Origin of the sequence: Natronincola peptidivorans, assembly GCF_900111615.1 — a bacterium.
In the GTDB taxonomy this organism is placed as follows: domain Bacteria; phylum Bacillota; class Clostridia; order Peptostreptococcales; family Natronincolaceae; genus Natronincola_A; species Natronincola_A peptidivorans.
This window is the reverse complement of record NZ_FOHU01000001.1, coordinates 230,687-346,029: the sequence shown is the minus strand read 5'-3', so window position 1 is coordinate 346,029 and position 115,343 is coordinate 230,687. Positions and strand designations below refer to the sequence as shown.

The 115,343-nt window shown below is 31.5% G+C and carries 119 protein-coding genes (1 of these 119 cut by a window edge); 64 read left to right on the top strand and 55 right to left on the bottom strand.

Annotation, left to right across the window (positions count from 1 at the left end; translation table 11 throughout):
• The first annotated feature begins 145 nt into the window (after positions 1 to 145).
• From BMX10_RS01795 to spo0A, 38 genes are all read left to right on the top strand, one after another.
• Positions 146 to 1,504 carry a DUF7305 domain-containing protein gene (locus tag BMX10_RS01795; protein ID WP_090438377.1) on the top strand — a complete coding sequence of 453 codons (1,359 nt, stop codon included), beginning with the start codon at positions 146 to 148 and terminating at the stop codon, positions 1,502 to 1,504.
• Positions 1,505 to 1,554: 50 nt separating this feature from the next.
• Positions 1,555 to 1,899, top strand: a complete 345-nt coding sequence (locus BMX10_RS01790; RefSeq protein WP_090438374.1) for a prepilin-type N-terminal cleavage/methylation domain-containing protein — start codon at positions 1,555 to 1,557, stop codon at positions 1,897 to 1,899.
• A 59-nt stretch (positions 1,900 to 1,958) separates the two neighbouring features.
• The gene (locus BMX10_RS01785) at positions 1,959 to 2,525 is read left to right on the top strand and encodes a PilW family protein (protein ID WP_090438371.1); all 567 of its coding nucleotides are present in this window, start codon (positions 1,959 to 1,961) and stop codon (positions 2,523 to 2,525) included.
• Positions 2,526 to 2,884: 359 nt separating this feature from the next.
• Positions 2,885 to 3,646, top strand: a complete 762-nt coding sequence (locus BMX10_RS01780) for a prepilin peptidase (protein WP_090438368.1) — start codon at positions 2,885 to 2,887, stop codon at positions 3,644 to 3,646.
• A gap of 22 nt (positions 3,647 to 3,668) precedes the next feature.
• The gene (gene pilM / locus BMX10_RS01775) at positions 3,669 to 4,820 is read left to right on the top strand and encodes a type IV pilus assembly protein PilM (RefSeq protein WP_090438365.1); all 1,152 of its coding nucleotides are present in this window, start codon (positions 3,669 to 3,671) and stop codon (positions 4,818 to 4,820) included.
• A gap of 10 nt (positions 4,821 to 4,830) precedes the next feature.
• Positions 4,831 to 5,379, top strand: a complete 549-nt coding sequence (locus tag BMX10_RS01770) for a PilN domain-containing protein (protein ID WP_090438362.1) — start codon at positions 4,831 to 4,833, stop codon at positions 5,377 to 5,379.
• Position 5,380: 1 nt separating this feature from the next.
• Complete coding sequence (locus BMX10_RS01765; RefSeq protein WP_090438359.1) at positions 5,381 to 6,559, top strand: S-layer homology domain-containing protein; 1,179 nt, start codon at positions 5,381 to 5,383, stop codon at positions 6,557 to 6,559.
• Positions 6,560 to 6,753: 194 nt separating this feature from the next.
• Positions 6,754 to 7,191 (top strand): prepilin-type N-terminal cleavage/methylation domain-containing protein, encoded by a 438-nt coding sequence (locus BMX10_RS01760; protein WP_170834631.1) that lies wholly within the window; start codon positions 6,754 to 6,756, stop codon positions 7,189 to 7,191.
• Positions 7,192 to 7,221: 30 nt separating this feature from the next.
• On the top strand, positions 7,222 to 7,680 hold the full coding sequence (locus tag BMX10_RS01755; RefSeq protein WP_090438351.1) for a PulJ/GspJ family protein: 459 nt from the start codon (positions 7,222 to 7,224) through the stop codon (positions 7,678 to 7,680).
• 15 nt (positions 7,681 to 7,695) lie between these two features.
• Positions 7,696 to 8,199 (top strand): PilW family protein, encoded by a 504-nt coding sequence (locus BMX10_RS01750; RefSeq protein WP_170834630.1) that lies wholly within the window; start codon positions 7,696 to 7,698, stop codon positions 8,197 to 8,199.
• Positions 8,200 to 8,206: 7 nt separating this feature from the next.
• Complete coding sequence (locus BMX10_RS01745) at positions 8,207 to 8,821, top strand: hypothetical protein (RefSeq protein ID WP_090438345.1); 615 nt, start codon at positions 8,207 to 8,209, stop codon at positions 8,819 to 8,821.
• A gap of 63 nt (positions 8,822 to 8,884) precedes the next feature.
• The gene (locus BMX10_RS01740) at positions 8,885 to 9,148 is read left to right on the top strand and encodes a late competence development ComFB family protein (protein WP_090438342.1); all 264 of its coding nucleotides are present in this window, start codon (positions 8,885 to 8,887) and stop codon (positions 9,146 to 9,148) included.
• A 105-nt stretch (positions 9,149 to 9,253) separates the two neighbouring features.
• Positions 9,254 to 9,688, top strand: a complete 435-nt coding sequence (aroQ, locus tag BMX10_RS01735) for a type II 3-dehydroquinate dehydratase (protein WP_090438339.1) — start codon at positions 9,254 to 9,256, stop codon at positions 9,686 to 9,688.
• A 23-nt stretch (positions 9,689 to 9,711) separates the two neighbouring features.
• The gene (locus BMX10_RS01730; RefSeq protein WP_090438336.1) at positions 9,712 to 10,779 is read left to right on the top strand and encodes a M24 family metallopeptidase; all 1,068 of its coding nucleotides are present in this window, start codon (positions 9,712 to 9,714) and stop codon (positions 10,777 to 10,779) included.
• A gap of 25 nt (positions 10,780 to 10,804) precedes the next feature.
• Positions 10,805 to 11,362 (top strand): elongation factor P, encoded by a 558-nt coding sequence (efp, locus tag BMX10_RS01725; protein ID WP_090438333.1) that lies wholly within the window; start codon positions 10,805 to 10,807, stop codon positions 11,360 to 11,362.
• Between the two features lie 59 nt (positions 11,363 to 11,421).
• Positions 11,422 to 11,850 carry a CD1247 N-terminal domain-containing protein gene (locus BMX10_RS01720; protein WP_090438331.1) on the top strand — a complete coding sequence of 143 codons (429 nt, stop codon included), beginning with the start codon at positions 11,422 to 11,424 and terminating at the stop codon, positions 11,848 to 11,850.
• A gap of 127 nt (positions 11,851 to 11,977) precedes the next feature.
• Positions 11,978 to 13,000, top strand: coding sequence for a stage III sporulation protein AA (gene spoIIIAA / locus BMX10_RS01715; RefSeq protein ID WP_244272599.1), 1,023 nt, complete (start codon positions 11,978 to 11,980; stop codon positions 12,998 to 13,000).
• Between the two features lies 1 nt (position 13,001).
• Complete coding sequence (spoIIIAB, locus tag BMX10_RS01710) at positions 13,002 to 13,523, top strand: stage III sporulation protein SpoIIIAB (RefSeq protein ID WP_090438326.1); 522 nt, start codon at positions 13,002 to 13,004, stop codon at positions 13,521 to 13,523.
• A 22-nt stretch (positions 13,524 to 13,545) separates the two neighbouring features.
• A complete protein-coding gene (gene spoIIIAC, locus BMX10_RS01705; RefSeq protein WP_330387772.1) occupies positions 13,546 to 13,749 on the top strand; it encodes a stage III sporulation protein AC in 204 nt (67 codons plus the stop codon).
• 14 nt (positions 13,750 to 13,763) lie between these two features.
• Positions 13,764 to 14,150: a stage III sporulation protein AD gene (gene spoIIIAD / locus BMX10_RS01700; protein ID WP_090438323.1), complete on the top strand. Its 387-nt coding sequence runs from the start codon at positions 13,764 to 13,766 to the stop codon at positions 14,148 to 14,150.
• Between the two features lie 12 nt (positions 14,151 to 14,162).
• Positions 14,163 to 15,335 carry a stage III sporulation protein AE gene (gene spoIIIAE, locus BMX10_RS01695; protein WP_244272598.1) on the top strand — a complete coding sequence of 391 codons (1,173 nt, stop codon included), beginning with the start codon at positions 14,163 to 14,165 and terminating at the stop codon, positions 15,333 to 15,335.
• An 8-nt stretch (positions 15,336 to 15,343) separates the two neighbouring features.
• A complete protein-coding gene (gene spoIIIAF, locus BMX10_RS01690; protein WP_090438320.1) occupies positions 15,344 to 15,964 on the top strand; it encodes a stage III sporulation protein AF in 621 nt (206 codons plus the stop codon).
• A 12-nt stretch (positions 15,965 to 15,976) separates the two neighbouring features.
• Entirely contained in the window at positions 15,977 to 16,564 is a 588-nt protein-coding gene (gene spoIIIAG / locus BMX10_RS01685; protein WP_090438317.1) for a stage III sporulation protein AG, read from the top strand.
• A gap of 19 nt (positions 16,565 to 16,583) precedes the next feature.
• Positions 16,584 to 17,309: a SpoIIIAH-like family protein gene (locus tag BMX10_RS01680; RefSeq protein ID WP_090438314.1), complete on the top strand. Its 726-nt coding sequence runs from the start codon at positions 16,584 to 16,586 to the stop codon at positions 17,307 to 17,309.
• Between the two features lie 90 nt (positions 17,310 to 17,399).
• Positions 17,400 to 17,780 (top strand): Asp23/Gls24 family envelope stress response protein, encoded by a 381-nt coding sequence (locus tag BMX10_RS01675; protein WP_090438311.1) that lies wholly within the window; start codon positions 17,400 to 17,402, stop codon positions 17,778 to 17,780.
• A gap of 210 nt (positions 17,781 to 17,990) precedes the next feature.
• Positions 17,991 to 18,407 (top strand): transcription antitermination factor NusB, encoded by a 417-nt coding sequence (nusB, locus tag BMX10_RS01670; RefSeq protein ID WP_090438308.1) that lies wholly within the window; start codon positions 17,991 to 17,993, stop codon positions 18,405 to 18,407.
• Positions 18,400 to 19,371: a Kae1-like domain-containing protein gene (locus BMX10_RS01665; RefSeq protein WP_090438305.1), complete on the top strand. Its 972-nt coding sequence runs from the start codon at positions 18,400 to 18,402 to the stop codon at positions 19,369 to 19,371. Before nusB ends, BMX10_RS01665 begins: the two co-directional genes overlap by 8 nt.
• A 12-nt stretch (positions 19,372 to 19,383) precedes the next feature.
• On the top strand, positions 19,384 to 20,628 hold the full coding sequence (xseA, locus tag BMX10_RS01660; protein WP_090438302.1) for an exodeoxyribonuclease VII large subunit: 1,245 nt from the start codon (positions 19,384 to 19,386) through the stop codon (positions 20,626 to 20,628).
• Positions 20,606 to 20,824, top strand: a complete 219-nt coding sequence (locus BMX10_RS01655; RefSeq protein WP_244272615.1) for an exodeoxyribonuclease VII small subunit — start codon at positions 20,606 to 20,608, stop codon at positions 20,822 to 20,824. Before xseA ends, BMX10_RS01655 begins: the two co-directional genes overlap by 23 nt.
• Positions 20,825 to 20,826: 2 nt before the next feature.
• Positions 20,827 to 21,711: a polyprenyl synthetase family protein gene (locus BMX10_RS01650; protein WP_090438297.1), complete on the top strand. Its 885-nt coding sequence runs from the start codon at positions 20,827 to 20,829 to the stop codon at positions 21,709 to 21,711.
• A gap of 16 nt (positions 21,712 to 21,727) precedes the next feature.
• A complete protein-coding gene (locus BMX10_RS01645; protein WP_090438294.1) occupies positions 21,728 to 22,177 on the top strand; it encodes a divergent PAP2 family protein in 450 nt (149 codons plus the stop codon).
• Between the two features lie 759 nt (positions 22,178 to 22,936).
• Positions 22,937 to 23,566, top strand: coding sequence for a hypothetical protein (locus tag BMX10_RS01635; RefSeq protein WP_244272597.1), 630 nt, complete (start codon positions 22,937 to 22,939; stop codon positions 23,564 to 23,566).
• Positions 23,567 to 23,571: 5 nt separating this feature from the next.
• The gene (gene dxs, locus BMX10_RS01630; protein WP_170834629.1) at positions 23,572 to 25,476 is read left to right on the top strand and encodes a 1-deoxy-D-xylulose-5-phosphate synthase; all 1,905 of its coding nucleotides are present in this window, start codon (positions 23,572 to 23,574) and stop codon (positions 25,474 to 25,476) included.
• Between the two features lie 15 nt (positions 25,477 to 25,491).
• Positions 25,492 to 26,298: a TlyA family RNA methyltransferase gene (locus BMX10_RS01625; RefSeq protein ID WP_090438288.1), complete on the top strand. Its 807-nt coding sequence runs from the start codon at positions 25,492 to 25,494 to the stop codon at positions 26,296 to 26,298.
• Between the two features lie 128 nt (positions 26,299 to 26,426).
• A complete protein-coding gene (locus BMX10_RS01620; RefSeq protein ID WP_090438285.1) occupies positions 26,427 to 26,876 on the top strand; it encodes an arginine repressor in 450 nt (149 codons plus the stop codon).
• Between the two features lie 14 nt (positions 26,877 to 26,890).
• Positions 26,891 to 28,600, top strand: coding sequence for a DNA repair protein RecN (gene recN / locus BMX10_RS01615; RefSeq protein WP_090438282.1), 1,710 nt, complete (start codon positions 26,891 to 26,893; stop codon positions 28,598 to 28,600).
• 180 nt (positions 28,601 to 28,780) lie between these two features.
• A complete protein-coding gene (gene spoIVB / locus BMX10_RS01610) occupies positions 28,781 to 30,100 on the top strand; it encodes a SpoIVB peptidase (protein ID WP_244272596.1) in 1,320 nt (439 codons plus the stop codon).
• 150 nt (positions 30,101 to 30,250) lie between these two features.
• Positions 30,251 to 31,048 (top strand): sporulation transcription factor Spo0A, encoded by a 798-nt coding sequence (gene spo0A / locus BMX10_RS01605; protein WP_090438277.1) that lies wholly within the window; start codon positions 30,251 to 30,253, stop codon positions 31,046 to 31,048.
• 111 nt (positions 31,049 to 31,159) lie between these two features.
• Here spo0A and BMX10_RS01600 read toward each other — a convergent pair whose 3' ends face one another.
• On the bottom strand, positions 31,160 to 31,834 hold the full coding sequence (locus BMX10_RS01600) for a regulatory protein RecX (RefSeq protein ID WP_090438274.1): 675 nt from the start codon (positions 31,832 to 31,834) through the stop codon (positions 31,160 to 31,162).
• Positions 31,835 to 32,017: 183 nt separating this feature from the next.
• Here BMX10_RS01600 and steA point away from each other — a divergent pair, with 183 nt between their 5' ends.
• From steA to BMX10_RS01490, 22 genes are all read left to right on the top strand, one after another.
• On the top strand, positions 32,018 to 33,139 hold the full coding sequence (gene steA, locus BMX10_RS01595) for a putative cytokinetic ring protein SteA (RefSeq protein WP_090438271.1): 1,122 nt from the start codon (positions 32,018 to 32,020) through the stop codon (positions 33,137 to 33,139).
• A gap of 11 nt (positions 33,140 to 33,150) precedes the next feature.
• On the top strand, positions 33,151 to 34,032 hold the full coding sequence (locus tag BMX10_RS01590) for a copper transporter (RefSeq protein ID WP_090438268.1): 882 nt from the start codon (positions 33,151 to 33,153) through the stop codon (positions 34,030 to 34,032).
• 14 nt (positions 34,033 to 34,046) lie between these two features.
• Complete coding sequence (locus BMX10_RS01585; protein ID WP_090438265.1) at positions 34,047 to 34,730, top strand: glycosyltransferase family 2 protein; 684 nt, start codon at positions 34,047 to 34,049, stop codon at positions 34,728 to 34,730.
• A 22-nt stretch (positions 34,731 to 34,752) separates the two neighbouring features.
• Positions 34,753 to 35,562 carry an MraY family glycosyltransferase gene (locus BMX10_RS01580; RefSeq protein WP_090438262.1) on the top strand — a complete coding sequence of 270 codons (810 nt, stop codon included), beginning with the start codon at positions 34,753 to 34,755 and terminating at the stop codon, positions 35,560 to 35,562.
• A 21-nt stretch (positions 35,563 to 35,583) separates the two neighbouring features.
• Positions 35,584 to 36,669, top strand: a complete 1,086-nt coding sequence (locus BMX10_RS01575) for a DUF3866 family protein (RefSeq protein WP_090438259.1) — start codon at positions 35,584 to 35,586, stop codon at positions 36,667 to 36,669.
• A 25-nt stretch (positions 36,670 to 36,694) separates the two neighbouring features.
• Entirely contained in the window at positions 36,695 to 37,234 is a 540-nt protein-coding gene (locus BMX10_RS01570; RefSeq protein ID WP_090438255.1) for an NUDIX hydrolase, read from the top strand.
• A gap of 74 nt (positions 37,235 to 37,308) precedes the next feature.
• The gene (gene spoIIM / locus BMX10_RS01565) at positions 37,309 to 37,941 is read left to right on the top strand and encodes a stage II sporulation protein M (RefSeq protein ID WP_244272595.1); all 633 of its coding nucleotides are present in this window, start codon (positions 37,309 to 37,311) and stop codon (positions 37,939 to 37,941) included.
• A 111-nt stretch (positions 37,942 to 38,052) separates the two neighbouring features.
• Positions 38,053 to 38,937, top strand: coding sequence for a site-specific tyrosine recombinase XerD (gene xerD, locus BMX10_RS01560; RefSeq protein ID WP_090438249.1), 885 nt, complete (start codon positions 38,053 to 38,055; stop codon positions 38,935 to 38,937).
• A gap of 214 nt (positions 38,938 to 39,151) precedes the next feature.
• Positions 39,152 to 40,321, top strand: a complete 1,170-nt coding sequence (locus BMX10_RS01555; protein WP_090438246.1) for a phosphopentomutase — start codon at positions 39,152 to 39,154, stop codon at positions 40,319 to 40,321.
• A 76-nt stretch (positions 40,322 to 40,397) separates the two neighbouring features.
• Positions 40,398 to 40,682, top strand: a complete 285-nt coding sequence (locus BMX10_RS18170) for a nucleoside phosphorylase-I family protein (protein ID WP_208976093.1) — start codon at positions 40,398 to 40,400, stop codon at positions 40,680 to 40,682.
• On the top strand, positions 40,682 to 42,010 hold the full coding sequence (locus BMX10_RS01545; RefSeq protein ID WP_090438243.1) for a pyrimidine-nucleoside phosphorylase: 1,329 nt from the start codon (positions 40,682 to 40,684) through the stop codon (positions 42,008 to 42,010). The genes BMX10_RS18170 and BMX10_RS01545 overlap by 1 nt, the downstream gene beginning before the upstream one ends.
• Positions 42,011 to 42,329: 319 nt before the next feature.
• Positions 42,330 to 43,493, top strand: coding sequence for a D-alanyl-D-alanine carboxypeptidase family protein (locus BMX10_RS01540; RefSeq protein WP_090438240.1), 1,164 nt, complete (start codon positions 42,330 to 42,332; stop codon positions 43,491 to 43,493).
• Positions 43,494 to 43,633: 140 nt separating this feature from the next.
• Positions 43,634 to 46,261, top strand: a complete 2,628-nt coding sequence (locus BMX10_RS01535) for a CBS domain-containing protein (protein WP_090438238.1) — start codon at positions 43,634 to 43,636, stop codon at positions 46,259 to 46,261.
• Positions 46,254 to 46,874 carry a site-2 protease family protein gene (locus BMX10_RS01530; RefSeq protein WP_090438235.1) on the top strand — a complete coding sequence of 207 codons (621 nt, stop codon included), beginning with the start codon at positions 46,254 to 46,256 and terminating at the stop codon, positions 46,872 to 46,874. Before BMX10_RS01535 ends, BMX10_RS01530 begins: the two co-directional genes overlap by 8 nt.
• A gap of 10 nt (positions 46,875 to 46,884) precedes the next feature.
• Positions 46,885 to 47,622 carry a segregation and condensation protein A gene (locus BMX10_RS01525; protein WP_090438232.1) on the top strand — a complete coding sequence of 246 codons (738 nt, stop codon included), beginning with the start codon at positions 46,885 to 46,887 and terminating at the stop codon, positions 47,620 to 47,622.
• Positions 47,623 to 47,659: 37 nt separating this feature from the next.
• Complete coding sequence (gene scpB, locus BMX10_RS01520) at positions 47,660 to 48,217, top strand: SMC-Scp complex subunit ScpB (protein ID WP_090438930.1); 558 nt, start codon at positions 47,660 to 47,662, stop codon at positions 48,215 to 48,217.
• 120 nt (positions 48,218 to 48,337) lie between these two features.
• The gene (locus BMX10_RS01515; RefSeq protein ID WP_090438229.1) at positions 48,338 to 49,009 is read left to right on the top strand and encodes a DUF2953 domain-containing protein; all 672 of its coding nucleotides are present in this window, start codon (positions 48,338 to 48,340) and stop codon (positions 49,007 to 49,009) included.
• Positions 48,990 to 49,436 carry a GerW family sporulation protein gene (ytfJ, locus tag BMX10_RS01510; RefSeq protein WP_090438226.1) on the top strand — a complete coding sequence of 149 codons (447 nt, stop codon included), beginning with the start codon at positions 48,990 to 48,992 and terminating at the stop codon, positions 49,434 to 49,436. Before BMX10_RS01515 ends, ytfJ begins: the two co-directional genes overlap by 20 nt.
• 112 nt (positions 49,437 to 49,548) lie before the next feature.
• On the top strand, positions 49,549 to 49,971 hold the full coding sequence (locus BMX10_RS01505; protein ID WP_090438223.1) for a MazG nucleotide pyrophosphohydrolase domain-containing protein: 423 nt from the start codon (positions 49,549 to 49,551) through the stop codon (positions 49,969 to 49,971).
• 122 nt (positions 49,972 to 50,093) lie between these two features.
• A complete protein-coding gene (locus BMX10_RS01500) occupies positions 50,094 to 51,191 on the top strand; it encodes a D-alanyl-D-alanine carboxypeptidase family protein (protein ID WP_244272594.1) in 1,098 nt (365 codons plus the stop codon).
• Between the two features lie 218 nt (positions 51,192 to 51,409).
• A complete protein-coding gene (locus BMX10_RS01495) occupies positions 51,410 to 52,342 on the top strand; it encodes a sulfide/dihydroorotate dehydrogenase-like FAD/NAD-binding protein (RefSeq protein WP_090438216.1) in 933 nt (310 codons plus the stop codon).
• A gap of 19 nt (positions 52,343 to 52,361) precedes the next feature.
• On the top strand, positions 52,362 to 53,648 hold the full coding sequence (locus BMX10_RS01490) for an FAD-dependent oxidoreductase (RefSeq protein ID WP_090438213.1): 1,287 nt from the start codon (positions 52,362 to 52,364) through the stop codon (positions 53,646 to 53,648).
• A gap of 33 nt (positions 53,649 to 53,681) precedes the next feature.
• Here BMX10_RS01490 and uvsE read toward each other — a convergent pair whose 3' ends face one another.
• The 3 genes from uvsE to BMX10_RS01475 form a co-directional block, all read right to left on the bottom strand.
• Entirely contained in the window at positions 53,682 to 54,647 is a 966-nt protein-coding gene (uvsE, locus tag BMX10_RS01485; protein ID WP_090438210.1) for a UV DNA damage repair endonuclease UvsE, read from the bottom strand.
• Positions 54,648 to 55,440: 793 nt separating this feature from the next.
• Positions 55,441 to 56,922 carry a UDP-N-acetylmuramoyl-L-alanyl-D-glutamate--2,6-diaminopimelate ligase gene (locus BMX10_RS01480; RefSeq protein ID WP_090438207.1) on the bottom strand — a complete coding sequence of 494 codons (1,482 nt, stop codon included), beginning with the start codon at positions 56,920 to 56,922 and terminating at the stop codon, positions 55,441 to 55,443.
• Between the two features lie 66 nt (positions 56,923 to 56,988).
• Positions 56,989 to 58,173 (bottom strand): carboxylate--amine ligase, encoded by a 1,185-nt coding sequence (locus BMX10_RS01475; protein ID WP_090438204.1) that lies wholly within the window; start codon positions 58,171 to 58,173, stop codon positions 56,989 to 56,991.
• 387 nt (positions 58,174 to 58,560) lie between these two features.
• On the opposite strand from BMX10_RS01475, the gene BMX10_RS01470 reads away from it, so the two are divergent.
• Together BMX10_RS01470 and lexA are read left to right on the top strand one after the other, a co-directional pair.
• Positions 58,561 to 59,685, top strand: a complete 1,125-nt coding sequence (locus tag BMX10_RS01470; protein ID WP_090438201.1) for a tyrosine-type recombinase/integrase — start codon at positions 58,561 to 58,563, stop codon at positions 59,683 to 59,685.
• Between the two features lie 111 nt (positions 59,686 to 59,796).
• Positions 59,797 to 60,423, top strand: a complete 627-nt coding sequence (lexA, locus tag BMX10_RS01465; protein ID WP_090438198.1) for a transcriptional repressor LexA — start codon at positions 59,797 to 59,799, stop codon at positions 60,421 to 60,423.
• A gap of 169 nt (positions 60,424 to 60,592) precedes the next feature.
• Here lexA and BMX10_RS01460 read toward each other — a convergent pair whose 3' ends face one another.
• The 11 genes from BMX10_RS01460 to uppS form a co-directional block, all read right to left on the bottom strand.
• Positions 60,593 to 61,879: a methionine gamma-lyase family protein gene (locus tag BMX10_RS01460; RefSeq protein ID WP_090438195.1), complete on the bottom strand. Its 1,287-nt coding sequence runs from the start codon at positions 61,877 to 61,879 to the stop codon at positions 60,593 to 60,595.
• 113 nt (positions 61,880 to 61,992) lie between these two features.
• The gene (locus BMX10_RS01455; RefSeq protein WP_090438193.1) at positions 61,993 to 62,223 is read right to left on the bottom strand and encodes a hypothetical protein; all 231 of its coding nucleotides are present in this window, start codon (positions 62,221 to 62,223) and stop codon (positions 61,993 to 61,995) included.
• 10 nt (positions 62,224 to 62,233) lie between these two features.
• Complete coding sequence (locus BMX10_RS01450; RefSeq protein WP_090438190.1) at positions 62,234 to 62,797, bottom strand: hypothetical protein; 564 nt, start codon at positions 62,795 to 62,797, stop codon at positions 62,234 to 62,236.
• Complete coding sequence (locus BMX10_RS01445; protein ID WP_090438187.1) at positions 62,775 to 63,383, bottom strand: GTPase domain-containing protein; 609 nt, start codon at positions 63,381 to 63,383, stop codon at positions 62,775 to 62,777. The genes BMX10_RS01450 and BMX10_RS01445 overlap by 23 nt, the downstream gene beginning before the upstream one ends.
• The gene (locus BMX10_RS01440) at positions 63,383 to 64,357 is read right to left on the bottom strand and encodes an AAA family ATPase (RefSeq protein ID WP_244272593.1); all 975 of its coding nucleotides are present in this window, start codon (positions 64,355 to 64,357) and stop codon (positions 63,383 to 63,385) included. The genes BMX10_RS01445 and BMX10_RS01440 overlap by 1 nt, the downstream gene beginning before the upstream one ends.
• 163 nt (positions 64,358 to 64,520) lie before the next feature.
• Positions 64,521 to 64,763, bottom strand: a complete 243-nt coding sequence (gene hfq / locus BMX10_RS01435; protein WP_090438183.1) for an RNA chaperone Hfq — start codon at positions 64,761 to 64,763, stop codon at positions 64,521 to 64,523.
• Positions 64,764 to 64,868: 105 nt separating this feature from the next.
• Entirely contained in the window at positions 64,869 to 65,810 is a 942-nt protein-coding gene (miaA, locus tag BMX10_RS01430) for a tRNA (adenosine(37)-N6)-dimethylallyltransferase MiaA (protein WP_090438927.1), read from the bottom strand.
• Between the two features lie 15 nt (positions 65,811 to 65,825).
• Complete coding sequence (gene mutL / locus BMX10_RS01425) at positions 65,826 to 67,670, bottom strand: DNA mismatch repair endonuclease MutL (protein ID WP_090438180.1); 1,845 nt, start codon at positions 67,668 to 67,670, stop codon at positions 65,826 to 65,828.
• Positions 67,671 to 67,680: 10 nt separating this feature from the next.
• Positions 67,681 to 70,299, bottom strand: coding sequence for a DNA mismatch repair protein MutS (gene mutS, locus BMX10_RS01420; RefSeq protein ID WP_090438177.1), 2,619 nt, complete (start codon positions 70,297 to 70,299; stop codon positions 67,681 to 67,683).
• Positions 70,300 to 70,470: 171 nt separating this feature from the next.
• Positions 70,471 to 71,901 (bottom strand): tRNA (N6-isopentenyl adenosine(37)-C2)-methylthiotransferase MiaB, encoded by a 1,431-nt coding sequence (miaB, locus tag BMX10_RS01415; RefSeq protein WP_090438172.1) that lies wholly within the window; start codon positions 71,899 to 71,901, stop codon positions 70,471 to 70,473.
• A 121-nt stretch (positions 71,902 to 72,022) separates the two neighbouring features.
• Entirely contained in the window at positions 72,023 to 72,667 is a 645-nt protein-coding gene (uppS, locus tag BMX10_RS01410) for a polyprenyl diphosphate synthase (RefSeq protein WP_090438169.1), read from the bottom strand.
• 247 nt (positions 72,668 to 72,914) lie between these two features.
• On the opposite strand from uppS, the gene BMX10_RS01405 reads away from it, so the two are divergent.
• Positions 72,915 to 74,111, top strand: coding sequence for a pyridoxal phosphate-dependent aminotransferase (locus tag BMX10_RS01405; protein ID WP_090438166.1), 1,197 nt, complete (start codon positions 72,915 to 72,917; stop codon positions 74,109 to 74,111).
• Between the two features lie 85 nt (positions 74,112 to 74,196).
• Here BMX10_RS01405 and BMX10_RS01400 read toward each other — a convergent pair whose 3' ends face one another.
• The 15 genes from BMX10_RS01400 to surE all read right to left on the bottom strand — a co-directional run bounded on the left by BMX10_RS01400 (position 74,197) and on the right by surE (position 87,335).
• On the bottom strand, positions 74,197 to 74,796 hold the full coding sequence (locus tag BMX10_RS01400; RefSeq protein ID WP_244272592.1) for a MerR family transcriptional regulator: 600 nt from the start codon (positions 74,794 to 74,796) through the stop codon (positions 74,197 to 74,199).
• Positions 74,797 to 74,930: 134 nt separating this feature from the next.
• A complete protein-coding gene (locus BMX10_RS01395) occupies positions 74,931 to 75,938 on the bottom strand; it encodes a M42 family metallopeptidase (RefSeq protein WP_090438163.1) in 1,008 nt (335 codons plus the stop codon).
• Positions 75,939 to 75,941: 3 nt separating this feature from the next.
• Positions 75,942 to 76,964, bottom strand: coding sequence for a M42 family metallopeptidase (locus BMX10_RS01390; RefSeq protein ID WP_090438160.1), 1,023 nt, complete (start codon positions 76,962 to 76,964; stop codon positions 75,942 to 75,944).
• On the bottom strand, positions 76,955 to 78,007 hold the full coding sequence (locus BMX10_RS01385; protein ID WP_090438157.1) for a M42 family metallopeptidase: 1,053 nt from the start codon (positions 78,005 to 78,007) through the stop codon (positions 76,955 to 76,957). The genes BMX10_RS01390 and BMX10_RS01385 overlap by 10 nt, the downstream gene beginning before the upstream one ends.
• 21 nt (positions 78,008 to 78,028) lie before the next feature.
• On the bottom strand, positions 78,029 to 78,802 hold the full coding sequence (locus BMX10_RS01380; protein WP_090438155.1) for a CheR family methyltransferase: 774 nt from the start codon (positions 78,800 to 78,802) through the stop codon (positions 78,029 to 78,031).
• A 100-nt stretch (positions 78,803 to 78,902) separates the two neighbouring features.
• Positions 78,903 to 80,069 carry a 30S ribosomal protein S1 gene (gene rpsA, locus BMX10_RS01375; protein ID WP_090438152.1) on the bottom strand — a complete coding sequence of 389 codons (1,167 nt, stop codon included), beginning with the start codon at positions 80,067 to 80,069 and terminating at the stop codon, positions 78,903 to 78,905.
• Positions 80,070 to 80,090: 21 nt separating this feature from the next.
• On the bottom strand, positions 80,091 to 80,933 hold the full coding sequence (locus BMX10_RS01370; protein WP_090438149.1) for a 4-hydroxy-3-methylbut-2-enyl diphosphate reductase: 843 nt from the start codon (positions 80,931 to 80,933) through the stop codon (positions 80,091 to 80,093).
• Between the two features lie 123 nt (positions 80,934 to 81,056).
• Complete coding sequence (gene cmk / locus BMX10_RS01365; RefSeq protein ID WP_090438146.1) at positions 81,057 to 81,713, bottom strand: (d)CMP kinase; 657 nt, start codon at positions 81,711 to 81,713, stop codon at positions 81,057 to 81,059.
• Positions 81,714 to 81,983: 270 nt separating this feature from the next.
• Complete coding sequence (locus BMX10_RS01360; RefSeq protein WP_090438143.1) at positions 81,984 to 82,592, bottom strand: histidine phosphatase family protein; 609 nt, start codon at positions 82,590 to 82,592, stop codon at positions 81,984 to 81,986.
• A gap of 122 nt (positions 82,593 to 82,714) precedes the next feature.
• Positions 82,715 to 83,581 (bottom strand): MurR/RpiR family transcriptional regulator, encoded by an 867-nt coding sequence (locus BMX10_RS01355; protein ID WP_090438137.1) that lies wholly within the window; start codon positions 83,579 to 83,581, stop codon positions 82,715 to 82,717.
• 28 nt (positions 83,582 to 83,609) lie between these two features.
• A complete protein-coding gene (locus BMX10_RS01350) occupies positions 83,610 to 84,176 on the bottom strand; it encodes a 2-oxoacid:acceptor oxidoreductase family protein (protein ID WP_090438134.1) in 567 nt (188 codons plus the stop codon).
• Positions 84,177 to 84,218: 42 nt separating this feature from the next.
• Positions 84,219 to 85,043, bottom strand: a complete 825-nt coding sequence (locus tag BMX10_RS01345; RefSeq protein WP_090438131.1) for a 2-oxoacid:ferredoxin oxidoreductase subunit beta — start codon at positions 85,041 to 85,043, stop codon at positions 84,219 to 84,221.
• A gap of 1 nt (position 85,044) precedes the next feature.
• Positions 85,045 to 86,184, bottom strand: coding sequence for a 2-oxoacid:acceptor oxidoreductase subunit alpha (locus BMX10_RS01340; protein WP_090438128.1), 1,140 nt, complete (start codon positions 86,182 to 86,184; stop codon positions 85,045 to 85,047).
• Entirely contained in the window at positions 86,174 to 86,389 is a 216-nt protein-coding gene (locus BMX10_RS01335; protein WP_090438125.1) for a 4Fe-4S dicluster domain-containing protein, read from the bottom strand. The genes BMX10_RS01340 and BMX10_RS01335 overlap by 11 nt, the downstream gene beginning before the upstream one ends.
• 181 nt (positions 86,390 to 86,570) lie before the next feature.
• Positions 86,571 to 87,335 (bottom strand): 5'/3'-nucleotidase SurE, encoded by a 765-nt coding sequence (gene surE, locus BMX10_RS01330; RefSeq protein WP_090438122.1) that lies wholly within the window; start codon positions 87,333 to 87,335, stop codon positions 86,571 to 86,573.
• Positions 87,336 to 87,453: 118 nt separating this feature from the next.
• Here surE and BMX10_RS01325 point away from each other — a divergent pair, with 118 nt between their 5' ends.
• Positions 87,454 to 88,095, top strand: coding sequence for a hypothetical protein (locus BMX10_RS01325; protein WP_090438119.1), 642 nt, complete (start codon positions 87,454 to 87,456; stop codon positions 88,093 to 88,095).
• Between the two features lie 49 nt (positions 88,096 to 88,144).
• On the opposite strand, the gene BMX10_RS01320 is transcribed toward BMX10_RS01325, so the two are convergent.
• The 25 genes from BMX10_RS01320 to BMX10_RS01200 form a co-directional block, all read right to left on the bottom strand.
• Positions 88,145 to 89,545 carry an oxaloacetate decarboxylase subunit alpha gene (locus tag BMX10_RS01320; RefSeq protein WP_090438117.1) on the bottom strand — a complete coding sequence of 467 codons (1,401 nt, stop codon included), beginning with the start codon at positions 89,543 to 89,545 and terminating at the stop codon, positions 88,145 to 88,147.
• Between the two features lie 110 nt (positions 89,546 to 89,655).
• A complete protein-coding gene (locus tag BMX10_RS01315; protein WP_090438114.1) occupies positions 89,656 to 90,237 on the bottom strand; it encodes a tRNA 5-(aminomethyl)-2-thiouridylate-methyltransferase MnmM in 582 nt (193 codons plus the stop codon).
• 13 nt (positions 90,238 to 90,250) lie between these two features.
• Entirely contained in the window at positions 90,251 to 90,700 is a 450-nt protein-coding gene (locus tag BMX10_RS01310; protein ID WP_090438112.1) for a GNAT family N-acetyltransferase, read from the bottom strand.
• A gap of 59 nt (positions 90,701 to 90,759) precedes the next feature.
• Positions 90,760 to 91,461 carry a pseudouridine synthase gene (locus tag BMX10_RS01305; RefSeq protein ID WP_090438109.1) on the bottom strand — a complete coding sequence of 234 codons (702 nt, stop codon included), beginning with the start codon at positions 91,459 to 91,461 and terminating at the stop codon, positions 90,760 to 90,762.
• A gap of 137 nt (positions 91,462 to 91,598) precedes the next feature.
• A complete protein-coding gene (gene asnS / locus BMX10_RS01300) occupies positions 91,599 to 92,897 on the bottom strand; it encodes an asparagine--tRNA ligase (protein ID WP_208976092.1) in 1,299 nt (432 codons plus the stop codon).
• Positions 92,898 to 92,932: 35 nt separating this feature from the next.
• Entirely contained in the window at positions 92,933 to 94,405 is a 1,473-nt protein-coding gene (purB, locus tag BMX10_RS01295; RefSeq protein ID WP_090438106.1) for an adenylosuccinate lyase, read from the bottom strand.
• A gap of 72 nt (positions 94,406 to 94,477) precedes the next feature.
• A complete protein-coding gene (locus tag BMX10_RS01290; RefSeq protein WP_330387764.1) occupies positions 94,478 to 95,671 on the bottom strand; it encodes a pyridoxal phosphate-dependent aminotransferase in 1,194 nt (397 codons plus the stop codon).
• 166 nt (positions 95,672 to 95,837) lie between these two features.
• Positions 95,838 to 96,215: a PadR family transcriptional regulator gene (locus BMX10_RS01285; protein ID WP_208976091.1), complete on the bottom strand. Its 378-nt coding sequence runs from the start codon at positions 96,213 to 96,215 to the stop codon at positions 95,838 to 95,840.
• Positions 96,216 to 96,230: 15 nt separating this feature from the next.
• On the bottom strand, positions 96,231 to 97,055 hold the full coding sequence (locus BMX10_RS01280; protein WP_090438101.1) for a PHP domain-containing protein: 825 nt from the start codon (positions 97,053 to 97,055) through the stop codon (positions 96,231 to 96,233).
• A 288-nt stretch (positions 97,056 to 97,343) separates the two neighbouring features.
• Complete coding sequence (locus BMX10_RS01275; protein WP_090438098.1) at positions 97,344 to 97,604, bottom strand: stage V sporulation protein S; 261 nt, start codon at positions 97,602 to 97,604, stop codon at positions 97,344 to 97,346.
• A gap of 213 nt (positions 97,605 to 97,817) precedes the next feature.
• Positions 97,818 to 99,359, bottom strand: a complete 1,542-nt coding sequence (rny, locus tag BMX10_RS01270) for a ribonuclease Y (protein WP_244272612.1) — start codon at positions 99,357 to 99,359, stop codon at positions 97,818 to 97,820.
• Between the two features lie 406 nt (positions 99,360 to 99,765).
• The gene (recA, locus tag BMX10_RS01265; RefSeq protein WP_090438093.1) at positions 99,766 to 100,794 is read right to left on the bottom strand and encodes a recombinase RecA; all 1,029 of its coding nucleotides are present in this window, start codon (positions 100,792 to 100,794) and stop codon (positions 99,766 to 99,768) included.
• A gap of 187 nt (positions 100,795 to 100,981) precedes the next feature.
• Positions 100,982 to 101,518 carry a CDP-diacylglycerol--glycerol-3-phosphate 3-phosphatidyltransferase gene (pgsA, locus tag BMX10_RS01260; RefSeq protein WP_090438090.1) on the bottom strand — a complete coding sequence of 179 codons (537 nt, stop codon included), beginning with the start codon at positions 101,516 to 101,518 and terminating at the stop codon, positions 100,982 to 100,984.
• Positions 101,502 to 102,869, bottom strand: coding sequence for a 30S ribosomal protein S12 methylthiotransferase RimO (gene rimO, locus BMX10_RS01255; RefSeq protein ID WP_330387763.1), 1,368 nt, complete (start codon positions 102,867 to 102,869; stop codon positions 101,502 to 101,504). Before rimO ends, pgsA begins: the two co-directional genes overlap by 17 nt.
• Positions 102,859 to 103,890 carry a tRNA 2-selenouridine(34) synthase MnmH gene (gene mnmH / locus BMX10_RS01250; protein WP_090438086.1) on the bottom strand — a complete coding sequence of 344 codons (1,032 nt, stop codon included), beginning with the start codon at positions 103,888 to 103,890 and terminating at the stop codon, positions 102,859 to 102,861. Before mnmH ends, rimO begins: the two co-directional genes overlap by 11 nt.
• 46 nt (positions 103,891 to 103,936) lie before the next feature.
• Entirely contained in the window at positions 103,937 to 106,240 is a 2,304-nt protein-coding gene (locus BMX10_RS01245) for an FtsK/SpoIIIE family DNA translocase (protein WP_090438084.1), read from the bottom strand.
• Between the two features lie 216 nt (positions 106,241 to 106,456).
• Positions 106,457 to 107,176, bottom strand: coding sequence for a ClpP family protease (locus tag BMX10_RS01240; RefSeq protein WP_090438081.1), 720 nt, complete (start codon positions 107,174 to 107,176; stop codon positions 106,457 to 106,459).
• A gap of 129 nt (positions 107,177 to 107,305) precedes the next feature.
• Positions 107,306 to 107,569, bottom strand: a complete 264-nt coding sequence (locus BMX10_RS01235) for a YlmC/YmxH family sporulation protein (protein ID WP_090438077.1) — start codon at positions 107,567 to 107,569, stop codon at positions 107,306 to 107,308.
• A 247-nt stretch (positions 107,570 to 107,816) separates the two neighbouring features.
• Positions 107,817 to 109,052: a M16 family metallopeptidase gene (locus BMX10_RS01230; protein WP_090438074.1), complete on the bottom strand. Its 1,236-nt coding sequence runs from the start codon at positions 109,050 to 109,052 to the stop codon at positions 107,817 to 107,819.
• A 68-nt stretch (positions 109,053 to 109,120) separates the two neighbouring features.
• Positions 109,121 to 109,849, bottom strand: a complete 729-nt coding sequence (locus BMX10_RS01225) for a polysaccharide deacetylase family protein (protein ID WP_090438071.1) — start codon at positions 109,847 to 109,849, stop codon at positions 109,121 to 109,123.
• A gap of 178 nt (positions 109,850 to 110,027) precedes the next feature.
• On the bottom strand, positions 110,028 to 112,148 hold the full coding sequence (locus BMX10_RS01220; RefSeq protein ID WP_090438068.1) for a polyribonucleotide nucleotidyltransferase: 2,121 nt from the start codon (positions 112,146 to 112,148) through the stop codon (positions 110,028 to 110,030).
• Between the two features lie 215 nt (positions 112,149 to 112,363).
• Complete coding sequence (rpsO, locus tag BMX10_RS01215; RefSeq protein WP_090438064.1) at positions 112,364 to 112,627, bottom strand: 30S ribosomal protein S15; 264 nt, start codon at positions 112,625 to 112,627, stop codon at positions 112,364 to 112,366.
• 83 nt (positions 112,628 to 112,710) lie between these two features.
• Positions 112,711 to 113,652, bottom strand: a complete 942-nt coding sequence (locus BMX10_RS01210; protein ID WP_090438061.1) for a bifunctional riboflavin kinase/FAD synthetase — start codon at positions 113,650 to 113,652, stop codon at positions 112,711 to 112,713.
• Between the two features lie 19 nt (positions 113,653 to 113,671).
• Entirely contained in the window at positions 113,672 to 114,556 is an 885-nt protein-coding gene (truB, locus tag BMX10_RS01205) for a tRNA pseudouridine(55) synthase TruB (RefSeq protein WP_090438058.1), read from the bottom strand.
• A 9-nt stretch (positions 114,557 to 114,565) separates the two neighbouring features.
• Positions 114,566 to 115,343: the 3' portion of a DHH family phosphoesterase gene (locus tag BMX10_RS01200; protein ID WP_170834628.1), read on the bottom strand. 194 nt of this gene lie beyond the right edge of the window; the window shows 778 of its 972 coding nt (coding positions 195–972); its start codon lies beyond the right edge, outside the window — the gene reads right to left on this strand; it ends in the stop codon at positions 114,566 to 114,568.

Here is a 115,343-nt window from a genome sequence, read left to right as displayed (position 1 = left end):
TAACTTTATAATAGGAATTATTAATTCATTATTGGCACCTAATCGTCGTGCTGATGGAGTATAATATTTATGCGCTTATCTCATAAATATTATTGATTTAATAAATGGACAGCTTGAGAATTATGGGTGAGGGGGCCACAGTATTATGCTTAGAAAATATTTGTATAATCAAAAAGGAATGGTATTGCCATTAGTGTTAATTCTCTTTATGGTATTGTTTCTTTTGAGTGTTGTTGCTCTCAATATCAGTAGTGCAGACAATCGGCATAGTACGTATCAGGCAAAAAGAATGCAGGCCTACTATTTAGCCCGTTCAGGTGCAGAGGCATTAGGTAACTATATCGTAAATCAATCAGAATCGTTAACTCCATCACAATTGGGATCATTAATAAATAATATCTCAAATATTACCAGCGAGGAAATTAAATTAGATGATAATGATGAGGGATACTTTGAGATATTGGTGGAACAGAATGACGATGAATTAAATATCATCTCCACAGGAAATGTAGGTGATGTTCAAGATACAGTGATATTAACATTAAATAAAACAACTGAATCAATACTAGCTGATTTTGAGCATGCTCTTTTCGCGGATAACAAAATCACGTTTTCCGGTAGCACAAAAATTCTTGGTTCAGTTGCCTCTAGCTTTACTTCTGCATCACAAATTTCTTTTAACTCTAGTGGAGGACAATATATTGATGGAGATATTTATTTATTAAATTCTTCACTTACCAAATCTGATATAGCCTATTCTGAAAAAATACTTGGAAACCTTAAAGTCATTCCTGCTCCCATGACATTTACTATGCCGTCTTTTCCTGATTTTGATGAGGTAAGTTCTTCTTTGCCTATCATTGAATCAAAATTAACAGCCGGATGGAATCCTTCACCACCCTATGTTATTTCTTCAAGTGGCTGGTACAAGGAGGGAATACAAGTAAATAGTAGGCTGGAAATAAATGTAGGAGATGAAGATTTAATTATTAGAACAAAAAATCTTAACATTTCAGGCTCGGGCGGAAGCAATAGAGGAATATATATTAATAGGACTGGTACAGGTAAATTATACTTGTACATAGATGAAGATTTTACTGTTACTAGTAGTGGTGTTATTAATCCAGACGGTAATCCAGAAGACGCTCTTATTTTCTTCAAAAGTAGTAACTTTGCTCCTGCCGGTAATCCTATAATAAAGAGTTTATTATACGGTGAAAATGCAATGATTACTATAGGACATTCAGCAAATATACAAGGGCATATCATTACAGGAGGTAATCGTGTCACAATTAGCGGGGCAGGTACAGCGGTTGTTAGAGCTATTTATGCCCCAAACGCTACAGTTAATATGGAAGGAAGCGGAAGTGTAAAAGGGATAATAATCTCTAATGAATTAAATATGTCTGGTAATAGTTCATTAGAGTATACAGATTTGTCTGGTGACAGTAGCTTAGATATGTTGCTGGGTAAAACCTCCTATAGATATACTATATGGAGATAGAATTAAAATGAAAATCCAGTTTTAAGATTGGCAGGAGAGGTGTATTACTAATGATAACAAAACTAATGAATAGAAAAGGACTATCCTTAGTGGAAATTATTTTAGGTATTGCAATTTTTGGAATCATTTCTATTAGCTTAATTCCTATTTTTACTTTTAGTTTTACACAAATATTTACATCAGGACATAAAACTGAGGCGCTTTATACAAGTCAAGAGCTGATTGAGAAAGAAATGGATGGAAGTGTTGTTGATGAAATTAGTACAATGGAGAAAACAATTTCTATTAAGTTTGGAACTACAGAAATAGAGATTGATGGTCAACTTATACAAGTTGAATTGGAATATGATTCTTCAGGAAACAAAATATTAATGAATTCTTTTAAACCTGATTAAAGTCATTTTAAATAGAGATATGATTTGTACTGTATAGTAACCAAGGAAGGTGTATACCCATGCTGTATCCTGTATTTAAAAATAGAAAGGGTTTTACATTGATAGAAATAATGATAGCTTTAGCTTTAGTAGGAATGGTTATTACAGTAGCAATCTCCTTAGTTATTTATGGAAATAGCCTCTTTGGTATTAGTAACAACCAATTCCATCTACAAAGTGAAGCTCGGTTTACAATGGACACTATTACGCAGGAGGTAAGAAAAGCCACAGAGCTAAAGATTATGTCGGTAGCAGATTGTGAGGCAGAAAAAGATAGTCAAAACTACAACTATATATATTTAAAGGATGGCGTTATATATCACTCTATATATAATGAAACTACATCAACTCGCACTGAAAAAATAGTAACCAATAGTGTTTCTAACATAGGTATTGTATTTAGCAAAGCGCTTAATAGCACTAATACTCTTAGGATTAAAATAACTGTAGAGGAGAACGCACAAAGTTATATTGCAGAAACTCAAATAACATTACTAAATTTTAAATTAATGAGACCAAAATCTACTGTGCAAGGTAATGACTCAGATTTAGCAATCAGGTATCGTAATTTATTGATTGCTGAATAAAGCACAGGGACAGGGGACGGTTCTTTGTCCCTGCAATATAGAAAACATTTAAGTTGTTGGTATTTACAAGAACTAAGGGTCAATCTTACTTGAGGTAGCTCTTTTTATACTATATTATCTACAGAAAAAAAATAAGAGTTATTACTATTAAAGGTAGAACTAATTATTCTATTTATAGATATATTCTTAAGCAAGTTTTTTAGCATGAGAAATGTCTAAATCTGTCTAAAAGAATTGCATTTTAGTAGTTAAACAGGTTTTGTTTTATGATATACTATTAGACAAATGATCTTTATTATGCAAGATAATGCCTTCTAATCAATTTAGAATTACATACAACATGTACAAGGAGAAGAAGAATGTATTATTTTATGATTTTTATAGTTGGACTTCTCATTGGTTCCTTTCTCAATGTTTGTATCTATCGTATTCCAAGGGAGGAATCTATTGTTTATCCTTCATCACATTGTCCCGATTGTGGCAGTAGTCTGAGGCCTGTTGATTTGATACCAGTGGTGAGTTATATGACTTCTAGGGGAAACTGTCGTTATTGTAATGCACATATATCCTTGCGATATCCATTGGTTGAGTTGATAAATGCAGGTCTCTATCTAATTTTATATTTACAGTTTGGCTTATCTCTTCAGTTTTTTGCCCATGGAGTTTTGGTGAGTATACTCTTGGCGATTACTTTCATTGATTATGACCATCAGATTATTCCTGATGGCATGATAATTTTAATTATTGTGGCAGGTTTATTTTATAAAATAGCATATATGGTTTTATATAGAGGTTCCTTTCCTCTATTAAGCAGCATTGGTGGTCTCTTACTTGGAGGAGTTTTTTTTCTTGTAGTAGCTATCCTTTCAAATGGAGGGATGGGAGGCGGAGACATCAAACTAATGGGCGCCTTAGGATTGTGGCTAGGTTGGCAATCTACGCTTTTGATGATGCTCTTATCTTTTTTTATTGGAGGTGTCCTTTCTGTTATGTTACTTCTGTTGAAGAGAAAGGGAAGGAAGGAGGCTATACCATTTGGGCCTTTTATCGCCATTGCTACATTTATCACTATTTGCTGGAGCCAAGAAATAGTCACTTGGTATGTAGAGATGTTTTTTTAAAATCTATGAAGGAGGGAAAAAATTGGACAAGAATATCTTTAAGCTTTGGAATAGAGAGATGCTTTCTATTGATATTGGCAATCATAGCATAAAAATATTGATAGGAGAATATGAAAAGAGTACTGTGATATTGAAAAAAGCCATCAAGGTGGCAACGCCAAAGGATGCCTACTTGAACGGAGAAATCTTAGATATTTTGTCCCTAAAAGAGGCGATACACGCTGCTCTTCATAGTAATAAAATCAAGGCCAGCAAGACCTTCTGTAGTATTGAAAGTTCAGCTATCATCACTAGGGAGATTAATATACCCTCTGTTAAGCCAGAACAGATGAAAAAAATACTGGAATTTGAAATCCAGCAATATTTTCCAATAGAAATAGACGAATATATTATTCAATATAAGCAGTTAGAGAACTTTTTTGAAGGAGATGTAAAAAAAACCAGGGTACTGGTAACGGCGTTACCAAAAAAAATTGCTGAAGATTATTTACAATTACTTGAGGCTGTTGGATTAAAGCCTATGGTTTTAGACGTGCACTCTAATGCCGTTGATAAGCTCTTTAATGCTGAAATGGTTATCAATAAAGAGGAAGGGTTAAAAGATAAAACTATCGCAGTGATAGATTTGGGTCATCGTCAAATCAATGTAACTTTGATTGAAAAAGGAGTCTATAAATTTAATCGGCTACTTAATATGGGGGGATGGGATATCGATATAAATCTTTATAATTTTTTAGGTGTTCCTTTAGGTGATGCGGAATCTAAGAAGGCTGAAATAAGAGATATCAATGAAGGTATTCATAATTTTGCCGCTGCTACAAGCGGGGATATATTAGAAGATACAGAAAGATTAGTATTAGATAATGAAACAAGACAAATATCAGATAACTCAAGATTTATCAACATTGTGAAGAGAAGCATTGATAATTGGATAGAAGAAATTGAAAAGGTATTTAAATATTATACCACTAGAAGTACTGGGAATACCATTGATGCTATTTACATTTATGGAGGCAGTGGGAAACTAGGAGAGTTATCCCTATACATGGAGGATGCCTTCAATATCCCTACAAAAAAAATTCAGGAGATAAGCATTGTAAATCTTGACGAGAGTATAGAAAAGATCAATATGGCTTCTTACATTAATAATATTGGCATATTGATAAGAAGATAGGGGGAGGAGAATGAAGGATATAAACTTTTTTGAACCTTATGTATCAAAGCAAAGAGGAACTGAAATAAAACGTTTCGTGTTGTATCTAGCTATTCTTGTAACCATTATCGGTGTATTCTCTTATCCCATATTCAATTTTGCTAAGATAAAGATAATTGAGAAGGAAATAACAGCCATGAAAGCCAATCTAGAGACTCCAGAAATAGTAGAACAAATCCAAAGGGTTGAGGAGAAAGAAGGAGCTGCAGATAGCACAAGAAATGAACTTAAAATAATTGAAAATATAGATCAAGAAATTGCTAATCTAGATAGTATTAATGAAGTTTTACTTTACGGTATCTTTAGTACAATACCAGAAAATCTATATTTTCACTCAATGAACCTTTCTACAAATATGATTGTTATCAATGGCAGAAGTAATGATAAGACAGCAATAGCAGAGCTTGAACATAACCTACGGTTGACACAAATCTTTGAAGAAATATTCATACCTTCAATTAGCCTGCAAGAGGAAATCTATAGCTTTATCATTGAACTGAAAGTAAAGGATGTGAATTAGGATGAAAATAACCAAGAGAGAAAAATTCTCCATTTTTTTTCTGGTCATTGTGGTATTTCTATATGGATATTTTCGTTTCTTAGTAACACCTCAATTGGTAAAGTTAGAAAATGTTAGTCATAAAAAGCAAATGTACCAAGAAAGAACAAATGAGTTTCAGAGTATAGATTTGCTGGAGGATGCATTAAATAAGGAAATTACCAACTTGGTACAAACTAAAAAAATTGCATCTATGAATTATTTCCCTGCCCTACTGCAAGATGAGTTGATCTTGTTAATCAATGATCTTTTAAGCAGTACGGAGCTTTTAGTCAAGATGATATCCTTTTCACCTATTAGAGAGGAAGCCCTAGGAGAGGTAAGTGTGGATGCTATAACAGTTAGAATTGACTATGAGGGAGATTTTACTTCTTTAAGCAATCTACTGGAAAAAATATGGAGTTTTCAAAGAAAAATAATCATAAGCAATTTGACTATTTCAAGTGGAGAGAATGAAATCCTCACGGGTAGTATCGATTTAAATTTTTATCGTCTTTCTTCATTAGAGGTTGAGGAAGGAAGGCTATACGACTGGTTTTTAGATGAAAACCATAAAAACAGTAATCCTTTTCGTTCTAGGATTGAAGAAGAAGTGGGAATGAATTATATTTATCGAGCGGGAGACTCTCAACTGTTGATAGCAGAAAGATATAGACCTTTCAATGATATTAATGGACATTGGGCTCAGGAGGAAATAGATACCTTTGGACATTTATATTATATACGAGGCGACAGAACTAATAATTATTATCCTGATGAAAGTATTACCAGGGGAGAATTTATCCTTCTACTAGATAGAGTATTGCAGTGGGAGGAGTTGGAGGAAAGTGTGAACCTTACAGCTTTTGAGGATTATCAGAATTTAGGAAGCTATGAAAATGCTATTGCTAAAGCTATATATAAGGCGCATTTAAGAGGTTTTATTATTGGTTATATGGACAATACACTAAGACCTCAAGACCCTATTACCTACAGGGAAGTAGAAATGGTGATGAGAAAGGTTTTAGAAGACCCAGACTTCAACTGGCAACAGATTAACCAGAAGATTTTGAGGGAAAAAGGAATACATTCTAATGGTATAGATTATTTAGGAAATCCCTTAACTAAGGCTGAGGCCATATATTTCCTATATCACCTGTAAAATGAATCATGAAGGAATAATAAGGATAATTGTTTTCTTAAAATAAAAGAGGACAACTATCCTTTTTTCAATATTATGTAGATTTTTCTATTTTTAGAAGGAAATACTGATATTATAACGAATATTTACAGTATTCAATTAAATTCTATATATTTCCAGAACTTTATTATGATAATAAAATGGAGGAAAATGAATTGAAGGGGAACAAAAAAGGATTTACCCTTATTGAATTATTGGTGGTTTTATTGATTATAGGTATTCTATCAGCTATTACTTTACCTATAAGTAGAGATTTATATGATGTATTTCTTTTGAAGTCTACTGCTAATGAAATAAAAAGTGCTTTACACCTTGCACAGCAATTAAGCCTAGATGAATCTAGGGACTATAGTTTAGAGGTATTTGAAAGCTCTTTTAGAGTAAGAGAAAAGGTTTTTGGAGGAAAAGCGGTTTATCGCCAGCAAATTCATGAAAGAATTAAGGTTGTACCTGGCAATGACTCTGAGATTACTTATAATAGACATGGTAATACCAACTATGGAAGAGTCGTTTTAGGTAATAATCAAGGAAAGTATATCATGATTGAAATTATGATTGGAACTGGAAGAGTAAGAATTTCAGATATTTATTAGTAAAAAACAGGAAGGGACATACCTATTTCGATGAAGAACAATAGTGGTTTCACTTTAATAGAAGTATTAATAGCTCTTGTAATTTCTACTTTGATAATAGGTGTAACATCTTCTATTATGATGGAGATTTTTCATACAAATAAAAGGAGCAAGATCCACTATGACCTTAGTAAAACTACCCAAGGAATAATGGAGGAGATTAAAGCTTCACTGTCACAGGTAGAAGATCAGGTGAATAGAGAAGAGCAATTATTAAATACTCTGGAAACACTACAGAGTACAAGGGATAATTGTTATGATACTACGATTAGCTTAAAGAGATTATATGATGAAAAAAATATTTATGAGATTATAGTAAGGCTAGAGAATATAGATAGTAATGAAGTGTATTTTTTACATAATTATTTCTATGACACCAAAGGAGATGAATTATATCAAAAAATCTATCAAGAATTCTTCATAACTACTTTGGATGATAATAATGAATAGCTGGAGGAGGTCTATGTGAAGTGTAGAAGAAATAATAAAGGCTTATCTTTAATAGAAGTTATCCTTTCTATGTCTATATTTTGCTGCATCCTATTAGGGCTGATTTCTTTTATGATGCAAAATATAACAATCCAACATCACTTAGTAAAATCATTAACACCTCAACAAAACACTCGATTCGCTTTAAACTATATTGAGAAGCGCATAAGGGAATGTAATCAGCAATCACTTATATATCATTCTACTGAAAAGCTTATTGAAGGAAAAAATCATGAAAATGAAACGATATGGATAGATTTGAGCGGTAATAAAAGAAATCATTACAACACATTATTATATTATTACGCCGAAAAAGGAGAATTGAGAGTTAACAAAAATGGTGAACATAATGTTTTAATAGATGAAATTGAAGATATCTTGGTGACTGAGGTTATTGAAAATCAATTATTGGCCATTGAAGTATTTGCAAAAACCATTGATTATTCTGTTAAGACACAAATCAAACTAAAATATAGGTAGGAAAATTATGGAGAAGTATTTAAAAAATAGCAAAGGCTCCATTGCTGTAAGTTGCTTTTTACTGGGCCTACTTGTACTTGTTATCACTATATCTACATACACAATCTATATAAACGATTATTATGCTACTTTATCAAATAGTAATGGAGTAAAAGCTTATTATTTGGTGGAGGCAGCCTTTGAGGAAACAATATTCGTCGTTATAGAAAGCACCAATGACATCATAGTCCAGTATCTTGAGGACATAAGAACTTATAAAACTAATTTTCAAGCAAATTCTGAAGAAAATGATTTACTTGAGTATACTCCACCAAGTTTAGATGACTATATGCAATCTCATTTTATTTATAGACTAGAGGATTTTAATAGACTAGTAGAGAATCCTTTTTCTAATTATCCACATCCTCATAGTTATAAAATTATAGTTAATTATGATAGTGAAGAGAATATTTTGATTTTAGAGGGGGTAGGAATCTATAATAATGCAAGAAAAAGGATACAGGCTAAGCTAATGATGCCCAGAGCTGAGGTGGTGGGTCTTGATGCTTTCCATCTACCAAAAGTTGAGGTGAATGCTATAGAAATCATTTCTTATTATCATGGTATTATTATATCTAATTGAACAAAAACAAGTATTTTTATTTATTAATGATTGCAAATTATAGTAAAAGGGAGGCGTATTAATATGGAAATAAAAAATTATATGGAGATTGTCGTAAATAACCTATTACCAAACATTTTAAAGTTAAACGATGATGTATGTACTTGTAATCAATGTGTAGCAGATATAAAGGCTATTGCACTAAATCATTTACCACCAAAATATATTGCTACAGAATCAGGAGAGGTGTATTCAAAAATTAATGCTTTGTCTATTCAATTTGAAGCAGATGTAATTAATGCATTAACAATTGCAATAAATAAAGTAACCAGTTCTCCTAGACATTAAATATTACAAGAAAAATCATTTTAAAGTGAGACTAAAAACTATTCAATTTTTAAAAAATATGTTATGATGATATAGAATTTTGTGCAAAGGAAGTGTTTAACAGTTGTGGAAAAATATTTAGTAATCCATGGACCAAATCTAAATCTATTAGGAATTCGAGAACCAGAAGTTTACGGGAGAATGACTTTGAAGGAAATTAATGAAAATTTACTTAGAGAAGCTGCAAAAAACAATGTTAAATTGGATATAATCCAAAGTAATACTGAAGGTGAAATAATTGATTTGTTACATAATGCAAATGATATGCATGGAATTATCATTAATCCTGCTGCATATACCCATTATAGTGTTGCTATACATGATGCTATTAAAGCGATAAGCAATCCAGTTATTGAGGTACATCTAAGCAATATCCATAATAGAGAAGATTTTAGGAAAAAATCAGTCACAGCTGCTGCTTGTATAGGACAAATTAGTGGTTTTGGATTCTATAGTTATATATTAGCACTACATGCTCTGATCCATCATAATCAAAGTTAATACTATCATATAGGAGGTAGGGAATGCATAAGAAAATAGCCAGCGTTAGAGATGTTTTACTTAAAAAAGATTTAGATGCAATACTAATTGGCAAGCCGGAAAATAGAAGGTATATCTCAAGTTTTACTGGAACTACTGGATTTGTAATTATCACGAAAGATGAAGCAATATTTATTACGGATTTTAGATATATGCAGCAAGCTCAAAAAGAATGTAAACTTTTTAAGATTATAGAAACTAGTAGATATGAGCCTTTAACAAATATACTGAATGAATTAAATATAGGAAGATTAGGTGTAGAGGAAGAATTCTTCACCTATGGACATGCCCTAGATTTACAGGAAAAGCTAAAGAATCTGTCTTTGGTAGCCTTAGAAGGAGCCTTAACAAAAATAAGGTCTATTAAGTCTAAAGAAGAGATTGAGTATATTACTACAGCAGCTTCTATAGCAGATAAGGCATTTGCTTATATTCTAGACTTTTTAAAGCCTGGGGCGATAGAAGAAGATATAGCTTTGGAGTTAGAATTTTTCATGAGGAAGCAAGGTGCAAGCGGTGTCAGTTTTAATTTTATTGTAGCTTCTGGAGAAAGATCTTCTTTACCTCATGGAACAGCTTCTAATAAAATTATTGAAGCAGGTGATTTCGTCACCTTGGATTTTGGTTGTATTTATGAAGGTTACTGTTCTGACATGACTAGAACTATGGTTGTTGGAGAAGCTAGTACTAAACAAAAAGAAATTTATTCTATTGTTTTACAGGCGCAAAAAACAGCGCTTGATGCTGTGAAACCTGGAATCACTGGTAAGGACTTGGATTCTATAGCTAGAAGTATTATTGAAGAGGCAGGCTATGGTGATAACTTTGGTCATGGTTTGGGCCATGGCGTTGGTTTAGAAGTTCATGAACTACCTCATGTTAACATTATTGGGGATATTCCTATGGAACCAGGAATGGTGATTACTATCGAACCAGGTATATATATACCTGGCTTTGGGGGAGTAAGAATAGAAGATTTAGTAGTTGTCACTGAAAATGGTTATAAAGTATTATCAAAAACTTCGAAGGAATTAATTGAAATTAAAATATAATAACATATAAAGATGGAGGGATTTTATGATTTCAGCAGGAGATTTTAGAAAAGGGATCACCTTTGAAATGAATGGAGAACCATATACAGTATTAGATTTTCAACATGTTAAGCCTGGAAAAGGAGCAGCTTTTGTTAGAACCAAGTATAAAAACTTAAAGACGGGTTCTATAAGAGAGGAAGCCTTTAATCCTTCAGATAAATTTCCAAGGGCGCATATTGAGACAAAGGATATGCAATATTTATATAGCGATGGAGAATTTTATTATTTTATGGACAATGAGACATATGATCAAGTTCCGTTAACACTAAATGAGGTTGAGGATGCTATTAAATTTTTAAAAGAAAATGATAATGCAACAATAAAGTTTTATCAAGGTAAAGCATTTCAAGTAGATCCACCTAATTTTGTAGAATTAAAGGTGACTGAGGCGGATCCTGGAGTTAAGGGTGATACAGCATCAAATGTAACAAAATCAGCCACATTAGAAACTGGCGCAGTTATACAAGTACCTTTATTTGTTAATGAAGGAGATACAGTTCGAGTTGATACAAGAAATGGTGAATATATGTCTAGAGTATAGTTAAACATATTTTGGTAAATAATATGGGGAGAGCTATTAATGAAAAAGGAGGAAGACCTATGAACCACTTATTTGAAAGAGTAGCATATCTAAAAGGACTAGCTGATGGCCTAAACATTGAGGAATCTTCTAAAGAAGGAAAAATATTATTGAATATCATTGAAACTTTAGATGATTTTGCTGAAGCTATTGTTATGATGAATGAAGACCAAGAGGATTTGACTGAATATGTTGAAGCATTAGATGAAGATTTAGCAGATGTTGAGGATGAATTGTATGAAACAGATGAAAGTGAAGATTATGAGGATGATGATATAGATTTTATGGAAATTGATTGTCCTAATTGTAGTGAAGAAATATATGTAGATGAGGATTTGTTTTATGACGAGACACCAGAGGTAGTATGTCCTCGTTGTAATAAATCAATTAAGTTAGATGAAGAATTCCATTGTGATCAACCAGGATGTCAGAATCATCATCACGAATAATAATATAGTTAAATAGTCTAATATAGAAAAACCAACAGTTTTGCTGCTGGTTTTTCTTTTTTTTTTGAATTGGGAATAATTAAGATGATAGATAAATATATCTATTATATATAAGGAGGGACATGTTGTGAGAGATAATGAAAAGAGCACTAATTTTATAATAAAAAATAGAAGCTTTAGCTTAGAAGGATACCTATGTCCTAGTATAAGAAGACTTATTGGAAATTTGCCAAATAAAATAAAAGATTCAATAGAAGAAATACGGCTAAGGATAAATAATCCTTTAATAATTCATGTAAACAATCAGGATTATTTTATTACTCAAAAAGGAGAACTATCATTGAGTAGTAAAGATAGTTTTACAGTCACTAAGGATAATATAGACAATACACTTCAATTTATCACGAATTATTCTATATATTCAGTAGAAGAAGAATTGAAGAATGGATATATCACTGTACAAGGAGGTCATAGGGTTGGCATAGTAGGTAAAGTTCTTCATAATAATGGGGTTGTAAAAACTATAAAAGATTTTACGGGTTTAAACATAAGGGTTGCAAGAGAAAAAATTGGTGCAGCAAGCAATGTATTGAAACACATAATAGATAATGGCGAATTCGTGAATACATTAATCGTTTCTCCACCTCAATGTGGCAAAACAACATTATTAAGAGACATTATCAAAAATTTAAGTGATGGTATTCCTTCTTTAGGCTTAAAAGGAAATAGGGTTGGTGTTGTGGACGAAAGATCAGAGATTGCTGCATGCTATCAAGGAATACCCCAAAATAATCTTGGCATTCGAACGGATGTTTTGGATGCATGTCCAAAGGCTCAAGGGATGATTATGTTGATCAGAGCGATGTCTCCAGAAATCATAGCTACGGATGAGATTGGAAGAGATGAAGATAGTATGGCAATTCAAGAGGCTTTATTAGCAGGAATTAAACTAATTACAACGGTTCATGGGAAATCCTTGGAGGATATTATCTTTAAAAAAGTAATAGGCAGTTTAGTTAAAGAAGGAGTTTTTAAAAAAATAATCATTTTGTCTAACAAGCAAGGAGTTGGGACAATTGAAAAAATTCTAGATGGTACTACTTTCAATGACTTATTAGAATATCCCTTAAAAAATAAGGTGGCGGGATAACATGATGATCAAACTAATTATTTCTTTAACTATTATAGGTTGCAGTTCTTTGATAGGTTTTATATATGCTAATGCTTTCATTGATAGAACTAAGCTATTGGGAAGTCTTCTCTCTACTTTGCAGATGCTGGAAACGGAAATTCTCTATAGTGCTACACCTTTACCAGAATTATTAAAAAAAGTAGCAAAAAAGAGTAAGCCTGAAATTAGCAATATTTTATTAGCGACATCAGATACTTTATATAAAAAAGAAGGGTTATTATTTGCTGACGTTTGGGAAAAAGCCGTTGAAAAGGAAACAGAATACACATCTTTCACTAAAGAGGACATAGAGATATTGGTTACTCTTGGCAAAAACATGGGGATATCAGATAGTAAAGATCAAATAAAACATATACATTTAACAATGGAAGAAGTAAAAAGAAGCTATGAACAATCAATTGTAATGCAGAATAAAAATGTTAAATTATATAGAAATTTAGGCATTTTACTAGGAATTACTATTGTAATAATATTTTTTTGATCTTCATAAGGGGGAGAAATAAATGACAATGAGTGTAGATTTAATTTTTAAGATTGCCGCAATAGGAATTTTAGTTTCAGTACTCAATCAAGTGTTGTTAAGGGCCGGAAGAGAAGAACAAGCTATGATGACTACATTAGTAGGGATTATAGTTGTGTTAATGATGGTGATAAATTTAGTTAGTAATTTGTTCGATACTGTAAAAACCATGTTTCAATTGTATTAAGGGTGTGATAGGCAATGGAAATATTTCAAATCGTAGCGATTGGTTTGATAGCTACTTTTCTATCTGTATTAATCAGGAACGAGAAACCTGAGATAGGTATTTATATAGGGCTAGTAACTGGAGTAATTATATTTATTTTTATAGTAACTAAGCTACAAGCCGTGATAACAATATTAAACCAGTTGGCCAACACAATTAATATAGATGATATATACTTATCAACTATTTTAAAAATTGTAGGAATCGCCTATATAGCAGAATTTGGTGCGCAAGTATGTAGAGACGCTGGGGAAGGAGTAATCGCATCTAAAATAGAATTTGCAGGAAAAATTTTAATTATGGTAATGGCAGTACCTATATTAGTATCTTTAATGGATTTGATCATTAACATAGTGCCCTAGGATGTGATATAAGTGAAAAAAATCATTATTGTTTCTATGTTTATTTGCATTTCATTAACCTCAGTAGTTTGGGGTGAAGGAGATCAACTAACTCCAGAAACAATTATTCAGAATCAAATTGAAAAACTAGAAATTGGAGAATTGCAAGAAATAATGGATGTTATTAATAGAGATTTAGAAGAGTATATACCAAGGATAGAAATTAAATCATTTATAACAAGTTTATTAAAAGGAGAAAGCACTATCTCCTTTAACGATATACTGAATGGCAGCCTTAGATTCCTATTCAGAGAAGTTATTGCTAATTGGAAGCTATTGGCACAAATAATTGTACTAGCATCCATATGTGCAATCTTGAAAACACTACAAAGTGCCTTTGAAAATGAAGTTGTTGGTAGACTAGCCTATAATGTGTGTTATCTAGTCATAGTTAGTATTACAATTAAAAGTTTTTTGATTGCAATAAATATTGGGAAAGATACCATCGATTTGATGGTAGGCTTTATGCAAGTGCTGCTACCAGTATTATTAGCTATGCTAATGGCTTTAGGAGGCATAACAACATCTGTCTTTCTACATCCCATTTTATTGGGGGCAATAGGATTCATTGGAACCATCATTAAAACTATTATTTTACCATTAATTTTATTTTCAGCAGTATTGGCAATAGTAAATAATCTTTCATCTAAAATTCAAGTTACTAGATTATCAGCATTACTTAAACAAACAGCTGCAGTAATGTTGGGCTTCATATTAACGGCTTTCGTAGGGCTAATATCTATCCAGGGCATTACTGCTGCAACAGTAGACGGAGTGACTATCAGAACTGCTAAGTTTGCTGTAGACAAATTTATTCCTATTGTAGGAAGTTTTCTATCGGATGCAATGGACACAGTAATAGGTTGTTCATTATTACTAAAAAATGCTGTCGGAGCCATAGGGTTGATCTCCATATTTATACTATGTTTAATACCTATGATAAAAATATTAGCATTAATTATCATCTACAAACTTTGTGCAGCTGTAATCGAACCTATATCAGAAAATGGTTTGGTTGAATGTTTGAATAGTATGAGTACATCTTTAATTTTGTTGTTTGCAACAGTTAGTTCTGTAGCAATTATGTTCTTTATCACAATAACCATTATAATAAGCACTGGCAACATAACAGTGATGATGAGGTAGGTGATTTAGTGGAAATTATTAGAGAATGGATTATAGCAATTGTTTCTGTAATTATATTTGTAACCTTTGTAGAAATTTTAATACCGAACTCAAATAATAAGAGGTATATTAACGTTGTGGTAGGCTTATTAATTATGGTAGTAATACTAAGTCCGCTGCTACATTTTGTAAGAGGTGATGTTAATTTCAACGAGAAAATATTACAGGCTTCTAGTCAGATAGATTATAATACTACAAAAAACAGATTGGATAGTTATTCTGATATGCACAATCAAACTATAGTAACGTTATATAAAAGCCAGTTAACTGAGCAGATGAAGTATCGTATTGAAAATTTATCAAATCTAGAGGTTGTAGATATTGTCCTAGAGATTGAAGAAGAAGAAATAGAGTATTTAGGTTTTATCTACAATGCTGAAATAGTACTAAGAAATATGAATACAGATACTGAAATAAATAAGGATATAGAACCAGTACAAATTGATGTATCTCTTAATAAAAATATTAATAACGAAGAAGTTGAAAGCATATGGATAAATAATGAGAAAGAAACTATAAAAAGTCATTTTAAAACATATTTCAATTTACCTAAAGACAATGTTAATATTCATATACTAAAAGACAAATAAAGGAGGATTAGAATGGATAAGGATAAATTAAAGGGAATGATTAAAGAATTTTTATCAAAAAAGTATATAGCCAACATATTAGTTTTATTGGCAATTGCAATCATGGCACTTATTGTATCAAGTGATTTCCTAACAAAGGACACCAAGACAAAAAATAGTTTTAATGAACCATTGGGAGATGTTCTTGTACAAGGAACTAATATCCAAATGACAGAGGAGGAAATCGTAGAATATAGATTAAAAAACATCTTACAAAGTATTGGAGGAGTAGGGGCAGTAGAAGTAATGATTACCTTTGAAATGGGTACCGAAATCATACCTGCTTCTAATACTACAAAATCTACTGATACTACTGAAGAGAAAGATGCTAGTGGTGGTACAAGGGTTATTGCTTCAGATAATGTTACGGAAACCATTGTCGTTGCAAATGAGGCTAATACACATAGACCTTTAGTTTTAAAAGAAATTAAGCCAAAGGTTAATGGTGTGATTGTAGTGGCAGAAGGAGCAGAGGATGTAGTAATAAAGGCTAAATTATATGATGCAGTTAAAACAGTTTTACAAGTTCCTGGACATAAGGTCCAAGTATACTCAAAATAATAGTTGGGAGGGATTTTTAATGAAATTTTCAAAAATAGGAAGAAAGAATTTTGTAATCTTTTCTTTAGTTGTAATGTTAGGGCTTATTGGGTACATCAACTACAATTTAAACAAACAATCGCTATTGCAAACTTCAAGTGAGTTAGAACAATATAGAATGACAATGTTAGAAGAAAGTGGAGTATTATTAGACTTATTAGATGATGAAAATATAGGAGATGGTGAGGAAACCCAGTCCATAGGTACGGATGATGATACAGATGCTGGTAGTGCTGAGATAAGTCTAGAAGAAACAGGTATTGTTGATAGCAGAGGTAATAATGAGGTTGTAGAGATTGTACAAGAAACCAGTGCACAGATTACAGAAAGCATTACTAGCAAAGAGTCCATGCGAAGCGGTATATATTTTATCGAAAGCAAGCTAGAAAGAGACAAAAAGCGTAGTGAAATGGTGAGTCAATTAAATGATATTATTAATAATCACCTTACTAGTGACGAAATGAGAAACCAAGCACAAAATATAAAAATTGATATGATAGCAAGTACAGAAAAAGAAGTATTGCTTGAAAATATGATTGTAGCAAAAGGATTTAGTGATGCTATTGTATATTTAACAGATAATACCATTAATATAGTAGTAAACAGCGAAAATTTAACAGAGAAAGATGTGGCGAAGATTGTTGACGTGGTAATGCGTGAAACTGATATTGGGATGAGAGGCATAACAATTATGAATAAAAAATAGAATTGTTTGTCAATAGAGATGCAATTTGGTATAATAAAGACTAGATATTAACTGATTACTTATTGAAGGTTGAACTTAGGGGGTATAGGCATGGAAGCAATAGAAAAGCTAGAATATGGAGAAATAAAAATAGCAGATGAGGTAATCGTAACGATAGCAGGCTTAGCAGCTACTGAAGTAGATGGTGTTACAGGAATGAGTGGTGGATTGGTAGACGGTATTGCAGAAAAACTAGGAAAAAGAAGTTTGTCAAAAGGTGTTAAAATTGAAGCTTCTGATGAAGGGGTTGCAATTGATTTATATATCATTGTTGATTATGGAGCTAAAATTCCAGATATAGCTTGGAAAATACAAGACAATGTAAAAACTATAATAGAAAGCATGACGGGAATAAAAGTTTTTGATGTTAATATCCATATACAAGGGGTGAATTTTCCTAAAGAAATTCAAGAAGACAATGTCACATCGTAAAGTTAATAGTTTTTTATTAATTTACTAACCCTCTGGTACCAGAGGGTTAGTTTGAATTAGATAGCAAGCAAAAGAGAGTTATAGATTATAGGTAATAAAAACATAGGTTTTTGGGTAATATCAATTATATAATAGCTTATTATCATAAAAGACAAGCTGACGTGGCTTTAATTTTTAAAAGTACATATATGCAGGAGGAAAATGATAGTTATGAATAGAAAATCAGCTAGAGAGTTATGTATGAAGATTATTTTTGAAATGCTTATGAACAAGGAATATGATATTAAAAAATTGGACAACTATTTATTGGAGGATGAAGATACAAATACTCAAAAAGAATATATAGAAGATGTTATAAATGCTACTGTAAATAATATAGTTGAGGTTAATGGGATTATTGAAGAATATGCTATAGGCTGGACGCTAGAACGTATAGCGAAGGTTGATTTAGCAATTTTACAGTTAGCATTGGTGGAAATACTATATATTGAGGAAATCCCTTATAATGTATCTATAAATGAAGCTGTGGAATTGGCTAAAAAGTATAGTGCTAATGAATCCACCTCCTATATAAATGGTATATTGGGAAGATTTATAGAAAAAACGGGAATCAAAAATAATGAATAAAGAAGCTGCTATTTTAGGTATAGATACTAGTAATTATACTACCTCTTTAGCATTGATTACACTTGAAGATGAACTTTTAGTGGATAAAAGAAAACTATTACCCGTAAAAGAAGGTTTACTGGGTCTGAGACAATCAGAAGCGGTGTTTAACCATATAAAAGAACTGCCTCTTCTTGCAAAAGCAATATCGAAGGAAAATTCTAGGTTCGAGATAGTAGCTATAAGTAGTGCTACAAAACCAAGACCTTTGCCAGATTCTTATATGCCAGTTTTTATTGCGGCAGAATCCTTTGGATATACTATGAGCAATTTATTTCATGTACCATTTTATAAGTTTAGTCATCAAGAAGGGCATATCCAAGCAGGGTTATGGTCTTTAAGTCTAAAACTTAAAAGACCTTTTTTTGCATTACATATATCTGGCGGAACTACAGAATTACTAAAAGTGATTCCTAAAGAAGTAGGGTATAAAATTGATATTTTAGGTAGTAGTAGTGATATAAGTGCAGGTCAGTTTATAGATCGTATTGGAGTTAAGTTAAAACTACCTTTTCCAGCTGGTGCTCATATGGAAGCGTTAATAAATAAGGAAATAGTAGACCATGTAAATATACCCGTTTCTGTAAAAAACAATAGCATAAGTTTTTCAGGTCCTGAAACCTATATACAAAGAAAATTGAAGGAGAATATTAAGGATGACTTAATTGCTTATTCTGTCTTTCAATGTGTCGGTAAATCACTATATCAGTTAATAAAGAATGCTTCAACGCAAGATACCTGTAGAGATATATTGTTAGTTGGCGGAGTAGCTTCTAATAAAATTATTAGAGAATATTTATCAGAGAAGTTGAACCAAGAAGCATTTAAAACATATTTTGCTCTACCTAATTACTGCTCAGATAATGCTGTGGGAATAGCTTCTTTAGGCGTAGAATGCTTTAAGCATAAAGTAGATGGAAATTAAGGGGATATCACAATGAAAATAAAAGCTTTGTCGGTTTCTGAGATAAATAAATATATAAAAAGACTTTTGATTAGTGATCCTATTTTAAGTAATATCTATGTAAAAGGAGAAATATCAAACCTAAAACTACATAGCAGTGGACATATGTACTTTACTTTAAAGGATGAAGACAGTAAAATAGCATGCATTATGTTTAAAGCCAATTGTGATAAGTTAACGACAATACCACAGAACGGCAGCAAGGTTATGGTTAAGGGTTATATTTCTTTATATGAGAGAGATGGATTATATCAGTTATATGTCAATGAAATGGAATCATCTGGATTAGGGGACTTATATATAGCATATGAAAAACTGAAAGCCAAACTAGAAAAGGAAGGGCTCTTTAAATCGGAGAATAAGAAAACCATACCTTTTATACCTGATAAGGTTGCAATTATTACTTCACCTACAGGCGCTGCAATTAGAGACATTATCTCTGTGGTAAAAAGACGCTTTCCTAAAACAAGCTTATATGTTTTTCCAGTTGCTGTACAAGGACAGCTGGCAGCACCTTCGATTGTAAGGGCTCTTGAATTATGTAATACTTTTAATGATATAGAAGTCATTATACTTGGTAGAGGGGGAGGTTCTATAGAGGAATTATGGGCCTTTAACGAAGAAGCTGTTGCTAGAGCAATTTACAATAGCGATATTCCAGTTATTTCAGCAGTTGGACATGAAACAGATTATACTATAGCTGACTTCGTAGCAGATATAAGAGCTCATACACCTTCAGCAGCTGCTGAATTAGCAGTGCCTAAATTTGTTGATGTAGTGGAGACACTTGAGACTATAAATAGAAGACTAATATATACTATGAATATAAAAATACATGAAGAAAAAAAGAAGCTTGATGCTATTAAAAACAATTATCATTTTAAATATCCTTTAAATTATATTTATGATGAAAAACAGCAAATTGATGAATTAAATAAAAACCTTGTAAAAACAATAAGACAAAAAATTCATGATCATAAAGTAGTATTAAACAATAAAATTGAACGTCTAAATAGTTTGAATCCTCTATCTGTTTTTTCCAGAGGCTATGCTATTGCAAGAGACACTGAGGGTAATACCATAAAAAGCATAGAACAGGTTAAAATGAATGATGTAATAAGCATCAGTATGCTGGATGGAGAAGTAACTGCAAGGGTGGAAAATTTAATAAAGGAGGACAAGTCTTTTGGAAAAAATGGATTACGAGAAAGCTATTAAGCGACTGCAAGAAATAATAGAACAGTTGGAAAACAAAGAATTATCTTTAGATGATTCTTTGAAGTTGTTTCAAGAAGGTATAGAATTGTATAGATGCTGTAACACAAAACTGAATAATGCTGAAGAAAAAATACTCATGATTGTAGAAGAAAATGGAGTTACAACAACAACGCCATTTTTAGAGGGGGAACAATAACCATGGAGTGGAAGCAACAGTTGAATGATTATATCAAATTAATCAATAATGAACTTGAGCGCTATATTAGTTTAAAGCATTATAAGAATAGAACACTGATACAAGCTATGGAGTATAGTTTAACGGCAGGTGGAAAAAGACTGAGACCCATATTAGCTATTGCTTCCTATGAGCTGTTCAATAGTAATGTGGAAAGAGTATTACCTTATGCCTGTGGTATTGAAATGATTCATACTTATTCTTTAATCCATGATGATTTGCCAGCAATGGACAACGATGATTATAGACGAGGTAAACTGACCAATCACAAGGTGTTCGGGGAAGGGGTGGCTATCTTAGCTGGAGATGGCTTGTTAAATTATGCTTTCGAGATAATGCTTCAGGATGCAGTAAAACATAATGATATGAGAAGATATGTAGAAAGTATAAAAAGTATTGCCGAGGGAGCTGGGATTAATGGAATGATAGGTGGGCAAATTGTGGACATTGAAAGCGAAGGCAAAACAATTGATAAAGAGACTTTAGAATATATACACTTATGTAAAACTGCCGCATTGATTACTGTATCCCTAAAAATCGGGGCAATAATTGCAAATGCCGATGAAAAGGATATAAAGAATATGGAGACTATTGGAGAAAATTTAGGATTAGCCTTTCAAATAAGAGATGATATACTAGACATAATTGGAGAAAATGAAAAAATGGGTAAGAATGTGGGCAGTGACATAAAAAGCAAAAAGTCTACTTATCCATCATTATATGGACTTGATTACTCTATTAATAAAGTAAAAGAATTAGCCTTGAATACGAATGATATTTTGAAACAATATAATAAATCAAGTTTTCTATTTGAATTGAACAACTATTTAATTAATAGAGAGTATTAACTAAGGAGGAAACTTAGTGAGTTTTTTTGATGCTTTTTTTAACAATAAAATTTTGATGGCTTCAATAATAGCGTGGTTTATAGCTCAAACAATAAAAGTTATACATACTTTTATTGTTGATAAGCGATTTAATGCATCACGTTTTGTTGGCTCAGGTGGAATGCCTAGCTCTCACTCCTCTTTTGTCATGGCCCTGACTACTGCAACAGGCCTTACACATGGTTGGGATTCCGCAGTTTTTGCCATTGCTCTTGTTTTTTCTTTAGTGGTTATGTACGATGCTGCCGGAGTAAGAAATGCGGTAGGGAAGCAAGCTATTATTATTAATAAAATTATTGAAGACATTCATCATAAAAAGGAAAAAAAGCTTACGGAACAAAGATTAAAGGAGTTAATTGGACATACACCAATTGAAGTAGTGGCAGGAGCTATTTTAGGGGTAATAATAGCCAATATAGTCATTTGATAAATATTTGTGCTTATGCTATAATTTTTGCTATATTATCTGTAGTGGTACAGTATTCTAGTCAGTTAAATTAACTTGGAAGGCGGGGCTAAAAATCCGTTGAAGGGCATGTCGATGAAGTTCTTGGTTTCGGCTTCTGACGCCCAGTTGGGGGTCGTTTCTGGGAGTAAGGAGATGGGGGCGATCTGCAAAGGCATGCAGGCGATGACCCTCGCTCCGTGGAGGCCATTTTCAATTTTTATTGAAGTGGAGGAAACCTATAGATTTGTGCAATCTGTGCGAATCATAGTGTAGCCTGCCTTGAGTGGAGTAGGCAGATAAATAGATCAGGTTTTAGAAATCAGGGCCCGATGGAAAAAATCATTGCTATTTGAAATCTATTCTGCAAAAGAGGCTAAGAGTTAATTTATACTGTTGAGGAAAACTCCTAGACTGTTCCAATGGAAGTATGTTAAGGATTACAGTGCGGACTAAGTGGTATTCCAGTCCTGTTTATGGTGACAAAGCAGAGATTAGTTTAAAGGGAAACCGCTACTTTGGCGACAGGTAGTATTAATCTGGGAAATCCTACTGGACCTAAGCCGTAAAATTTACTTAACATACTGCCACTACAACTTAAGGCTGATAGCTGATGCTATCAGCCTTAAGTTTATTAATAAAGAAAAAACTAGAAAAATCCATTAAAGGAAAACTAACATATTTTCCCTTATAAAGTAGATTATCCTTTATAGTAGTAGTATAATAGTTGGAGGGATATTTTTGTCTAAGAATAATGATAATGGTAAAAAAGGTAATAATGATAATAGTGATATTTGGAAAAAATATAATCTGAAATGGGTTATTATTGTTTCAATATGGACTTTTTTGTTAACAATTATTATAAGCATTGCTGCTGAAATGGTTTTTATTAATACTACGCTTATATTCGCATTTATAATTTTAATTGGCATTGTATTGACGGGAGTTATTAGTGATATGATTGGTATAGCGGTAACCTTTGCTTCTATAAAACCATTTCATGCAATGGCTGCAGATAAGGTCGAAGGTGCCAAAAATGCAATAAATCTATTGAAAAATGCTGGACCTGTATCAAATTTCTGCAATGATGTTATAGGTGATATTTGTGGAATCGTCAGTGGAGTAGCAGGAATTAGCATAATTCTACAGTTGGACAACTTGGATTTCCCCATCAACCGTGCACTGACTACAGTGATTATGAGTGGGTTTATAGCTTCATTAACCGTAGGAGGAAAAGCAATTGGAAAAAGTATAGCAATCATACATTCTCATACTATAGTCTATAACACAGCGAGATTTCTGTATTTTATTGATAAAAAATTAGGGATTAATCTATCCTCTAGCACCACAAAAAATAAGAAAGAGAGATGATAACTATGTACAAGTTGTTAGAACAAATCAACTCTCCTAATGATTTAAAGAAAATGAAAAGCTATCAGATTAAATTGTTAGCAGAAGAAATCAGAAATTTTTTAGTTGAGTCTGTCTCTAAAACAGGTGGTCATTTAGCTTCAAATCTTGGGGTTGTAGAATTAACATTAGCCTTACATACTGTTTATGATAGTTTGCAAGATAAGATTATTTGGGACGTAGGTCATCAAAGTTATGTTCACAAGATTCTTACAGATAGAAGAAAGCAGTTTTCTACTTTAAGGCAGTATAAAGGTATAAGTGGATTTCCTAAAAGATATGAGAGTTCTCATGATCATTTTGATACTGGTCATAGCAGTACTTCTATATCTGCTGCATTGGGGATGGCGTGTTCAAGAGATTTAAACAAAGAAAAACATTCAGTTATTGCAGTGATAGGAGATGGAGCATTAACTGGTGGTATGGCTTTTGAAGCATTAAACCATGCAGGACAAAGCAAGAAAAATATTATTGTTATTTTAAATGATAATGCAATGTCAATTTCTCATAATGTAGGAGGCTTATCAAATTACTTAAATAAAATTAGAACCAATGCTGTGTATTCAAAAGTAAAGGACGATTTTGAGAGCTTAATTAATAATATTCCTGCCATAGGAAAAAGCGTTTTTAAAACAGCTGAAAAGGCTAAAGATTGTATTAAGTATTTTTTCGTACCTGGTATTTTATTTGAAGAGCTTGGTTTTAAATATATTGGGCCAATAGACGGTCATGATTATAGTCAGCTATGTAATGTATTAAAAAATTGTAAAAATATAAAAGGACCTATTTTGTTACATGTAATGACTAAAAAAGGCAAAGGCTATCAACCAGCAGAGAAGTATCCTGATAAATTTCATGGAGTTAGTCCGTTTATGATAGAAACTGGTAAACCTGCTTCTTCGTCAAATAAAATATCTTATTCTGAGGTGGTAGGTAATACTCTAGTAGAATGTGGAGAGAAAAATAATAGGGTTGTGGCTATAACTGCTGCTATGCCAGCAGGAACAGGTTTAAGTGGTTTTCAAAAACGTTTCCCTGAAAGATTTTTTGATGTTGGCATTGCTGAACAACATGCCATTACTTTTGCCGCTGGCCTAGCTGCTACAGGATATAAGCCTTTTTTTGCAGTATATTCAACTTTTCTACAAAGAGGATATGATCAAATTATACACGATATTTGTCTGCAAAATTTACCAGTTACCTTGTTAATTGATAGAGCCGGGTTAGTTGGAAATGATGGTGAAACTCATCATGGTGCTTTTGATTTGTCATTTCTATTACCAATTCCCAATTTAACGATTATGGCTCCTAAAGATGGATCTGAACTCAAAAAAATGATTCAATATTCCATAAGTGAGAATAAACCGATAGCCATAAGGTATCCTAGGGGATCTGCCATAAACCTACAGAGTCCTTCTGAAAATAATGATATTATTACTGGAAAAGGCGAAATACTATACCATGAAGGTAATGATGTTTTATTAATTGCTGTAGGACATATGAATGCCATGGTGTTAGGACTGTGTAATAAATTAAAGGAAAACAGCATTGATGCTACTTTAATAAATCCAAGATTTATAAAGCCATTGGATGAAGATTTAATTATAAAGAATGCAACAAAAGCTAAGAAAATCTACGTTATAGAAGATAATGCTAAAATTGGCGGGGTAGGTCTTCAAATACAGGGACTACTCAATAAGTATAGTATCTATAAAGAAGTGCATACTATCGGATTGCCGGATGAATTTATCCAACATGGCGATACGAGTACATTATATGATCTCTATGGATTAACTGAGGAAGAAATATTTAAAAGAATATGTGAGGCTTTTCAGAAAAAAGCTATTAAAAATATTGTTATTACACGGTAATAGGAGAAAATTCTCATGGAAAAAATTAGAATAGACACATTTTTAGTAGAACATGGCTACTTTAATACTAGAGAAAAAGCAAGGCGTACGATAATGGCGGGTTTAGTTTTTGTAGATAATCAAAAAATAGATAAACCTGGGACGAAAATAAAAAGAGATTCAGAAATTCTAGTAAAAGGCAACCCTATTCCTTATGTTAGTAGAGGAGGACTTAAATTAGAAAAAGCAATAAAAGAATTTAACATCAGCCTTAATAATAAAATTTGCTTTGATATAGGTGCGTCTACTGGAGGATTTACTGATTGCATGCTCCAAAACAATGCAAAAATGGTATATGCTATTGATGTGGGATATGGTCAATTAGATTGGAAATTGAGGCAAGATCCTAGGGTTGTTGTAATGGAAAGAACAAATATAAGATATGTAGAAAGCAAGGATATTGAAGAATTGGGAGATTTCGCTTCAATTGATGTATCTTTTATATCATTAAGACTAGTGCTACCTGTAATGAAAAAGCTCCTTAAACCCTCTTCAAATATTGTAGCATTAATAAAACCTCAGTTTGAAGCTGGTAGAGAAAAAGTTGGTAAGAAAGGCGTTGTTAAGGATATCGCAACTCATAAAGAGGTAGTCAAAGATATCTTAACTTTTACGAAATCCCTAGATTTGAAAATAATAGGTTTTTCTTACTCACCTATCAAAGGACCAGAAGGAAATATTGAGTATCTATTATATATATCAGATAAGTCAAATGACAGCATAGAAATTACTGAAGATAATGTAAATAGGATTATTGAGGTTTCCCATGAAGAATTAAATTAGTATTTAATAAATAATAATTTAGTTTTTTGAAGGAAAATATCTTTTTTTGAAGAATACAAGATATTATTAAAATATTTGAAGGTATTTAATTAATGTTGCTTTCAAGCATTAGAATGGGGAGGATTTCTATGAAGTATACAAGGCATGCAAAGATTTTAGAAATCATAGAAAATAGAGAAATAGAAACTCAAGAAGAATTGTCTGAAGAGCTAAAAAGAATAGGTTTGAATGTAACTCAAGCAACGGTATCTAGAGACATCAAAGAATTAAGACTTATTAAAGTGCTATCTAAAAGTGGTAAGTATAAGTATGCTACTTTAAAAAGTCAAGATACAATATTATCTGATAGGTTGGTTAGGCTATTTAAAGATGCCATTATTTCCTATGATCATGCCGGCAATATTTTAGTTTTAAAAACTATACCTGCTGCTGCCCAAGCTGCAGCTTCAGCTATTGATGCTACTAACTTTGATGGCATTGTAGGAACTGTTGCAGGAGATGATACAATATTTGTGTTAGTTAGAGATAGTGATAAAATGGAAGAGATGAAAGATAAATTTAGAAAATTGATGAGATAGAATGGGGGGCCTTTATGCTTTTAGAGCTAGAGGTTAGAGATTTTGCATTAATCGATAGACTTAATGTGAATTTCGATAAAGGATTAAATATACTAACTGGAGAAACTGGTGCTGGGAAATCTATTATACTTGATGCAATTAATATGGCTATTGGTGAACGTGCCGATCGAGAATTTGTCAGGACTGGCGCAAAAAAGTCTGTTATTCAAGCAGTTTTTTCTATGGAAGATGTAATAGATTTTCATCAAACTTTAGAGAAGTATGGTGTAAACTCTGAAGAGGAGGATGTATTAATTGTAACACGAGAAATATATGCTAATGGAAGAAGTATCAGTAGAGTGAACGGAATCATTGTAAATCAAAGCATACTAAAACATATCACAGAAAAACTAATTGATATCCATGGACAACATCAACATCAATCTCTTTTAAATACTGAATTTCACATAGATGCTTTAGATGCTTATGGTGGTAATGAATTAATTGGATTATTAAATACATTATCAAAGAAGTACAAGAATTTTCTTCTATTGCAAAATGAATTACAGTCTTTTTGTTATGATGAAGTAGAGAGAGAAAGAAAAATAGATTTACTTAAATTTCAGATGCAGGAAATAGATGCAGCAAAGCTTCAAATAGGTGAGGAAGAGGAATTAAATCAACAAAGAAACATCATTGGCAATAGTGAGAAAATATATGCTACACTAGGAAACATTTATGAAACTTTTTATAATAGTAGTTTTCAACCCTCAGTATTGGATCACATTGCATCAAGTGTTAAGTCCCTTCAAAGTATCTCAAATTTTGATAATGACCTAGGTTATTTTTATGCAACCTTAGAAGATATAGAATATAAGATTCAAGATATTGTTAGAGAAATAAATAATTATCAGGAACAAGTGAATTTTAATCCAGAAGTATTAGAAGAAATAGAAAAAAGATTAGATACTATAAATAATCTAAAAAGAAAGTATGGTAAAACTATAGAAATCATTCTAGCTTATAGAGATTCTGTTGAAGAGGAATTAAATAATTATATAAATAGTGAAGAAAAAATTTCAAAGTTAATAAGTACTATCGAGAAGACAAAAGAAGAGCTTTTAGATTTAGCTATTAGAATAAGTAAATTAAGGTGTCAAGCAGCAAAATCCTTTCAAAATCAAGTAATCAGTATTTTACAAAGCTTAAACATGAAAAATGTATCTTTTACAGTTTCTATCACTAAACAAAAAGATTCTAATGATGAAATTAAGCTTTCTAAGAAGGGTATTGATAAAGTAGAATTTATGTTGTCCTCTAATATAGGAGAACCTTTAAAACCTCTATCAAAAATTGCATCTGGTGGAGAAATGTCAAGAATTATGCTAGCTTTAAAAACAATATTAGCTCATGTAGATAATATTCCAACCTTAATTTTTGATGAAATTGATACTGGTATTAGTGGTATAACGGCACAAACTGTAGCAGAAAAATTATATGATATTTCTAGTAATAGACAAGTCATTTGTATTACACATTTGCCACAGATTGCTGCAAAGGCAGATGAGCATTTTTTGATTGAGAAACATTCTACTGAGAAAAATACTAAAACTCTAATAAGAAAGATGGATAGAAAAAGCAGAATATATGAGCTTGGCAGATTATTAGGAGGAGAAATAACAGATATCACTTTAAAACATGCTGAAGAACTAATCAATAAAGCTAATAAAAAAAACAAAAGCTAATAGTAGCTTTTGTTTTTTTTATTAATATTTTAGCCAAAAAAGGATTAAAGTTACAAGTTTATTATAATTTATACATAATAATCACTCTTTAAATAAGCCAAATTAATCTTAGAGATTCTAAATCTTGATACTAGTAAATTTCTAGATATAAAGATTATGCTTGTTAGGAGAGTGGTTTTGTTGATCAATAAAATAAAATATAAAAAGTATTTAAGTTATATAATGTGTTTTACTTTAATTTTTACAGCGTATGTTCTCTTTATAGAAATTACAGGTGGATTAGATAAAGAATATAACATCTCAATAGGAGACAACTATACATTAAATCAAAGATTTCCTCTGTTTCTTTCTACATCAGATACAGGATTAAATTCTATCATACAGATAGAAAAATTAAATCAAAGAAGGCTAAATTTAAATAAAAGCTTTCATTTAAAAACAGTTGATAAAGGCACCACAAATTTCCAGCTAAAAGTATTTGGTCTAGTACCTTATAGAAATATTAGAGTAAATGTAGTTCCTCAAATAGAGGTAATACCAGGTGGACATTCTATAGGGGTAAGATTAAACACTAAAGGTGTGTTAGTGGTAGGTACTGCCCAAATAACTGATAAGAATGGGAATGTTTATAATTTAGCAGAAACTGCTGGAATTAAAATAGGAGACTCATTAATCGCTATTAACAATATTAAAGTAAATAATGCTGAGCATGTAGGAAATTTGATTCAAAATAGTAGAGGTGAAGCACTTAATTTAACTCTTAAAAGAGATACAAAAGAATATAGTATATCTATAGAACCAGTTCAATCTTTAGAAGATCAACAGTATAGGCTTGGATTATGGGTTAGAGATAAAACTGCAGGTGTTGGAACAATGACATTTAACCATCCTGAAACTAACAAATTTGGAGCCTTAGGTCATGCCATAACAGATATTGATACTGGTAATATATTGTCTATTAAAAATGGCGAAGTAATCAAGTCAAGAGTTGTATCTATACAGCAGGGTAAAAGAGGAAAGCCAGGGGAGATAAGAGGAATTTTTTATGATGTTAATGAACCGCTTGGTAAACTAGAAAAAAATACAGATTATGGAGTATACGGAGAATTAATAAATGTCTTGGATAATGAAATCTATAACAAACCAATTCCTATTGCATATCAGCATGAGATAAATGAAGGACCAGCACATATCCTAACAACGGTTGATACCAATAGAATAGAAAAATATGAGATAGAAATAACTAGAATTAATCCTCAAGCTAGAGTAGACTCTAAAAGTATGATAATCAAGGTCACAGATAAAGAATTATTAGAAAAAACTGGTGGAATTGTACAAGGAATGAGTGGGAGTCCAATTATCCAAAATGAGAAATTAGTTGGTGCTGTAACACATGTACTTATTAATGATCCTACAAAAGGCTACGGCATTTTTATTGAATGGATGATTGAAGAATCGGGAATATTTGATAAAAAATATAAAAATGTTGTAGAAAATTAGAAAATATAGGGGAACGAAATATTGTAAAATTTTGAAGTTTTTTCTAGGGGAGGAAGGAATAAAAATTCACTTGTCGAATAAATAATTTTATAGAGATAATATAATATTAAAAATTTAGAGAAAAAAAACAGTATTTCAGGGGGGTTTATAGTGAAAAGTGAAAAAATATCTGTATTAATCGTTGATGACAATGAGGATTTTTGTGATATCTTGAGTGAATATTTAGAAAGGCAAGAAGATATTCATGTATCAGGTATTGCTCAAGACGGGTTAAAGGCAATAGAATTAATTAATGAAAAAATGCCCGATTTAGTAATATTAGACATAATCATGCCACATTTAGATGGTTTAGGAGTTTTAGAAAGACTTAACAAAATGAATCTACAGAAATTTCCTAAAATTATCATATTATCAGCAGTTGGGCAAGACAAAATTACACAACGTGCTATTAACTTAGGAGCAGATTATTATGTAATAAAGCCTTTTGATTTTGAAGTTTTTATTGATAGGATTAGACAGATGACAGGAGGTTCAAATAATAGTAATAGGAGAAGAGTAAGTATTGGAACCTCAACTTCATTAATAACAAATAACACTAGTTTAGAAGCAGAGATAACAAATATTATTCATGAAATAGGTGTTCCAGCCCATATAAAAGGATATCTATATTTAAGAGAAGCCATTACTATGGTAATAGAGAATGTAGAATTATTAAGTGCAGTTACAAAGGAATTATATCCATCAATAGCAAAGAGATTTAATACAACACCTAGTAGGGTTGAACGAGCTATAAGGCATGCTATAGAAGTAGCTTGGAGTAGAGGAAAAGTAGATACTATTAATAATTTATTTGGCTATACTGTCCATAATGATAAAGGTAAACCAACCAATAGTGAATTTATCGCTATGGTGGCTGATAAATTAAGATTAGAAAAAAGAGTTAGTTAAAAGTACTAAAAAAAGATACCTTCTGTACTGTAAATAAAGTACTGAAAGTATCTTTTTTTTAGGGCATATATTATCATACTAAATATTATCATAAGTGATAATATTTCATAACTATTTATTATTATTTAAAATTTCTTCAACAATAACATTACATAAAGAATAATCAAAACCTTTACTTATAAGCTTTCCATATAGTTTTTGTTTTACTTTATATTCATTCTTCTCATTCTTACTATATTTTTCAAAGAATTTAGTAGCTATTAGTTTAGCTTGTTGATTATAAAACTCCTCTTGTTGTAATAATATAGATTGTATTTCTCGATCTTCATCTAAAAATTTTAGAGCATAATTTATTGTATCTATAGTAAATCCTCTTTGGAGCAACCTGCTATACAGCTTAGCCTTAATCTGGTTTAGTGGTAGACTTTTTTTAGAAGAAAAAAATTTTTTTGTAACATTTTCAATTGTTCTTATTTCTAAATTAGACGAATATAAAGCTAAATGCTCTGATACAATCTTTTCATTTATTCCTTTTTCTAATAGTTCTTTTCTAATCAAATTAATTCCTTTGGTTTGTTTCTCAATAGAATTATTAACATAATCTATCGCATATGTGTTGTCATTAACATAGTTGAGATCTCTAAGTTTTATTATAACTTCTGAAATAACAGTATCATCGAAATCATTTTTAGATAAATAACTGATTACTTCTTTTTCGGTTCTTGATTTATAAGATAAATAACTAAAAGCCTTATTTAGAGCCTGTTTATAATAATTTGTTTTCATATTAATTAACACTCCTTATATTTCTTCATTATAACTAAAATAGTAAATAAATCAACAAAAAGTTTACCTTGCTTATTAAAAAATATTAACTTTATATGGTAGTAAGTATAGGAGAATAAATATAGCATTTTTATATCATCTTGTACAAATACTAATACTGGAATCGATATGGAGGTTAACGTCATGGAAATGAAGGCTCCAGTAAAATTAGACAAAAAAACTAAAAATTTGATAGGTAGAATTAATGAAGGGGAAATAGCCATCATTGATCATAGTGACATAGACGAAGTAGCCGCAAACTCATTAATAACTAGAAGGGTAGCTGCAGTAATAAATTGTAGCAAATCTATTAGTGGAAGGTATCCTAATTTAGGACCAAGCTTATTAAAAAAGTCTAATGTTCTCTTATTTGATGTTGTCAAAGGAAATCTCTTTAATGTTTTAAAGGATGGAGATATTGTTGAAATCAGAAGGAATGAGTTGCTATTAGATAATACAACTATTGCTACACTTGAATCATTATCATTTGATAAGGTAAATGATTTGTTAGAGCTAGCAGAGCAGAATATAGAAGTTGAGTTGGAAAAATTTATTGATAACACTTTGACCTATGCCTATGAAGAGAAAAACTTTATCTTGGGAAAATTAGTTATTCCTAAAATAGAAACTAATATGAATAATAAGCAAGTATTAGTTGTAGTTAGAGGCCAAAACTATCAAGAAGATCTTCAAACCATATTCCCTTATATAAAGGAAATGAAACCAGTGTTAATAGGGGTAGATGGAGGTGGTGATGCACTATTAGAGTTTGGGTTAATACCTGATATTATCATTGGTGATATGGATAGTGTTTCAGATAGATGCTTAACCCTATGTAAAGAAATAATAGTACATGCCTATCCGAATGGAGATGCTCCAGGCATCGATAGAATAAAAAGACTGGGTTTACATGGCGAAATTTTTCCAGCTCCTGGTACTAGTGAGGATATAGCAATGCTTTTAGCATATGATCAGGGTGCAGATTTAATTGTTGCAGTTGGTACACATTCAAATATGATTGACTTTTTAGAAAAAGGTAGAAAAGGAATGTCCAGCACATTTTTAGTTAGACTTAAAGTAGGATCTAAACTAATTGATGCTAAAGGAGTCAGTAAATTATATAAAAGCACCATGAAAATAGAGCATGTGGTATTGTTCTTTATTGCAGCACTTATTCCTATTATAATTCTTTTATTTATTTCGCAGCCCATAAGAAATTTGTTTAAGTTATTAACTATTAGATTAAGAATATTTTTGGGAATATAGGGAGGTTTACAATGGTTATTGACATAAAATACTATATTATTACTATAGCTTCAATCTTTATATCCCTAGGTATTGGAATCATTATTGGGTTTAACATGAATGGAGATGAGATATATTTAAGTCAACAACAACAATTAGTAGATAGCCTTGAATACAATTTTAATATGCTCAGAATAGAAAAAGAAAATCTTATAAATACAATTGAAGAATTAACCAAAGAAAATGAGAATAAGCAAGCGTTTATAGAAAAAGCATATTACGAAATAATTTCTAACAGGCTTTCTGGTATGAATATAGCTCTCGTACAAATAACTGAAGATTATTACTATAACAATATTAAAGAAGTAGTAGAGGAAGCTGGAGCAGTTATGCCAATACACATAGTATTTACTGATAAAATAGTTAATTTAAATGATAAAGAGTTACATAAAATTAATACCTCTCTAGGACTAAGCTTAACAGAAGAAAAACTTTTGCATCGAATTAATATAGAAATGATGGACTTATTCATAAATGAAGAGATATCATACTTGTTAAAATATCTTATATCTAACAAGTATATTCACTTCAATCATTATAAAGAGTTTAATGACTCTATCGATCAAGTGATTATAGCAGGAGGTAATCAGAATGAACTTAGAGACACTACTAATGATCTGGTTGAGGACCTTATTAATGAGTTAAAGATAAGTAATATAAATATTATAGGTGTAGAAAGGTTAGATGTAGCTCATTCCTACATACCTATTTATAATCAATTTGGTATCTCTACAGTAGATAATATAGATACCTTAGTGGGAAAAATTTCTTTAGTTCTTACATCTAGTGGTAAAGAAAACTCATTTGGAGTACGTCCATATGTAGAAAGTTTTACACCTCTAGGCATACCATAATTGGGGAGGAAAACATGAAAAAAAGAATTTCAGCCATCATACCAGTATTTAATGAAGAAAAAAAAATTGAAGAAACTTTACTGGAAATAAAAAAAATTGATGTTATATCAAAAATATACGTTGTAAATGATGGCTCAACTGACAATACAGCTGAGATTACATCAAAAATAAATGGTATTGTTCTAATTAATTGTCTTAGCAATAATGGTAAAGGTGCGGCTTTAAAAATGGGTGTTAAAATTGCATTGGAAGAGTCTGATATAATTATTTTTTTAGATGGAGATTTAGGAAAAACAGTTAGAGAGGCAAATAAACTATTAGAGCCCATTATAAGTAATACTACTGATGTAACGATAGCAAAATTTCCTCCTGCTAAGAAGAAAGGTGGATTGGGGTTTGTAAAAAAACTTGCTAAATATGGTGTATACTATTATACAGGTAAGAAGCTTGATACTGTTCTTTCTGGTCAAAGGGCATTTAAGAAAAGTGTGTTAAAAAGTATAAGTCTCGATTATAGAGGTTTTGAGGTGGAGTTAGGAATGACAATAGAAATCTTGAAAAAAGGTTTTATTATTAAAGAGGTTGATGTAAACATGGTCCATAATGAAACTGGAAGAGACCTCCAAGGTTTTATTCACAGGGGGAAACAATTTAAAGCAATTTTATATAAGCTTTTAACCTTAAAAACCTCTTTATAATATACTGGTGGTGAATTTCTTTATGACAATTTTATTAGTAATTATTAACACTTTACTAACTTTGATTATGATCCCATATATCGCTAAAATGCTGAAAAGAGGTAATTTTATAGCAAAAAATTATCGAGAAGAAAGCATTCCTATTGGGTTAGGCATAACCATTGTTCCAATAATCCTTATCAATTACTTGTTCTTTGCAGTTTCACAAAGAGATATGTTGGATAAGCCATTGATATTTTTAACTGCCATAATTACAATGGCTTTTATTGGTATCATAGATGATTGTAGTAGTAATCAAGTTGCTAAAGGGTTTAAAGGCCATATTTATTGTCTTCTCCATGGAGAATTAACTACAGGACTTTTCAAGGCTTTTATTGGTGGAATGATAGCACTGTTTGTTAGCATTCTAGTTTCTACCAGTATAATAGAGCTTTTTCTGAACTTTTTTTTAATTACTTTATTTACAAATTTAATTAATTTATTTGACTTAAGGCCCGGTAGAGCAATAAAGGCATACATTTCTATAGCTTTATTATTTATTGTACTAGGGCTTAATAGTTTTTATAAACTTATACTGTATAGTATTTTAGGATACTGTTTAGGTTATTTGCCCCAGGATTTAAAAGCAAAAAGCATGATGGGTGATGCAGGGTCAAATCCTTTAGGAATAAGTCTAGGCATTATATCGGTGTTCAATTTTTCATTATCGGTAAAGTTTATTTTAGTATTTATTTTGCTTCTATTTCATATTTTGTCAGAAAAGTATTCCTTTACTAAGATAATTAGAAATAATGCTATTCTTAATTATATAGATCAATTAGGTCGTCATTAAAATAATGAGGTGATATAATATATGATTAGTATGAAAAAAGGAAGAGTTATAAAAATCTTAGAGAAGCTTAAGAAAAAAACGAAGCTTATTGTTTCAATTGATGGAGAAGAAGCCCTAGCAATAAATTATTCTGATTTAACTGGAGAAGCAAAAATAAATGATATGGTTATAATTAATACAACTGCAGTTGAATTGAAACTTGGCACAGGAGGGTGTCATTTTGTAATAAGTAATTTTAATAATACGCATCAAGAATTACAAGGAAAAGGACATATTATGAAGCTGCGGTATACTCCTTTACAGCTAAAGGTACTAGCCGCCGAAGAACAACAAAGTCCCTATCACTATTTGTTTAATGAGTTTACTTCATTAAACGGCTTGCCTGTGATTGCTGGGATTTTACATAGCATGTTAACTCCAATCGTTTCGACGTTAAAATACATAAACTCTAATATTAAAATAGCTTATATCATGACAGATGGAGCTGCTTTACCCTTATCTTTTAGTGATACTGTTGATTATCTAAGGAATAACGATTTGATTGATACTACTATAACTACTGGTCATGCCTTTGGAGGAGACATAGAAACCATAAATATATATAACGGTTTAGTTGCAGCAAAGGAAATTGCAAAGTGTGACATAGCTGTTGTCACTATGGGGCCCGGTATAGTAGGAACCGGTACTCCCTATGGGTTCTCAGGGATAGAACAGGGATTAGTATTAAATGCTGTTACTGATTTAGGCGGTTTCTCTATAGGGGTACCAAGAATTAGTTTTAGTGATAATAGAGTACGTCATTATGGTATGAGTCATCATAGTTTAACAATCTTCAGTAAAATATGTAAAACAAAATGTAATATTATTTTACCTTTGTTACCTAAAAAAGAAAAAAAAATTATTTATAATCAAATAGAAGACTTGAATATTATAGAAAAACATAATATTATTGAAATAGATGGCAGTATATTACTTGATGCCTTAAAGCATTTTAATTTAAACGTTAAAACAATGGGTCGAGATTATGATGCGGATCCTTTCTATTTTTTAGCCTGCAGTGCTGCTGCTATGTATGGATTTAATTATCTAATTGCATCGCCTAAGTAAGTAACTAAGGAGGGTTATCTAAACTATGCCAATTGAAGAAAAAACTTTAAAGTCTGAGCGGATATATGAAGGGAAAATTATCAATCTACGGGTGGATACAGTAGAACTGCCTCAAAAAAAATATTCTAAAAGGGAAATTGTTGAACATAGTGGAGCAGTAGGTATACTACCCATAACAAAAGAAAACAAAATTATTTTTGTTCGACAGTTTAGAAAACCTGTAGAGGAAATATTATTAGAAATACCCGCAGGCAAAATAGAAGCTAATGAAAGTACTGAAAAATGTGCTCTAAGAGAATTAAAGGAAGAAACTGGATATAGTGCAAAGGATATAAAGAAAATCTTAGATTTTTATACTACTCCTGGTTTTACAAATGAAGTTATGCATATATATTTAGCAGAAAATCTAGAAGAAGGAACAGCTAGTCCTGATGAAGATGAATATATTGAACTAGTTTCTTTGTCTTTGGAAGAAGCCCTTGAATACATAAAGGAAGGTAAAATAAAAGATAGTAAAACAATTATTGCAATCTTAACCTATAAAAATTTATCACTAATCCTTTAAGGACATAGCATAAAACCTCTATTTTAAGCATAATCATTAAAGTATTGATATGCATAAGAATGGAGGTTATTGTGTTGTATAAATTTATTGATCTCTTAAAAAAACATATAAAAGATAACTTTTTTATATACGCTACTGTTGTATTGTGTTTCTTAATCGGTATATCCGTAGGGGCGTTTACCGTAAAAGTTGTAGACAAACATCAAAAAGAAGAGTTGTTTTATTACTTGAGGAATTTTTTTGAAATATTTCATAATAGCAATTTAAATAGCTTTAATATATTAAAACAATCATTTATAAACAATTTTCAATTACTATCTTTAAGCTGGGTTTTAGGAGCTTTCATTATTACGGCACCGCTGGTATTAATTATTATTGGATTTAAAGGGTTTGTAATTGGGTTTACGATTGGCTTATTAATTGAGGAGTTTAAGTTTTGGGGTGCACTGATCATTATATTTGGAATTTTACCTCAAAACATATTTATTATTTCAATTTTTACTATTGCTTCAGTTATTTCTTTAACTTTTGCTACTGGATTTTTGAAAAGCAAAATTCATAAGATAAAAACCATTAATTTTTCAAAAGTATTTCTGTTATATAGTAGTAGATATGGAGTCTTGCTTGCTCTTCTTTTAATAGCATGTCTGATAGAGGCATATATTGCTCCAATTTTTATTAGACTAATTGTGAAAAATGTACTTTAGCTATTAAAGAGAATATATATAAAGATTTTTATGCAATTTTTATTTTCTTGCAGGATTTATCAATAATTTGTTGAATAAATGTAGTAGCAATAGTAAAGGGAGATTTTCAATATGAATCAACTCATTTCAAATTATGTTGACTATTTAACAAATGAAAAACAATTATCTAATAACACCTTAGAATCTTATATACGCGATATTAAGCAATATTTAGAGTATTTAAATAGTAATGAGATCCTTGATGTTGTTTATACTAATAAAACTACCATCATCACTTATTTATTACATATGCAAAACAAAGGGAGAGCTGTATCTACTATTTCAAGGAGTATTGCGTCTATTCGGTGTTTTTATCAATTTTTGTTGCAAAATAATCTTGTTGTAAAGGATCCAACATTAAATCTCGAGACCCCAAAGGCTAAGAAAAAATTACCAAGTATCCTTAGCCCTAAAGAAGTAGATATGTTATTAAATCAACCTGAAGAGTCTACTTACAAGGGTATTAGAGATAAAGCAATGCTAGAACTGTTATATGCTACTGGTATAAGAGTATCAGAATTAATATCTTTACAAGTAGATCATGTTAATATTAATCTAGGCTTTGTAAAATGCTCTACTGCTACAAAGGAAAGAATTATTCCTGTTGGTTCAGTGGCTTTACAAGCTCTAGCAAATTACTTGCTTAATGCCAGAAATAATTTTATTAAAAATGATAAAGAAAAATTACTTTTTCTAAATATGCAGGGTGGAGGCTTAACCCGTCAAGGGTTTTGGAAAATAATCAAAGCCTATACAAAGGGTTCCAATATAGATAAAACCATTACACCCCATACTTTAAGACATTCCTTTGCTACTCACTTAGTCCAAAATGGTGCTGACTTAAAATCTGTTCAAGAGATGCTTGGCCATTCTGATATATCTACTACTCAGATATATGCAAATATTACTAAAAATAAGATTAAGGATGTATATAATAAGACTCATCCTAGGGCCTAATATAGGTCCTATTTTAATCTAAGGCTGTTTATGAAATTACCCTTCAGTGTAGTGGTGAGCCTACCAATTCAGTAAGATCAGTTTAAGGACTACATCCTCGGAATAAATTGGGCTGCAATTCAGCATTAGAAGCGCATCACTGAATGATATTTCATTTTATTTCCCTCTTAAGAGGGGTATAATAAATCTAAATAAATGATAAAGGAGGATATTTATGATAAATAGGGTGATTTTGTTTATTATAGACAGTGTGGGCATCGGTGCATTACCAGATGCTGAAAAATTTGGAGATATAGGTGCTAATACGTTAGGAAATATTTCAAAAAACGAAGGAGATATTCATCTACCTAACCTTAGAAAACTAGGGCTAGGTAATATTGATAATATTGAAGGAATTCAGTCATGGGATCATCCCTTAGGTGCTTATGGTAAAGCAGCAGAGGTTTCTCTAGGTAAGGATACTACAACAGGACACTGGGAAATATCAGGGATTCATCTAACAGAACCACTGAAAACCTATCCTAATGGCTTTCCAAAAGAGGTAATAGAGGAATTAGAAAGACAAATTGGTACAAGAGTTATAGGAAATAAGCCTGCTTCTGGCACAGTAATTATAGAAGAATTAGGTGAGGAGCATATGGAAACCGGATATCCTATTGTATATACCTCTGCTGATAGTGTCTTGCAAATAGCCGCCCATGAAGAAGTTATCCCTCTAGAAAGATTATATGAAATATGTAGAATTGCAAGAGATATTATGATGGGAGATCATGCTGTTGCACGTATTATTGCTAGGCCATTTGTTGGAGCTCTTGGAGGGTTTACTAGAACCTCAAACCGACGAGATTTTTCTTTAAATCCACCCGAGGAAACAATATTAGATATTGCTAAGGCTCAAGGTCTAGACGTTATTGGCATTGGAAAAATCGAAGATATTTTTAATGGACAAGGTATTACTGAAGCTGTTCATACAAAAGATAATATGAATGGAGTAGATGAGACTATTAATTATCTTCAAAAAAATAACAGGGGCATTATTTTTACCAACTTAGTTGACTTTGATTCCAAATTTGGTCATCGTAGGGATGTAAAAGGCTATAAGAATGCTTTAGAAGAAATGGATAGTAGAATACCTGAACTAATGCGTCACTTGAAAGATGACGACATTATTATTATTACTGCGGATCATGGTAATGATCCAACCTTTAAAGGAACAGATCATACTAGAGAATATATACCTATCCTTATTTATGGCAAATCAGTAAAAAATAATGTTAATATCGGCACTAGGAAAAGCTTTGCTGATATTGCAGCTACTATTGCTGAATTATTAAAAATTAATTCTACTGGTAAAGGCGAAAGCTTTAAATCTCTAATAGTTTAAGATAAATGTTGTTGTAAATAAAACAGGTACAACTATAAAAAAAGTAGAATATTTGTAAGAAGGAGGCAAAATAGTTATGGAGAACTTATTACAAAAAGTTAAAGATGCAAAAAAATATATTTTAAGCAAGACCAATGAAACACCTCAAATAGGCTTAATGTTTGGATCTGGTTTAGGTTCTTTGGTTATAGTACCACGTCATGGTGGCTTGAAAGTATTAGGTATCCCTTGTGTTACAGATATGCCAATCCCAGATAAGTTGGAATCTATCAGCCATGAAGAAGTAATGGAGGTAGCTAACAAAACTAAACCTAAGTTCATTGGTTTAGTAAAGGAAATTCTCTCTGAGGTGAATGTTTAATGAGAATGTATGATATTATCCTAAAAAAAAGAAACGGCGAATCTCTTAGTAAGGAAGAAATCAGCTATTTTGTCAGAGAATATACAGAAGGTTCTATTCCAGACTATCAAGCTTCAGCATTGCTAATGGCAATCTATTTTCAAAAAATGAATAAAGAGGAGACTGTTTATTTGACAGAGGCAATGATGAAATCTGGTGAAATAATCAATCTATCGAGCATAAATGGAATCAAAGTAGATAAGCATAGTACTGGAGGTGTAGGCGATAAAACAACGATAGCCCTAGGTCCTATAGTCGCTGCTTGCGGTGTTCCAGTAGCAAAAATGTCCGGAAGAGGTCTAGGCCATACGGGAGGTACAATAGACAAATTAGAGGCCATCCCGGGCTTCTCTGTCGAGATGAGCCAAGCAACCTTTATCAATAATGTAAATCGCATAAAATTGGCAGTAGCAGGACAAACAGGAAATCTTGTTCCTGCTGATAAAAATTTATATGCTCTTAGAGATGTAACTGCTACAGTTGACAATATCTCTTTGATTGCTAGTAGTATAATGTCTAAAAAATTGGCCTCAGGCGCTGATGCTATCTTACTAGATGTTAAAACTGGTGATGGCGCTTTCATGAAAGAAATTGATGAATCTTTTTTATTGGCAAAGGAAATGGTTGATATAGGAAACAATATGAACAAAGATACTATTGCTGTTGTTACTGATATGAATCAGCCTTTAGGTTATGCTATTGGCAATAGCCTAGAAGTTAAAGAAGCCATTCGGTTATTAAAAGGGGAAGGTCCTGAAGATTTAAAAGCCCTTTGTCATTTCTTAGGTGCCTACATGCTTTTGTTAGCCAATAAGGTAAATACTGAATCAGAAGGAATTCAAATGGTTCAACAAGTCATAGAGTCTGGAAAGGCTTTTGAAATGCTAATAAAATTTATTGAGCAACAGGGTGGAGATACAGCTTATGTAGAAGATCTTAGTTCATTACCACAAGCTGAGGAAATATTGATTTTAAAATCAGAAAAGAAAGGATATATACACAAGATTCAAGCAGATACCGTAGGATTAAGTGCATTGATTTTAGGTGCAGGTAGAGATACCAAAGACAGCGATATTGACCTATCTGTAGGAATTGTCTTAAATAAAAAAGTTGGTGACTATGTTGAGACCGATGATATACTAGCCTATATTCATTGTAATGACATTAAAAAGGGTGAGGTTTCCATTAATCAATTGAGGGAAGCTTATACCATTGAGGAAAATCCGTTAAATGTACGACCATTAATCTTCGGAGTGGTAGATAAAAATGGTATTAGAAAATTATATTAATAATGCAACTGTTTAAACACTTACATATTCTACAATATTTGTAAAACCAGCATCTAGACGTATTTATTGTACGTTCTACCTGCTGGTTTTTTGCATTAAATTTGAATCATGAAGATAATTTGTTTATTATTTTGCAATGAGTTATTAAGTCTACATCTTTTTCATGAGTAGACCACTTACTGTATGAAATGATTTGAGCTGTAGTTTAGGCCTTGGTAAAAAGTCTTGCGGATTAAGTGTCATTTTATATAATCCTTCTGGTATAACTAATTATGTAGATGGAAAACCTAAGATAAAATGATTACAAGGAGGAAAAAGTATGGTAAAACATCTAATTAGAATGATATGTATTGTATTTATAATCACTTTATTATTTAGCAATATTACAATGGTGGCACAAGCTCAGCCATTTGAAGTTGATGCTAAGGCAGCTATATTAATAGATGCCTCCACAGGGACTATCCTCTATGAAAAGAATATCCATGAAGCGTTGCCTCCTGCTAGTGTTACTAAAATTATGACAATGCTATTAGCAATGGAGGCATTAGATAATAATAGAATTTCTTTAGAAGACAAGGTGGTTATTAGTGAAAGAGCTTCCTCAATGGGGGGAACACAGATATATGTAGAACCAGGTGAAATTAAGACCGTCGAAGATTTAATGAAGGCTATAGCAATTAGATCAGCAAATGATGCATCTGTTGCTATCGCAGAGCATATTGCTGGGACCGAAGAAATTTTTGTTGAGAAAATGAATGCAAGGGCAGCTGAATTAGGAATGGAAAATACTCACTTTGTTAATACAAATGGGTTGCCTGTTGAAGGGCATGTTACTTCTGCCTATGACATAGCTTTAATGTCAAAAGAACTATTAAAGCATAAGGAAGTGCAAAGATGGTTGACGACCTGGATGGATACTGTAGAGGTTGGAAGAAGAACACCATCTGTACAAGAATTGGTAAATACCAATAGATTAATACGAACATATAAGGGTATCACTGGTATAAAAACTGGTTCTACTTCTGAAGCAAAGTATTGCTTATCAGCTTCGGCTACAAGAGGAAATAATACTTTTATAGCAGTAGTACTAGCAGCCCCAACCTCGCCAATAAGATTTAGCGAAGCATCAAAGCTTTTAGATTACGGATTTGCCAACTTTAATACTGTTAAAGTTGCAGAAAAGGATGGTGATTTAGGAACAATAGTAGTGGATAAAGGTAAGCAACAGGTGCTCCATGTTACTGTAATGGAAGATTTAAATGTATTGGTAAAAAAGGGTGAGGAGTCCAGCATAAAGAAAGAAATAATATTACCACAATCAATAAAAGCACCTATCCAAAAAGGAGAAAAGATTGGTGAAATTATCGTAACAATGGATGGAAAAGAAGTGGGAAAAACTAATCTTATCAGTGCAGAAAATGTTGAACATGCTTCTGTTTTTAATATATTGAATAGAATGTTTCAAGGAATGATGGGCCATTAATATAAAGTAGTTAAAGACAGGTTCCTTATCCATTTTTTTAGAATAGAGAAGTAGCTGATTGGTATGCTGCTTCTCTTTTTGTTGATAACTATGTATGTTATAATAGAAAAGAATTAGCCAGGTTAAAAAGGGGAGATATTGTGAAAATAATTACTAGCCATATTAACTTAGATTTCGATGGACTTGCCAGCATGGTGGCTTGTTCTAAGCTATATCCTGAAAATTTCTTGGTTTTTTCTGGAAGAATTAATAATGATATAAAAGAGTTTCTAAGTCTTTATAAAAATATTCTGCCAATAAAATCTTCTAGAGAAATCTCTATCGAAGATATTCAAGAACTAATAATCGTAGATGTAAATTCTTCTACTAGAATAGGCAAATTTAAAGATTGTATTAATGATAGCATTACTATTAAAATTTATGATCATCATGAGGAAAATAGAAATACTATAAAAAACGCATCTAAAATCATTAAACCTTATGGCGCCTGTTCAACTATTTTAGTGGAAGAATTAAAGAAAAAGAAAGTTCCAATTACCTCTTTTGAGGCAACATTATTTCTATTAGGAATTTACTCAGATACCAATTGTTTAACCTTTTCCAGTACTAAGTCAGAAGATGCTGATGCCGTAGCTTTTTTATTGAGAAATGGAGCGGATCTTAAAGTAGTATTAAAATATATTCAAAGGCCCTTTAATAACCAACACGATCAGTTGTTTTTGGCTCTCTTACTAAATATGGAGACTATAAATATTAACAATTATAGTATTACACTTGCAACACATCATCATGATAATTATATTGGTGAGTTAGGTTATTTAGCAAATAAAATGTTAGAAGTAAAAGAAAGTGATGCGGTTTTTCTTATAGTAGAAATGGATTCTAGATGTTATATCATTGGAAGAAGTTCTAATGATGCTATTATTATTCCAAATTTGTTAGAAGAATTTAAAGGTGCTGGACATAGCAAAGCTGCGTCAGCTACTGTAAAAAATGGTGATATTAATCAGATTAAATCTTTATTAATAAAAAATCTACATAATAGAGTAAAACCACAGGTAACGGCCAGAGATTTTATGAACTATCCCGTTAAAACAGTACGGGAAGAAATGTCAATTGAAGAGGTCAATAAAATAATGCTACGATATGGTCATACGGGAATGCCTGTAATTAAAGATGATGATTTGATTGGTATTATTTCTAGAACTGACATTGATAAAGCTATGCAGCATGGACTGAGCCATGCTCCTGTAAAAGGATTCATGGCAAGTGATGTTAAAACTATAGGACTTGATACTTCTCTGAAAGATATAAATGAATTACTAGTAAAAAACAATATTGGCCGTTTACCTGTAGTAGAAAATAATAAAATTGTTGGTATAGTAACAAGAACCGATTTATTGAGAATGCTTCATGGAACGAATCATCCAAATTGGTACAAAAAAACTTTTAATGAAAGTGAAAGTACAGAAATTATTAATTGCAAAGAAAAAATATTAAATCTTTCAAAAGAAATCTCTGATTTATTGAAGACCACAGGAGGTTTAGCTGATACATTAGGCAAAAAGGTTTATGTAGTAGGTGGGTTTGTAAGAGATTTATTACTTAATAGAGAAAATTTTGATATTGACTTTGTTATCGAAGGCGATGGAATTTCTTTTGCAGAAAGGTTAAATGAAACATTAAGTGGTACTCTTATGACTCATAAAGAGTTTGGGACTGCAAGTATTACCTTAGCAAATGGAAGTGTTCTAGATATTGTTTCTGCTCGAAGGGAGTACTATGAGTATCCAGCTGCTTTACCAACAGTAGAAAAAAGCTCTATATGGAATGATTTGTTTAGAAGAGACTTTACAATTAATTGTATGGCTATTCAAATTAATATTGCTAATTTTGGTAAATTGATTGATTTTTTTGGAGGATTAGAGGATATTAGAAACAAAAGAATTCGCGTTCTATACAATTTAAGCTTTATAGAAGACCCTACCAGGATTTTCAGAGCAATTAGATTTGCTTCAAGGTTAGATTTTGAAATTGAAGAACAAACAAAAAGTTTTATAATGGAAGCGATTAAGGACCATATGTTAACAAAAGTTACAAATGATAGAGTAAGGGAAGAAATGGCTCAAATTTTTACTGATAAGGGTGTAAGTAAGAGCATTTTCTTGATGAAATCCTTTAATATATTTACAGCGATTCATTCAGATTTAAATATTACAAATGAAACCATCACAAAAATCGATAATCTTTGGTCTACCATTGAAAAATTTCATAGGTTTGATAATAAAAAAATAGACATACAACTACTTGTTATCATGCAACTATTTCATTCATTTCCTTTAAATAAATTATCTGAGGCTATTCAGAAGTTCTTAAATAACAAACAAGGAATAGTCAATATTCAAATAGCTTTAAAGGAAAAAGAAAAGGTTTATACATCTTTATTGAAGGATGATATAGATAAATATACTATATATAGTATTCTCCATAATCATTGTCTAGAGAGTCTTATTTTTTATTATAATGATTGTACAGAATACTATATTAAACATTATATAATGTATTATATGATAAATCTTAAGAACATTAAACTTAAAGTAACAGGCCGAGATTTATTGAATTTAGGAATCCAACCAGGACCAATTTATAAAAAGATACTAGATACTATTTTAAAATCAAAAGTTATGGGTGAGATTTATGACGAACATGATGAAATAGAATATGCTAATAAACTATATAATGAATTAAAGGAGATAAAAGATGTTTAACTTAGATTTTAATACTATTATTTATACTCTACCAGGAATATTAATAGGCCTTACAGTTCATGAATTCTCTCATGCGTATAGTGCTTATTTATTAGGCGATTCTACGGCTAAGCATCAAGGAAGGCTTACTCTAAACCCTATATCTCATATTGATATAGCAGGGTTTTTAATGTTAATATTTTTTAGATTTGGGTGGGCTAAACCAGTTCCCATTAATCCTAATAATTTTTCTAATAGAAAAATGGGCTATTTTTTAGTTTCTATTGCCGGTCCTTTATCAAATGTGCTATTAGCGATCTTATTAACGTTATTCTTAGGAGTCACAATAAAGCTGCAATTAAGTTCTTTTATATATAATATAGTCTACTTTGCTATTTTTATTAATCTAGTATTGGCTATATTTAATTTATTTCCTATCCCACCTTTAGATGGTTCAAAGATACTATTGGCTTTATTACCTGAAAGCTTTGAGTATAAATACTACCAATTACAAAAATATTCTTATATACTTTTGTTTGCATTATTATATTTTGGAGTAATTGGTAAAGTACTATTTCCCCTTGTTTCCTTTGCTTTTCAAATTTTAATGTATTTACTTGTTTTTATAGTTTAGGAGGTAAGTAATGAAATATACTATTAAAATTGAAGCTTTTGAAGGACCTTTTGATTTGCTATTTCATCTAATTGAAAAGAATAAGATAGATATCTATGATATACCTATCAATGAAATTACTCAGCAATATCTAGAATATATTTATGCAATGGAAAAATTCGATTTAAATATTACTAGTGAGTTTTTAGTTATGGCTGCTACCCTTATTGAGATAAAATCAAAAATGTTATTGCCTAAAGATGTATTAGAGGCTGAGGGAATGCAAGCAGATGAAGTAGATCCAAGAAGTGAGTTAATAAAAAAATTATTAGAATATAAAAAGTATAAAGCAATAGCAGAAACTCTTAAAATAAGAGAAAATCATTATAATAAGATTTTTTTTAAACCCAAAGAAGAAATTATTATTGATCATTATGACTACGATACATCTTTTGAAAACCTTCACATTCAGGACTTATTATCTGCTTTTAAAAAAATACTAACAAATCAAACTGTCTCAACAGATGAATTTTATAATAACATTAGACAAATTGATAGAGAGCCTGTTACTATAGAAGATAAACTTAACTATATTTTAAATAAATTACAATACTCAAAAAAAATAACATTTCACAGTATCTTTATTTCTGCAATAGATAAATCTGAAGCTGTAATAAGCTTTTTAGCATTATTAGAATTAATTAAAATGAAAAAGATAAAAGTGATTCAAGATAATTGCTTTGAAGGTATTATGATTGAATCATTATAATTAGAATATTGTCAACTTATAAAGAGGTGTTATGAAAATGGAAAGAGACGAAATTAAGTCAATACTAGAATCTATTCTTTTCGTATGGTCTGAACCTATAGCTATAAAAGAGTTAAGTAAGGCTTTATCTTTAGACATTCAAGAGGTAGAAACGATATTAAGAGATATGATAGATGAATTCAACTATAACAAAAGAGGGATTCAAATAATAAAAATGAATGATTATTATCAATTATCCACAAGGCCTGAGCATTATTCCTATATAAACAAACTGTTAGCACCTAAGATGAGTAAAGGATTGACTCAAGCAGCTTTAGAGACTTTAGCAATCATCGCTTATAAACAGCCTATTACAAAAATTGAAATTGAAGAGCTTAGAGGTGTAAAATGCGATAAAGCATTAAGTACTTTACAAGAGAAAAATCTAATTGAAGAACAAGGAAGACTTGATAAGATTGGTCGTCCTATCATTTATGGAACTACAATAATTTTTTTGAAAACCTTTGGATTAAAATCTATCGAGGACCTTCCTGACATAAGTCAATTTAAGCTATTATCAGAGGAAAATGATGTTAAGAATCTCTTTGCAAAATAATCATCTAATACCATCTTTTATAAAAGGATGGTTATTTTTATTTAATTGTATATCTAAATAGAGTCTATTATACAAAAAAATGGAAATGCTACTAATAGCACGATTTAGAGGTGATTTAATTTGCAAACATATTACTATTTAGTTGGTATATCCATTTTTTCAGTATGCTTGTTTATTGCACTGTTGTTTATAAGCATTACTATTGACATAAAGATTTTAAGGGAAGGAGAAAATGATGAAGTAATTATTGTTCTATCTGTTCTCAATGGTTTTTTCAAATATAAAATTGATATACCTTTTTTAGATATGGTACACACTGGAAATAATCTAATAAGAGCTAAAATACATAATGATACAGAGGTTGGCAATAAAAAAGAACAAATAAACGATTCTTGGGAGGAAGAGCTTAATTTTAATGAAATAAAAATAATTTTTGAAGAAATTCAATCCTTCAAAAAAAAATACTGGAATGTTATTGAATATATCAAAGGAAAACTGAGGATCAAGAAGGTCTTGTGGTATACAAAGATAGGCTTAGAAGATGCTGCTATTACAGCTATAGTAACTGGAATTATATGGGTCATAAAAACTAATATTATCTTATTTATTAGAAATACACTAAACTTGGAGGATATCAGTATCGATGTAGTACCAAATTATATGTCAAAAAAATTTGCGTTAACTTTTCATTGTATAGTAGGTTTGAAAATAGGATATATTATTATTGCAAGCATAAAATTATTGATGATGAAATTTAGAGGTGGTGAAAAAATTGAACGAGCATCCAATTGAAGCATTAATGAAAACTACCATGGAGAGTATTAAAGAAATGGTAGATGTCAACACAATTGTAGGAGATGCTGTTGAAACTCCTGATGGTACAGTTATTATTCCTATATCAAAAGTATCCTTTGGATTTGCTTCAGGAGGTGGAGATTATATAAATAATAATTCAGATGAAGAAAAAGAGGAGAAAGCTGAAGCTAAACCTGAAAAATATCCTTTTGCTGGGGGTACTGGAGCTGGGGTATCTGTACAGCCTGTAGCTTTTATGGTAGTAGGTAATGGTCAGATAAAACTAATGCCCGTTGACCAAAGAGCAAATATGATTGATAATCTAATTAATACTACTCCTAAGGTAATTAATACAATTCAAAGTATGTTTAATAAAAAAGAAAAAAGTAATGATGCAGAAAATAATATTATTTCATATGAATAGAGGATAGTTTCAACATCCTCTATTTTTGTGTCTAATTTATTTTGACATCTATTTGAAATTTAAAAATTTTAGAGTATAATGTTAATAAGTTTATAAAAAAAGGGGGTCAAGTATGAACTTAAGAGAAGCTATTGATATGATTTGGGATAATAGAAAATATAGTACCAACGATCCTAAAACTGCTATTAGTCACTTGAACGAAGAGGTTGCTGAATCGTTAAAAGCATTAATGAAGGGTGATTTAGATAAAGCTAAAAGAGAATTACAGGATGCAATGTCTTGTTTATTTATCGCATTAAAAGTATTGGATGTAGATGCTGAAGAAGCTGTAAATAAACAAGTTAAACAGATGAAAAAAAGGCATAGCAAAATAATGATATTTAAGGAAGATAAAGTGGAAATATATGTTGATGGTACATTAAAAGGTGGTTGGTCAATCTGGAGTACTGAAGACATTAAGGAAGCAGAGAAAATTGCTAAAGAGTTTGGTTGTGAAATTAAACACCAATTTAACGAATCCATAAATGATAAGTAAAACATGATTACTTATCATTTTTTTATGTAATTATATAGCATCAATATAGCTTCTTTTGTTCATAATAATTGAAGTAAAAGTAAATTATCTACTAAAACGAGGTGTGTTATATGTTTAAGAGGATGTTTAAATCGTTTTTTGTATTGCTATTCATAGCTCTCCTGAATCCATTTTTTGTTTCAGCCCAGGAAGTATATTGTAATGGCGCAGCAGGTATAGTATTAGATGTTGAAACTGGACGAGTACTATATGAAAAAAATATACATCAGGAGCTGCCTATGGCAAGCACAACTAAAATTATGACTGCTCTATTGGCTATAGAAAGAATTCCATTAGATCAACAAGTAAAAATTCATCCTGAAGCCGTAGGCGTTGAGGGATCATCTATTTACCTTAAGGCTAACGAAAAGGTTAACATAATAGATTTATTGTATGGTCTAATGCTGAGATCCGGCAATGATGCTGCTACTGCAATAGCTTATGAAGTTAGTGGTTCTGTAGAAGATTTTTCTCAATTAATGAATCAAAGAGCGAAAGAAATTGGAGCAAAAAACACAAACTTTATGAATCCCCATGGTCTGCATCATCAAGAGCACTATACAACAGCCTATGATTTAAGTATGATTACAAGAGCAGCACTTAGAAATCCTACCTTTAAAAAAATTGTTAATACAAAGTTTTGGTTAGCCGATAGAGAAGACTATAAGCATTTTTCCAATAAAAATAAGATTCTGTCCATCTGTGAAGGGGGCGATGGGGTAAAAATAGGCTTTACAAAAAAAGCTGGAAGATGCTTAGTGGCTTCTGCCACTAGAAATGATATGCAATTTATCGCGATAACTTTAAACGACGGGGATTGGTTTAATACTGCAAAAAATTTATTAGATTATCATTTTGAATCCTACAAGCCATATGAGGTTTTTAAGGAAGGAGAGTTAGTAAAAGGTATCTCTGTTAAGAATGGTGAGAAGATGACAGCACAATTAAAAGCTTCTAAAAAACTTGTTGTACCAATAAAGGATGGAGAGGCTGAAAGGATTATATCGATAATAGATGTTCAAGAACCTCTATATGCCCCCTTAATGAAAAATCAGAGAGTTGGAAGGATTCTAACCTATTTAGATGGCAATCTAATAAATATTACAGACTTAACTACTGATGAGGACATAAATAAATTGTCTATTAAAGGTAAGGTATTAAGATTTATGAATCTAAGGTAGTATCAAAACTTTATCGTCTTCATATCTTTGTACACCAGCTACCATAAAGTATTTATAAATACGTTATGGTGGCTGGTTATTTAACTTTAATCTATTTTAACAACCTCAGTAGCTAAACTTATGCTACTTTTCTTTATTTGACTAGAAACATTGTAACATAATTATTCAAAATAAATATTCTATTATTATAGTTGTTTTTTAGTCAAAGGAGGGAATTTATGCGTAACCATAAATGGCAGTGTATCGATGCTGGAAGTGAATATTGCCCATGTTATTTAGCTGAAACGATGGATTGTATTACTTGTTCTCACTTAAAAGGAAAAGAGTTTTGTGACTGTGATTGGAGAGGAGTATGTATATATCAAGCCTTCAAATTTGAAGGAAATAGGAAAAAACCCCCTAGGGTAGATATAGAGGCTAAAATACTTCAACGTAAAGAATTAAATGATCATATAATAATCTTTGCTCTAAAAATACCCCATACCTTAGCTAGACAAATAAATCAACCAGGCTCTTATATTTTCATTAGAAATAAAAATTATAATCAATATTTTGATATTCCCATATCCATAATGCATGTGGATACAAAGAATGATGTTGTAGAAATTGCTGTCGAAATTCATGGAGTAAAGACGAAAACCATCAAAGAAACAAGTGATCAATTATTGATTAGAGGTCCTTATTGGAATGGAATTTTTGGATTAGAACATTTAAAAACAACAAAAAATTCAAATGCTTTAGCAATAGTTAGAGGAGTAGCTCAAGCACCAGCCATATTAGTTATTAATCATCTGTTAAAAAATAATAATACTGTAGATTTAATTCTTGATAAATCCACCACTAATTATAATCTTATTAAGGAATATTGTAATATTCATGCTGTAGGGGAAGGTAATCTATATGAAATGGATGGTTTAGATCTTATTAATAAACAGATAAATACTAAAAAATATGAACTTGCCTTTATAGGTGCTTCAGATTATTTAAGAGATAAAATATTCTCTTCTATAGAAAATTTGAAAGAGATAAACACTGTAATGACTAATAACAATGAAATTTGTTGTGGTGAGGGTATTTGTGGTTCATGTACTGTATATGATTTAAATGGAATTCCTATTCGTACATGTAAGACTCAAATTATAAATAATTAAAGCTGGGGAGGAATTTCTGATGAGTAAACCAAAAGTGGTAATAATCGGTGGAGGCTGGGCTGGGTGTGCAGCTGCGATTACAGCAAAAAAAGCCGGGGCTGACGTGGCAGTACACGAGCGAACGGATATGCTTTTAGGTTTAGGTAATGTAGGAGGGATCATGAGGAATAATGGAAGATATACTGCTGCTGAGGAGTCAATTTTATTAGGATCCTATGATTTATTTCAGTTGTGTGATGATTTTTCTAGACATAAAAATATTGATTTTCCTGGACATAAACATGCAAGTCTTTATGATGTGAATATTATTGAACCACAGGTAACGAGGCTCCTTACATCTCAAGGGATTGAAATTTATTTAAAAAGTAGAGTTACAGATGTTATTAAAGAAAATAATAGCATCACCGCAGTGAAATTACATGACAATCGTGTTATAACCGGAGATGTATTTATTGAAACTACAGGCTCTACAGGTCCTATGGGGAATTGTCTTAAGTATGGGAATGGATGTGCTATGTGTATATTAAGATGTCCATCCTTTGGCCCTAGGGTTAGTATAAGCTATAAGGCTGGTGTAGAGGATATACTAGGCCGAAGAGCTAATGGTTCTTTTGGAGCCTTTAGTGGTTCCTGTAAGTTAAACAAATATTCTTTATCTGAAGAATTGATACAAGAGTTAAACAATAAAGGGGTAGTGGTGTTACCTTTACCTAAAGAGGATATCAACTTAGATAAACTGAATATCAAGGTATGTCAACAATATGCTTTAAAGGAATATGCTGAGAACATAGTTTTACTAGATACAGGACATGCGAAGCTGATGGCACCTTTTTATCCTTTGGAAAAACTAAGAAGTATAAAAGGTTTTGAAAATGCTAGATTTGAAGATCCCTATGCTGGTGGTATAGGTAACTCTATTAGATATCTATCCATAGCACCACGTAATAATAGCATGAAGGTGGAAGGTGTAGATAACTTATTATGTGCAGGAGAAAAGGGCGGCCTTTTTGTCGGTCATACAGAAGCGATAGTCACAGGTAGTTTAGCTGGTCATAATAGTGTCAGAGTATTATTAGGAATGCCTTTATTAGAGCTACCGAGAAACCTTGCTTCTGGTGATTTGATTGCATATGCTAATGAGGAAATAGTAAAGGAAGAAGGCTTAAAGAGAAGATATACTTTTGCCGGGGCTAGCTTTTTTAACAGAATGAAGGAAAAAGGATTGTATAGTTTAGACACTAATGAAATAAAGAAAAAAATAGAAAGATTAAATCTATTAAATATATACACAGAGAAATTAATATAGTCAATAGGAGGGTAGAGGCCCTCCTATAATTGATTAATTTATTTCTACAGCTGCATCATTTATTACCCTAATTTTTGATTCCTGTTTTAGATCTTCAATTAGTTGAAATAATGCTAAATCTTTATTTTTAGCCTCAATCATAACATCAAAATCCTCACCATAATTTTGGGCTGCATTAATAAAATCCATTAGAAAATCCTTTTCAATATAATCAGCATGTGCTCTAATGTTCTTTTCATTTTTAGGACTAGAAGCATGAATTTTAGGTGGCTGCTTTTCATTTCTCCATGTATTAAAAATTGATGGTAGCAAGGCTTCTAGTTTTTCTCCATTATTATTGCACCAATGATGATGAATGTCTAGTACCATAGGTATTTCCAAATGTTCACAGATTTCTAAGACTTCCTTAGCAGTAAAAGACTTATCATCATTTTCTAAAATAATTCTATCTTTATATCTCGTATCTAATCCTTTAAAATTGCTAATAAATCGTTCTGTAGCCTTTAGTTTGTTTCCATAGGTACCTCCAACATGCAAGACAAGCTTTGCATCATTAGAAGATAGGTCCATGGCTTCAAAAATTCTTGCATGGTATTCTAAGTCCTCTAAAGAAGCTCGTAAAACATCCTCATTTAAAGTATTAATAAGAGTAAAATGGTCAGGGTGAGCACTTACTCTGAGATTATATTTCTTTATATAGTCACCTATATCCTTATAGAGTTCACGAAACTCCGTTATGTAATCCCATTTTAAAACATCAGGATGAGTAGCAAGGGGTACTAGCTTAGAAGTGAAACGATAGACCATGATATTATGTGCTTTATTGTAAATTAGAATCCTTTTAGTAGTATCTAAATTCTTTTTTGTTAAAGATTTCAGCTTGTATAGTTTTGTTTCATTATCTGGAAGATTAGAGTAGAGCTTATATGTTATTGTTTTATTTGGAGAACCTTCATTAATATTTAATGCTATAGCAACATATCCAAACCTAATGACCAAGATAAACACCTCCAATAATAATATGCCCAATTTATCAAATAAATCATAAGAAGGCCTGTAAAAAAAACATGCCTTTCATGTAATATCGATTAATATCGATTCTCAATTAATAAAATGCTGGGAAATAGCTGATCTTAAAACCAGTTTCTTACAGATAGTACAACGCCATGTGAATATTAATACATAGGATGTATATTATGCATATTGTGTATAATTATAAACTCTTTATGCATTCGGTTTTTCTAAGTCGAATGTGGTCGCAAAAGCTAATGTAATGGTTGTAAAAAATGTCGATAAATCCTAGGGTGTAGTTGACAAATTATTTATTTTGAATGCAGTTTGATGTCGAAGATTATTATAGCTAGAACCTTTAGATTCTAGTGGATTCGACAGCGGTAATCCCCATAAATATAGTTGTTATGTTTTAATAGTAAGCTCTAAATTGAACGCCAGCTAGAACTTTAAAGCTTTTTAATTTCTCAGTATTTAATTATTGTCATAAAAGTTTCGCCATTGTAATTAATCTAAAGAAAGAAGTAGTAAGGGGTTAGATATTCGATATAAAAAATAGGGCTAGATTTATATAGTCAGTGGTAACCCTTACTCCTTATAACTATTCTTTAAATGTATATTTAGGGAATAGTTATAGATTATAAATAATATTGTTATTGATTACCGCTTCTGCTAGAATTATTTTCTAACAGTTATCAAAAATATAAAACCTCCTAAAGTTGATTTACCATGTACTTGTCTTCCATGTTTAACTTTAGGAGGTTTAACGATTATTCTAGTATTAACTTGTTTTTTGATCATTACTAACTAATTCAATAACTATTTCTTTTTCATTAAAAGGAATTGCTTCATCACCAATAATTTGGGTGGTTTCATGACCTTTGCCTGCAATTAAAATTACATCATCCTTCCTACTGTTTTCAATTGCATATCTGATAGCTTTTTTTCTATCAATAATGGCCACATAATCACCATTTTCCTCTTCAATCGATTCGGTGATATCTGCTATGATTAGTTCCGGATTATCTCTTTTAGGGTTGTCAGATGTAACAATGGAAAGATCAGCATATTTGGCAGCTACCTTACCCATACCTCTTCGTTTACCTTTGCCCGATTCTGCTCCTGGAGCATATACTCCAAAAACTAGTATAATCCTTCCTTTGGCAAATTGTTTTATGGTAGTAAGTGCTTTTTCTAAAGCATCCTCCGTATGGGCAAAGTCTATAATGACTGTGTAGTCTTTACCTGTAGGCACTATTTCAAACCTTCCTTTAATATATTTAACTGCATTAATACCTTTTTGTATGTCTATTAAATCAATATTATTACAATAAGCACATGCAATTGCTGCTAAACTGTTATAGACATAGATAGTACCTGGAATGTTTACATGAATATCAATACTTCCTTTTGGTGTATTTGCAACATATTTTACTCCTTCAACAGAATAACGAATATCTGTTGCATAGATATCAGCTTTATTCTCAATGCCGTAGGTGATTAGTTTCGTTTCATAGTTTTTAATTCGTTTAATTAGTTTTATTCCATATTCGTCATCTGCATTTACTACATTATAATCTTTTGTCATTTTAAATAGTTCAGCTTTTGCATTAAAATATTCATCCATGCTTTTATGTAATTCTAAATGATCTGGAGTAAGATTAGTAAACACACCAGTATTAAAACTGCATGCAGCTACTCTATGAAGACTTAATGCATGGGATGATACTTCCATAATACAGGTTTCAATATTATATTTTAAAATCTCAGAAAACGTTCTCTGAAGCTCTAATGATTCCGGAGTTGTATTCTTATTTTCTGTTATTTGATCGCCAATTACGCTCCCAATGGTGCCTATAAGACTAGTTGGCCTATTGGTTTGTTCAAAAATAGATTTCACCAAATAGGTTATGGAGGTTTTGCCATTTGTTCCTGTAATTCCAACAATATTTAAGCTATCACTAGGATTATGATAATAATTTGATGATATTTTAGCTAAAGCCTTTCTAGAATTTTGAACCTTCAAGATTGTGATGTTGTTACCTTCTATTGCTATATCCTTCTCGAGGATAATAGCAGATGCCCCCTTTTTTATTGCTTCATTAATATAAGCATGTCCATCTTCTCTATAACCAGAAATAGCTACAAAAACACTATTCTCTATTACTTTTCTTGAGTCATAAGCTATAGAGCTTATTTCTTTATTTATATCTCCTTTTATCTCAATAAAATCAAGGCCTTTTATTAATGTAGATAATTGCATTATAATATCCATCCCTTACAAATATTTTGGTGACTTCACATATCTAATAAAGCGTGTAAAAGGTTACTATTTTCTTGATATCTTTCTAAATACCTTATTAAGAATTATTTTTAAAAAGCTAAAGGCTGGTTTAGGATCCTTCCAATCCCAAATTGCATATGCTTTTGGCTTAAAATAGGAAACAAGCACTTTCCCCAAAGATAGTTGTCCAGTTTTAATATATTCCTTAACAGCTAATAAGTCTTCAAATGCATACCAAAACACTATGTTAGTATCTTCTTTAATTGCTTTAGGCTCTAGAGGGTTGCCGGTTAAGTCCCTATAGGCAATATATGGCATATTGAGACCCACCTTATATAATAGCTGATTAAAATTAGTCGTTCTAACATTTAATTCAATCAAATAAAATTTTCCAGTTTCAGCATCTTTTTTAAACTCTATTTCCACAAAGCCCTTAAATTTTATAGCTTCTAAGAATCCAGCTCCTATTTCGTACAACTCTGGAACATACTTTTGAGTGGTATAAACAGAAGCTCCAAAATTTATTGGATACTGACGATACTTTTGAAAGGTTGTCCAGTGAGTAATCTTTGCATTTTGATTTAGATAAGCATCAAAAGTATACATATGGTCATCAAAGCCTGGAATAATCCTTTGAACGATTACTTCTAATCCTGCTTTTTTTGCTTTAGCCACTGCAGTTTCTAATTCTTCTCTATTCTGGACTTTAAACATTTTTCTTCTAAATACTGATACAAATGTATGAGAATCAACAGGCTTAACAATACACGGAAATTTAAGAGTATTTTCTGCTTTTTCTAAGAAATCTTCCTCATACATGCTTACAGTTTCTGGTACTGCTACACCTTTTTCTATGGCCAGTTTATGTAATTTTTCTTTATTCATGGTTTTGGTATATAAACCAGGTTCCGTCTGAGGAATTAGAAAAAACTCTTTAAGCTCTTCTAAATGCTGATCTATGACTTCAACATAGGGGTCTGCAGATGGAAAAAGCACAGGAGGATGACTTTGTTTGTTGGCATAGTTTTTTAGAAAACTAATAAATTCTCTAGTTTCTTCTCTATAATGGGGAGCAATTATTCTCTCAGAACAATATTTAGATTCAGAGCCATATGTATCCTTCCTAGAGTGATCTATAGCAACAACTGTTATTCCATTTATCCCTAAACAACGTATTAGGCTAAGGCCTATATAGTAGTTTGACCCTAAGACTACAGCTTTATTCTCCATTCTTGTTTCCTCCCTATTCAGTTAGTTAAGCACTCTAAAAATTTCTCATAGCCTTGTTAAAGACAGTAAATATCAATATAGAGAAATAGAGAGAAATAAATAAAGTTAATTTTAGAGTACCAATAATATTTATTCTTGTCAAGGTAATTATGGCTATATGTTTGTTATTTCAATGGATACACCTTGTAGCCAATTTAATGTTATTTAAATTCCTCTTTTTACTAAAATATTAGCTGATTTTTATCTAGCTTTTCCCTACTAGAAAAAATCATTTCATATTTTTCTAGTTCTTATTATGATTTTAACTGTTTTTATTGACTAATATACTTATCACTCTCCGGAAATGATATAATATACTTAAAACAAAAGTTGTAAAGAGGTGTGTTTATGTCAAAGAATAGATTATTAATACACAATAAATCTGATAAGCCTGATAATATAGTTTTAAAACAGAACCAGATAGTTGAAAGATGCCTAGAAATTGAAGGACAATTACCATCCTTCATGAGAGATTTCTTTTTATATTTAAAAAGTGGTGTTGCCTTATCTACTCGGTTAGCCTATTTAGAAGATATCTTTTTTTTCTGTAGATACCTTATTCATTCAAGCTCCTTAAGTCAAGCTTCATCTACTACAGAAATCTCAATAGAAGAATTTAGTCATATTGCTGCTAAAGACATAAATCGATTTTTAGGAGATTATTGTTCAAGATATACTATGGAAAATGAGGAATATACTAAGATAGTAGAAAATCATAATAGATCTTTAGCAAGGAAAAAATCTTCTTTATCTGTTTTATTTAAGTTTTTATATCGAGATGAAATAATCAGCAAAAATATAACTGATGGATTTAATCCTATTAGGTTGCCCAAACCACAGCCGGATGCAATTAAAAAATTAGAGATTGATGAAGTTGCAAAAATGTTGGATATTATTGAAACAGGTAGTGTCTTTACAGAGAAAGAGAAAATTTATTGGCAGAAAACTAAGCTAAGAGATAAAGCTATTATTGTATTATTTATTACTTATGGTCTTAGAGTAAGTGAACTGCAACAATTAAATGTTTCATCTTTTAACTTTAATAGAGGAGATTTTAGGATCTATCGAAAACGTGGCAAAGAAGTATTAATGCCTTTAAATAAAACCTGCGAAAGAGTTATTAAGGAATATATAAAAGATGAACGACCTTTAGATAGTATATTAGAGGATTATGATAAAGATGCACTTTTTCTGTCTATTCAAAACAAGCGTATGACAATTAGAGCTATCCGTAATTTAGTGAAAAAATATACATCTTTAGCCTTAGGAACTAGCCGAGATAGTGGTTATAGCCCCCATAAGTTAAGGGCAACAGCTGCTACCTCATTAATTCAACAAGGTTTTTCTATATACGATGTGCAAAATTTGCTGGATCATGATAATGTTACAACTACTCAACTATATGCAGCTCATAAAAAGGATGTAAAGCGAGAAATCGTTAAAAATTTTGAATGGTTAGATGAGGAACAATAAGAAATAACATGATTCATTATTGCGAACAAATGTTTGATATTGCATTCTTTATATGGTATACTAGTGGTATTATATACCTTAATAAATGATTAGAAGGGAGCCTCTATTTCTATGTATGAAGATTTAAGTAATAAACAGATGGAGATATTAAAATATATGAAAAAAGAAATTAATGCTAAAGGTTATCCACCCTCTGTTAGAGAAATCTGTCAAGCAGTGGAGTTGAAATCCACCTCAACAGTTCATGGACATTTAAACAAATTAGAAGAAAAGGGTTATATTAGAAAGGATCCTACAAAGCCAAGAGCTATTGAGATACTAGATAATGATTCTACATATGATTTTAGATTAAATAAAGAGATGATTAGCATACCGATCATCGGTAAGGTAACTGCTGGTGAACCAATTTTAGCAGTAGAAAATATAGAAGAAACATTCCCACTTCCAGCAGATTTTGTGAATCATAATAATAAAGATGTATTTATATTATCCATTAAGGGTGATAGCATGATTGAAGCCGGCATCCTAAACGATGATTATGTTATTGTGAGACAACAGACTCATGCCAGTAATGGTGATATTGTAGTAGCTTTGTTAGATGAAGAGGCTACAGTTAAAAGGTTTTATCGAGAATTTGATCATATCAGGCTGCAACCTGAAAATAAATTTATGGAACCTATCTTAGTAAAGGATATTGCAATTTTAGGTAAGGTTGTAGGGGTGTTTAGAAAAATATAAAATTAAAACCCAGAATATTGCGCACTTCTACTAGCGTTGCAATGGCTGGGTTTTCTTATGCCCTCAACCTCTCAGGGACAGGGGACGGAGGCATGTCCCTCTGCTTACGGGACGCATCTCCGTCCCCTGTCCCTCCGGCCTTTTTCCCCTCTTTGTCTAACTTGGGTTTTTATTTCCTTCTTTTTAAGTCTTTTATATTTTGCAATGCTTTTAGAGCACCTAATTTACTATGCTCATAAGTTAGTCCACCTTGAAAATATACTATGTAAGGTGGTTTTATTGGAGCATCTGCACTTAGCTCTATTGATGAGCCTTGTATAAAGGCCCCAGCAGCCATAATCACAGGATTATCATACCCAGGCATGTCCCAAGGTATTGGAGTTACAAATGCATCTACAGGAGCTGCTGCTTGTACTCCTTTGCAAAAGGCCAGTACTTTTTCTTCATCTTCTAGTTTGATGGCTTGGATAATATCACTTCTATCTTCGTTGTACTTAGGTTTTACCTCATATCCTTCGTTTTCAAATAGCTTAGAACAAAATACAGCTCCCTTTATGGCCTCTCCTACAACATGAGGAGCTAAAAACAGTCCTTGAAACATTGATCTATTTAAACCAAATGTTAAACCGCACTCTTTCCCAATCCCTGGGGACGTCAGTTTATAGGATATCAATTCAATTAAGTGTCTTTTGCCAACTATATATCCGCCGGATAAAGCTAGTCCTCCCCCAGGGTTTTTAATTAGAGACCCAGCTAAAATATCTACCCCCACCTCCGTAGGCTCTTTTGTCTCAAGAAACTCACCATAGCAATTATCGACCATACAGATAACTCCTGGGTTTTTAGCTTTTACTAAATCTACTATCTTTTTAATAGTTTGAATGTTGACAGCTTTTCTGAATCCATAACCAGTAGACCTTTGAATATATACTAGCTTTGTTTTTTCAGAAACTTTTTCTTCTATAGCTGGAAAGTCTATTTCTCCATTTATTAAAAAGTCAATTTGTTTGTAGCTTATATTAGTATTTTTAAAGCTTGCTGGATAGTTACCACTAATGCCAATTAGTTCATTTAGGGTATCGTATGGCTTGCCGGTAACAGCAATCATTTCATCACCACTTCTCAATAAACCTGTTAAGCATAAGGTTAGAGCATGAGTACCATTAACAATAGTGGGCCGCACTATAGCATCTTCTACACCAAAAACCGCGGCATAGATTTCTTCAAGTTTGTCACGTCCTATATCATTATATCCATAGCCTGTTGTCCAATTAAAATGCTGATCACTTAGATTGGCCTCTTGCATTTTATTTATTACCTTGTATTGATTAAAAGCTTTAATAGCATCTATCTTTTCAAAGGTTTCAGATAAGCTTGCTTCGATGTCATCAACCTTTTGTATAATACTTTCCTCAATTTCAAATAAGTTATGTAATATGTCTTTATCTAAATTCATCCATTGATACCTCCTCATTTGTTAATAATCTATTTCCTCCTTGGTTGTAATGATAAATCTCCTGCCTACCTAAAAGCTAGATTAAATACTATATTTTCTCCAAGCAGAATCGTCTATAGCTCAGTAGGGGGAATAATCCCTTCTGAGTTGAGTCTCATTTTATGAAGATTTTTAGAGCTAGAACAAATTGGACATTTTTTCTTGTTATAATAATCAATTTTTAACCCAATAACAGTCTGATTAATAGCCTTTTCCCGCCCCTCTTCTATCCCAATTCTTCTTCCAATGCTATACCCTAATAATAATATCACTAAGTAAAAGATAAGTATATACCCATAAAGCATTTGATCCCTCCTATATTTTATCATAGAGATAATTTACTAAAAAACTCGAAGTTAGAATTGTAATAGTATTAGTCCATGATATTATAAAGCATATGATTAAAAGAATACTAGAAGCTATTACGATTTCTCCTAAGCCCAAATTATTTACATAGTTTTTATAGCCATATTTAAAATCATATTGATAATCTAACAAATCATCTATAAATTGAATCAAAAGTATTGATAAAAAGGCAATAGCAAAAATATTAGGAGGAATGAAAATTATATTTAACAGTATCAATATAATCATTTCCTGGTACGCTTTAAGCTTTAAAGGTAAAATTTGATGAGGAAAGTAAAACATACCTATTATGTAAGCAGAAGTAAATATTGAAAACACTAGATGTGGCTGTAGTAGCATGGCTAAGGATAAAAAAAGTAGACTATAGGGCAGTTTATACTGTGAAAGATTAGCATAGATTTTACTTTCTGCTATCTTATCCTTAGTATCCTCATCTACCTCGTCATCTAGTAATTTTATTACTACCCCTAACAGTAATAATCCAATATATTTATTGAATAACTCTAGATACAAATTTATTCACCTCTTTAAAGCCTTTCATTTTTCTTGCAGAAATAGGTATTATGTAGGTATCCTTGAACTCTTTTCTTATAAATGATAAGCCTTTTTCACCTTCCTCTAAATCTATTTTGTTTGCTAATATACAGTAGGCTCCTCTTGAATGCCCATACTGATTAATCTGATAATCTATTTCACTTAAAGTGCTGCAACAATTATGATCTACACTAGAGGCATCTATCATATGTAATATTAAATCGGCTAAGTATAACTGTTTTAATGCCTCCGCCATTGATTTTCTAACTATTTCATTTGCACTTATTCCATCAATCAATCCTCCAGTATCAAATAATGTAATTTCTGTTCTCCCTTTGTACACAGGAATAGAAAGATTCATTCTACAGATTTCTTTTGTTTTAAATGGAGTTTGATTGATTAGATAGCTTCTTGCGACGTTTATAGAATAATTTTTTCTAGTAACGCTACCTTCAAAATTTTCAAATTCTAAGATGCAACTTGTAACCCCTAAATATTCAGCATAAGATAGAAAAAAAGTAGTTTTTCCTACATTGGGTTTACCTAGTAATATACAATTATTCATTAAGCTTCACCATCCAGAAAATCCTCTCTTTTAAGCATAATTAAATCATCTCTTGTACAAAGTTCTTTTTCTTTTAATCTAACTGCTTGCTTTCTTATGGATTTTTCTATTAGATTTCTTACTAATCTAGCATTACCAGAATATCTACTTTCTTTTTTTCTTTTGGAAGCTAAAATATTATAGAGCTTTGCCTTTGCAGATTTAGACATACTATATTGTCTCTCATTTACCATTAGTTCTGCTATGTCTATTAACTCTTCAATAGAATAATCTAAAAAGTCTATATGTATAGGAAATCTGGATTTAAGTCCAGGATTTACTTTAAGAAAATCATCCATTTCTTCTTGGTAACCTGCCAAAATTAATATAAACTGATCTTTATTATCTTCCATAGCTTTTACTAATGCATCTATTGCTTCTTTACCGAAATCCTTTTCCCCCCCTCTTGCTAAAGAATATGCTTCATCAATAAAAAGAATACCACCTAAGCTTTCTTTTACTTGTGTTCTGACTTTTAATGCTGTATGTCCTATATATTCCCCTACTAGATCTGCCCTTTCTACTTCAATTAGATGTCCTTTGCTTAAGAGGTTTTTTGCTTTAAATATTCTTGCTAAAATTCTTGCAACTGTCGTTTTTCCTGTCCCAGGATTTCCTTTAAATATCATATGCAGCACTAATGGGGCAGCATTAAGCCCTTGAAGTCTACGTCTTTGCTGTATTTCTATATATGCTAATATTTCATTAACAATTTCTTTTACTTCTCTCAGCCCAATTAGCTGATACAATTCCTTTATTATTGAGTCAAAGGAATCTTCTTCTCTATTGTTATCTTGAGAGGACTTTTGATTAATCTGTTCTGTACTTAACTTTGAATCTATAATAAGATGATTTAAAAATTCATTACTTCCAATAGAGCCTTGCTTTGCTAATTGATATAAATAGTTTACTTCCTTTTTTATCTTTTTCGGCACCTTTATCACCTCAAAATACATACTATATTATCATATTCCTCTACTATATAATATGTGATACAAATAGATAATAAAGGTGAATAATTACATTTCAGTTCATTTATATCTAAATGAAAAAACTTCCCTATTATAACTAATAAGGAAGCACGCTAATTCGTATTTATTATTCTGGTGAGTTTTTTGTGTTTTGTAGAAAATTTACAGTGGTACTAGGAGAAATGGTTGAAATAGCATGTTTGTATATTAATTGTTGTTTCCCATCTGTATCTAATACTATCGTATAATTATCAAATCCTTTAACAAGTCCCTTTAGCTGAAATCCATTTACCAAGTATATGGTTATTAGAATACTTTCTTTTCTAACTTGATTTAGAAAAATATCCTGTAGATTGATATTATTTTTCATGTTAACCCTCCTCAAATTATCCTAATACTAATATTTAATCAAAGCAATAAGACCTATGATTTTATAATTTTTCATTAATTTTGTCATATTACTATTATTATTATTCTATAAGAGATTAAAATGTCCTTCAATGTATTCCATAATATTATCGATTAATTTTTCATTTGAACTCCATTCAGATAAGTTATACCATTTAATATTTTCTAGTCTTCTGAACCAAGTCAGTTGGCGCTTAGCATATCTTCGTGTATCTCTTTTAATTATTTCTATAGCTTCTTCTAAACTATACTTACTATTTAAGTAATTTATTATTTCTTTATATCCTAGCCCTTTAAATGCTATAATGTCTTCTTTATACCCCAACGATAAAAGGTATTTCACTTCAGCAATTAGACCATCTTCTATCATTAAATTCACTCGTCTATTAATTCGTTCATACAACTCATCTCTATCTCTCGTTAATCCGATTAAGATAATGTCATATTCATCATTTAGCTTTAGTTGTTTACTAAAGTCTCCAATTTTCTCTCCACTTTCATGTACTACTTCTATAGCTCTAATTACTCGCTTGAGATTATTTTTATGGATTCTTTCAGCAGCTTCTGGATCTAAATCTAGTAATTTGTTATGTACATATTCATTGCCATACTTCTGTGCTTCTTCCTCTAGTTGCTTTCTTAAACTCCAATTAGATATTGTACTTGTAAAATCCATATTATAAATAATAGAATTAACATATAATCCTGTTCCACCTACTATAATAGGATTCTTCCTTCTATGAAAGATATCATCAATTTTTTCTTTTGCATCTTTTTGAAAGGATGCAACTGAATATTGTTCATCTGGTTCTATTATATCCATTATATGGTGAGGAATTCCTTGCATCTCTTCTTTTGAAGGTTTGGCTGTTCCGATGGTCATATGTTTATATATCTGCATAGAATCTGCGGATATAATCTCACCATTTAGCCTTTTTGCTAATTCTATAGCTGTGTTGGTTTTTCCCACAGCTGTGGGACCTAGAATTATTAGTAATTGATTTTTGATCAAAAAAACTACCTCCTACTGAATCCGCTTAAAATTCTTTTCAATTTCATATTTTGTTAATGATAATAAAATAGGCCTACCATGTGGACAGGTTAATGGAGGTGGTACTTCACTTAGCTGGATTATAAGAGCATTTATTTCATCTATATTCAATTTGTCCATCGCCTTTATAGCTTCTCTACAAGATTTTCTAATAATAATTTCATTGAAATACACTTTATTATGATTGCCATTTTTGAATTCATCTATAACTTCTAAAAGAAATTCAAAGTTTCTTGGCACCCCCATGATTAGAGGTACTTCTCTTATAATGATGGTATTCCTTCCGAAAACTTCTATTCCAAATCCTAAATCATTAAAAGTTTTAATATGCTCTGTCAATAACAGAAAATCTTCTTGAGGTAATTCAATAGCTTTTGCTTCCAATAATTGTTGAGTAATTATATTATTGTCTTTATATGCTTGTAGCATTTTATTATAGACCAGTCTCTCATGAGCAGCATGTTGATCAATAAGATACATAGCTAAATCTTTTTCAATAATTATATAAGTATCAAATAACTGTCCTATGATTCTATATCCTGTCAGTAGACTAGTTAAAAAGTTTTCTTGAGTAGTCTCTAAGTCTTTTTGTATATTATTATTTTGTGAAGTACTCCTGTTATTCTTTTCAAATTCTTTTTCAATAGTTTCTGTTTCATTATTTTTTTTAGCACCTTCAATTGATATCTGTAGGCTAGTAGATTTGTTGTTATTATGTGTATTATAGTTGCATTTATTCTCTTTGAAGATACTCTCAGTAGAAGGGTTATTTCCAGCTAAAAATGATTTCCAGTTAATATTTTTCATAACCATAGCAGGTATCTTTGTGTGTTTTGCTAAATTTGCAAGTATAGTTTTATAAATAAAGCTATATATTATTTCCTCATCATGAAATTTGATCTCAGTTTTTGATGGATGTATATTAACATCAATTATATTTGGATTTATGTCAATGTTTAGAACACATACGGGAAACTTATTAATCGGAAGTTTTTCTTTATAGGCGGTTTCAATAGCTTTATATAATAATTTGCTTTTAATAAATCTTCCGTTAACAAAAATAATCTCAAAATTTCTATTCCCTCTTACATAAGTAGGTTGACTAATATAACCATATAGCTTTATATCATTGGTAGAATTTTCTATATATATAAGATTTTTAAACAAATCTTTATCTAATATAGAAACAATCGTTTGTTCTAAATTATTATTTCCAGGAGAAGTAAACATAATATTGTTATTGTTAATGTATTTTAGTGTAATGTTGGGTTGACTAAGGGCAAGCCTTGACATTATTTCACCAATTTTTGTCGCTTCTGCCTGCGAGCTTTTCATGAACTTTAATCTAGCTGGTGTGTTAAAAAATATATTCTTAACTTCAATAGTAGTCCCATCAGGAGAGCCGACTTGTTGCTTATTAACCACCTTCCCACCCACAATATCTAATGATATGCCATATGGTTGCTCCCTCGGTTTTGTAATTATTTGTATTTGAGAAACAGCTGCAATACTTGCAAGAGCTTCTCCTCTAAAACCTAAGGATATAATAGAAGCTAAGTCCTCTAAGGATTGTATTTTAGATGTAGCATGTCTTGTAAAAGCCAGTTCCACATCTTCTTCATGAATGCCTTTTCCATTATCGCTAACTCTAATATACTTCTGTCCACCCTCTTTTATCTCTACAGTTATATTTGTAGCATTTGCATCAATGGCATTTTCAATTAATTCTTTTACAACTGAATAAGGGCCCTCTACTACCTCCCCTGCCGCTATTTTATTAATAGTCAAATCATTTAATATTCTTATTAATTTACTCATTTAATGCCTCCTAAAGATCATTGGCTTTCCTCTGTAAACGATAAAGAATGTTTAGAGCATCTATTGGTGTTGTTTCATGTAGATTAATTTGTTTAAGCTCATTTGCAATGTCTTCTTTATTCATGTCTATAAAATTCAACTGATGATTTTCTTTTGTATTTTTGCTGTCCTTACTCTCTTGTATACTTTCATGCTTTGTAATATCATTTTTTTCTAGATTTGTTAATATCTCCTTGGCCCTTGTGATAACAGCCTTTGGAAGTCCAGCCAGTTTAGCAACTTGAATACCATAGCTTTTATCAGCACTTCCTTCTACTACCTTTCTTAAAAATACTATATTTTCTCCCTCTTCTTTAACAGAGATACGATAATTTTTAATACCTTTAACCTTTCCCTCAAGCTCTGTTAATTCATGATAATGAGTAGAAAACAAGGTTTTACATTTTATATTCTTACTGATATATTCACTTACAGACCAAGCTATACTAAGACCATCGAATGTACTGGTACCTCTCCCAATTTCATCTAAAATTAACAAGCTATTATTAGTAGCATTGTTTAGAATACTTGCCATTTCACTCATTTCCACCATAAATGTACTCTGTCCTTGACTAAGATCATCACTAGCACCAACTCTAGTAAATATCCTGTCTACTACCCCTATAGTTCCAGAATCAGCTGATATAAAAGAACCAATTTGAGCCATTAATACAATTAATGCCACCTGTCTCATGTAGGTTGATTTGCCTGCCATATTTGGGCCAGTAATTATAGATACTTCATGTTCATTTTGATTTATATAAGTATCGTTAGGTACAAAAATACTATTGTTAGTCATTTTTTCTATTACTGGATGTCTCCCTTTATCGATACTAATTATTGTTTCATTATTAATTATAGGCTTTATATAGCCATTTTCATAGGCAACCTCTGCCAAAGAATATATGGTATCTAATTGAGCTATAGCACGTGCAGTATTTTGAATCTTAGCTACCTCTTTTTCTATAATACTACGTATCTGGTTGAAAAGTTGATATTCAAGTGAAATTACTTTTTCCTCTGAACCAAGAATTTTAGACTCTACCTCTTTTAAATCAGGTGTAATATATCTTTCACAGTTTGATAATGTTTGTTTTCTTATATATTCAGTTGGAACCATAGACAAATTTGATCTTGTCACTTCAATATAATACCCAAATACTTTGTTATATCCTATCTTCAACGATTTAATCCCCGTTTTTTCTCGTTCCTTTAGTTCTAAAGTAGTTATCCAGGATTTACCATCTCTAGATGCACTTCTCAACTGATCTACTTCTTGGTTATAGCCATCCTTAATAACATTACCCTCTTTTACTGCAATAGAAGGTTCCTCTAATATAGCCTCTTCAATTAAGTCTTTTATAGTATCATGATTATCTATTTCATCAACTATTGATTGTAACAAGCCAGCTTTCTGATTTATGATAATGTTTTTTATATTAGGTAGTCGCTTAAGAGAGTTTTTCAATGCTACTAAATCTCTAGGATTTACACTTCCATAAACAATTTTGCTGCATAGTCTTTCTAGGTCATAAATTTCCTTGAGATTTTCTTTAAGTTCTTTTCTTGTTAAGATATCTTCTTTTATACTTTCAACAGCATCTAATCTTAGATTAATCTTGTCCACATCAATTAATGGTTCTTCAATCCATTTCCGAAGCATTCTTCCTCCCATAGAGGTTACTGTCTTATCTAATACCCCTAACAAAGAACCCTTTTTCTTATTCTCTCTTATTGTTTCTGTCAACTCTAAATTTCGTCTAGTGGTTATATCTAGTATCATCGATTGCTTTAATGAATAAATGTGTATTTTGTTAAGATGATTTAGAGCTCTCTTTTGTGTCGTTTTAAGATAGTCTATTAATCCCCCAGTAGCGTAAATACCTAAGTGGTTTTTAGCAAAACCTAAGGAGTCTAATGTGAAAATTTGAAAGTGCTTCTTAATTTGTTTTAATACATAATCATATTCAAATCTCCATTGATCATATTTATTTATGTATAAATTATGTTTTTTCTCACATACTCTTAAAAAATCCTCTAGTTCATTATCTTCTATTGAATAAATTATCTCTTTGGGTTGTAATTTACATATCTCATCCTCAAGATTTTGTTTTAGATTTTCTTGAGTAATTTCCGTGGTAAATAATTCTCCTGTTGATACATCTACATAGGTTATCCCAAATCCACTGTTATTCCCATATATACACATTAAATAGTTGTTCTTTTTATCCTCTAACAACTCTGTATCTATCAAAGTACCAGGAGTAATAATTCTTACTACATCTCGCTTAACAATTCCTTTTGCCTCAGATGCATCTTCAATCTGCTCGCATATAGCTACTTTATACCCTTTCGTAATAAGCTTATTAATATAATTATTTACAGAATGATGAGGTACACCACACATAGGGGCTCTCTCTTCTAGACCACAGTCTCTACCAGTCAAAGTGATTTCCAATTCTTTAGATGCAACAATAGCGTCATCTAAAAACAATTCATAAAAGTCCCCTAGTCTAAATAGTAATAATGCATCTTTGTATTGTTCTTTTATCGTTAAGTATTGATGCATCATTGGTGTTAGCTTCTTCACTGTAATAACCCCCTTAAAAGAAATCATAGCTATATTATAACAGAAATATATCAATATTTAAAAAAATTATATAATAACTTTATCATTTATGATAACATTTTATATGATTACATGACTACGCTAATGCAAAAATTAAAACTGACTTAATATTATAGTCAGTCTTAATCCTATCTAAGAGATGATTTCTCCATTTAAAGAAAATGTTTTTGCTTCAGTAATTTTTATCATCACAAGCTTTCCAATGAGGGATATGCTACCTTTGAAATTTACTAATTTGTTTTGTCTAGTCCTACCCATTAATCTTGTTTCATCTGTTTTGCTAGTACCTTCAACTAGGACTTCAACTTCTTTTCCTAAGTAACTTTCATTTATTTCACCACTAATTCTATTTACTGTTTCTACTAATTTATTGAATCTTTTATGTTTTGTTTCATCATCTATCTGTTCTTCCATTTTAGCTGCTGGAGTACCTTCTCTGATTGAATATAGAAAGGTAAAAGCTGAATGAAATCTAACCTTTTCCACTACATCAAGTGTATCTAAAAAATCCTCTTCTGTTTCTCCTGGAAAACCGACAATAATATCCGTGGTTAATGCAACCTCAGGAATTGCCTGTTTTAGTTGTTCTACCAATTCCAAATATCCTTCCTTTGTATAACTTCTATTCATTTTATTTAAAATGTTATTACTGCCTGCTTGAAACGGTAAATGTATATGTTCACAGACTTTATTAGACTCAGCAACAGCTTTTATTAAGCTGGGGGATAAATCCTTAGGATGAGATGTCATAAACCTTATTCTCTCGATGCCGTTGATTTTGTTTAATTCTCTTAGTAAATCTGCAAATTCTATTTTTCTCTCCAAGGTTTTTCCATAAGAGTTTACATTTTGTCCTAGTAAGGTGATTTCTTTTGTACCTTGTTCTACTAGATGAGCCACTTCATTAACAATATCTTTTACTTCTCTGCTACGCTCTCTACCTCTAGTGTAGGGAACGATACAATAAGTACAAAAGTTATTACATCCATACATAATATTTACAAAGGCTTTGGTATCATATTTTCTTATGGTAGGTACACCTTCTACAATTTCTCCTTCTTGGTCCCACACCTCTACCAACATATTATCCGCTTGTTTACAGTTAGCTAATAGTTCAGGAAAATTATGTAGATTATGTGTTCCAAAAACTAAATCTACATGCTTATATTTTCTTTTTATTTCTTCTACTACTTTAGGTTGTTGCATCATACAGCCGCATACTCCAATAATCAAATCAGTGTTTTTTTGTTTTAACGGTTTTAATGCACCTAAATTGCCATAAACCTTTAACTCTGCATTTTCTCTTACACAACATGTATTATAAATAATTAGGTCTGCTAATTCCTTTTTTGTCGTTTCTACGTAGCCCATATCCTTAAGCATACCTAATAATTTTTCCGAATCATGTTCATTCATTTGACAACCATAGGTTACTATTAGTACCTTCTTCTGCTTCCCTGTTTTCTCTAAAATATCTTTATTATTACTAGATATCTCTTCAATTATCTCTTGCTGTCTTTGAAGATTTATAGAAGTAATTTCATGGTTACTTTGTCTTTTCAAAGCTATTTCCTCCTTAATTTTGCGGCACTACAACACCTATTACTTTTTCATTAATATATTATATCCTAATTATACTAATAAAAAAAGTACAGGCATGGATTATCCTGTAAAAAATAGCTTATTATCCTCCTAAGGTAATATCCTGTTTATTATACCATGCAAGTGCTTCAAAAAAATGCTGAGAAGTAAAATCTGGCCAATATTCGTCTATTACATAGAAATCTGAATAAACTGATTGGACTGGTAAAAATCCGCTTAGTCTTCGTCTTCCTCCCCACCTAATAATTAAATCGATTCTAGATATATCTGATGAATATAGTTCACTGGTCCAATTGTTCTTCTTCTTTGAAGGGCTTACTGATGCTTTAGATAGGTCCCATTGCCATCCATAGTTTACTAGAAAATTAACCTTTGTAGTTCCCTTACCAAAACTTCGTCTTTGGGTATACGGTATTAATTCTTTTGGAAACATTAAAGAATTAGTATTTCCCATTACCAATAAGGAAGCATCCTCCATAGAGAGCATTTTTACAGCATCTATACAGGCCTTCGTAAATGCTATGGTTTGTATCGATGGACGTTTAGTATTATCCATCGTAAATCCATAATAAGTTAACTCTTTAATCCCAACTTCTTTACATAGTTTAAACAGTTCTAGACCAGGTTTCAAACCTTTACGATATCCTTCTTCCTTTGACATTCCTTTACTATCTGCCCATCTTCTATTGCCATCCGGGATAATCCCTATATGTGTTGGAATTCTCATACTTAGTCCTCCTAAAACCTTAATTATTCATTATATTACTTGATTATTACCACTATCTATAATTGTCATTCAGGTAATAGTATTTTTTTAAAGATATAATAATAAACTACTTAATGGTAATAATTATTACTAATATGAATTGTAAATATTATCACTACTTGATAATGAAAGTGTTTGCCTAATTTGTCTTTTAGAAGTTGTTATATTATAGAAATACATACAAATATAATACATAGGAGGTATTCAAATGAGTTTATCTAAACGTATTACGGATATGCAAGAATCTCCCATAAGGAAGTTAGTACCTTACGCTCAAGCTGCAAAGGCTAGTGGCAAGCATGTTTATCATTTAAACATTGGACAACCAGATATTGAAACACCTGCATCTTTTATGGAATCTATTCGCAATTACGATGAGAAAGTTTTGGCTTACTCCTTATCACAAGGAATGCCAGAGTTAATTAGTTCTATAATCGACTATTATAAAAAGTACAATATGTTTTATGATCAAGATGAGGTTTTAATAACCAATGGTGGGTCAGAAGCCTTACTATTTACAATTATTGCTGTAGCAGATGCTGGAGACGAGATTTTAGTACCTGAACCCTTTTATACAAATTATAACGGATTTAGCTCTGCTGTAGATGTTAAAGTTTCTCCAATTACCTGTAAAGCAGAAGAAGGTTTTCATCTGCCTAATAAGAAGATACTAGAGGAATCTATTAATCCTCGTACAAAAGCAATATTACTTTCTAACCCAGGTAACCCTACTGGTGTTGTTTATACAAAAGAAGAGATTGAAATGCTAGCAGAGTTAGCAAAGGAGTACAATTTATTTATTATTGCTGATGAAGTATATAGAGAATTTGTTTATGATGGTTTAAATTATACCAGCTTCGGTAACATTGATGGTATCCAAGATAGAGTAGTTATTATTGATAGTGTGTCTAAGCGTTACAGTGCCTGTGGTGCTAGAATAGGGTCTATTACCAGCAAAAACAAAGAATTAATGAAACAGATATTAAAGCTTTGCCAAGGAAGATTATGTGTTCCTACATTAGAGCAAATTGGCTCTGTAGAGCTTTATAAAACATCGGAAAATTATTTTAACCTAGTTAATGAAGAGTATCAAAAACGTAGAGATATCGTATATAAAGGTCTCAATGATATTTCTGGTGTATTGTGTAAAAAGCCAACTGGTGCCTTCTATGTCGTTGCTAAACTGCCAGTAGATGACGCAGAAAAGTTTGTGATTTGGATGCTAAAAGACTTTGATGTAGATGGTGGAACTGTTATGTTAGCACCTGCTGAAGGGTTTTATGCTACACCTGGTTTAGGTAAGGATGAAGCTAGAATTGCTTATATCTTAAATGAAAATGACCTAAAGTCTTCGATGAATATATTAAAGCTTGCATTAGAGAGTTATCCTAATAGAACAAGGTAGGTAGCTAACTTACATCTCGTTCTATAGATAGATATTCCTATAACTTAAGCATAGTAAAAGCTCAGTCTAAATATTGACTGAGCTTTTAATTACTTGTACCAAATATTTTAGTGAAAATCGATATCTTTCTGTTTTGCTCTCTCTTTAATTTTTCTTTTAACTCCGCAACTTCATAAGATTTTTCTTTAACCTTCATTTTAAGCTTAGCATTTTCACATATCAATACATCTTTCTCTTGATTGACAAATTCATTTCGTATTTCATCAATTTTATATGATAATTCTTCAATATCATTTCTATAATCTAGTTTTTTCATAACGTCTGTTAAGTGCTTTAAAATATCGTGTATGTCATCTCTTCTTATCTCTATGTCTCTTTCTTGGGATAAGTCATCTAATACCGAGATAGCTGCTTCTTGTGAAGTATTATCCATTGTATTATCACTAATTACGATTTCAGGAGACTTTAGTATTTGTTTAATTTGCTTATTTGACAATCCTTTTTCTTGCAAAGATTTAATATACCTTAATTTTTCTAGTTCGTTAATAGTGAAATATCTTCTGTTGCTCTCGTTTCTAGGTATCTCTAATTCAAATTCTTTTTCATAGTAACGTATCACATGTGGTTTATAACCAGTAATATCAGAAATCTCTTTTATTGAATATATTTCATTAATAATTTCCACAATTTCACCTCCTGTAGATTTCTTCAATATCAATATACTTTTTTCCTTTAAAATTTTATAGGTTTCGTTAAACAAATTCAGCCATTCTCTTCAATTGCACAACAAAAAAAGACATGAGCCCATGTCTTTTTGAATTATTTATTTAATTCGATTTTATTTTCTAACATATGCTTCGTTAGCTTAACAGCGTTTTCTACATCAGAGAGAAAAACCATTTCACAGTTGCTATGTAAATACCTACAGGGAATTGAGAGAACGCCAGAAGGGACGCCGCTTCTTGATAAATGGATAGCACCTGAATCAGTGCCTCCGTATTCTAAGACCTCCAGTTGATAAGGAATGTCATTTTTTTCTGCTTGCTGAATCATATAATTCTTGACCTTTGGATGACATAATATGGAGTTATCCTTCACCTTAATTGCTGGTCCTGATCCTAGTTGTACTGCCATGGGTTTTGCTTTTGGAGTGTCACCAGTAGCTGTCACATCAAAAGCTATAGCAATATCTGGCTCTATAGCAAAAGCAGCAGTTTTGGCGCCTCTTATACCCACTTCTTCTTGAACAGTAAATACGAAATATATATCGTTATCAGTATTTGCTAGTATCTTAAGAGCTTCTATCATTACAAAACATCCGATTCTATCATCAACTGCTTGGGATATTACTTTTTTATTGTCAACGATGGGTTCACTATAGTATACTGCAACATCTCCTATGGTAATTATCTTTTCTGCTTCTTCTTTGCTACTGACTCCAATATCTATGTATAATTTATCTAGTTTCAAATCCTTTATGCTTTCCAACTTCTCATTTCCTATTACACCTATGGTACCATTTTCGAAAATAATCCTTTGAGAAACAGATATAGTAGGTGAAATACCTCCTATGTTCGTACATCTTAAAAATCCCTTCTCATCAATATGAGTTACCATCAATGCAATTTGATCCATATGTCCGGCTAGCATTATTTTTGTGCCATTGCCTTTCTTTCGAGCAATTAAATTCCCTAAAGCATCAACTTGCATCTCATCTACTAAATCATCAATTTCTTCTTTTATAATCTCTCTAATATTTGATTCATTACCTGAAGGTGAATAGACGGATAGCATTTCTTTTAATAATTCAATATTCAGTCCTTTCATTAGTTAAATGATACCTCCTTTACTAATTTCTTCAATATATTTTGTTATCAATTTTAGAGTATTATTCATATCGTCTTTGCTTAAAACAGAAATAGGAGAATGAATATATCTACAAGGTACAGCTATAGATATACAAATGGTACCAGATTTTGCATGTTGAAACTTACCAGCATCGTTTCCCCCAAGGGTTGCTTTTCTATATTGCCAAGGAATATTATATTTCTTAGCAGTATTAATTATAAATTCTACATGCTTCTTATTATACATAGAGGTTTGGTCCATAATAGAGATAGCTGGTCCTTTCCCTAACTCTGTTATTTGGAAATGAGGTTCAGTCCCTGAAACGTCTGAAGAGGTAGTTCCTTCTACTACAATGATTAAATCAGCCTCTAGATGATAGGACGCAATTTCAGCACCCCTTAATCCAATCTCTTCTTGAACAGTGAAAACTCCAACTATATTACTTGGCAATTCTTTTTTTAGGAGTTCTATAATTATATTACATCCAACTCTATTATCTAAAGCTTTTCCTTTAATTTTATTATCACCAAATTCAGTAAACTCACTATGGAAACTTATGTAGTCTCCTATAGAAATCACTTTATCTGCTTCTTCTTTTGATTTTGCTCCAATATCAATATAAAGATCATCTATATTTAAGGCTTTTTTTCTTTCTTCTGGCTTTTGCATGTGAATAGCCTTTGCACCAATTACACCAGGTATTTTCCTATTACCAATCAAAACAATTTTAGAAACCAATATTCTACTATCAATTCCCCCTACTGGTGTGAATTTTACTAATCCATGATCATCTATTCCTTTCACCATAAATCCAACTTCATCCATATGAGCAGTTATTGCTATATTGTATTTACTTTTCCTGGATTTCTTTTCTGCAAAAATATTGCCTATGCTGTCTACTCTTATATCATCTGCAATTCCTTTTAATTCGGCCCTTATTATATTACGTACTTCATCTTCATTTCCGGAGACTCCAGAAGCATTGGTTAGTTTTTTTAATAGCATAAGAACTCCTCCATATCAATTTCATTTAATGCAACAATAAAATTGGCTAATAGCTTCCCTGTTTTTTGAATGTCATCCAAGCTAATTGTTTCAACTGAAGTATGCATATATCTTAAAGGAATCGATAACAGCCCCGTTGCTACACCCGTCCTTGATACTTGTATTGATCTGGCATCTGTTCCAGTTTGACCTGGTGCTACAGTGATTTGATAATCTATAAAATTCTCTTTTGCAGTCTCCTTTAACCTTTGAAATATTTTAGGATGTATATTGGGTCCTAGTGTGATGGCTGGTCCTTTATTCATTTCTATCGTATCATATTTGTTTAGTTCTGGTGTTCTACCAAAACCTACATCGATGGCTATGCCTACTTGAGGATTTATTCCATAAGTAGATGTAATTGCTCCCCTAGTACCTACCTCTTCTTGAGTGGTTGCTACACAATATACATCTATATCATGTTGCCTATTCTTTAGTTCTTTTAAACATTCATATAATGCTGCTACACCTGCTCTATCATCTAGGGCCTTTCCTGCTATCCAATCATTCAAAAGATAGGTGACATTTCTTTTAATTGTTATAATATCTCCTATGGAAACTATTTTTTTAACCTTTTCTGGGCTTAAACCAACATCAATAACTAAATCCTCTATCTTTACGGCTTTCTTTCTTTCTTCTGCTGTCGTTAAATGTGGCGGTTTTACACCAATCACACCAAATAGCTTTTCTTTACCATGAATGATTACTTCTTGACACAAAAGTGTTCTTTGATCTATTCCACCTATACTAGTAAATTTAATATATCCCTTTTCATCGATTTCTTTTACCATTAATCCAATTTCATCCATGTGAGCTGCCAACATAATTTTTTTACCATTATTTTTGTTTCCCTTTTTAATACAAATTAAGTTTCCCAGCTTATCTTTTTCTATGATGTCAGTATATTTGATAAAATGAGTTTCAATTATCTCACATACCTCTTCCTCATACCCTGAAACTCCAGATGCTTCAGAAAGCTTATGCAATAATTCTTTTATTTCCATCCACAACATCCTTTCTATTATTTATACAATTTTTGTATAAAAAAAGGTTTTGATAGGTGTAAGCTTATATCTATGTGGCAAAATAATTTGTTCTGTGCTCCCAACAAATAGTACACCATTATTATTTAACGAATTGTAAAATTTATTATACAATTGACTTTTTGTTTCCTCAGTAAAATAGATCATGACATTGCGACAAATTATTAGATCACAGTTATCTGGATATTTATCCTCCAATAGATTGCTATGTTTAAAGACTACTCTACTTTTTATCTCCTCAGCTATTTTGAAACTTTCTCCAATTTGTACAAAATATTTCTGCACAAATTCTCTCGGTAAATTATCTAAACTTTTTTTTGAATAAATTCCTACACTTGCTTTTGCTAAAGCACCTTTATCTATATCCGTTGCTATAATACTAATATCATTTAGTGATTTAAATTTAGTTAATAACATGACTAACGAATAGGGTTCTTCTCCAGTCGAACATGCTGCACTCCATATTTTTAGTTTATTATTGTGTTTTAATAAATGTGGGATTATCTCATTTTCCAATGCATCCCATTGAATTGGATTTCGATAGAACTCTGACACATTTATTGTTAAATAATTAATGAATTCATCTAATATTCCACTATTACTATTTAATGCCTCATAGTAATCTTCATAGGAATTAATATTATTACGAGTAATTAAGGACTCTATTCTTCTTTTCATTTGCCTTTCTTTATAGCTAGATAAATTAATACCTATTTTTTTATATATTCTTTCTTTAAATAAATTATACCCTTCCATTGTTTTCCCCCTCTCGGTAACAACATTGTATATTTCTTATTATATCCATGTTAATAACCTCAAAACATCTATTCTTTATCAACGTTAAAAAATAAAGAGTCTAAGACTCTTTATTTTTATCATCGTTACTAGAAGATTTAACAATATCACCTATTGTAACTGGATTTTCATCATCTACGTAATCTATACTAGGATCTTCTTTGGTTTCTTTAGCTGCTATTATACTTAGGCTAATTCTTTTCTCTTCTTTATTTATATCTAGTATTTTCACATTGATTTTCTCATTCAGCGCCAATACTTCTGAAGGATTCGCTATATGTTTATCACTGATTTGTGAAATATGTACCAATCCATCTAACCCTGGCTCTATTTCAACAAATGCTCCAAAATCTAAAAGCTTAACAACTTTTCCTTCTACAATATCTCCTGTCTTGTAATTGTTCTCTATGTCCTCCCATGGTTGTATTTGAGTATTCTTAAGACTTAGTGATACTTTTCCAGAAGATCTATCAAAATCTAAAACCTCTACTTCTACAGATTCTCCAGTTTGTAATATTTCTGAAGGATGTTTTACTCTGCCCCAAGATATTTCTGAGATATGAACTAAACCATCAATTCCTCCAATATCAACAAAGGCTCCAAAATCTGTGATTTGTTTAACTTGCCCCTGTATTCTTTGACCTTTTTCTAATTGACTAAAGACTTCATTTCTCTTCTCTTTCTTTTCTTCCATTAGTACATCTTTTCTAGATAATACAACTTTATTTTTTCTACGATCAAATTCAATAATTTTAGTATTAAAACTTTTACCCACATATGCATTTAAATCTTCTACATATCTATCTGATAATTGACTAGCAGGAATGAAACATCTTATTCCTCTAGAGATGGTAACAACACCTCCACGTACCGCTTCAATGACCTTTGTCTCAACAAGAGACTTTGCTTCATTAATCATTTCTAAGTCTTCCCATCCCTTTTCACTATCTACTTTCTTTTTTGATAACAATACATTACCTTCACCATCATCCACTTTTATTATATATACTTTTATTTCATCTCCTACCTTGGCTACATCATGAGGATTAACTGAAGTATCATTGGACATTTCTTGTTTTGGTATTACTCCGTCAGCCTTATATCCTACATTAACAGTTATTTCACTATCTGTAACCCTTATTACTTTTCCAGTTACAATATCTCCTCTATGTAGCTTTATCATAGATTTTTCAATTTCTTCCATTAAGTTTTCCATTTCATTATTCATTTTGTTATCCTCCTTGATAAATTATATGTTACTAAGTTTATTAATAATTTCTTTAATAATCCATTTAGGTGTTGAGGCTCCAGCTGTCACTCCTACAAGTTGGTACTTTTGCAACAAATCCATCGGTAAATCCTCAGCAGTTTCTATGTGAAATGTAGAATAGGGTCTTATTTTTTTACATATATCTACTAGTTTTTGAGTATTGGAGCTATGATAACCTCCAATTACAATCATTGCTTCTACTTCTTTGGCAAGGTTTTCTGCTGCTGCCTGTCTTTCTTTTGTAGCTAAGCAAATTGTATTATATTTTACAACTTCCTTAACCTGCTCTTCAAGTTTTTTGCTGATTTCTTCATATTGTTCAACCGACATAGTCGTCTGTACAACTATGCATAGTCTATCAATGTTTTGTAGTTTCTCTATATCTTTTTCTTCTTCTACTATAATAGCCTTGTTATCGCACCACCCATTGATACCTATTACTTCTGGGTGCTTTGGATTTCCTATAATAGCTATAGTATATCCTTCTTCATGATGGGTTTTTGCTATATTTTGTATCCTCTTAACAAAAGGACAGGTTGCATTTATTATATTTAAGCCTTTCTCTTTAGCTGTATTAAATGTATTTTGGGGAACTCCATGAGATCTAATTATGACGGATCCTTCCTCCAGCATCTCTATATCTTCTATTACTTTTACACCTTTTTTCTCTAAATCCTCTACTACTTGATCATTATGAATTAGTGGTCCAAGAGAGTATATGATATCATTTTTGCTCTCTTTATTTAATTCTTCAAAAGTTGTAGTGATTGCTTTTTCTACCCCAAAACAAAATCCTGAGTAATCAGCTAGAATAACCTTCATTTACTTCCTCCTAAATAATGGTTTTGAATTATTCCTATATGTTAATACTTGCTTTAATCAACCAAATTACAAATTCTATAAATCTTTATAAATTCCTTCTATAATAATTACGAATGATAGCTATTATTTATCTCTATGAATTATATGTATAATCTTTTCAATAACTTCATCAATAGATAAACCAGTTGTATCTAATTCAATTGCATCTTCTGCCTTTACGAGAGGTGCGTAATCTCTTTGGGAGTCAATTTTATCTCTTTCTTCAATAGATTTTTTTATCTCCTGAAGGTTTACTGGCTGATCTTTCAGTAATAGTTCATTGTATCTTCTATATGCTCTTTCCTCAATTGATGCAGTTAGAAAGATTTTTACATTTGCATTTGGTAAAACAAAAGTACCTATATCTCTCCCATCCATAACCACACTATTGTTATCAGCAATTTTTTTTTGTAATTCAACTAAAATTTTTCGCAGCTCAGGGATTTGAGCTATATAGGAAACATAATGTGTGACTTCTTTGCTTCTTATCTCATCTGTTATATGCTGATTGTCAAGATATAACTCATCTTCAATTAGTAGAATATTTGTATTTTTAGCAGTTTCAATAATACTATCAATATTGTTGATTTCTATTTTATCCTTTAAAATCTTATAGGTTAAAGCTCTGTACATCGCACCAGTATCCACATAGGTAATATTTAGATTTTTTGCTAGTTTTCTAGCAATTGTACTTTTACCTGCTCCAGCTGGGCCATCAATAGCTATTTGTAAATGATTCAATTACATTCCTCCCATTAAAAGGTTGAAACCACCATTAAGGGTGGTTATAATGCAGTAACCTCTCTTTAGTATTATACACTATTAAAATTATACATTAATTTATTCAATTACTCAAGCATTGTGTAAAAATGAATTATTTACTAAGCTTTAATCTGTCTTCTACATAAGTCATATAATTAAATAGTATAACACTAAACAAAACATACTGTATTATAGGAGATACACTCTCTATAGGACTATCTAATTTCTTTCATTTATAATCCATCATGCTTATGACTTTATATAACATGTATCGTTATAATTTAAAAGTCTTGGTCCATACTTTCCAAAGCTCAAAATATTTATACAGCAATTATCTTGTTTTAATATATAGTAGTTAGATAAATTCATTCCTAGAATATAAAGTAATAATAACTTGTTAATGGTACTATGACTGATTAATAGAATCTTATTATAATTTGTTGTTTTTATTAATTCTTCAAAGAAGCTGACAATTCTTTTTTGAGCTGCTATTAAACTTTCTCCTCTTGGTATGCAAACTTCATGAGGCTTCATTCTCCATCCATTATACTTATCAGGATATAGTTTTATTATTTCATCATTGGTTAACCCTTCCCATTCTCCAAAATCCATCTCAGCTAAGTTCTCTTCATAGTAATAAGGAACATTTAATTGTTTGCTGATCATGATTGCTGTTGACTTAGCTCTAACTAAATTGCTAGAATAGATAACTTCTATTTTTTCTTCAGATAATCTATGGGCTAACTTTTGGGTCTGCAAATATCCTAACTCTGTCAGTTTAGAGTCCTTTTTCCCTTGCGTTTTTCCTTCTAGGTTCCAATTTGTTTCTCCATGTCTAACTATATATATTTTTTTCATCCTGCTTACTCCTCGTATGATACTCTTTTTTTATTTATGCTCAAAAAATACGTAAATTATTACATATTTTAATCTATATGCGAAAAATAAAAGCACCTATAATCAGGTGCTCCGAAGGAATTTTACTTTTCATTATCATAAACGTTATATTTATCCCATAAACTTTCTAATTTATTGAAATATGCTGTAATTTCTTCCTTTTCCCGCATTCCTACAGAAATGATTAGCGTATTTAATAAGCTTAATGGTGCCACTAAAGAATCCACAAAAGAGGCCATATTATTCTTAGCTGTTAGACAATAATTAGACAACCCATAAATAGGGGATACAAAACTATCTGTTATAGCTACGATAGTTGCATTTTGCTCCTGTGCATATTTTAGGACTTCCACAGTCCTATTGGAATACCTTGGAAAACTTATTCCAATCACTAAGTCTTTTTCTGATACTCTTAACATTTGTTCGAAAATATCACTAATGCCATATCCAACAATTTTCACATTATCTAATATTAAATTTAGATAAAAACCTAAATACTGCGCTAATGCAGTTGAGCTTCTAAGACCAATTATATATATTTTTTCTGCCTTTAATATTTTGTCCACTACTGCCTCAAATACTTCAAAGTCCATACTTTCTTGAGTTGCACGAATGTTTTCTATGTCAGCTTTAAACATTTTTTTTAATATCATTTCTTCATTTGAATAATCTCTAGCCATTTCTACTCTTTGTACTGTAGTTAATTTAACCTTAATTATATCTTGTAATCCCCGTTGAAGTTGTGGGTATCCCTCAAATCCTAATGCATTAGCAAATCTTACTACAGTGGATTCGCTAACCCCAACAATTTTTGCTAACTTTGATGCCGTCATAAAAGCTGCTTTGTCATAATTGTCTACAATATATTGAGCAATTAATTTTTGTCCCTTGCTAAGCCTAGTAAAATTTTTCTGAATTTCTTCAATTAAATCCTTTTTTTCTTCTATCATTCGCATCACCCATTTTATTTTATTTTATTTATACTATTTTGTTAACTGCCTTAGATGATGTGCTTTCTATTGCTAGATTATAACCTTCCATTAAAGCTTTTTTATTTAATTCCTCAGTACCTCTCGGTACTCTATTAAGCACGGCTGTTTCTAAAGCTTCTTTTGTAACAATACTCGTTAACTGCTGTATTGCTCCAATGGCTACAATATTTGCAACCATTGCTTTTCCAATTTTTTCAGAGGCAGTTGATATTATTGGCACTTTTACTACTTTGCAGGGTATGTCATTATTATGTTTAATGCTAGAATCAATGACTAGTATACCTTCATCCTTTAATGTAGTAATGTATTTATCATATGCCACTTGCGTTAACGCTAATAATAGGTCGGCTTTTTCTACTTTTGGATAATCAATTGATTCACTACTAATAATTACTTCAGCCTTACTGGCTCCACCTCTTGCTTCAGGCCCATATGATTGTGATTGAACTGCATTTTTTCCATCTATTATTCCAGCTTCTGCTAAAATAATACCACCTAATATTAATCCTTGTCCTCCAGATCCGCTAAGTCTTATCTCTTGATGACTGACCATATTATCTCTCCTTTGATATACTTAATATTTAAGTATTAAAAATTATTTACTTTTGATTGATTCTAATATTTTTAAGTATTCTTCAGTATACTCTGGTTCATGAATGTTTTTAAACTCACCAATTAAAAATTTACCTTCTGTTTTTTCCTTTGGTAGTTTTGCAGCTACTTTTACGTCAATAGCTGTATCTTTTAAGTATTTCATCATATCAACAACTGATCCTTTTCTATTCTTTCTACCATAATAAGTAGGACAAATACTAATAGCGTCAACTAATGAGAAGCCTTTATTTTCAAGGGCATTTTCTATTAGTTTTACTAATTGATTTGCATGGTAGGCGGTTCCTCTACCAACATAAGTTGCTCCGGCACCATCTGCCAGTTTACATACATCAAAGGCTTTTTCTATGTTACCAAAGGGGGCTGTTGTTCCAAACTCTTTAATCGGTGTAGTAGGAGAATATTGTCCACCTGTCATTCCATAAATATTGTTATTAAATACAATGGTAGTAATATCAATATTTCTTCTTGCCGCATGGATAAGATGATTTCCACCTATAGCTGTACAGTCACCGTCTCCTGTAATAACAATTACTTTGAGTTCAGGATTAGCAAGTTTAACACCAGTAGCAAAAGCTAATGCTCTACCATGAGTTGTGTGTAATGTGTTAAAATTCATATATCCCGGTGCCCTTGATGAACACCCTATTCCAGAAACGATGCAAACCTTTTCCTTTTCAAGATTGCAATTCTCTATTGCCTGTGTAACCATTTTCATTATGATTCCATGACCACATCCAGGACACCAAATATGAGGCAGTCTATCCATTCTAAAGTTGTTTTTAATTAAATCACTACCAGTATACATTTTATAGAACCTCCCTAATTTTAGCTAAGATTTCATCAGGAGTTATTGCCTCTCCATTTACTTTGCCTAAATGATATACTTCAGCTTTATCTCCTACAATCCGTTCTACTTCAAGAACATATTGACCCAAGTTCAACTCTGGAACTAACACTTTTTTGGTCTTGGCAATCAACTCTCTTACTCTTTTCTCTGGAAAAGGCCAAATTGTTAAAGGCTTAAAAAGACCTACATTGATACCTGCCATTCTTGCTTTTTTCACAGCACTTCTAGCCGATCTTGCGGTTCCACCATATGCCAATACTATAAGATCAGCATTCTCAGTAAACTCTTCATCATACATTACAATGTCATCAACATTGTCGTTAATCTTATTCATAATCCTTCGTAGAAGCTTATCGGCTATATCAGAATCATTCGTTGGGAAACCAAATTCATCATGCATTAACCCTGTCACATGGAAATTAAATCCTTCTCCAAAAGCCGCCATAGGTGGCACCAAGTCACCTTCATTTAATCTATAAGCCATATAGTCAGCTTCTCCTTTTTCAGGCTTTATCCTATCTATTACTTCTATTTCATCTTTGTTAGGAATCTCAATTTTTTCTCTCATATGTCCCACAATTTCATCTAACATTAAGAATACAGGAGTTCTATATTTTTCTGCTAGGTTAAAAGCCTTTATTGTCAAATCATAGGTTTCTCTCACTGAAGATGGTGATAAAGCTATGACAGGATGGTCACCATGCGTTCCCCATTTTGCTTGCATAATGTCACCTTGAGAAGGTGCTGTTGGCAGTCCTGTACTGGGGCCTGCTCTCTGAACATCAACTACTACACAAGGAATCTCTGCCAATGCTGCATAGCCAATATTTTCTTGTTTTAAAGAAAATCCCGGACCGCTGGTTGCCGTCATTGACTTAAGGCCAGCAAGAGATCCACCTATAGTTGCTGCCATTCCTGCTATTTCATCCTCCATTTGTATAAATTTACCCCCAATTAATGGCAATTTTTGAGAACAAATTTCTGCTATTTCAGTAGATGGGGTAATTGGATATCCTGCATAAAACTTCAACCCTGCTGCTAGTGCGCCTTCAACACAAGCTTCATTTCCTTGCATTAGTTTAACACTTCTATTTTTCATCTTTATCCTCCTCTAAATAAATAGCGTAGTCAGGACATCTTAATTCGCATAGTCCACATCGTATGCATTTGTCTTTATCTGTAATAGTAATCTTATCATCTATAAGCTTCAAAACATTTACAGGACAAAATTCAACACAGATTCCACACCCTTTGCACCATGTTTCTATAATCTTTATTTGTTTATTAGATTTTGGATTAGCCACCCTTTACAACCCCTCCCGTATTTGTAATTGCTACAATATTCCTTACTAACAGAATATCAAACTTCTCATGGTTTTGCAATTTAAATTTCATTTTTCTATATATTTATTTATTTTTTGCAATTTGAATTTCATTTTTTTCATTTTATTGTTTTAGCTTAAAAAAATAACCTAATATTTTAGGCTATTTTTGAAAGTTAAGCTTTTTAATTTTCTCAAAGGTTTTAAAGTGGGTTAAATCAAAATGTATAGGTGTAATGGATATATAACCATTTTGCAATGCAAGAATATCACTATCTTGATTTTGCTCCATGTCAACAACATTGCCGGAAGTCCAATAATAAGAATTTCCTCTAGGATCTTTTCTTTCAATGAAGGTATTTTCATATTTTCTAACGCCTAAAGTAGTTACTTTAACTCCTTTTACTTCTTCCTTAGGACAGGTTGGATAATTAATATTAATAATAGTATCTTTAATATCATTATTGTGAATTATTTCCTTAGCTATCCTGCAAACAAAATTTGCAGCATCTGTATATTGTGTGATATTAGTACTTCCCATAGAAATAGCTATAGAATCTATATCCATTATTGCCGCTTCTACTGCTGCCGAAACTGTGCCTGAATAAATCACGTCTGTACCTAAATTCGGTCCATTATTGATACCTGAAATCACAATATCAGGTCTTCTATCCTTTAAAAGAGCTTCAACTGCTAATTTTACACAATCAGCAGGTGTCCCACTAATTGAATATGCTTCTATGGTTGTATCAAAAAATCTTACCTTATCCACCCTGAGGGGATGATGAATTGTAATAGCATGTCCAGTTGCACTTCTTTCGCTATTTGGTGCTGCTACGATTACTTCTCCTATATCTTGCAAGGCTTTTGCCAAGTCATAGATGCCTTCTGCAAAAATTCCGTCATCATTAGTAACTAAAATACGCATACTTCTCCTCCTTAGAATTATAATTTATATTATTTTAATTATATATATTTTGATTATTACAAACAATAAAGTATGTTAGTACTATAATAGAATGCTCTAGATATATTGAGGTGATACTTTGATTCAAATAGATGATGCAGGTAGTGGAAGTTTACTTGGCGGAACAATTATTGGCGCTTTACGAGTAGAAACCAATGAGTATTATCATTCAGTTATACCTTTAGATTATTATAAAGGTGAAAATTTTCAAAAAAAGGCATACATACATTATGTTATTTCTATTGTAGAAGATCTCTTAAATAAGCTAAAGGTTGATAAAAATGAACCTATAGAGGTATGCCGCGGGTATATGTTTGATGCTTCAACAATATGGCTTAGGGAAAATAACTATAATTATGTAAAAACAGTCATTAAAGATCCCCTTCAGACAAAAATTGAACAATCCTTTGAAGAATACGCTATTGGATTAGGATTACCAAAAATGTTTATAAGTTATACTAAATATCCCTTTCATTTTCATCGAATTTTGAAATGGGTATATGCTGATTATCCTAATCGGAGTATTTTGTGTAAAACAGGATGGAAAAGCTGGAAAAAACATGGGAATCTTAAATTGCAATATTCCTCAGAGGTAATTAAGACTAAAAACTTAATTTGTCTAAAATGTTACAATATAATACCTCATAAATCAATAGGAAAAGTCATTACTTTTTATAGTAATAGAAAGACTAAAGTTTTTATTCATCCTACTTGCATTTAAATAGCTCCTAGTTTTCTAGGAGCTACGTTAATTACAATCCTTTCATTCTTTAAACAGGATGGGTTTTTTCTTCTTCATTGTATAAAGTAGATTCAATCTTATATTTTTCTGCCCATCTTTGTTTAAAGAAATTCATTGCTACTTGAGGGAATAAAGCGTAGGATAACACATCCTCTTCTTGTTCTAAGTATTCTTTCATCTCATTCTTTAATATTTCTAGCTGAGGAGAAATAAAGTCAGCAGGTCTGTCAGTGATTACTTCCTTATCTCCTATTATTTTCTGCTTTATTTCATCCTTTATCGGTACCGTTGGTTGACCATATAATCCAGCAACATAATCTTTAATTTCCTTTGGTACCATTTTATAGCTTTCTCCCGTTAGTACATTGAACAATGCTTGTGTTCCTACCATTTGACTCATAGGAGTCACAAGAGGTGGATAGCCTAACTCTTCTCTAACTTTTGGAACTTCTGCTAATACTTCTTCAAATTGATCAACTTTATTTTGTTGCTTTAATTGAGAAAGAAGATTGGATATCATGCCGCCTGGAACTTGATATATTAATGTATTAGCATCTACACCCATTACTTTTGGATCAATAAGTCCTTCATTTAAGTATCTATCTCTTAATGGCTTAAAGTAATCAGCCACCTCACTTAACAGCTCTAGATTCATACCAGTATCATAGGGTGTGCCCTTAAGCGCAGCCACCAAAGGCTCAGTAGGAGGCTGTGAGGTGCCTAAGGCCAAAGGAGAAATAGCTGTATCCACTACATCCGCGCCGGCTTCTATAGCTTTTAAATAGGTCATAGACGCAATTCCACTGCTATAGTGATTATGAACCTGTACCATTAATTTAGTATTTGTTTTTAGCTGTTTAACCAAATCGTAAGCTACATAGGGAGTCAATATTCCAGACATATCTTTAATACAAATGGAGTCGGCACCTAAGCTCTCTATTTCCTTTGCTTTCTGCAGGTAATACTCTATATTATGGACAGGACTGATGGTATAGGAAATAGCCACCTGTGCATGCCCACCTTCCTGCTTTGTTGCCTTTAGCGCTGCTTCTATATTTCTTAAATCATTCAATGCATCAAATATTCTTATAATATCTATACCATTATAAATGGCTTTTTTAACAAATTCATTTACAACATCATCGGCATAATGTTTATAACCTAACAAATTTTGTCCTCTTAATAGCATTTGTAATTTTGTTTTCTTGACAACCTTTCTAATACTTCTAAGTCTTTCCCATGGATCCTCGTTAAGAAATCTTAAGCAAGAATCAAAGGTTGCTCCACCCCACACTTCCAAAGAATGATAGCCAGCTTCATCCATTTTTTCTGCTATAGGTAGCATATCTTCGGTTTTCATTCTCGTGGCCATTAGCGACTGGTGAGCATCCCTGAATACTGTTTCAGTAATTTTCAATTTTGGATTCATCTCCTGTTACCTCCTAATAATAATTATTAATAATATTATACACTATTTTTATATTATTACAATTTATTCCTAGCCATATCTTATCTATTTTCCATAGTATAACAAATTTATTATTTGTTTTTTTCAATAAGTACAATAATCGGTGGATTTTTCTCTTTATTTAAGTAACTACACTGCATTACTGTATATTCACTACTATTTAAATTATTTACATAGTCCATTAGACGTTGTTTTTCCTCTAAGCCACCAATGTGTCCATAATAAATTACTATAGATATAATCCCTCTAGCTTGTAATAACGATAAAGCTGCGGACAAAGCTTGTATCGTAGTAGAATTTTGGGTAATTATTTCTTTATCTCCATTTGGTAGATACCCTAAATTAAACATGGCCACGCTAATTGGCTCTTTTACATATTGTCCTATATTTTCATGTCCATCATGGATTAATCGAATACGATTAGAATCAATTGCTATATTGTTTTCTATCAACATTTCTTTAGTTCTCTCTAAAGCCAATTTTTGAATGTCAAAAGCATAAACAACACCCTCTTCTCCTACTTGTTCATGAAGAAATAAGGTATCATAGCCATTTCCCATCGTTCCATCAATTACTGTACTTCCTTCAGGTATTCGATTTATTAATAAGTTATGAACAAAATTAGTTGCCTTCAAAAAGCTTACGTATTTCATTTTACACCTCAACCTATTTTTTACAACCTTTTATAAAAAATGAAGAAATATTACAAAAGAAGGTTTGATTTTGGTCATATTGATTAAAATAACCTTGGTAACCTTTGGGGGCCTTTACATCTTTCATTAGTAATAGGCCTTCTTTTTTATAGAAATTACTCAAATTATCATTACCCTCGATTACTGTAAATGAATACCCATTACTTAGCACATAGTTCAAAGTGGCTCTTAAAATCCCATCACCTAAACCTTGTCCTCTTTCTTCTTTATTTACATACATTCTCTTTATCACAGGTAGCATTTTTTCATAAAATGTTATTTCAGCAAATCCTAGTGGAGTATTTTCATCTAAAGCTGCTATGTATTCGCTGGATGAGATAGCTTCTTTAAAAAATTTACACTCTTCATAGTAAGTAGACAATACTTTCATTTCTGAGTCGCTAATTTTTTTGATGACAATCATTCCCTCTACTCCTTACACCTTACATATTTTTTCCTATACTTGATTCAACAGTTTTTTACTTATGATTTTAAATATTCTATTTCTTTCTCAGTCAAATATCTCCATTTTCCGGTAGGTAGTTTTTCTAGACGTATATTACCTATTGCTACTCTCTTTAAAGCCATAACAGGGTGCCCAATAGCCTCACACATTTTTCTTACCTGCCTATTTTTTCCTTCCCTGATAATAATTTTTAAGATGCAATTGTTTTTTTCTTCTTTAACATGCTCTACTTTCGCTGGTAAGGTAACATAATCTTCTATTGGTATACCATTTCTTAGCATCTCTAGTTTTCTAGAAGTTGGTTTCCCTTGTACCTTTACTAAGTATGTTTTTTCAACTTTATATTTGGGATGAGTTAATTTTAATGTTAATTCTCCATCATTCGTAAGTAATAACAATCCACTGGTATTGTAGTCTAGTCTTCCAACTGGAAAAATTCTAGTTGATATATCAACTAGGTCTGTTACTTTCTTTCTATTAAATTGATCGGAAGTAGTTGTTATATATCCTATAGGCTTATTTAATAATACATAAATATTTGTTTTTTGTGGGGTAATTACTTTATCGTTAATTTTAACAGCATCTTTATCAGGCTCTATAACATATCCCATTTCAGTTATTACTTCATCATTTACCTTAACAATCCCCGTCTTTATTAACTCTTCACTTTTTCTTCTTGAAGCTATACCACAAGATGCTAGATACTTTTGTAGTCGCATGCATATCACTCCTCTATACCAAGAAATCCTTTATTTATTATTCTCAATTTCTCTAAAAAACTTCTAGGTAATACAAAAACTAATTATATTATTCTAAATAAATACAATTAGTTTTTGTCATATCTTATTTCTTAAACTTAAGGATAAACTCTGTTTAATGTTCTCGCAAATGGTATGGTTTGTCTGATGTGTTCAATGCCACAAATCCATGCTACTGTTCTTTCAAGACCTAAGCCAAATCCTGAGTGAGGCACTGAACCATAACGTCTTAAATCTAGATACCACTCATAAAGTTCTTGAGGTAAATTTTCTTCTTGTATTTTTTTCAAAATCAAATCTAGATCATGTATTCTTTCTGAGCCTCCAATGATTTCACCATATCCTTCAGGAGCAATTAAATCTGCTCCTAATACAACCTCTGAGTTATTTGGATCTGGCTGCATGTAGAAAGCTTTCATCTTTGTTGGAAAATGTGTTATAAACACAGGTTTATCAAACTGTTCCGCTATATATGTTTCATGAGGTGCACCAAAATCATCTCCCCATTCAAACTCAAAATCAGCTTTCTTTAACATTTCTACAGCATCAGTATAAGAAATTCTAGCGAATGGCGCCTTGATGCTTTCTAACTTTGTAATGTCTCTATCTAATACTTTCAGTTCATATTGTTTATTTTGGAGAACTTTTTGAACGATATATTCTATCATTTCCTCTTGAATTTTTAGGTTACCTTCAAAATCAACAAAGGCCATTTCTGGTTCTACCATCCAAAATTCGTTAAGATGCTTTCTAGTTTTGGACTTTTCTGCTCTGAAGGTTGGTCCAAAGCTATAAACTTTACCAAAGGCCATTGCAGCTGCTTCTGCATAAAGCTGTCCAGTTTGAGATAAATAGGCATTTTCTCCAAAATAGTCAATTTCGAATAATTCTGTTGTTCCCTCGCAGCTTGAAGGGGTTATAATAGGTGGTTCTACTAAAATAAAGCCTCTCTCATGAAAAAATAAACGAATAGCTAGATTTATTTCATCACGAATTCTAAGGATTGCATTTTGTTTTGGTGTTCTCATCCATAGATGTCTATGATCCATTAAAAAGTCAGTTCCATGCTCCTTTAACGAAATAGGATACCCTTCTTCTGCAATAGTTAATGGCTTTACATCCTTTACTAATAACTCAAATCCACTTTTAGCTCTATCATCCTTTTGTACGATACCTATTACTTCTATGGAGGATTCTTGTGTCAGTTCTTTGCATACTTTGAAAACCTCCTCTTCCACTTGATTTTTAACAACTACTCCTTGCAGAAAACCTGAACCATCTCTTATTTGTAAAAAGTGTATTTTACCACTAGAGCGTTTGTTATATAGCCAGCCTCTTAGTAATATTTCTTGTCCATCATATTTACTTATTTCTTCTATTGTTGTAAAAATAGCCATTGGCTACACCTCCATATTTCTTGTATCTTTGTATTTTAGACTGTTAGGTCAATTTCAACTCCAATTAGTTCTTTATTAGCTTCTAAAACTGGATAAACATATTCTCCTAAAAATTCAGTCACCTGTTGTGGTGCTCTACCAATATAGTTTACTGGATTCATTATTTCATTTACTTCATTTTCAGTAAGATTAAAAGAATCATCTTGAAGGATACGTTGTATAAGATCATTTTCTTTACCTTCAATTTTTACTTGCTTAGCAGCCTCCATAGAATGTATTCTTATTTTCTCATGCAATTCCTGTCTATCTCCTCCATTTTTAACAGCTTCCATTAAAATATTTTCTGTTGCCATAAATGGCAACTCCTTTTCAATATGTTGATTAATCATATTTTCATATACTACTAAACCATCACAAACATTTATTGCAATTTCTATGATTGCATCCGTGGCCATAAATCCTTCAGGTATTGTAATTCTTCTATTGGCAGAATCATCTAAGGTTCTTTCAAACCATTGGGTGGATTCAGTCATAGCTGCATTCTGTGTAAGTACTATAACATGTCTAGCTAATGAAGCAATTCGTTCGCTTCTCATAGGGTTTCTTTTATATGCCATAGCAGATGAGCCTATTTGTTTTTTTTCAAAAGGTTCTTCCATTTCCTTTAAGCTTTGTAACAAACGGATATCATTGGTCATTTTATGAAGGCTTTGAGCAATTCCACTAAGAACAGATAATACTTCATAATCTAGTTTCCTAGTATAGGTTTGTCCAGTAACAGGATATGTTTTTTCAAAGCCCATTTTTTCAGTTATTTTCTTTTCTAATAGCTTTACTTTATTTTCATCATTATCAAATAGTTTCATAAAGCTAGCCTGTGTTCCAGTAGTGCCTTTTGCACCTCTAAGCTTCATTTTCATTAGTTGGGTTTCGATATTCTCAAAATCCATTAGTAAATCGTGCAACCATAATGTAGCTCTTTTACCTACAGTTGTTAACTGTGCTGGCTGAAAATGCGTAAATCCTAAAGTAGGTAGTGCTTTATAAGTATCGCAGATTTTTGTAAGGACATATAAAAGATTTACCAATTTCTTTTTAATTAATAGTAACGCGTCCCTCATAACAATAACATCAGTATTGTCACCTACAAACGCACTTGTAGCGCCTAAATGTATAATTCCCTTTGCCTTTGGAGATTGTTCACCATAGGCAAAGACATGGGCCATTACATCATGTCTAATTTCTTTTTCCTTTTTTCTAGCAACATCATAGTTGATTTTGTCTTGGTTAGCTTTTAACTCTTGTATCTGCTCATGCGTAATAAGTAGACCTAGCTCCTGCTGAGCTTCTGCCAAAGCAATCCATAGCTTTCTCCAAGTGATAAATTTATTATCAGCAGAAAATAGATAATTCATATCTTTACTAGTATATCTTTCCGTTAACGGATTCTGATATATTGATGAATTCAAAATAAAACTTCTCCTTTCTAAATAATGCCTATTTATCATATCAGTGAATTCCTTCTAAAACCCAGTACCTTGACGTATTTTCTAGACGTTTCGGTAACTGGGTTTTATATGCTATATGTTTAAGTAATTATCGATTCGATTAAGTCCCTCTTTAATATTTTCTAAGGAGGTGGCATATGATAGACGCATAAAGTTATCTGCCCCAAAAGCTAAGCCTGGTACAATAGCTACTTTTGCATTATCTAATAGCATTTCAGCAAAGTCTATTGAATTTTCTATTTTTTTCCCTTTTACTTCCTTGCCAATCCATTTAGAGATATTCATCATAACATAAAATGCACCTTTAGGAGTAATACATGACAAATCTTTAATTTCATTTATTCTATTCACCATAAAACTTCTTCTCTCATCAAAGGCTTTTCTCATTTCTTCTATTGAGAATTGGTCTCCTCGTAATCCTTCAATACTTGCATATTGAGCTATTGTATTAGGGTTTGATGTAGCGTGGCTCTGAATATTTCCCATGATTTTAGCGATTTCTACTGCTGAGGCTGTATAACCAATCCTCCAGCCTGTCATTGCATATCCTTTAGACATACCATTAATTACAATTGTTCGTTCTTTAATTTCATTGTTTAGGCTGGCAATACTGATATGTTTTTCCCCATCATATACTAGTTTTTCATAAATCTCGTCAGCTACAATAATAATATCATTCTTTATGGCGATTTTAGCTATTTCTTCTAATTCTTCTTTTGAATAAACAGATCCAGTTGGGTTAGATGGACTATTTAAAATAATAGCCTTTGTATTTTTAGTAATGGCAGACAATAAATCTTCTTTTCTGAGTTTAAACTCATTTTCTTCATTACATTCTATAAATATAGGTGTTGCATCTGCCATTTTAACTAATTCTGGATAGCTTACCCAATAGGGTATAGGAATAATAACCTCATCCCCTGGATTGCATATAGCCTGAAAAATATTGTAAAGAGAATGCTTTGCACCATTAGATACTATAATATTTTCTGGCTGATAGCTTAAATTGTTTTCCTTTTGGAGTTTTTCACAAATAGCTTTTTTAAGATCTGGCAGTCCAGATGCAGCGGTATATCCTATAGAACCATTTTTTATTACTTCTACAGCAGCATTCTTAATATTACTGGGTGTTTGAAAATCTGGCTCTCCTACCCCGAAACTAATTACATCGATGCCATCGGCTTTCATTTGTTTTGTTTTAGCATCAATAGTTAATGTTACTGATGGTGCGATATTTAGATTCTTTTTAGAAAGTGTAATATTCATTTATTCCCCTCCACAACAAATTATATTTTCTTGAAAAATCAAATAATACATATTTCTATATTATTCCTTTCATACCTTATATTTTATCAAATTTTTATCTATAGGGACAGTATCAAAAAATAATTTTTCTCATAATGCTTTTTTAATGGCATAGGTTGAAAATGTACTATTTATCACCATATATGTCTTTTAAGGTATTCTTAATGATAATTAGTGAGTCTAGTAAGACAGGCTCATATATCCTTTTTATACTTTTATAATGTTCTATTCCTTCATCTGTTATACGATAGTGTCTAATAGATCTTTTATCTGGTTCCTTCCACCATCCTTTAATGTGATTATTGCTTTCCAATTCTCTTAATAAAGGATAAATCATTCCTGGGCTTGGCTCCCATTTTTCGTTCAATCTAGTTCTTATTTCTTCAATTATCTCATTTCCATAAAAACTTTTTTGTGAAAGCAAATGAAGAATATAAAGCTTCACAAATTGAGTTGTGCTTATTTTAGATGGAAATTGCCGGTTTCTCTCGTTTTTGATTATCATAATATAATCCTCTCCTCATAACACTTTAAATATTTTCGATATATCCTTTAGAGGCATTTTTTCCGTGCCTAAGTCACCATGCCCTTTATCTTCTATAGGAGGACTATGAAAATCAGATCCTGCAGTTACAATTAGTTGGTACTCATTTGCTAGAGCCAAGTATTTTATATTGTCTTGCTTTTTATGCTCTGGATGATATACTTCTATACCATCTACTCCTTTTCTTAGTATGTTTAACAATATGCCATGATTCTTTATAAGACCTGGATGTGCTACTACAGCTATCCCCCCAACTTTATGTATAAGGTCTATTGCTTCAAAAGGTGTTAATTTATATCTTGGAACATAAGCAGGACAGCCCTTGCTTAAGTATTTTACAAATGCTTCCTGTAGATCCTCTATATAACCTTTTTTAACTAAGGCCCTAGCCACATGTGGTCTGCCAATGACACCTTGCTTTGACATAGCTAGTATCTCATTATAGGTTATATCTATATCTAGTCCCTGTAGCTTTTTAACCATTTTTTTTACTCTATTCATTCTTTGATTTTGAATAAGCATTAGTGTATCCAAAAGCTCTTTTGACTTATAATTAATATTATAGCCTAATATATGAACTTCTTCACCTGAATCTTCAGTACTTAACTCTACTCCTGGAATTATTGTGAAATCAGATAATTGACTACAACAGACCTTCGCTTCCTTGATCCCCGCTATAGTATCATGATCTGTTATTGCAATTCCAGCTAAGCCTTTAACTATTGCATACTGAATAAGTTGAGTTGGGGTAAGTGTACCATCTGAAGCGGTGGTATGGGTATGCATGTCTATATACTTCATATTATTGCTCCTTAAAATTATTGATTCATTAGTTTTCTTAATTATTGCCAAATATACACTGCCTAATGCTATAAATTATTTTAAAAAGCCTACTAATAACAGTAGGCTCTTCAACTTTTTTCTATTCATCTTGAAATTATTGTTGGGTCTACCTCTTATGATAAACATGGTAAGTAGCTAAAACATTGAACTACTTATCTGATAGAAGTAGATAATTGAGCACTTTATCTTGAAATAACTTAAAGTAAAATATAGTAAGATACAAATTCATTTAAATTAATTTTATTTTTATCGTGGTTCTATAATTAATTTTATAGCAGTTCTTTCTTCACCGTCTATCTCAATATCTGTAAATGCTGGGATACATATTAAATCAATCCCACTAGGAGCTACAAATCCTCGTGCAATTGCTACTGCTTTTACTGCTTGGTTTAGAGCGCCAGCTCCAATAGCTTGGATTTCAGCAGTTCCTCTTTCTCTAAGAACGCCTGCTAATGCTCCTGCAACAGAATTTGGTTTTGATTTTGCTGATACTTTTAATACTTCCATTTTAAAAGCCCCCTTTAATATAATGTGTTATACTATAATTAAATAATTTATCCTATTAATATTCTACTTAATTTTAAAAATACCTGCATTTTTCATAAAATTTCGTAAAATTATTGTGTAATTATAAGAAAATGACCTTAGAGGCAGATAACATTTATTTGTCCTTATAATGCTTTTATTTGCAAAAATAAAAAACTGTTATATAACAGTTTTTTATTTTGCATATTCTATTGCTCTAGTTTCTCTTATAATATGAACTTTTATTTGACCAGGATATTCTAACTCACCTTCGATGCGCTTCGTCATGTTTCTAGCTAATACAACAATTTCTTCATCATTATATTGCTCTGGTTTAACCATAATTCTTACTTCTCTTCCAGCTTGTATTGCAAAAGATTTTTCAACCCCATCATAACTGTCTGCAATTTCTTCAAGTTTCTCTAAACGTTTAATATAAGATTCTAAAGTTTCACGCCTAGCCCCTGGTCTTGCAGCAGATATTGCGTCGGCAGCAGTTATTAACACTGCTTCTATTGTTTCTGGCTCATAGTCACCATGATGTGTTGACATAGCATGTATTACATCTTTTGATTCTTTATACTTTCTAAGAAGTTCCATTCCTATCTCTACATGAGTGCCTTCTATTTCATGATCTACAGCTTTCCCAATATCATGTAACAAACCAGCTCTCTTTGCTAATTTTACATCCACGCCTAGCTCCGCAGCCATAATCCCAGCTAAATACGAAACTTCAATAGAATGTTTTAATACGTTTTGTCCATAGCTTGTTCTGTATTTTAGCCTACCTAATAACTTTATAAGCTCTGGATGAAGACCATGAACACCTGTATCAAACGTAGCTTGTTCACCTTCTTCTTTTATAATATTATCAACTTCTTTTTTTGCTTTTTCTACCATTTCTTCTATTCTAGCAGGATGAATTCTCCCATCAACAATTAGCTTTTCTAAAGCCAACCTTGCTACTTCACGTCTTATGGCGTCAAAACCTGATAGTATTACTGCTTCAGGGGTATCGTCAATAATTAAATCTATACCCGTTAAGGTCTCTAGGGTTCTGATATTTCTTCCTTCTCTTCCAATTATTCTACCTTTCATTTCATCGTTAGGTAATTGAACAACTGTAACTGTAGTTTCTGCTACATGATCTGCTGCACATTTCTGAATTGCATAAGTAATGATTTCTTTTGCTTTCTTCTCAGCATCTTCTTTAGCTTTAGTTTCTATATCCTTAATCATAATTGCTGCTTCATGCTTTATTTCTTTTTCTATGTCGCTAAGAAGTAATTCACGTGCTTCTTCTGATGTCAAGTTAGACAATTCTTCTAGTTTTTGAATTTCTTTTTCATATAACAATTGTATTTCTTTCTGCTGATCTTCTAAATCCTTCAATTTCTTATTTAGCTTTTCGTCTTTATGCTCCAGAGCATCTGACTTTTTATCTAATGATTCTTCTTTTTGTATCAGTCTTCTTTCAATTCTTTGTAGTTCATTACGCCTTTCTCTACTTTCTCGTTCAAATTCATTACGAAGTCTATGAACTTCCTCTTTTGCTTCTAGCAGAATTTCTTTTTTGGACGTCTCTGCATCCTTTTCAGCTTCTTCTATAAGCTTTTTCGCCAATTCTTCAGCGTTATTAATCTTACCCTCCGCAATGCTTTTTCGAATAAAATAGCCGATAAGGCATCCTACTATAGCAGCAACTAAAACTATAAGTGTGATTAGACCATTATTAATACGTGGACACCTCCTTTATTAAGTTTTTAGATCATATATACTTCGATTGGATAAATAAAACCTTTGTCTTTAAAAGTTCAAGTAAAATCACCTAAATACAATGATTTGATATTATTGTATATCTTTTTTTATATTGTGTCAAGTTAGATTGCTTTTTATGGACAATAATAGAATTTATCTTTACCATTTATTAGCATTTTATTCAGAGCTGTTATTATCAACTATCTAGTACATTAGTTTTAGTTCAGTTTTAGTAATTCTGGAGGTTTTAATAGTTTCATATTTAATAATAGGAAAAACTCAGTACCCTTAACGTATAAACAATACATAAGAGTGCTGAGCTTTTGGAAGCATGACAGAAAGCGAAGGTTTTGCAATAACATTAACAAAAGCTAACGAGTCTTTTTTACCCTTCACTTTCTATAACTTCATCCTTTGGTTTTTCGTTAATTTGTGGTAAATCATAATGCTTTCTTATAGTATTTTCTACTTCTACATATATATCTGGGTTTTCCAAGAAGAACTGCTTTGCATTCTCTCTCCCTTGACCTAGCCTGTGTTCTCCATAGCTATACCAAGCCCCAGCCTTTTTGACAATATCAAGATTGGTTGCTACATCTAACACATCTCCTGCTTTTGAAATTCCTAGTCCATACATGATATCAAATTCAGCCTGTCTAAAAGGAGGTGCTACCTTATTTTTCACAACCTTTACTCTCGTTCTGTTACCCAATATATCATTTCCCTGCTTAATTATATCTATTTTTCTTACATCCAAACGAACAGAAGCATAGAACTTCAATGCCCTACCACCAGGAGTTGTTTCGGGATTTCCGAACATCACACCAACTTTTTCTCTTAATTGATTAATAAATATAGTGGTTGTCCTAGATTTATTAACGGCACCTGCTAATTTCCTCAGGGCCTGAGACATTAATCTAGCTTGTAAGCCAACGTGAGTATCTCCCATTTCACCTTCTATTTCTGCCTTTGGTACTAGTGCAGCGACTGAATCAATAACAACTACATCAACAGCACCACTTCTCACCAATGCTTCAGCAATTTCTAATGCCTGCTCTCCTGTATCTGGTTGAGAAACTATTAGGTTATCAGTATCTACACCTAGCTTTCTAGCATAAGCTGGATCTAAAGCATGTTCAGCATCTATAAAAGCTGCTGTACCTCCATTGTTTTGTGCTTCTGCAACAATATGTAAAGATACTGTTGTTTTACCTGAAGATTCTGGGCCGTATACTTCAACAATTCTACCTCTTGGAACCCCACCTATTCCTAAGGCGATGTCCAAATCAATTGAACCAGTAGAAATACATTCTAGATTCAATTTTGATTCCTCACCTAATTTCATAATCGAACCTTTACCGAACTGTTTTTCGATCTGATTAATAGCCATTTCCAATGCTTTTTTCTTTTCCATAGCAATCCAGAACTTCGTCTGGCTCACCTACCTTTCATAGTTTTCGAACAAATGTTCTTATGTCATTATATCTTATTATTCACAAATGGTCAAATGTAAATTGAAACTAAAATGAAACTAAATAGTTTATGCCTCTAAGCTTTTTAAAATAGTCTAGAGGCAAAAATATACATTACTATAAAGATTTTTAGTGCTTTAAAATATGCTTATTAATTCTAATATAATCTACTCCAGATATAATAGTAAAGATAACTGCTACCCAAACCATAATAGTGTCAAAAGGGAAATTGATATATTTAAATGGAAAGTTATCTACCAATATTGCAATAATTGCTACGATTTGAGTAATGGTTTTTAATTTACCCCACCAACTAGCCGCAATAACAACTCCTTCAGCAGCCGCTACAGCCCTAAGAATACTAATAGTAAATTCTCTTGCTATAATAATAACTACTACTAAAGCTGATAATTTACCCATCTGTACTAAAGATATTAGTGCAGCTGAAACTAATAATTTATCTGCTAATGGATCCATAAACTTCCCCAATGTTGTGATTTGATTTTTTTTTCTAGCAACATATCCATCTAATGCATCTGTGATAGCAGCTATTATAAATATTACTGCAGCAATTTCTACACCATAGGGAATTCTATTTAGCAAGAACATCATAAAGACTGGTATTAAAATGATTCTCAAGCAAGTCAATTTATTGGCTAAATTCATCTATTCTCTCTCCTATCAAATCATACTCTAGTGCATTATTAATCTTAACTTTAATAATGTCACCAGGCTTTAATGATGATTTTGATTGAATATATACTACACCATCTATATCTGGTGCATCACCTTTTGTTCGTCCTAAATACTCATTGCTTCCATCTAATTTTTCTTCTACTAATACTTCTATTAATTCTCCAATTTTTCCTTTGTTTTTTTCAAGAGAAATTTGTTGTTGTATTTCCATAATTTTTTTCTGTCTTAAATCCTTAACATCTTTAGGAACTTGATTAGACATTTTAGCAGCTGGAGTATTTTCTTCCTGAGAGTAAGCAAAAGCACCTAACCGCTCAAACTTTATTTCCTTTATAAAGTCTACTAATTCATCGAAGTGTTTTTCTTCTTCTCCTGGGAAACCAATAATTAAGGAGGTTCTGATAACAATGTTAGGAATTCGCTTCCGTAGTCTGTTAATCACTTCAATTAGTTTATCTTTTGTTGTTCTTCGATTCATTTTCTTCAATATTTCATTACTACAATGCTGTATAGGTATATCAATGTATTTACATATGTTGTCATGTTTTGCAATCGTATCAATCAGCTCATCAGTGATCATCTCTGGATAACAATACAGTATTCTTATCCATTCGATACCATGTATCTTGCTTAATTCTTCTAATAATTTCGGTAGCATATATTCCTGATATAAATCTATTCCATATCTAGTTGTATCTTGAGCAATCAAAATTACTTCTTTAACTCCTTTTTGTGCTAATTTTTCTACTTCTCTAGTGATGTTTTCTATTTTTCTACTTCTATATTTACCTCTCAATTTAGGTATAATACAATAGGTACAATAGTTATTACACCCATCAGAAATTTTAACATATGCACTATAAGAAGGTGATGTTTGAAACCTTGGTAAAGATTCATCATATACTCTATCTATATTACCTATCCTAATAGTTTTATTACCCTGTAAGCTTTCATGAATAACATCAATTATTTCACTGTAGTCTCCAGTACCGATAATCGCGTCTACCTCCGGTAGTTCTTTTAGCAGTTCATTAGCATATCTCTCGCCTAAACAACCCGTAACAATTAGTAGTTTGAGTTTCTCTTTTTTTAATATGCCCATTTCAATAATCTTATTTACTGACTCTTCTTTTGCTGTGTCAATAAATCCACAGGTATTAACAATAATTATATCAGCTTTAAATTTATTGGTTGTTAGTTTATAGCCATACTTATTTAGTAAGCCCAGCATTATTTCTGCATCAATTAAATTTTTAGAGCATCCTAGGGATTCTAAATAAATAGTTAAATTCATATTTACATCTACCTTTCTATCTACCATAATAGTCTTCTATTTTATCTACTGCCTTATCAATTCTATCATAGTTTATGAATAAATCATAATTATATTTTTTAAAGGAAGACTTATATAATGGGTCATAATAATTTAGGATTAATTCTTTTATAACTTTTTCATGTTGCTTATTTTGAATTAATTCTACATATCTAGCTATATTTTTATCTCCCATTCGTTTTCTTAAGTGTGCGATGCATTCCTTCAAATATTCATCACCATTTGGTAGTTTAATAACATAGTCATTTACTAATCTTTTTATTCTGTTCTCCACTGATGTTTCTATATAAACATGCTTTCCAGCATTCAAAAGCCTATATAATTCCTTAGGAATAACCACATTTCCTATTCTTCTACTTTCACTTTCTACTACAATAGTTTTGTTACTTGCTTTTATTAAAGCATCTATGATTGAAGCTTCAAAAGTTTTTTGATTAATAGTTCTTTCAAAATAGCCGATACTTCCAAATACTGAGCCTGTATTTTGTGCCATTTGTTCAAAGTTTAAAATAGGAATGTTTCTTGCAGCTAGTTCCTTCAATATTTCAGTTTTTCCAACACCTGTGTATCCATGCAGTACAATAAACTGGTGATAATGATCAATATTACGAAAATAATCTAAGGTGAATTTACGTAGAGCCCTATATCCTCCTTCTAATTGGAAGACAGTTACACCTAGTGTATCCAAAAGATTGGTAACGGAACTGCTTCTTAATCCTCCTCTAGAGCAAAAAATTATGATGTCTTTTTTCGCTTCACATAATTCTATGACTTTTTTATATAAAGGTGGCAGCTTTATTGCAGTAAACTCCAAGCCTTTTATTATTGCATCATTAACACCTTGACTTTTGTAGATTTTGCCTACCTCTATTCTCTCTTCATCATTGAATAGAGGCATATTTATTGCATTGGGAATTGTACCCTCATTAAATTCATAAGGGGATCTTACATCAATAAAGATTTTTTCATCTTTATTAAATACATCACTAACATTAATAGTTCTAATCATAAGTTTTTCACCTGCGTATATATAACTTTCTATAATAAGTATATTTTTATGAACTTCGCTCCTCTATTACTGTTTCTTTGTCAATAAGTACTTGTCTTGGTTTACTTCCTTCATGAGGACCAACAATTCCTTTAGCTTCCATTTCATCAATCAGTCTTGCGGCTCTGTTGTATCCTATCTTCAGTTTTCTTTGTAGCATTGAAATAGAAGCCTGTTGATTCTCTATAACTATCCTTAAAGCATCATTAAATAACTCATCTGTATCAGTATCTTCCTGAATAGTATTATTCTTATCAATTTTATCAATTATTTCAGCTTCATAACTGGGTATTTCAATTTGCTCTTTTATAAAAGATACTACCCTTTCAACCTCTTTTTCTGAGACAAAAGCTCCCTGTATTCTTATTGGCTTACTTGCACCAATTGGATGAAATAGCATATCACCTTTGCCCAATAATTTCTCTGCCCCTCCCATATCTAATATCGTTCTAGAATCAGTTTGTGAAGCAACTGAAAATGCAATTCTCGATGGTATATTGGCCTTAATAACTCCTGTAATAACATCTACTGATGGTCTTTGAGTTGCTATTATTAAATGAATCCCTGCTGCTCTAGCCATTTGAGCTAATCTACATATAGCATCCTCCACATCGTTAGGTGCCACTAGCATTAAATCTGCTAATTCATCTATAACTACTACAATATAAGGCAGCTTGTTATCGCTAGATTTATCATTGTACCCTGCAATATCTTTGACACCATTTTCTCCAAACATTTTATATCTTTGCGTCATCTCCTGCACCGCCCAATTTAAAGCTCCGGTTGCCTTTTTGGGGTCTGTCACAACAGGAATCAACAAATGAGGAATACCATTATACTGGTTTAATTCTACAACTTTTGGGTCAATTAGCAACAATCTAACATCCTCCGGAGTTGTCTTATACAGTAAGCTAAGTATTAATGTATTTATACACACACTTTTGCCTGATCCTGTAGCTCCAGCAATTAATAGATGAGGCATTTTGCTGATATCAGTAATAACTGGGCTTCCAGAAATATCTTTTCCTAGCGAAAATGCTAAATTCGCCGTTGATGATTGATAATTATCGCTATCAATAATTTCTCTTAAGGTTACAGTAGCTATATCCTCATTAGGTATTTCAATTCCAATAGCAGCTTTTCCAGGAATAGGTGCTTCAATTCTTATGGCAGGAGCTGCTAAATTTAAGGCTATATCATCGCTTAAACTAACGATTCTACTAACTTTTACACCTATACTTGGTTGTAGTTCATATCTTGTAATAGTAGGTCCTTTACTAACTTGTAATACTTTAGCCTGCACGCCAAAATTTTTCAAGGTTTCCTCCAATATCTTAGCCTTTGAAAAAATCTTTTTCTTATCATCTTTATTAGGAATATAATCTATTTTGTTTAGCAAATCGCTGCTTGGCAAATCATACACTATCTTATCATTAGTATTATATCCTTCAACGCCAATAACTAAAGGGGTGCTTTTATTTTCATTGTTTTCTTCTGGATTATTATCACACCCTGAAAAATCTTCTTCTATAGCTTCTATTGGTTGATTATTAATAGCAGTATAATCTAATATTTTTATCTTTTCATCAACACTCTTCTCATTGATTCCAATATCTTGTTCTAATGATATCTGTTTTTTATTATTGCCCTCTTCCATTGATATACTATCTTCTATGTTTTGAACAGTATTCTTATCCTTGGATAAAAATGTCTTAAAATGTAAAAATAATTTACTGCTATAAATTTTGATTTTCTTTGCGGATTCTAATAAAGAAATTTTAGTATACATGATTAAGGAAATAAGAAATAAAGCAGTAATTATGATATAGCTTCCAACTTGTCCAAATAAATTTACTAAAACATATGTTGCAGCTACTCCAAAAATCCCTCCACCAATCCCCTCGGCGCCTCTGTCAAAGATGATCTTAGTTGATTGAAAAAATCCGTAGTTAGATATTTCTTCGATAAATTCTATGTCAAGTAAGGACTTAAATATTAATAAACATAAGAATATTAAAGAAAAGAATAAAACGCCTTTTAGTTCTTTCCAAAAAGGTTTATCAATAAACATTAAAACACCAAACAAAACTAACCCATAAGGCAGTAGCAGAGCAACATTAGAAAATAAGCCCATCAACAAATACTCCAGACCCTTGCCTACTTTTCCAGCGCTATTACTATGTAATGCTGTTAAAAGAATTAATCCTAACGCAATGGTGAAAATTCCATATATTTCATTGTTAAATTGATTCTTAAAGAGAGTAAATTTCTTATTAATCTGCTTGTTTTTTTTAGTATTTTTTCTATTCAAAATATTCACCCCATCAATATATATAGTAAATTATAAATCTTCTAGCTTTGATCTGCTATGTGTAAATCCGTTATATTAATTATAGCGCAGAACTCTGCGCTATAATTAATACTTTTATAATAATTTTACACCATAATGATTAATTCTACAAATCATATATTTCAAATACTAAGAAAAGTGTTAATCTGTAGCATTAACACTTTTTAAAAAAATTAATTATTCTTTTCTTTCTTTAATCAATTGCTGGAGTTTTTCCATAGCTTTGTTTAATCCACCTACTTCATCAATTAACTTGTATTTTACTGCATCTTCTCCTATAAGTATACTGCCTACATCATTTGCTAGTTCATCAGTTGAATTCATTAACTCCATCAATGCTGTTTTTGTAATCCCAGATGTTCTAATAACAAAATCAGTAATCCTATCCTGCATTTTAGAAAAATACTTAAAGGTTTGTGGTATACCTATAACAAGTCCTGTCATTCTAATGGGATGAATGGTCATAGTAGCTGTAGGAGCTATGAAGGAATAATCCCCTGAGGTAGCTAATGGAACACCTATACTATGACTGCCTCCTAATACTAGGGTTACCTTCGGCTTAGATAGACTGTGTATAAGTTCTGATATTGCTAATCCTGCTTCTACATCCCCCCCCACTGTATTAAGGATCACTAACATGCCTTCAATATTAGGATTTTCTTCTACTGCAACCAATTGGGGAATAATATGCTCATATTTTGTAGTTTTATTCTGAGGAGGTGCTACTGTATGCCCTTCAATATGTCCTATAATTGTAATAGTATGAATTTTTTCATCCGCTTTAGGTATTTCAGGCGTTCCTAAAGTATTAATGTTTGCTAAATCAGGACTTATAGCTTGTTTTATTGAATCTTCTTTTCCTTCTTTATTTTTTGTATCTGATTTATTATCCTTCATCATAATTCACCTCTAATATTTTTTTTGATGCTAATATTATTTTTACCTTTTAATGATCAACTATTCTTATTCTAGAATTATGATGGATTTTTCTAATAATGTTTCTTTCATTCTAAATAGTTTCATAATCTATAAAGAATATTTTCTCTTTTTTTCATCCTCTAGTTCTATTATGATCATATCATTACCAATTTTCTTAACAGCTTCCCAAGGTATTTCTAAAAGTGAGTTGCTAGCAAAAAAATTAAATAAGTTTTTTTCATCAGGTATTAGTAACGCAACAATTTTTCCTGTTTTTTCATTTATTAATAAATCCGATTCTGCAATAATTCCCAAGCGACTTCCATCACATAAATTTACAATTTCTTTGCCACCTATTGTACTAAATCGCATAAGTCATTCTCCTCCTCTTCTTTTATTTCTATGTATTTATTCTTATCACAAGTTTTAAACTACACGATGTATGAGTTTCCAACAGAAAATTTCATAAATAAATCTATGTTCATTTACATGTTGGTTATTTCCTTAGGAAAACTTGTCTTAACAAATATATTAATCGAAAATATAAAATATTCATTATCATTTATGATAATATTTTTTATGACTGAATGGGGCAAAAAAATAAGGCTAGTAATTAACCTTATTCTCTTTCATCTGCTTTTCCTACTACTGTTAAAGTAACCTTATTTAAGTCAATAATCTCTTTAATTATCTTTTCAGTATCCTCCAACTTTACTGCATCAATCTTCTCAATGATTTCTTTAGGACTATATATTTTTTTCAATAATAGCTCTGATTTACCTATTGACGTCATTCTGCTACTTGTACTCTCTAATCCCAGAATATAATTGCCTTTTAACTGCTCCTTAGATTTATTTACTTCTAAAGCTGATAACCCGCTTATCCTTAGCTCTTCTAGTTCATTAAATATTAACCTTTTAACCTCTTCCAATAAATCAGGATTCATGCCAGCATAAATGGTTAATAGACCTCCTCCTTTATAAGTAGATGGGTAAGAGTAGATGGAGTAAACCAGTCCTCGCTCTTCCCTAATATTTTGAAATAGTCTAGAGCTCATACTTCCTCCTAAGATATTATTAACTACTAGTAAAGGATATAACTTATTTTCCCCTAGGGTTATCCCTTTAAAGCCTAGGCAAAGATGGGTCTGTTCAATATCCTTAGTCTTATAAAATTCTCCATAATTATATTTCGAAGTTTCTTCTTTTAATGCTAGACTTTTTGATTCTTTCCAATGTCCAAATTTACTTTCTATTGTTCTTAGTAAGTTATCCTCATCAAAATTACCTGCTACAGATATTACAGCATTGTTTGGTACATAATACTTATTCATATGTTCAATAATACTATCCCTATTAATCTTATTAAGGGATTCATTAATTCCCAGGATAGGAAGGCCTAATGCACTATTTTTAAAAATAGATTGGTATAATAAATCGTGAACTAAATCTTCTGGTGAATCTTCATACATACTTATTTCTTCATAAATAACACTTTTTTCCTTTTGCATATCATCTTTGTCAAACTTAGAATTAAAAAGCATATCTGCTAATAGATCAATAGCTAGCTCATAATGAGAATCTAATACCTTTGTATAATAACAAGTACATTCTTTACTGGTAAAGGCATTAATTTGTCCTCCTATGCCATCTATTGTCTCTGCAATTTCTTTGGCAGTTTTGGTAGTTGTCCCTTTAAATAGCATATGCTCAATAAAATGAGAAATTCCATTATTTTCACTTGTTTCATGCTTCGATCCTGTTTCAATCCAAACTCCGATAGATATCGATTTTACAAAAGGAATATGCTCTGTAACTATTCTTAATCCATTGTCTAGTGTATATCTCTTATACATTTTATCCTCCTATGTAAGTATTTTCATGTACAATATAAATTATAATTCAGTTAGGCAACATATGCAACCTAATCCCCTATTACATCACTTACTCTTCCAACCTGTAAGTTCTTGCTCTGAAGTTCATCTATAAGTATAGGAATGGCTTTTGCAGTTTCTGGCATAGGGTGCATCAATATGATTCCACCTTTATGATCAGGTTTTTCCATAACTCTCTTTACAATAATATCTTTTGTGCTACCTTGTCGCCAGTCTATAGTATCTATAGACCATAAAATTGTTTTATAACCTAATTCCTCAGCTGCCATTAGTGTATATTGATTATAAGCTCCTGATGGAGGTGCAAATAGAGTAGGCTTAGTTTCTATATGTTGCATAATTACTATCTCTGCATCTTTAATTTGTTTTTTATTATGTTCCAATGATAATTTACTATAATCTAGATGTTGATAACCATGGCTACCAATTTCATGCCCTGCCTTAACAATGGTTTCAAATAGTTGAGGATAAGCCTTAACCCACCTTCCTGTTACAAAAAATGTGATTTTTATATTTCTTTCTTCCAATATTTCTAGTATATCTGGTATTACTTCATTGCCCCAGTCTACATTACATGCAAATGCTATATAATTACTTTTTTCATTCCCTTGCTCTATTGGCTTGTTGAGAACATAGGTTGTAGTTACTGAAGTATGGTTTTTGTTATGATTGATTACGATACTCGTTACAATTATTAGTATTATTACCATGATTAAAATAATACCTTTTAGTGCTTTTTTATTTACAATTACTATCATCTACTCTCTCCTCCTATAAACTATGGTTTTGATACTATACTATTCCAAAACCTGGGAGTTATTCTTTGGAAAGAGATATTCTTCTATTTTTCATAAGTAAACCACATTCAGAGTAATTTTTTTATGATTCAATGTTATTATCTTTAAAATCATAAAAAAACATAAACCTTTTTTGGGTTTATGCTTTCTTATCATTCTCTTGTTTATTTTCTTTATTCGTTGGTTTAGGTAATAATGCTTTGTGAGATAAGTTTATCTTTCCTTGGGGATCAATTTCCATTACTTTTACATCTATTTCTTGTCCTACTTTTAACACATCTTCTACTTTATTCACTCTCTCATGAGCCAGATGTGATATATGAACTAACCCTTCTTTACCAGGCAAAATCTCTACAAATGCACCAAAATTCATTATTTTTATGACTCTGCCTTTGTATATCTCTCCTATTTCAGGGTCCTTCACTATATTTTCAATAGTTTTTAGCGCCTTTTCACCTAACTCTTGGTTTTCAGCCGCAATATAAATGGTTCCATCATTTTCAATGTCAATCTTCGCACCAGTTTCTTCAATAATTTTGTTTATTATTTTTCCACCAGTTCCAATAACATCTCTAATTTTGTCTGGGTTAATTTTCATCCTGAAAATTCTTGGTGCATATGGTGAAAGTTCTGGTCGAGGCGTATCTATTACTTCCTTCATTTTGTCCATAATATGTAACCTTCCAACCCTTGCCTGTTCCAATGCTTTTTCCATGACTTCTTTTTCCATACCATGGATCTTAATATCCATTTGAATTGCTGTAATACCTTTTTCAGTACCTGCAACCTTAAAATCCATGTCCCCTAAAAAGTCTTCCATTCCTAGAATATCTGATAAAATTGCCACTTTGTCATTTTCTTTAACTAATCCCATTGCAATACCTGCTACCATACTTTTGATAGGGACCCCTGCATCTAAAAGTGATAATGTACTGCCACATACACTTGCCATTGAAGAAGATCCATTAGAGCCTAATACCTCTGATACTAAGCGTATTGTATAGGGAAACTCATCCTGTGATGGAATCATAGGCTCTAAAGCTCTTTCAGCTAAAGCACCATGTCCTATTTCTCGCCTACCTGGACCTCTTAAAAATCTTACTTCACCAACACTGTAGGGTGGGAAATTATAGTGATGCATATATCGTTTTGATTCTTCTTCTCCCAAGCCGTCTAAAATTTGTACTTCTCCTAATGCTCCAAGAGTTGCAACATTTAAGACCTGTGTTTCTCCTCTAGTAAACAAACTAGAACCATGAGTTTTAGGTAATATACTAACATCACAGGTAATCCCTCTAATTTCATCTAAGCCTCTATTGTCAGGTCTTTTTTGTTCATGAATAATCATACTTCTAAATTCTTCTTTAACAATACTGCCCAAAACCTCTTTTATATCTTTAGTGTTTTCTTCAAACTTTTCAGCAAAATGTTCTAAGGTTTCAGCTTTAATACCTTCAACCTTTTCATTTCGTTCGGTTTTATCAATGGTTTTAATTGCTTCTGCTAATTTATCTGTTGCATACTCTCTTACTAACTTATCGATTTCTTCGTCGATTTCAAATAGCACTACTTCTTTCTTAGGTTTTCCAACCTCCGCTACAATATCTTCAATGAAATCAACAATTCTTTTTATTTCTTCATGACCTGCTTCAATTGCATCTAATACCTGTTTTTCAGTTAACTCATTAGCGCCAGCTTCTATCATCATGACAGCATCTTTAGTTCCAGAAATAATGATATCTAGATCGCTAACTTGTCTTTCTTTACTGGTGGGGTTAATTATATATCTCCCATCAATCATACCAACTCTTACAGAGCCAGTAGGTCCAAGAAAAGGAATATCTGAGATGGAGAGGGCTATAGAAGAGCCAATCATTGCTACAATATCAGAAGAATGATCTTGATCTACTGATAGTACAGTAGCTATCACTTGTACTTCATTTCTATAACCTTTTGGAAATAATGGCCTGATTGGTCTATCAATTAACCTTGAGGTTAGAACTGCATTTTCTGAAGGTCTTCCTTCTCTTTTTATGAACCCACCAGGTATTTTCCCAGCTGCATATAATTTTTCTTCATAATCTACGCTAAGCGGGAAAAAATCTATTCCTTCTCTTGGTGTTTGAGAAGCACAAGCATTTACTAATACCGTTGTGTCTCCATACTTAAGCAAACAAGATCCATTTGATAATAAAGCCATTTTCCCTATCTCTACTTCTAGAGATTTGCCAGCTACTTCAGTTTTAAATGTTTTTATCATTTTAATGCATATCCTCCTTTCATATTTTGCCTTTGTTAATGTTACTACTCAAAATTATTATTACCTTTATGTATTGATATATTACTGTTTATTGTATGTCATTTTTTAAGTATTATGTAAGTCGACAAACCTTAGTATAATAAAAAAATACAAAGTATCTATCTTTAGGTTATAAAGCAACTTATAAATAATAGAGCGGGTAAACCCGCTCTACATTACTTTCTTAATCCTAATTTCTCAATAAGCTCTCTATATCTTTCTATGTTCTTTTCTTTGACATAGTTAAGCAGATTTCTTCTCTTACCTACCATTTTTAATAGACCTCTTCTTGAATGGTAATCTTTCTTGTGAAGCTTCAAATGTTCGTTTAAGTGATTGATTCTTTCAGTTAACAATGCTACTTGTACTTCTGGAGAACCAGTGTCACTATCATGAGTCTTGTAAGATTCTATGATGGTTAGCTTTTTATCTTTTTCCATAGTTTCACCTCCTTGTTTCATATCCCCTTATTCTAAGTAAATGTTGGTGAGGCAAATTACTGAGAATAGGTTCATAGCCTTAATTATTTTAACACATTTGTATTACTATGTAAATATGTTTTTATGTGTTTAATATCTTCATTAATTTGTTTTATTAACTCATTAGGGCTTTTGAAGATTATTTCTTCTCTAATTCTTTTAATAAAGGAAATATCTATAAATTGATGATATAGGTCCCCTTCATAATCTATAATAAAAGTTTCAATGGCTATTTTTTCTGATTTAAAAGTTGGTTTTGTTCCTATAAAGGTTGCTCCCATGTAGGTATTGTTATTTATGTTTATTAATGTAGCATACACACCTTCTTTTGGAGTAAGCTGTAATGGGTCAACATCAATGTTTGCTGTTGGATATCCAAGTTTTTTACCTCTGGCATCTCCATGAATAACCTTATTTCTAATAGAAAAAAATCTACCTAAAAAAGCATTAGCTTTCTCAACGTCCCCATTTTTTAAGTATTTTTTTATATTAGAGCTACTAACTTTTTCTTCATTTATTGTAACTGCATCCACCACACTAACTTGAAATCCATATTTTTCACCAAGTTTTTTTAGTAACTCAACATCACCTTGTGCTTTGTATCCAAAGCGATAATCAAAACCAACAACAGCTATTTTGCAATTAAGTACCTTAACTAGTATTTTTTCTACAAAAGCTTCCGGGGTCAAAGTCATCATTTCTTTGTCAAAGCTGTCTAAAAACAGCATGTCAACACCTAAGCCTTGAAATATTTCTTTTCTACTATTTAAATTTGTAATATACTGTATAGGCTGCTGATCAGCTATAACAGGTATTGTATGATTTATGAATGTATAGACACAGGATTCTAGTTTCTCTGGTTCACTTTTATCTAATAGATGCTCAATTAGTTTTTGGTGCCCTATATGAATACCATCAAAGTTTCCTAAAGCTACACTTCTTTCACGATTTGAATCAATTTGCTGATATTCTTCTATTACCTTCATATGTATACTCCTTTAAGCTCTAAATAAATAGTCTAGAAAATTTAATATATTTATTATTTTTATCCATTTCCTTAATAATACCAAGTCCAATAAAAGCATTATCTACATAAGCTCTTACCTCAGTCTCAATTGGGTACTGCTGTGAATAGTTCACTAGATTAATTTTATTACCGTTTAATGCAGCTTTTTTATCTCTAGCATCAATAGATAGAATAGGAAGATGATCTAAGGGGTAATCTATTGGTTTTAATAAAGCACTAATATCCTGGCATTTTTCTAATTCCTCTAAGGTAATGGCTGATGTAATATCAAACCTATTATTAGCTGTTCGCAACAAAAATGACATCATTCCACCACAGTTTAATTTCTCTCCGATATCATGACACAGGGTTCTAATGTAGGTTCCTTTTGAGCATACCACATCAAATAAAACAATATTTTCATTGATTTGAATTATATCTACTTCATGTATACATACTCTTCTTGGTTCTCTATCTACTTCGATCCCTTGTCTTGCTAAATCATAAAGCTTCATTCCATTCTTTTTTAATGCTGAATACATAGGTGGTATCTGGTGGTATTCCCCTAAAAAACCTATAATTTCCTTTTCTATTTCTTTAGGTGTGCTATTTACTTTTTTTGTTTCTATTACTGTTCCAGAGGCATCTTGTGTATCCGTCTTATATCCCAATGTCAATTCTGCCCGATACTTTTTTTTGCTATCCAAAAGATATTGAGAAATTTTTGTGGCTTGACCAATACAAACTGGCAGCACACCTGCAGCTTCTGGATCTAATGTTCCTGTATGGCCTACTTTCTTTATCCCCGTTATTTTTCTTACTCTTGCTACAACATTATGAGAAGTCATTGAAGGGGGTTTAAGAATATTAATAATTCCATTCAATTTGCATCATCACCAACCTAAATCAATTCGTATTTGTTTTTCAATCTTTTCTCTCGCCTCTTTTACATTGCCTTTTATAGTAGCACCTGAGGCTTTTTTGTGACCCCCACCACCAAATTTTTGAGCTAATGTACTGACATTAGCTTCTTGTTTTGATCTAAAGCCTGCTTTTACTTGGTTTCCTTCTATTTCTTTTAGCATGACAGCTATTTCTACGCCTTTTATATCACGGGCATAATTAATAACACTATCTATTTCATTAATTGTAACATTATACTCCTCTAACAGGTTATTGGTTATCATAATCATGGCAATTTTCCCATTAGAGGATATCTCCATATGCTTTAATATATGACCTAAAAATCTTATATTGTTGATAGATTTATTTTGATATAAATTGTAAGAAATATCATTTAGATTGATATTATAATTCATTAAATCCGCAGCTACGCGAAAAGTTTTAGCCGTTGTATTATCATAAACAAAGTTTCCTGTATCTGTTGCTAATCCAATATATAGACAAGTAGCAATATCCACATCAAGTTGCAATTGAAAATCTTCTAGTAGGTCATAAATAATCTCACATGTAGACGATGCATCTGACTGTAAAATATTAATGCTGCCAAATTCAGTATTGCTGATATGATGGTCAACATTTACGGTATTTTGACTTCTACTTAAAATACTTTGGCTATAACCTAGTCTTTGCAGATCACCACAGTCTAAGACAAAGCAAAAATCAAAGTCCATGTTATGGCTATTGTCATATGTGGTTATATATTTGTAT

Bases quoted from the DNA above. Each gene is read 5' to 3' on its own strand.
- BMX10_RS01620 (WP_090438285.1), top strand. From the start codon at position 26,427: ATGAAGTATACAAGGCATGCAAAGATTTTAGAAATCATAGAAAATAGA.
- spoIIIAG (WP_090438317.1), top strand. From the start codon at position 15,977: ATGGATAAGGATAAATTAAAGGGAATGATTAAAGAATTTTTATCAAAA.
- xerD (WP_090438249.1), top strand. From the start codon at position 38,053: ATGAATCAACTCATTTCAAATTATGTTGACTATTTAACAAATGAAAAA.
- BMX10_RS01345 (WP_090438131.1), bottom strand. From the start codon at position 85,043: ATGTATACTGGTAGTGATTTAATTAAAAACAACTTTAGAATGGATAGA.
- BMX10_RS01355 (WP_090438137.1), bottom strand. From the start codon at position 83,581: ATGATAGAAGAAAAAAAGGATTTAATTGAAGAAATTCAGAAAAATTTT.
- BMX10_RS01480 (WP_090438207.1), bottom strand. From the start codon at position 56,922: ATGCAATTATCTACATTAATAAAAGGCCTTGATTTTATTGAGATAAAA.
- BMX10_RS01225 (WP_090438071.1), bottom strand. From the start codon at position 109,849: ATGATAGTAATTGTAAATAAAAAAGCACTAAAAGGTATTATTTTAATC.
- BMX10_RS01470 (WP_090438201.1), top strand. From the start codon at position 58,561: ATGTCAAAGAATAGATTATTAATACACAATAAATCTGATAAGCCTGAT.
- BMX10_RS01580 (WP_090438262.1), top strand. From the start codon at position 34,753: ATGACAATTTTATTAGTAATTATTAACACTTTACTAACTTTGATTATG.
- BMX10_RS01340 (WP_090438128.1), bottom strand. From the start codon at position 86,184: ATGAAAAATAGAAGTGTTAAACTAATGCAAGGAAATGAAGCTTGTGTT.
- BMX10_RS01370 (WP_090438149.1), bottom strand. From the start codon at position 80,933: ATGAAGGTTATTCTAGCTGATTACTCAGGATTTTGTTTTGGGGTAGAA.
- purB (WP_090438106.1), bottom strand. From the start codon at position 94,405: ATGATAAATAGGCATTATTTAGAAAGGAGAAGTTTTATTTTGAATTCA.
- BMX10_RS01315 (WP_090438114.1), bottom strand. From the start codon at position 90,237: ATGAAATACGTAAGCTTTTTGAAGGCAACTAATTTTGTTCATAACTTA.
- spoIIIAB (WP_090438326.1), top strand. From the start codon at position 13,002: ATGATGATCAAACTAATTATTTCTTTAACTATTATAGGTTGCAGTTCT.
- BMX10_RS18170 (WP_208976093.1), top strand. From the start codon at position 40,398: ATGGAGAACTTATTACAAAAAGTTAAAGATGCAAAAAAATATATTTTA.
- BMX10_RS01655 (WP_244272615.1), top strand. From the start codon at position 20,606: ATGGATTACGAGAAAGCTATTAAGCGACTGCAAGAAATAATAGAACAG.
- BMX10_RS01350 (WP_090438134.1), bottom strand. From the start codon at position 84,176: ATGGTCAGTCATCAAGAGATAAGACTTAGCGGATCTGGAGGACAAGGA.
- BMX10_RS01680 (WP_090438314.1), top strand. From the start codon at position 16,584: ATGAAATTTTCAAAAATAGGAAGAAAGAATTTTGTAATCTTTTCTTTA.
- BMX10_RS01740 (WP_090438342.1), top strand. From the start codon at position 8,885: ATGGAAATAAAAAATTATATGGAGATTGTCGTAAATAACCTATTACCA.
- BMX10_RS01540 (WP_090438240.1), top strand. From the start codon at position 42,330: ATGGTAAAACATCTAATTAGAATGATATGTATTGTATTTATAATCACT.
- BMX10_RS01730 (WP_090438336.1), top strand. From the start codon at position 9,712: ATGCATAAGAAAATAGCCAGCGTTAGAGATGTTTTACTTAAAAAAGAT.
- BMX10_RS01585 (WP_090438265.1), top strand. From the start codon at position 34,047: ATGAAAAAAAGAATTTCAGCCATCATACCAGTATTTAATGAAGAAAAA.
- recA (WP_090438093.1), bottom strand. From the start codon at position 100,794: ATGGAAAAGAAAAAAGCATTGGAAATGGCTATTAATCAGATCGAAAAA.
- BMX10_RS01230 (WP_090438074.1), bottom strand. From the start codon at position 109,052: ATGTATAAGAGATATACACTAGACAATGGATTAAGAATAGTTACAGAG.
- BMX10_RS01395 (WP_090438163.1), bottom strand. From the start codon at position 75,938: ATGAAAGGACTGAATATTGAATTATTAAAAGAAATGCTATCCGTCTAT.
- BMX10_RS01780 (WP_090438368.1), top strand. From the start codon at position 2,885: ATGTATTATTTTATGATTTTTATAGTTGGACTTCTCATTGGTTCCTTT.
- BMX10_RS01505 (WP_090438223.1), top strand. From the start codon at position 49,549: ATGAACTTAAGAGAAGCTATTGATATGATTTGGGATAATAGAAAATAT.
- BMX10_RS01765 (WP_090438359.1), top strand. From the start codon at position 5,381: ATGAAAATAACCAAGAGAGAAAAATTCTCCATTTTTTTTCTGGTCATT.
- BMX10_RS01360 (WP_090438143.1), bottom strand. From the start codon at position 82,592: ATGAAAAAAATATATATAGTTAGACATGGAGAAACAAATTGGAACCTA.
- lexA (WP_090438198.1), top strand. From the start codon at position 59,797: ATGTATGAAGATTTAAGTAATAAACAGATGGAGATATTAAAATATATG.
- rimO (WP_330387763.1), bottom strand. From the start codon at position 102,869: ATGGTAGATAGAAAGGTAGATGTAAATATGAATTTAACTATTTATTTA.
- BMX10_RS01575 (WP_090438259.1), top strand. From the start codon at position 35,584: ATGATTAGTATGAAAAAAGGAAGAGTTATAAAAATCTTAGAGAAGCTT.
- BMX10_RS01625 (WP_090438288.1), top strand. From the start codon at position 25,492: ATGGAAAAAATTAGAATAGACACATTTTTAGTAGAACATGGCTACTTT.
- pgsA (WP_090438090.1), bottom strand. From the start codon at position 101,518: ATGAATTTAGCCAATAAATTGACTTGCTTGAGAATCATTTTAATACCA.
- BMX10_RS01305 (WP_090438109.1), bottom strand. From the start codon at position 91,461: ATGCGACTACAAAAGTATCTAGCATCTTGTGGTATAGCTTCAAGAAGA.
- BMX10_RS01745 (WP_090438345.1), top strand. From the start codon at position 8,207: ATGGAGAAGTATTTAAAAAATAGCAAAGGCTCCATTGCTGTAAGTTGC.
- BMX10_RS01240 (WP_090438081.1), bottom strand. From the start codon at position 107,176: ATGAAGGATAATAAATCAGATACAAAAAATAAAGAAGGAAAAGAAGAT.
- BMX10_RS01570 (WP_090438255.1), top strand. From the start codon at position 36,695: ATGCCAATTGAAGAAAAAACTTTAAAGTCTGAGCGGATATATGAAGGG.
- rpsO (WP_090438064.1), bottom strand. From the start codon at position 112,627: ATGGAAAAAGATAAAAAGCTAACCATCATAGAATCTTACAAGACTCAT.
- BMX10_RS01475 (WP_090438204.1), bottom strand. From the start codon at position 58,173: ATGGAGAATAAAGCTGTAGTCTTAGGGTCAAACTACTATATAGGCCTT.
- BMX10_RS01220 (WP_090438068.1), bottom strand. From the start codon at position 112,148: ATGATAAAAACATTTAAAACTGAAGTAGCTGGCAAATCTCTAGAAGTA.
- uppS (WP_090438169.1), bottom strand. From the start codon at position 72,667: ATGAGAATTCCAACACATATAGGGATTATCCCGGATGGCAATAGAAGA.
- asnS (WP_208976092.1), bottom strand. From the start codon at position 92,897: ATGGCTATTTTTACAACAATAGAAGAAATAAGTAAATATGATGGACAA.
- BMX10_RS01210 (WP_090438061.1), bottom strand. From the start codon at position 113,652: ATGAAGGTAATAGAAGAATATCAGCAAATTGATTCAAATCGTGAAAGA.
- dxs (WP_170834629.1), top strand. From the start codon at position 23,572: ATGTACAAGTTGTTAGAACAAATCAACTCTCCTAATGATTTAAAGAAA.
- hfq (WP_090438183.1), bottom strand. From the start codon at position 64,763: ATGAAAAATAATATCAATCTACAGGATATTTTTCTAAATCAAGTTAGA.
- BMX10_RS01490 (WP_090438213.1), top strand. From the start codon at position 52,362: ATGAGTAAACCAAAAGTGGTAATAATCGGTGGAGGCTGGGCTGGGTGT.
- BMX10_RS01790 (WP_090438374.1), top strand. From the start codon at position 1,555: ATGATAACAAAACTAATGAATAGAAAAGGACTATCCTTAGTGGAAATT.
- BMX10_RS01290 (WP_330387764.1), bottom strand. From the start codon at position 95,671: ATGAATATTACACTTTCTAAAAAGAATCTAAATATCGCACCATCAGTA.
- BMX10_RS01310 (WP_090438112.1), bottom strand. From the start codon at position 90,700: ATGATTGTCATCAAAAAAATTAGCGACTCAGAAATGAAAGTATTGTCT.
- BMX10_RS01405 (WP_090438166.1), top strand. From the start codon at position 72,915: ATGAGTTTATCTAAACGTATTACGGATATGCAAGAATCTCCCATAAGG.
- BMX10_RS01785 (WP_090438371.1), top strand. From the start codon at position 1,959: ATGCTGTATCCTGTATTTAAAAATAGAAAGGGTTTTACATTGATAGAA.
- BMX10_RS01755 (WP_090438351.1), top strand. From the start codon at position 7,222: ATGAAGAACAATAGTGGTTTCACTTTAATAGAAGTATTAATAGCTCTT.
- BMX10_RS01460 (WP_090438195.1), bottom strand. From the start codon at position 61,879: ATGAATTTAGATAAAGACATATTACATAACTTATTTGAAATTGAGGAA.
- BMX10_RS01495 (WP_090438216.1), top strand. From the start codon at position 51,410: ATGCGTAACCATAAATGGCAGTGTATCGATGCTGGAAGTGAATATTGC.
- BMX10_RS01500 (WP_244272594.1), top strand. From the start codon at position 50,094: ATGTTTAAATCGTTTTTTGTATTGCTATTCATAGCTCTCCTGAATCCA.
- efp (WP_090438333.1), top strand. From the start codon at position 10,805: ATGATTTCAGCAGGAGATTTTAGAAAAGGGATCACCTTTGAAATGAAT.
- BMX10_RS01445 (WP_090438187.1), bottom strand. From the start codon at position 63,383: ATGAATAATTGTATATTACTAGGTAAACCCAATGTAGGAAAAACTACT.
- BMX10_RS01525 (WP_090438232.1), top strand. From the start codon at position 46,885: ATGAAATATACTATTAAAATTGAAGCTTTTGAAGGACCTTTTGATTTG.
- BMX10_RS01530 (WP_090438235.1), top strand. From the start codon at position 46,254: ATGTTTAACTTAGATTTTAATACTATTATTTATACTCTACCAGGAATA.
- BMX10_RS01600 (WP_090438274.1), bottom strand. From the start codon at position 31,834: ATGAAAACAAATTATTATAAACAGGCTCTAAATAAGGCTTTTAGTTAT.
- BMX10_RS01385 (WP_090438157.1), bottom strand. From the start codon at position 78,007: ATGGAAATAAAAGAATTATTGCATAAGCTTTCTGAAGCATCTGGAGTT.
- xseA (WP_090438302.1), top strand. From the start codon at position 19,384: ATGAAAATAAAAGCTTTGTCGGTTTCTGAGATAAATAAATATATAAAA.
- rpsA (WP_090438152.1), bottom strand. From the start codon at position 80,069: ATGAATAATGAAATGGAAAACTTAATGGAAGAAATTGAAAAATCTATG.
- BMX10_RS01235 (WP_090438077.1), bottom strand. From the start codon at position 107,569: ATGCGATTTAGTACAATAGGTGGCAAAGAAATTGTAAATTTATGTGAT.
- mnmH (WP_090438086.1), bottom strand. From the start codon at position 103,890: ATGATTAGAACTATTAATGTTAGTGATGTATTTAATAAAGATGAAAAA.
- BMX10_RS01390 (WP_090438160.1), bottom strand. From the start codon at position 76,964: ATGCTATTAAAAAAACTAACCAATGCTTCTGGAGTCTCCGGAAATGAA.
- BMX10_RS01650 (WP_090438297.1), top strand. From the start codon at position 20,827: ATGGAGTGGAAGCAACAGTTGAATGATTATATCAAATTAATCAATAAT.
- spoIIIAC (WP_330387772.1), top strand. From the start codon at position 13,546: ATGACAATGAGTGTAGATTTAATTTTTAAGATTGCCGCAATAGGAATT.
- BMX10_RS01665 (WP_090438305.1), top strand. From the start codon at position 18,400: ATGAATAAAGAAGCTGCTATTTTAGGTATAGATACTAGTAATTATACT.
- BMX10_RS01770 (WP_090438362.1), top strand. From the start codon at position 4,831: ATGAAGGATATAAACTTTTTTGAACCTTATGTATCAAAGCAAAGAGGA.
- BMX10_RS01275 (WP_090438098.1), bottom strand. From the start codon at position 97,604: ATGGAAGTATTAAAAGTATCAGCAAAATCAAAACCAAATTCTGTTGCA.
- BMX10_RS01280 (WP_090438101.1), bottom strand. From the start codon at position 97,055: ATGAAGTATATAGACATGCATACCCATACCACCGCTTCAGATGGTACA.
- BMX10_RS01555 (WP_090438246.1), top strand. From the start codon at position 39,152: ATGATAAATAGGGTGATTTTGTTTATTATAGACAGTGTGGGCATCGGT.
- spoIIIAD (WP_090438323.1), top strand. From the start codon at position 13,764: ATGGAAATATTTCAAATCGTAGCGATTGGTTTGATAGCTACTTTTCTA.
- surE (WP_090438122.1), bottom strand. From the start codon at position 87,335: ATGCGTATTTTAGTTACTAATGATGACGGAATTTTTGCAGAAGGCATC.
- steA (WP_090438271.1), top strand. From the start codon at position 32,018: ATGGAAATGAAGGCTCCAGTAAAATTAGACAAAAAAACTAAAAATTTG.
- BMX10_RS01285 (WP_208976091.1), bottom strand. From the start codon at position 96,215: ATGATAATCAAAAACGAGAGAAACCGGCAATTTCCATCTAAAATAAGC.
- BMX10_RS01545 (WP_090438243.1), top strand. From the start codon at position 40,682: ATGAGAATGTATGATATTATCCTAAAAAAAAGAAACGGCGAATCTCTT.
- BMX10_RS01455 (WP_090438193.1), bottom strand. From the start codon at position 62,223: ATGCTTTATGGGTATATACTTATCTTTTACTTAGTGATATTATTATTA.
- recN (WP_090438282.1), top strand. From the start codon at position 26,891: ATGCTTTTAGAGCTAGAGGTTAGAGATTTTGCATTAATCGATAGACTT.
- BMX10_RS01795 (WP_090438377.1), top strand. From the start codon at position 146: ATGCTTAGAAAATATTTGTATAATCAAAAAGGAATGGTATTGCCATTA.
- BMX10_RS01320 (WP_090438117.1), bottom strand. From the start codon at position 89,545: ATGAATCCAAAATTGAAAATTACTGAAACAGTATTCAGGGATGCTCAC.
- mutL (WP_090438180.1), bottom strand. From the start codon at position 67,670: ATGAGTAAATTAATAAGAATATTAAATGATTTGACTATTAATAAAATA.
- BMX10_RS01720 (WP_090438331.1), top strand. From the start codon at position 11,422: ATGAACCACTTATTTGAAAGAGTAGCATATCTAAAAGGACTAGCTGAT.
- BMX10_RS01675 (WP_090438311.1), top strand. From the start codon at position 17,400: ATGGAAGCAATAGAAAAGCTAGAATATGGAGAAATAAAAATAGCAGAT.
- BMX10_RS01590 (WP_090438268.1), top strand. From the start codon at position 33,151: ATGGTTATTGACATAAAATACTATATTATTACTATAGCTTCAATCTTT.
- scpB (WP_090438930.1), top strand. From the start codon at position 47,660: ATGGAAAGAGACGAAATTAAGTCAATACTAGAATCTATTCTTTTCGTA.
- BMX10_RS01380 (WP_090438155.1), bottom strand. From the start codon at position 78,802: ATGGAAGGGTATAATTTATTTAAAGAAAGAATATATAAAAAAATAGGT.
- nusB (WP_090438308.1), top strand. From the start codon at position 17,991: ATGAATAGAAAATCAGCTAGAGAGTTATGTATGAAGATTATTTTTGAA.